This is a genomic window from Amycolatopsis oliviviridis (assembly GCF_014654365.1).
Lineage (GTDB): Bacteria > Actinomycetota > Actinomycetes > Mycobacteriales > Pseudonocardiaceae > Amycolatopsis > Amycolatopsis oliviviridis.
This window is the reverse complement of record NZ_BNAY01000014.1, coordinates 57,672-149,015: the sequence shown is the minus strand read 5'-3', so window position 1 is coordinate 149,015 and position 91,344 is coordinate 57,672. Positions and strand designations below refer to the sequence as shown.

The 91,344-nt window shown below is 69.6% G+C and carries 84 protein-coding genes and 1 other RNA gene (1 of these 85 cut by a window edge); 56 read left to right on the top strand and 29 right to left on the bottom strand.

Annotation, left to right across the window (positions count from 1 at the left end; all coding sequences use genetic code 11):
* Positions 1-127: 127 nt before the first annotated feature.
* Both IE302_RS40055 and IE302_RS40050 read right to left on the bottom strand, forming a co-directional pair.
* Positions 128-454, bottom strand: a complete 327-nt coding sequence (locus IE302_RS40055) for a DUF4873 domain-containing protein (RefSeq protein WP_005167612.1) — start codon at positions 452-454, stop codon at positions 128-130.
* Complete coding sequence (locus IE302_RS40050; RefSeq protein WP_191259672.1) at positions 451-1,230, bottom strand: TetR/AcrR family transcriptional regulator; 780 nt, start codon at positions 1,228-1,230, stop codon at positions 451-453. Before IE302_RS40050 ends, IE302_RS40055 begins: the two co-directional genes overlap by 4 nt.
* A 50-nt stretch (positions 1,231-1,280) precedes the next feature.
* On the opposite strand from IE302_RS40050, the gene IE302_RS40045 reads away from it, so the two are divergent.
* Together IE302_RS40045 and IE302_RS40040 are read left to right on the top strand one after the other, a co-directional pair.
* Entirely contained in the window at positions 1,281-2,189 is a 909-nt protein-coding gene (locus tag IE302_RS40045) for an AurF N-oxygenase family protein (RefSeq protein ID WP_005167614.1), read from the top strand.
* A complete protein-coding gene (locus tag IE302_RS40040; RefSeq protein WP_191259671.1) occupies positions 2,186-3,109 on the top strand; it encodes an alpha/beta fold hydrolase in 924 nt (307 codons plus the stop codon). The genes IE302_RS40045 and IE302_RS40040 overlap by 4 nt, the downstream gene beginning before the upstream one ends.
* Before the next feature lie 115 nt (positions 3,110-3,224).
* Here IE302_RS40040 and IE302_RS40035 read toward each other — a convergent pair whose 3' ends face one another.
* On the bottom strand, positions 3,225-3,761 hold the full coding sequence (locus tag IE302_RS40035) for a carboxymuconolactone decarboxylase family protein (RefSeq protein ID WP_191259670.1): 537 nt from the start codon (positions 3,759-3,761) through the stop codon (positions 3,225-3,227).
* 164 nt (positions 3,762-3,925) lie between these two features.
* Between IE302_RS40035 and IE302_RS40030 the strand changes: the two genes are divergently transcribed.
* Positions 3,926-5,347 (top strand): amidohydrolase family protein, encoded by a 1,422-nt coding sequence (locus IE302_RS40030; protein WP_191259669.1) that lies wholly within the window; start codon positions 3,926-3,928, stop codon positions 5,345-5,347.
* Between the two features lie 70 nt (positions 5,348-5,417).
* Here the strand turns inward: IE302_RS40030 and IE302_RS40025 are convergent, their stop codons facing one another.
* Positions 5,418-6,041, bottom strand: a complete 624-nt coding sequence (locus IE302_RS40025) for a TetR/AcrR family transcriptional regulator (protein ID WP_026467377.1) — start codon at positions 6,039-6,041, stop codon at positions 5,418-5,420.
* A gap of 296 nt (positions 6,042-6,337) precedes the next feature.
* Here IE302_RS40025 and IE302_RS40020 point away from each other — a divergent pair, with 296 nt between their 5' ends.
* The 3 genes from IE302_RS40020 to moeZ all read left to right on the top strand — a co-directional run bounded on the left by IE302_RS40020 (position 6,338) and on the right by moeZ (position 9,746).
* Positions 6,338-7,195, top strand: a complete 858-nt coding sequence (locus tag IE302_RS40020; RefSeq protein ID WP_191259668.1) for an alpha/beta fold hydrolase — start codon at positions 6,338-6,340, stop codon at positions 7,193-7,195.
* 81 nt (positions 7,196-7,276) lie between these two features.
* Positions 7,277-8,449, top strand: coding sequence for a DUF3152 domain-containing protein (locus IE302_RS40015; RefSeq protein ID WP_191259667.1), 1,173 nt, complete (start codon positions 7,277-7,279; stop codon positions 8,447-8,449).
* 118 nt (positions 8,450-8,567) lie between these two features.
* A complete protein-coding gene (gene moeZ / locus IE302_RS40010; protein WP_093933776.1) occupies positions 8,568-9,746 on the top strand; it encodes an adenylyltransferase/sulfurtransferase MoeZ in 1,179 nt (392 codons plus the stop codon).
* A 102-nt stretch (positions 9,747-9,848) separates the two neighbouring features.
* Here the strand turns inward: moeZ and IE302_RS40005 are convergent, their stop codons facing one another.
* Positions 9,849-10,808: a hypothetical protein gene (locus IE302_RS40005; RefSeq protein WP_191259666.1), complete on the bottom strand. Its 960-nt coding sequence runs from the start codon at positions 10,806-10,808 to the stop codon at positions 9,849-9,851.
* Positions 10,809-10,914: 106 nt separating this feature from the next.
* On the opposite strand from IE302_RS40005, the gene IE302_RS40000 reads away from it, so the two are divergent.
* Positions 10,915-11,712: a TIGR02569 family protein gene (locus IE302_RS40000; RefSeq protein WP_191259665.1), complete on the top strand. Its 798-nt coding sequence runs from the start codon at positions 10,915-10,917 to the stop codon at positions 11,710-11,712.
* 41 nt (positions 11,713-11,753) lie between these two features.
* Here IE302_RS40000 and IE302_RS39995 read toward each other — a convergent pair whose 3' ends face one another.
* From IE302_RS39995 to IE302_RS39985, 3 genes are read right to left on the bottom strand one after another with little or no spacing between them, the layout of a single operon-like run.
* The gene (locus IE302_RS39995; RefSeq protein WP_191259664.1) at positions 11,754-13,985 is read right to left on the bottom strand and encodes an FtsX-like permease family protein; all 2,232 of its coding nucleotides are present in this window, start codon (positions 13,983-13,985) and stop codon (positions 11,754-11,756) included.
* Positions 13,982-14,662, bottom strand: coding sequence for an ABC transporter ATP-binding protein (locus IE302_RS39990; RefSeq protein WP_191259663.1), 681 nt, complete (start codon positions 14,660-14,662; stop codon positions 13,982-13,984). The genes IE302_RS39995 and IE302_RS39990 overlap by 4 nt, the downstream gene beginning before the upstream one ends.
* A 15-nt stretch (positions 14,663-14,677) precedes the next feature.
* Positions 14,678-15,202, bottom strand: a complete 525-nt coding sequence (locus IE302_RS39985) for a PadR family transcriptional regulator (protein ID WP_191259662.1) — start codon at positions 15,200-15,202, stop codon at positions 14,678-14,680.
* A gap of 250 nt (positions 15,203-15,452) precedes the next feature.
* Between IE302_RS39985 and IE302_RS39980 the strand changes: the two genes are divergently transcribed.
* The 6 genes from IE302_RS39980 to IE302_RS39955 are packed head-to-tail and all read left to right on the top strand — an operon-like array spanning position 15,453 to position 24,297.
* Positions 15,453-17,522 carry a molybdopterin oxidoreductase family protein gene (locus IE302_RS39980; protein WP_191259661.1) on the top strand — a complete coding sequence of 690 codons (2,070 nt, stop codon included), beginning with the start codon at positions 15,453-15,455 and terminating at the stop codon, positions 17,520-17,522.
* Complete coding sequence (locus tag IE302_RS39975; protein WP_191259660.1) at positions 17,519-18,946, top strand: FAD-dependent oxidoreductase; 1,428 nt, start codon at positions 17,519-17,521, stop codon at positions 18,944-18,946. The genes IE302_RS39980 and IE302_RS39975 overlap by 4 nt, the downstream gene beginning before the upstream one ends.
* A 44-nt stretch (positions 18,947-18,990) precedes the next feature.
* Positions 18,991-20,349 carry a nitrate/nitrite transporter gene (locus IE302_RS39970; protein ID WP_191259659.1) on the top strand — a complete coding sequence of 453 codons (1,359 nt, stop codon included), beginning with the start codon at positions 18,991-18,993 and terminating at the stop codon, positions 20,347-20,349.
* Positions 20,349-22,853, top strand: coding sequence for a nitrite reductase large subunit NirB (gene nirB, locus IE302_RS39965; protein ID WP_191259658.1), 2,505 nt, complete (start codon positions 20,349-20,351; stop codon positions 22,851-22,853). The genes IE302_RS39970 and nirB overlap by 1 nt, the downstream gene beginning before the upstream one ends.
* Positions 22,850-23,197, top strand: coding sequence for a nitrite reductase small subunit NirD (gene nirD, locus IE302_RS39960; RefSeq protein WP_191259657.1), 348 nt, complete (start codon positions 22,850-22,852; stop codon positions 23,195-23,197). The genes nirB and nirD overlap by 4 nt, the downstream gene beginning before the upstream one ends.
* Positions 23,194-24,297, top strand: coding sequence for a uroporphyrinogen-III synthase (locus tag IE302_RS39955; protein WP_191259656.1), 1,104 nt, complete (start codon positions 23,194-23,196; stop codon positions 24,295-24,297). The genes nirD and IE302_RS39955 overlap by 4 nt, the downstream gene beginning before the upstream one ends.
* Positions 24,298-24,370: 73 nt before the next feature.
* Here IE302_RS39955 and IE302_RS39950 read toward each other — a convergent pair whose 3' ends face one another.
* Together IE302_RS39950 and IE302_RS39945 are read right to left on the bottom strand one after the other, a co-directional pair.
* Positions 24,371-25,489: a DNA glycosylase AlkZ-like family protein gene (locus tag IE302_RS39950; RefSeq protein WP_191259655.1), complete on the bottom strand. Its 1,119-nt coding sequence runs from the start codon at positions 25,487-25,489 to the stop codon at positions 24,371-24,373.
* 9 nt (positions 25,490-25,498) lie between these two features.
* Positions 25,499-25,894, bottom strand: a complete 396-nt coding sequence (locus IE302_RS39945) for a DUF3224 domain-containing protein (protein ID WP_191259654.1) — start codon at positions 25,892-25,894, stop codon at positions 25,499-25,501.
* A gap of 60 nt (positions 25,895-25,954) precedes the next feature.
* On the opposite strand from IE302_RS39945, the gene IE302_RS39940 reads away from it, so the two are divergent.
* The 3 genes from IE302_RS39940 to IE302_RS39930 are packed head-to-tail and all read left to right on the top strand — an operon-like array spanning position 25,955 to position 29,070.
* Positions 25,955-26,923, top strand: a complete 969-nt coding sequence (locus IE302_RS39940; protein WP_191259653.1) for a helix-turn-helix transcriptional regulator — start codon at positions 25,955-25,957, stop codon at positions 26,921-26,923.
* The gene (locus IE302_RS39935) at positions 26,916-27,725 is read left to right on the top strand and encodes a uroporphyrinogen-III synthase (protein WP_191259652.1); all 810 of its coding nucleotides are present in this window, start codon (positions 26,916-26,918) and stop codon (positions 27,723-27,725) included. Before IE302_RS39940 ends, IE302_RS39935 begins: the two co-directional genes overlap by 8 nt.
* A 55-nt stretch (positions 27,726-27,780) precedes the next feature.
* Positions 27,781-29,070, top strand: a complete 1,290-nt coding sequence (locus IE302_RS39930; protein WP_191259651.1) for a sensor histidine kinase — start codon at positions 27,781-27,783, stop codon at positions 29,068-29,070.
* Between the two features lie 320 nt (positions 29,071-29,390).
* Here the strand turns inward: IE302_RS39930 and IE302_RS39925 are convergent, their stop codons facing one another.
* On the bottom strand, positions 29,391-30,221 hold the full coding sequence (locus IE302_RS39925; protein ID WP_191259650.1) for a siderophore-interacting protein: 831 nt from the start codon (positions 30,219-30,221) through the stop codon (positions 29,391-29,393).
* A 14-nt stretch (positions 30,222-30,235) separates the two neighbouring features.
* The gene (locus tag IE302_RS39920) at positions 30,236-30,559 is read right to left on the bottom strand and encodes an MGMT family protein (RefSeq protein ID WP_191259649.1); all 324 of its coding nucleotides are present in this window, start codon (positions 30,557-30,559) and stop codon (positions 30,236-30,238) included.
* Between the two features lie 54 nt (positions 30,560-30,613).
* Between IE302_RS39920 and IE302_RS39915 the strand changes: the two genes are divergently transcribed.
* Both IE302_RS39915 and IE302_RS39910 read left to right on the top strand, forming a co-directional pair.
* Positions 30,614-33,835 carry an ATP-dependent helicase gene (locus tag IE302_RS39915; RefSeq protein WP_191259648.1) on the top strand — a complete coding sequence of 1,074 codons (3,222 nt, stop codon included), beginning with the start codon at positions 30,614-30,616 and terminating at the stop codon, positions 33,833-33,835.
* Positions 33,832-37,089 carry an ATP-dependent helicase gene (locus IE302_RS39910; RefSeq protein WP_191259647.1) on the top strand — a complete coding sequence of 1,086 codons (3,258 nt, stop codon included), beginning with the start codon at positions 33,832-33,834 and terminating at the stop codon, positions 37,087-37,089. The genes IE302_RS39915 and IE302_RS39910 overlap by 4 nt, the downstream gene beginning before the upstream one ends.
* 69 nt (positions 37,090-37,158) lie before the next feature.
* Here the strand turns inward: IE302_RS39910 and IE302_RS39905 are convergent, their stop codons facing one another.
* The gene (locus IE302_RS39905) at positions 37,159-37,545 is read right to left on the bottom strand and encodes a DoxX family protein (protein ID WP_020633741.1); all 387 of its coding nucleotides are present in this window, start codon (positions 37,543-37,545) and stop codon (positions 37,159-37,161) included.
* Between the two features lie 88 nt (positions 37,546-37,633).
* Here IE302_RS39905 and IE302_RS39900 point away from each other — a divergent pair, with 88 nt between their 5' ends.
* Together IE302_RS39900 and IE302_RS39895 are read left to right on the top strand one after the other, a co-directional pair.
* The gene (locus tag IE302_RS39900) at positions 37,634-38,710 is read left to right on the top strand and encodes a potassium channel family protein (protein ID WP_191259646.1); all 1,077 of its coding nucleotides are present in this window, start codon (positions 37,634-37,636) and stop codon (positions 38,708-38,710) included.
* Positions 38,711-38,835: 125 nt separating this feature from the next.
* Positions 38,836-39,243: a hypothetical protein gene (locus IE302_RS39895; RefSeq protein ID WP_191259683.1), complete on the top strand. Its 408-nt coding sequence runs from the start codon at positions 38,836-38,838 to the stop codon at positions 39,241-39,243.
* A gap of 75 nt (positions 39,244-39,318) precedes the next feature.
* On the opposite strand, the gene IE302_RS39890 is transcribed toward IE302_RS39895, so the two are convergent.
* Positions 39,319-40,275, bottom strand: coding sequence for a neutral zinc metallopeptidase (locus IE302_RS39890; RefSeq protein ID WP_191259682.1), 957 nt, complete (start codon positions 40,273-40,275; stop codon positions 39,319-39,321).
* Positions 40,276-40,641: 366 nt separating this feature from the next.
* Between IE302_RS39890 and IE302_RS39885 the strand changes: the two genes are divergently transcribed.
* From IE302_RS39885 to IE302_RS39855, 7 genes are all read left to right on the top strand, one after another.
* On the top strand, positions 40,642-41,766 hold the full coding sequence (locus IE302_RS39885) for a DUF7847 domain-containing protein (protein WP_191259645.1): 1,125 nt from the start codon (positions 40,642-40,644) through the stop codon (positions 41,764-41,766).
* Positions 41,760-42,401, top strand: coding sequence for a DUF4129 domain-containing protein (locus IE302_RS39880; protein WP_191259644.1), 642 nt, complete (start codon positions 41,760-41,762; stop codon positions 42,399-42,401). Before IE302_RS39885 ends, IE302_RS39880 begins: the two co-directional genes overlap by 7 nt.
* Entirely contained in the window at positions 42,398-43,522 is a 1,125-nt protein-coding gene (locus IE302_RS39875; RefSeq protein WP_191259643.1) for a DUF4350 domain-containing protein, read from the top strand. The genes IE302_RS39880 and IE302_RS39875 overlap by 4 nt, the downstream gene beginning before the upstream one ends.
* A 26-nt stretch (positions 43,523-43,548) precedes the next feature.
* On the top strand, positions 43,549-44,508 hold the full coding sequence (locus IE302_RS39870; protein ID WP_191259681.1) for an AAA family ATPase: 960 nt from the start codon (positions 43,549-43,551) through the stop codon (positions 44,506-44,508).
* A complete protein-coding gene (locus tag IE302_RS39865; RefSeq protein WP_191259642.1) occupies positions 44,508-45,794 on the top strand; it encodes a DUF58 domain-containing protein in 1,287 nt (428 codons plus the stop codon). The genes IE302_RS39870 and IE302_RS39865 overlap by 1 nt, the downstream gene beginning before the upstream one ends.
* Positions 45,795-45,850: 56 nt before the next feature.
* Positions 45,851-46,075, top strand: coding sequence for a hypothetical protein (locus IE302_RS39860; protein ID WP_191259641.1), 225 nt, complete (start codon positions 45,851-45,853; stop codon positions 46,073-46,075).
* Between the two features lie 86 nt (positions 46,076-46,161).
* Positions 46,162-46,944, top strand: coding sequence for an RICIN domain-containing protein (locus IE302_RS39855; RefSeq protein WP_191259640.1), 783 nt, complete (start codon positions 46,162-46,164; stop codon positions 46,942-46,944).
* A gap of 415 nt (positions 46,945-47,359) precedes the next feature.
* Here the strand turns inward: IE302_RS39855 and IE302_RS39850 are convergent, their stop codons facing one another.
* Together IE302_RS39850 and IE302_RS39845 are read right to left on the bottom strand one after the other, a co-directional pair.
* The gene (locus IE302_RS39850; RefSeq protein WP_229908270.1) at positions 47,360-48,394 is read right to left on the bottom strand and encodes a hypothetical protein; all 1,035 of its coding nucleotides are present in this window, start codon (positions 48,392-48,394) and stop codon (positions 47,360-47,362) included.
* A gap of 56 nt (positions 48,395-48,450) precedes the next feature.
* Positions 48,451-49,458, bottom strand: a complete 1,008-nt coding sequence (locus IE302_RS39845; RefSeq protein ID WP_191259638.1) for a stage II sporulation protein M — start codon at positions 49,456-49,458, stop codon at positions 48,451-48,453.
* Between the two features lie 61 nt (positions 49,459-49,519).
* Between IE302_RS39845 and IE302_RS39840 the strand changes: the two genes are divergently transcribed.
* Positions 49,520-50,497, top strand: a complete 978-nt coding sequence (locus IE302_RS39840) for an RDD family protein (RefSeq protein ID WP_191259637.1) — start codon at positions 49,520-49,522, stop codon at positions 50,495-50,497.
* Positions 50,498-50,580: 83 nt separating this feature from the next.
* On the opposite strand, the gene IE302_RS39835 is transcribed toward IE302_RS39840, so the two are convergent.
* Positions 50,581-51,906: a neutral zinc metallopeptidase gene (locus IE302_RS39835; RefSeq protein ID WP_191259636.1), complete on the bottom strand. Its 1,326-nt coding sequence runs from the start codon at positions 51,904-51,906 to the stop codon at positions 50,581-50,583.
* A gap of 271 nt (positions 51,907-52,177) precedes the next feature.
* Here IE302_RS39835 and IE302_RS39830 point away from each other — a divergent pair, with 271 nt between their 5' ends.
* The 12 genes from IE302_RS39830 to IE302_RS39775 all read left to right on the top strand — a co-directional run bounded on the left by IE302_RS39830 (position 52,178) and on the right by IE302_RS39775 (position 67,055).
* Positions 52,178-53,947 carry a DUF2207 domain-containing protein gene (locus IE302_RS39830; protein ID WP_191259680.1) on the top strand — a complete coding sequence of 590 codons (1,770 nt, stop codon included), beginning with the start codon at positions 52,178-52,180 and terminating at the stop codon, positions 53,945-53,947.
* A 109-nt stretch (positions 53,948-54,056) separates the two neighbouring features.
* Entirely contained in the window at positions 54,057-55,637 is a 1,581-nt protein-coding gene (locus tag IE302_RS39825) for a DUF2207 family protein (protein WP_229908266.1), read from the top strand.
* A 21-nt stretch (positions 55,638-55,658) separates the two neighbouring features.
* Positions 55,659-56,972 carry a M16 family metallopeptidase gene (locus IE302_RS39820; RefSeq protein ID WP_191259635.1) on the top strand — a complete coding sequence of 438 codons (1,314 nt, stop codon included), beginning with the start codon at positions 55,659-55,661 and terminating at the stop codon, positions 56,970-56,972.
* Positions 56,969-58,345, top strand: coding sequence for a M16 family metallopeptidase (locus IE302_RS39815; RefSeq protein WP_191259634.1), 1,377 nt, complete (start codon positions 56,969-56,971; stop codon positions 58,343-58,345). Before IE302_RS39820 ends, IE302_RS39815 begins: the two co-directional genes overlap by 4 nt.
* The gene (gene nudC / locus IE302_RS39810) at positions 58,345-59,358 is read left to right on the top strand and encodes an NAD(+) diphosphatase (RefSeq protein WP_191259633.1); all 1,014 of its coding nucleotides are present in this window, start codon (positions 58,345-58,347) and stop codon (positions 59,356-59,358) included. The genes IE302_RS39815 and nudC overlap by 1 nt, the downstream gene beginning before the upstream one ends.
* Positions 59,359-59,764: 406 nt before the next feature.
* Positions 59,765-60,013: a hypothetical protein gene (locus IE302_RS39805; protein ID WP_191259632.1), complete on the top strand. Its 249-nt coding sequence runs from the start codon at positions 59,765-59,767 to the stop codon at positions 60,011-60,013.
* A gap of 263 nt (positions 60,014-60,276) precedes the next feature.
* Complete coding sequence (locus IE302_RS39800) at positions 60,277-61,527, top strand: ROK family transcriptional regulator (RefSeq protein WP_191259678.1); 1,251 nt, start codon at positions 60,277-60,279, stop codon at positions 61,525-61,527.
* 10 nt (positions 61,528-61,537) lie between these two features.
* A complete protein-coding gene (locus IE302_RS39795) occupies positions 61,538-62,920 on the top strand; it encodes an extracellular solute-binding protein (RefSeq protein ID WP_229908264.1) in 1,383 nt (460 codons plus the stop codon).
* A gap of 4 nt (positions 62,921-62,924) precedes the next feature.
* Positions 62,925-63,914 carry a carbohydrate ABC transporter permease gene (locus IE302_RS39790; RefSeq protein ID WP_191259631.1) on the top strand — a complete coding sequence of 330 codons (990 nt, stop codon included), beginning with the start codon at positions 62,925-62,927 and terminating at the stop codon, positions 63,912-63,914.
* Positions 63,911-64,804, top strand: a complete 894-nt coding sequence (locus IE302_RS39785; RefSeq protein WP_191259630.1) for a carbohydrate ABC transporter permease — start codon at positions 63,911-63,913, stop codon at positions 64,802-64,804. Before IE302_RS39790 ends, IE302_RS39785 begins: the two co-directional genes overlap by 4 nt.
* On the top strand, positions 64,801-66,066 hold the full coding sequence (locus tag IE302_RS39780) for a 6-phospho-beta-glucosidase (protein WP_191259629.1): 1,266 nt from the start codon (positions 64,801-64,803) through the stop codon (positions 66,064-66,066). Before IE302_RS39785 ends, IE302_RS39780 begins: the two co-directional genes overlap by 4 nt.
* On the top strand, positions 66,051-67,055 hold the full coding sequence (locus IE302_RS39775; RefSeq protein WP_191259628.1) for an N-acetylglucosamine kinase: 1,005 nt from the start codon (positions 66,051-66,053) through the stop codon (positions 67,053-67,055). The genes IE302_RS39780 and IE302_RS39775 overlap by 16 nt, the downstream gene beginning before the upstream one ends.
* A gap of 83 nt (positions 67,056-67,138) precedes the next feature.
* Here IE302_RS39775 and IE302_RS39770 read toward each other — a convergent pair whose 3' ends face one another.
* The 4 genes from IE302_RS39770 to IE302_RS39755 all read right to left on the bottom strand — a co-directional run bounded on the left by IE302_RS39770 (position 67,139) and on the right by IE302_RS39755 (position 69,962).
* The gene (locus IE302_RS39770) at positions 67,139-67,648 is read right to left on the bottom strand and encodes an SRPBCC family protein (protein ID WP_191259627.1); all 510 of its coding nucleotides are present in this window, start codon (positions 67,646-67,648) and stop codon (positions 67,139-67,141) included.
* Positions 67,645-67,986 carry an ArsR/SmtB family transcription factor gene (locus IE302_RS39765; RefSeq protein ID WP_191259626.1) on the bottom strand — a complete coding sequence of 114 codons (342 nt, stop codon included), beginning with the start codon at positions 67,984-67,986 and terminating at the stop codon, positions 67,645-67,647. The genes IE302_RS39770 and IE302_RS39765 overlap by 4 nt, the downstream gene beginning before the upstream one ends.
* Positions 67,987-68,103: 117 nt before the next feature.
* Positions 68,104-69,471 carry a GntT/GntP/DsdX family permease gene (locus IE302_RS39760; protein ID WP_191259625.1) on the bottom strand — a complete coding sequence of 456 codons (1,368 nt, stop codon included), beginning with the start codon at positions 69,469-69,471 and terminating at the stop codon, positions 68,104-68,106.
* A complete protein-coding gene (locus IE302_RS39755) occupies positions 69,468-69,962 on the bottom strand; it encodes a gluconokinase (protein ID WP_191259624.1) in 495 nt (164 codons plus the stop codon). Before IE302_RS39755 ends, IE302_RS39760 begins: the two co-directional genes overlap by 4 nt.
* A 126-nt stretch (positions 69,963-70,088) precedes the next feature.
* Here IE302_RS39755 and IE302_RS39750 point away from each other — a divergent pair, with 126 nt between their 5' ends.
* On the top strand, positions 70,089-70,760 hold the full coding sequence (locus IE302_RS39750; protein WP_191259676.1) for a FadR/GntR family transcriptional regulator: 672 nt from the start codon (positions 70,089-70,091) through the stop codon (positions 70,758-70,760).
* Positions 70,761-70,798: 38 nt separating this feature from the next.
* Positions 70,799-71,755 carry a cobalamin biosynthesis protein CobD/CbiB gene (locus tag IE302_RS39745; protein ID WP_191259623.1) on the top strand — a complete coding sequence of 319 codons (957 nt, stop codon included), beginning with the start codon at positions 70,799-70,801 and terminating at the stop codon, positions 71,753-71,755.
* Positions 71,756-72,060: 305 nt separating this feature from the next.
* Here the strand turns inward: IE302_RS39745 and IE302_RS39740 are convergent, their stop codons facing one another.
* The 3 genes from IE302_RS39740 to IE302_RS39730 are packed head-to-tail and all read right to left on the bottom strand — an operon-like array spanning position 72,061 to position 74,042.
* Positions 72,061-72,681, bottom strand: a complete 621-nt coding sequence (locus IE302_RS39740; protein WP_191259622.1) for an FMN-binding negative transcriptional regulator — start codon at positions 72,679-72,681, stop codon at positions 72,061-72,063.
* A 54-nt stretch (positions 72,682-72,735) separates the two neighbouring features.
* Positions 72,736-73,557 carry an SURF1 family cytochrome oxidase biogenesis protein gene (locus tag IE302_RS39735; protein ID WP_191259621.1) on the bottom strand — a complete coding sequence of 274 codons (822 nt, stop codon included), beginning with the start codon at positions 73,555-73,557 and terminating at the stop codon, positions 72,736-72,738.
* Between the two features lie 23 nt (positions 73,558-73,580).
* A complete protein-coding gene (locus IE302_RS39730) occupies positions 73,581-74,042 on the bottom strand; it encodes a low molecular weight protein-tyrosine-phosphatase (protein WP_191259620.1) in 462 nt (153 codons plus the stop codon).
* Positions 74,043-74,172: 130 nt separating this feature from the next.
* On the opposite strand from IE302_RS39730, the gene IE302_RS39725 reads away from it, so the two are divergent.
* A complete protein-coding gene (locus IE302_RS39725; protein ID WP_191259619.1) occupies positions 74,173-74,493 on the top strand; it encodes a hypothetical protein in 321 nt (106 codons plus the stop codon).
* A gap of 97 nt (positions 74,494-74,590) precedes the next feature.
* Here IE302_RS39725 and IE302_RS39720 read toward each other — a convergent pair whose 3' ends face one another.
* A complete protein-coding gene (locus IE302_RS39720; protein ID WP_191259618.1) occupies positions 74,591-75,148 on the bottom strand; it encodes a chorismate mutase in 558 nt (185 codons plus the stop codon).
* Positions 75,149-75,179: 31 nt separating this feature from the next.
* Between IE302_RS39720 and IE302_RS39715 the strand changes: the two genes are divergently transcribed.
* From IE302_RS39715 to IE302_RS39700, 4 genes are all read left to right on the top strand, one after another.
* On the top strand, positions 75,180-76,001 hold the full coding sequence (locus IE302_RS39715; RefSeq protein WP_191259617.1) for a Nif3-like dinuclear metal center hexameric protein: 822 nt from the start codon (positions 75,180-75,182) through the stop codon (positions 75,999-76,001).
* Positions 76,002-76,017: 16 nt separating this feature from the next.
* Entirely contained in the window at positions 76,018-76,755 is a 738-nt protein-coding gene (locus tag IE302_RS39710; protein ID WP_191259616.1) for a zinc ribbon domain-containing protein, read from the top strand.
* A complete protein-coding gene (locus tag IE302_RS39705; protein ID WP_191259615.1) occupies positions 76,752-77,879 on the top strand; it encodes a bifunctional RNase H/acid phosphatase in 1,128 nt (375 codons plus the stop codon). The genes IE302_RS39710 and IE302_RS39705 overlap by 4 nt, the downstream gene beginning before the upstream one ends.
* 218 nt (positions 77,880-78,097) lie before the next feature.
* Complete coding sequence (locus tag IE302_RS39700; protein ID WP_191259614.1) at positions 78,098-79,825, top strand: hypothetical protein; 1,728 nt, start codon at positions 78,098-78,100, stop codon at positions 79,823-79,825.
* Positions 79,826-79,906: 81 nt separating this feature from the next.
* On the opposite strand, the gene sfnG is transcribed toward IE302_RS39700, so the two are convergent.
* The 4 genes from sfnG to IE302_RS39680 are packed head-to-tail and all read right to left on the bottom strand — an operon-like array spanning position 79,907 to position 84,892.
* The gene (sfnG, locus tag IE302_RS39695) at positions 79,907-81,034 is read right to left on the bottom strand and encodes a dimethylsulfone monooxygenase SfnG (RefSeq protein ID WP_191259613.1); all 1,128 of its coding nucleotides are present in this window, start codon (positions 81,032-81,034) and stop codon (positions 79,907-79,909) included.
* A gap of 33 nt (positions 81,035-81,067) precedes the next feature.
* Positions 81,068-83,899: a helix-turn-helix transcriptional regulator gene (locus IE302_RS39690; protein ID WP_191259612.1), complete on the bottom strand. Its 2,832-nt coding sequence runs from the start codon at positions 83,897-83,899 to the stop codon at positions 81,068-81,070.
* A gap of 31 nt (positions 83,900-83,930) precedes the next feature.
* Positions 83,931-84,326, bottom strand: coding sequence for a zf-HC2 domain-containing protein (locus IE302_RS39685; RefSeq protein WP_229908262.1), 396 nt, complete (start codon positions 84,324-84,326; stop codon positions 83,931-83,933).
* Positions 84,327-84,337: 11 nt separating this feature from the next.
* Positions 84,338-84,892, bottom strand: coding sequence for a sigma-70 family RNA polymerase sigma factor (locus IE302_RS39680; protein WP_191259610.1), 555 nt, complete (start codon positions 84,890-84,892; stop codon positions 84,338-84,340).
* Between the two features lie 260 nt (positions 84,893-85,152).
* On the opposite strand from IE302_RS39680, the gene IE302_RS39675 reads away from it, so the two are divergent.
* From IE302_RS39675 to IE302_RS39635, 9 genes are all read left to right on the top strand, one after another.
* Complete coding sequence (locus IE302_RS39675) at positions 85,153-85,803, top strand: DUF4142 domain-containing protein (protein ID WP_191259609.1); 651 nt, start codon at positions 85,153-85,155, stop codon at positions 85,801-85,803.
* Positions 85,800-86,609 carry a ferredoxin gene (locus IE302_RS39670; protein WP_191259608.1) on the top strand — a complete coding sequence of 270 codons (810 nt, stop codon included), beginning with the start codon at positions 85,800-85,802 and terminating at the stop codon, positions 86,607-86,609. The genes IE302_RS39675 and IE302_RS39670 overlap by 4 nt, the downstream gene beginning before the upstream one ends.
* A complete protein-coding gene (locus tag IE302_RS39665) occupies positions 86,606-87,889 on the top strand; it encodes an NAD(P)/FAD-dependent oxidoreductase (protein ID WP_191259607.1) in 1,284 nt (427 codons plus the stop codon). Before IE302_RS39670 ends, IE302_RS39665 begins: the two co-directional genes overlap by 4 nt.
* Positions 87,810-88,379, top strand: a complete 570-nt coding sequence (locus IE302_RS39660; protein WP_229908260.1) for a COG4315 family predicted lipoprotein — start codon at positions 87,810-87,812, stop codon at positions 88,377-88,379. Before IE302_RS39665 ends, IE302_RS39660 begins: the two co-directional genes overlap by 80 nt.
* Positions 88,380-88,393: 14 nt before the next feature.
* Positions 88,394-88,792: RNase P RNA component class A (gene rnpB / locus IE302_RS39655), an RNA gene on the top strand.
* 404 nt (positions 88,793-89,196) lie between these two features.
* Entirely contained in the window at positions 89,197-90,060 is an 864-nt protein-coding gene (locus IE302_RS39650; RefSeq protein WP_191259606.1) for an SCO6745 family protein, read from the top strand.
* A 443-nt stretch (positions 90,061-90,503) separates the two neighbouring features.
* On the top strand, positions 90,504-90,770 hold the full coding sequence (locus IE302_RS39645; protein ID WP_005166545.1) for a hypothetical protein: 267 nt from the start codon (positions 90,504-90,506) through the stop codon (positions 90,768-90,770).
* A gap of 13 nt (positions 90,771-90,783) precedes the next feature.
* Positions 90,784-91,260 (top strand): hypothetical protein, encoded by a 477-nt coding sequence (locus tag IE302_RS42960; protein ID WP_229908258.1) that lies wholly within the window; start codon positions 90,784-90,786, stop codon positions 91,258-91,260.
* A 3-nt stretch (positions 91,261-91,263) separates the two neighbouring features.
* Positions 91,264-91,344 carry the 5' portion of an ATP-binding protein gene (locus IE302_RS39635; protein ID WP_191259604.1) on the top strand. The gene runs 2,883 nt beyond the window's last position, so 81 of the gene's 2,964 nt are visible here — the first part of the coding sequence; it begins with the start codon at positions 91,264-91,266; its stop codon lies beyond the right edge, outside the window.

The following is a 91,344-nucleotide window of genomic DNA, read 5'->3' as shown; positions in this document are numbered from 1 at the left end:
CGAGCGCCTCACTACACTCCTCACCCAAACCAAGTGATCACCCGTGTTGCAACCACCCCTGGAATCCGCCCCCTCGGCTCAGCCGAGGGAAGGGGGCCTTCACGGACTTGAGGTAGCGAAGCGGAGGTCAGGCGTTGAGCTCGTTCAGCTCTTCCAGGCTGGTCGGCACGTGGAAGGGCGGCGTGCTGGTGCCCATGATGCGGTAGCGGTCCCACGGGTCAGGGTCGGAGAGTTCGCCCTTCGCGCTGTACTCGCCCGCGCGGATCTCGACGGCTGTCTTCTTGCCGCCGGCGGCCGCGGACACCTGCTCGTTGGTGGCCACGCGGCCGTACCAGCGGTAATACCCGTCGATGGGCTGGAAGTAGCCCCGCAGGTCGACCGTGGCCGCGATCTCGGTCCCGTCGATCACGAGGACCGCTTCGCCGGCGTAGCCGTCTTCGTCGTGCTCGCTCATTGCCCCTCCGCCTGGGTTTCCTGGGCCTTCCGCATCTGGACGACCTTGTTCTCTTCGAGTGGCAGGTTCGGGTCGATGACGATGCCCTGCTGCCGGGAGAGGCCGTCGATCGCGGCCCAGATGATCTGCGTCAGGTATTCGACGACGCTGTCGCGGCCCATCGAGCGCCGTTCCAGCCACCATTCGCCGGTGCTCTGCACCATGCCGACGATGCCGTGCGCCCACGGCTCGGCGGCGCCGGAGTCCATGTTGAACATCCGCATGTAGTCGCCGAGCAGCGCGGTCAGCGCGGTGGCGATCAGTTCCTTGTCCTCGGCGACGACGTCGGACTTGACGAGCACCTTCTCCTGCAGGCCGCCGCGCGCGAGCAGGCGGTAGAGGTTCGGGTGCTCCTCGATGACGCTGAAGAACGCGTCGAGCGCCATCCGGATCCGGGGGACCGGGGCCAGTTCGGAGTTGATCGCCGGGATCAGCCGCTGGAAGAGGATCTCCGTGCCGCGCTGCCCGAGCGCGACGTACAGATCCGCCTTGTCGTCGAAGTGCCTGTACAGCACGGGTTTCGTGACGCCCGCTTCGGCGGCGACGTCTTCCATGCCGAGGTCCGGGCCGTGTGTGTCGAGCGCGCGAAGGGCGGCTTCGACGAACTCCGCGCGGCGCGCGATCCGGTGCTTGCGCCAGCGGTCGCGGCGGGCGTCACCCGTGTCGGCCTCACCCGCGGTGGGGTGCTTGCTCGACTGCTTGCTGTTGCGCTTGACACGTTCGATCACCCAAGTCATGCTACCAGAGGTAACTGTTACCGCGAGTTACAGATAGGGGTGTGTCGGCAATGACGCGGGCGCTGAAGGAAACAGATCGGGAGAAGACAGCCGAGCGGCTGCTCAAGTCCTCCGCCAACAAGTTCTACGACCCCGACGTCGACATCGACTGGAACGCTCCGCTCGTGGACGGGAAGCGCTACATCCCGGCACACCGTTCCTCGCTCTACGGCACGAAGCTGTGGGACTCGCTGTCCGAAGAGCAGCGCATCGAACTCGGCAAGCACGAGGTCGCGAGCGTCGCCACGACGGGGCTGTGGTTCGAAATCCTCCTGATGCAGATGCTGCTCAAGGAGGTCTACGACGAAGACCCGACCAGCTCGCACGCCCAGTACGCGCTGACCGAGATCGCGGACGAATGCCGTCACTCGACGATGTTCGCGCGGATGGCGTCGCGGATCGGCTGCCCGTCCTACGGGCCGGTCCCGTGGCTGCGGCGGCTGGCGAAACTGATGCCGTCGATCAGCTACGGCCCCGCGCGTTACGGCGCGATCCTGGTCGCTGAAGAGGTCCTCGACCGGCTTCAGCGTGAGCAGATGAACGACCCGGACATCCAGCCGCTGGTCCGCATGGTCAACCGGATCCACGTGCTCGAAGAAGCCCGGCACGTCACCTTCGCCCGCGAAGAGGTCACTCGCGGGATGGCGAAGCTGACGAAGAAGGAAATCGTCTATCAGCAGTTCATCATCGCGCTGATCTCGTACTTCGTGACCCGGGCGTTCATCAACCCGCGCGTCTACAAGGCCGTCGGGATCCGGCCGCGTGACGGCGTCGAAGCCGCGCTCAACAACCCGAACTGGCGCGAAAGCATCCAGTGGGCAGGCGAGAAGATCATGCCGTTCCTGCAGGAATCCGGTCTGGTCGGCAAGCCGGGCATGTACTTCTGGCGCAAGTCCTTCCTGCTGCCGGGGAAGCGATGAGGAGCGTCAAGCAGCGCGGCACCGTCTCCTGGGATCCGTCCCGCGAGCACCGCTTCGTGACCGGCGACGGCACCGCCCTGCACGTCGAGATGAGCGGCCCCGCCGACTCCGAACTCACGCTGGTCCTCGTGCACGGCTGGACCCAGGACCACCGGACTTGGGACGGCGTGACGTCGCGGCTCGGCGATTCCGTCCGGATCCTGCGCTACGACCTGCGCGGTCACGGTGGTTCCGCGCCGGCGAAACCGGGGACGGCGACGATCGCGACCCTCGCCGACGACCTCGCCGAGCTGATCCAGGACCGTGTCCCGAACGGGCCGCTCGTGCTCGCGGGGCACTCCATGGGCGGCATGACGATCATGGAGCTGTCCCGCAGGCATCCCGACCTCGTGGCCCGGCGCGTCGCAGGGGTCGCGTTCGTCGCCACCTCTTCCGGTGAGATGGACCGGATCACCCTCGGCTTGCCGGGGATCGCGGGCAGCGGCGCGGCGAGGTTCGAACGGAGGCTCGCGAAGCTGCTCGCGAAGAACCGCCGGGACGCCTTGCCGTTGCCGCTGTCCGTGGTGCGCCCCGGCGCGCGGCTGCTCGTCTTCGGGCGGCGTCCTCGGCGGGCCGATGTGGACTCGGTCGCCGAACAGCTGCTGTGCGCCCATCCGGCGAGTGTCGCCGGATTCCAGGACGCGATCTCGCGGCACGACTGCCGGGTCACCTTGAGCGCGTTGCAAGGGAAACCGGTGGCCGTGTTGTCGGGGGAGCGGGACCGGCTCTGCCCGACGCCGCACGCCAAGGTCATCGCCGACGCGTTGCCGGAGGCCGAATTCGTGCGGTACCCGGGCGCCGGGCACATGCTTCCGCAGGAGCGGGCCCAGGAGGTTTCAGACCGCATTGCCGCCCTCGTCCGCCGCGCCGCGAGGGTCTGAAGAGGGAGCAAGGGACCTTTGCTCCCGTTCGTTAGTGCTAACGAACGTGAGCAAGGGACCTTTGCTCCCGTTCGTTAGCACGCTAACTAACGTGAGCAAAGGTCCCTTGCTCCGTTCAAAGGCGGGTGTAGCCGTTTTCGAGGAGCCGGACGCCCGTCGCCTTGTAGGCGTCCTGGTCGTCCGGCGCGATGGTCGCCAGCCCGTCGACGTAGCGGTTGAACATGCAGAACGCGGCCGCGATCAGGACCGTGTCGTGGATTTCGACATCGGTCGCGCCCTCGTCGCGGGCAGCGGCGATCAGCTCTTCGCTCACGGACTTCCCGCCTTCGCGGACAGCGAGCGCGACGTGCAAGAGCGCCTTCACCTTCGCCGAAACGGGTGCGCCGTCGACGTCCTTCCAGGCCGCTTCGACGACCGGCAGGCCGCCTTCGAGCGCTTCGGCGGCGACGGCGGCGTGACTGCGTGAGCAGAACGTGCAGTCGTTGCCGCGCGAGACGACCGCGCCGATCAGCTCGCGTTCGCCCACGCTGAGGCTGCTCGGACCGCGCAGCAGGACTTCGGCGAGTTGCCCGAGCGGCGCCGCCGTCTCGGGCCGGTAGGCGAACAAGGCGGTGATGCCGGGCAGGTTCTCGTCGGGCGCGATGTGGGGCATGGGCTACTCCTCGCGGGTCCGGTGACGCGTCGCTCGATTCATAGCCGAGAACGGGGCAGGCGCGGTGCCGCTGGATGGTCCAAAGCGAGAGCAAAGGTCCCCTGCTCTCCCCGGAGGCGCTAGCGTGATCTTGCAACGCTGCTTTCGACTGGGGAGTTGGAACGATGAAACAGCGCAGATCCGTCCTGTCCGTCTTCAGCCTCACCCTCGCCGTCGGGCTCGGCGCCGCCCTGCTCGGCGGTCTCGGCGGCGGTACGACCGAAGCCGGGAGCGACGCGGAATTCGCCGGCACCGGCCGCGTCGTCATCCGTGACGCCTCGATGGTGCTCACCATGGACCCGAGCCTCGGCGAAGGACCGCTAGGCGCCCTCGCCGACGCCGACGTCCTGCTGGAAGGCACCAAGATCAAGCAGGTCGGCAAGGACCTAGACGCGGGTTCGGCGAAAGTCGTCGACGGTCATGGCAAGATCGTCTTGCCCGGCTTCGTCGACCTGCACAACCACCTGTGGCAGTCGCTCATCCGCGGCTGCGCGGCCGACAAGGAACTCCTCGGCTGGCTCGGCAAATGCGTCATCCCGCTGTACCGCGCGCCGGTGACCGACGCGGACGCGTACGCGGGAACGAAGCTCGCGGCCGCCGACGTCGTCTCGACCGGCATCACGACGGTCACCGACTGGTCGCACGCGTTCAACACCGATTTCGCCAAGGGCGGCCTCCGCGCGCTCGGCGAGTCGAAACTGCGTTTCCTCTACTCCTACAACGGAACCACCGATCCCGCGCTGCAGAACGAGATCCGCCGGGTGAAGCGTGAGGTCATCGACCCGAACCCGTTGGCGCGCCTGCAGATCGGCACGCATCCGTCCACCGGGAACTTCCCGAGCGTCGAGGCTTCGGAGAAGCTCGCGCGCGAACTCGGTGTCTCGCTCAACGTGCACCTTCTCGAATCGAAGGCGGATCTGACCGCGGGGCAGATGGACGCGCTCCGGCGGGCGAACGCGCTGCACCCCGGGCTGGTGGCGAACCACGTCATCCAGGCCACCGACGCCGACCTCGACGAACTCGCGGCCGCGGGCGTCAGCGTGGCGCACAACCCGTTGTCGAACATGCGGCTCGCGTCGGGTGTGATCCGGCTGCCGGAGATGAAGAAGCGGGCCATGAAGGTCGGGCTCGGGCTCGACGGCGGTACCAACGACACGAGCGACATGTTCAACGTGATGCGCGCGGCCGTCGGTCTGCAGCGGGCGATCGCGACGGATCCGGCGGTCTACCCGACCACGACGGACGTCCTGCGCATGGCGACCCTCGGCGGCGCGGAAGCGCTCGGGATGGACAAGGAGATCGGGTCGCTGACGCCGGGCAAGCGGGCGGACCTCCAGCTGGTCGACGCCCAGGCGGTCAACTTCGCGCCGAAGGTCGACTGGGTGAATCAGCTGGTCTTCAACACCCAGCCCGCGAACGTCTCGTGGGTCTTCGTCGACGGCCGCGCACTCAAGCGTGACGGACGCGTTGTCGGCATCGACACCGCGAAGGTCGTCGCCGACGCCCAGGCCGCCGCGGACCGGATCAAGAAGTTGCTACCCCAGTAACCCGACGCAATTCGTCCTCTGAATGCGGTAGTTGCACGCGCAAGGACCGCATTCAGAGGACGAAACGCGGTCAGTGCTGGAGCGGGAAGCCACCGCCGATGCCTCGCCAGGCGAGGTTGGCGGTGAGCGCGACGGCCTCTTCGCGACTCATCGACTTGTGGTGCGCCAGCCAGAACCGCGCGCTGACCTGCGAGAGGCCCACGAGGCCGACGGCGAGCAGCCGCGCCTTGTCCTCGTCGAGGCCCGCGTCCGCGGTGATGGTCTCGGTGATCGCGTCGACGCTGGCCGACGTCGCCCGGTCCACCGCCTCCTGCACGGCGGGCTCGCCGCGCAGGTCGGACTCGAAGACCATGCGGAACGCGCCGGCGTCGTTGTTGACGAAGTCGAAGAACGCGCCGACAGTCGCCGGGACGCGCTGCTTGTTGTCCGTCGTGGAGTCGAGCGCCTCCGTGACCCGCCGTACCAGTTCGTCGACGTGGCTCTCCAGCAGCGCGATGTAGAGGTCGAGCTTGCCGGGGAAGTGCTGGTAGAGGACCGGTTTGCTGACGCCTGCCTCTTCGGCGATCTCGTCCATCGCGGCGGCGTGGTAGCCGTTCGCGGCGAACACGCGCTGCGCGGCGGCCAGCAGCTGGGCGCGGCGTTCCGTTCTGGGCAGGCGGACGCCTCGGGCCTGCAGTCGCGCCATTTCTGTCATTGTTCCTCCAGTTCGAGGCACTCGTCTCCGCCGAGAACGCGTCAGCCTTGACACATCAGCGCAGTCGAGCGGGCTCCGCGGGGCGGGGTCACCGCCGCGTGAAGTGAGCTCAAGATTACTCGCCGGTACGGCCGGACCGCCAAGGGTCGGGCATCCTTGACGCTGTGCCTTCTTCAGTTTCCCGTGCCGCCCGGGGTCGCCCGCCGCTGACCCACGTGCCGCTGTCGCGCAGGTCATTGCCGTCGCTGGACCCCGCGCCGCCGCCGTGGCCCGGGGAAACAATAGGTGTCGGCGGGGTGAAATTGCACATCCGCCGGACTCCGGGCGGCGCCGGGACGGCGGTCTACGTCCACGGGCTCGGCGGTTCGTCCACGAACTGGACCGACCTCGCCGCCCTCCTGGCGCCCGAAGCGAGCGGCACGTCGGTCGATTTGCCGGGTTTCGGCTACTCGGAGCCGCCGGACGACTTCGACTTCAGCCTCGACGCGCACGCCGAGGTCGTCGCGAACCACATCGAGAGCCTCGAAACCGGGCCCGTGCACCTGCTCGGCAACTCGATGGGCGGCGCGGTCGCGCTGCTCGTCGCGGCCCGCCGTCCGGAGCTGGTGAAGACGCTGACGCTGATCTCGCCCGCGATGCCGGATCTCCGTCCCAGCATGAAGCGGCTGTCCGACCCGCGGATGGCGTTCGCGTACCTGCCGCTGATCGGCCCGCGGGTGCGTCGTCAGCTGGCCGCGCTCGGCCCGCGGGAACGCGCCATGCAGGTCATCAAGCTGTGCTTCGCCGACCCGTCCCGCTTCGCCGAAAGCAGACTGGACGAACTGGAGCAGGAGCACAGCGCCCGGGCCGGCTTCGCCTGGGCGACCCCTGCACTGGCCCGGAGCACGTTCGGCATCTTCCGGACGTGGTCCGCGCGCGGACCCGCTTCGCTGTGGGCCGTCGCGCCGACCGTCGCCACGCCGACGCTCGTCGTGTGGGGGCAGCACGACCGGGTGATCTCCGTCCGGCGCGCCGAACGGACCGCTCGGCTGATTCCGCACGCCCGGTTGCTCGTTCTGCCCCGAACCGGCCACGTGGCGCAGATGGAACGCCCGAATGTCGTAGCGAAGGCCGTTTTAGCGATGTGGGAATCGGTCGAATCGGGCGCCTGGTAGCCCATTCGGGTGGGTAGGACACGCCGGGCGTAGCGCCGGTCGCTCACAACATCACAGTTCGGTTATGGCACTCTGGTGCGCGTGGATCGGGTCAAGCAAGGCGCGCAGGGCGAGGGTCGGCGGTCTCAGTACTCCGCATCCGCCCGCCGTCCGCCGCGCGCTCAGTCCCGGACCTCGGATGTCCCTCGAACCGGTCAGTACCGGCCGACGCCGCCGCCGTCACAGCGGCTCGACGAAGACCGTTACCGCCCGGGCAGCCGCCGGACCAGCGCCCAGCCGCTCAGCGCGTCCTGGAAGCCGCACGAGTCCGGCGCCGCGAAGTCCAAGGCCGCCGAACGCAAGAGCAAGGGCGGCATCGGCCACTTCGCCAAGACCTACGGCTGGCGCGTGTACGCGCTGCCGATCCTCGTGGTGATCACCGCGCTGGTCGTGTTCAACACCGCCACCGGCCCGGCCGAGCCGATCGCCTCCGACGGGGCGAGCGTCACTTCGGCCGACGGTTCCGCCGGCAACGGCGGCGAGCCGGGCGCGGGTGTCGACGGTGGCGGCGACGTCCTCCCGGAGAACCCGGCCAAGCCGGTCGACCTCAAGATCCCGACCGCCGACCTGCCCAAGGGTGAACCCTTCACCGAGTCCGGCCAGGGCACCTATCACGTGGTGCCCGGCAAGGGTGAGAAGGTGGGGACGGGGCAGCTGTACACCTACACGGTCGAGGTCGAGGACGGCATCGATCCGGTCAGCTACGGCGGTGACGACAGCTTCGCCACCATGGTGCAGGGCACCCTGTCCAATCCCAAGAGCTGGACGTGGGACGGGAAGAAGGCGCTCCAGCGCGTGGACGCGAGTTTCCCGAACCCGACCTTCCGGGTGAGTCTCACCACACCGAACACGACGCACCGCGCGGACGTCTGCATGTTCCAGATCACCTACGAGACGTCGTGCTATCGCTCGAGCTTTGACAAGCGCGTGGTGATCAACCTCGCCCGCTGGGTGCGCGGAGCGATGGCCTTCGAGAGCGACATGGTCGGGTATCGCCAGTACGCCATCAACCACGAGGTCGGTCACGCCCTGGGCGGAAAGCACGTGGGCTGCAAGGAGAACGGCGCGATCGCGCCGGTCATGATGCAGCAGACGTTCGGCGTCTCCAACGACTTCGTCGCGCAGCTGAACGACCTGCCGGGTGGCGACCGGGGCAGGGTGCCCGCCGACGGCAAGGTCTGCAAGCCGGGCTCCTGGCCGAATCAGACACCTTAGTCTCCGCCGTCTCAGCTGCTGGAATATCCCAGGATTTGAAACAGGGGAAGTCGTTTCCGCCCTCTCGTGTTGTAGATACTGGGATGCGACCCGCGATCCACGCGAGATGGAGGACCCGATGTCAGGCACGCTGCCGCCGCTCGTCGAGCCGGCCGCCGAGCTCACCAAGGAAGAGGTGGCCCGGTACAGCCGTCACCTGATCATCCCGGACGTCGGGGTGACCGGGCAGAAGCGGTTGAAGAACGCCAAGGTGCTGGTCATCGGCGCCGGTGGCCTCGGCAGCCCCGCGCTGCTGTACCTGGCCGCGGCCGGGGTCGGCACGCTCGGCATCGTCGACTTCGACGAGGTCGACGAATCGAACCTGCACCGCCAGGTCATCCACGGCCAGTCCGACATCGGCAAGCTCAAGGCCGCGTCGGCGCAGGAGACGATCGCCGAGATCAACCCCTTCGTGAAGGTGCACCTGCACACCGATCGGCTCGAATCGTCGAACGCGCTGGAACTGTTCGAGCAGTACGACCTGATCCTCGACGGCACCGACAACTTCGCGACCCGCTACCTGGTCAACGACGCCGCCGTGCTCACCGGCAAGCCCTACGTGTGGGGCTCGATTTACCGGTTCGAGGGGCAGGCGAGCGTGTTCTGGGAGGACGCGCCGAACGGCAAGGGCCTCAACTACCGCGACCTCTACCCCGAGCCGCCGCCGCCCGGCATGGTCCCGTCGTGCGCCGAGGGTGGCGTGCTCGGCGTGCTGTGCGCGTCGATCGGGTCGATCATGGTCAACGAGGCGATCAAGCTGATCACCGGCATCGGTGAGCCGCTGCTGGGCAGGCTCGTCAGCTACGACGCGCTGGAGATGAAGTACCGCGAGGTCAAGATCCGCAAGGATCCGGAGACCCCGAAGATCACCGGGCTCATCGACTACGAAGCCTTCTGTGGTGTCGTGTCCGACGAAGCCGCTTCGGCCGCCGCGGGCAGCACGATCACTCCGGCCGAACTCAAGGCCAAGTTCGACAACGGCGACAACTTCGCCCTCATCGACGTCCGCGAGCCGCACGAGTACGAGATCGTCAACATCAAGGGTGCGACGCTGATCCCGAAGGACCGGATCCTCTCGGGCGAGGCGCTGGCGGAACTGCCGCAGGACAAGCCGATCGTGCTGCACTGCAAGTCGGGCGCACGTTCGGCCGAGGCCCTCGCGGCGCTGCACCAGGCCGGGTTCAAGGACGCGACCCACCTCGGTGGCGGCGTGCTGGCCTGGGCGCGGCAGATCGACCAGAGCCTGCCGACTTACTGAGGTATCGCCGCTCTGACCAGTGGGAAGAGAGCAAGGGACCTTTGCTGTCGTTAGTTAGTGTGCTAACGAACGCTAGCAAAGGTCCCTTGCTCCCCAGAGCCGTCAGTAGCCGAGCGACCTGCCCGTGAAGATCGCGCGCACGAACTTCGCGAACCCGGCGAGAACGTCCGTCCGGCTCCCGCTGGGAGCTTTCGGCATGGACGCGATGATCTCGGCATCGGTCAGCGGATGGGTCTTCCCGGCCAGTTCACGCAGCTCGTCGGGCTTCCAGTTGTGGTTTCCCGCGACGTGCACCGAAAGCGCTCCGCGCCGCTGGACGAACTCGATCCTGTCCGCGTTCTGCCGGATGAACTCGCCGTCGCCGACCGAAGCGCACGTCGCGCCCAGAAGACGCCAGTCGGTCTTCACGGGTGTCTCGCAGCTTTCGACGGCGTCGGTCACGAAGGTCCAGACAGGCGAGATCCACAGCTGAGGCGCGTACTCGACGATCAGCGATCCGGAGTCCTCGGTCGCCTTCGTCGGGAGCCGTTGAGGACCGAAGTCGGCCGCGAGCGTGCGCTCGCGCGGGACTCCGACCCCGGCCAGCCGCCGGGCGGCGGTGTCTTCGGGAAGGGCCGAGGGAAGGGCGATCCCGCCCGCGATCAGCGCGATCAACAGCACCCCCGCGCCTGCCCGCACCCAGTTACCGGGTGCGAACAGCCCGGCGGCGAGCGCCACCGGTACTCCGAGGAACGGCAAGGCGAACCAGGGGTCGAACGCTTTCGCCACTTCCAGCACGAAAATCGCGCCGAAGACGCCGAAAGTCCCGACCGCGACGGCCCAGGCCAGCCGAGGCCACGGCTTCGCGCGATCCGGGAAAGCCAGGTAGCCGACGAGATACACCACTCCGATCGACACGAGCGGGACCGGCAGCGCGACCCAGGGAACGTGCAGGAACGCGGCGAGCGGGAGCAGCAGGCCCACGGTGACCGAGCCCAGCGTTCCGAGCAGCCACAAGGTGCCGAGCGCGAGGGCGACGAGCGGCCCGTCGGTGAGGCGGCGCTGCGCCGTTCGGGGGGTCACGGCGGAAGAATGGCAGGTCAGGAGTGATCGTGTCTTGAGTATCGCTACTCAATGACCAGCGCGTCTTCTCGTTCGTGGCGCGGAAGACGGGGTAACGTGCCCAGCCGTGCGTGCCACCCTTGAGAGCCCTCCGGATCACGTCTGTTCGGCGTTCGGCGGACGTACCGGTGACGCGGAGCCGATGCCCGGCACCACCGCCTGGCGTTACGCCGATCTCGTGCTCAAGCCGGTAGAGGACAAATCGCGGACCTTGTGGACGGCCCGGGCGCTGGAGGCCATCGACGAGCCGGGACTGCGGGTCGCGAAGCCGGTCCGGTCCAGCGACGGCCGCTGGGTGGTCGGCGGCTGGTCGGCGAACCGGTTCGTCTCCGGTACCGCCGAGCACCGCTACGACGAGGTCGTCCACGCGGCGGTCAAACTGCACCGGGCGACGGCGGGGCTGCCGCGGCCGGACTTCCTGGGACGGCGCACCGATCTCGAGGCCTTGGCCGACAAACTCGCCTGGGGCGAGACGGACCTGCCCCTCGACGAGAACAAGGGCGGCCGCTGGTTCGAGGTGCTGGCCGGCTCCCGAAGACCCGTCAAACTGCCGGACCAGGTCGTCCACGGGGAACTGCTCGCCGGTGTGCTGTTCGACGGCGACGCGGCTCCCGGCATCGTCGATTTCGTGCCGTACTACCGGCCGGGCGAATGGGGCGCCGCGATCGTCGCGGTCGACGCGCTGGCCTGGGGCGGCGCCACCATCGATCTCCTCGACCGCTGGGCACATCTGCCCGAATGGCCCCAGCTTCTGCTGCGCGCGGTCCTTTTCCGCCTGGCCGCCAACGCTCTCGACCCGCGGTCGACGCGAGCGGCGCACGACGGGCTCCGCGCCGCCGCTCGCGACGTCAGCGCCGTGCTGTGAGCCCGTGGAGGCCCCTGAAGCAGAGGCCTCCACGGAACGGCTCACTCGGTGCGCAGGCTTTCCGCCTTCGCCGCCGAGCGGACGGACGGCAGCGTCGACGCCGTCACCAGCAGCACCATCACGATCGCCGCCGCGGCGAGCACGCCGACCGCGGCCCAGTCGATGTACAGCGATCTCCAGAACAGCCGCTTGCCCACCGCGGCGATGCCGATCCCGGTCGCCGTCGCGATCACGATCCCCAGCAGCAGCGGAATCCCGTTCTGCCACACCAGGGAGCGGAGGATCACGCGGACCGGGACCCCGGTGGCGGACAGCGCGCCGAGGGCCCGCCGCCGTTCGCGGACCTGTTCCTGCGCGAGCACGAGCAGGCTCACCCCGGCCAGCAGCAGGACGAACAGCGCGCCGCCGAGCAGGATGTTCCGCGCGTCCCCGAACATCCTGGCCTCGTCGCTGATCCGGTTCTTGTTGTACGAGGCCACGGTGGCTTCCCAGCCGAGCGAGGCGACCGAGTTCCGCACCAGTTCGACGAAGTCCGGATTCGCGGCCCCGTCACGCAGGCTCATCATGACCGAGGCGGCCGTCAGATCGACGCCCGCCACCGCGGACGGCGTCGCGAACACGCGCACCCCCTGGTATTGAGCGAGGCCCGCCGGCTTCGAGCCGAGCGGTCGCGGCGTCACCGGAACGGTCCAGGGCTGTTCCTTCTTGTCGAGGTCGGTGAGTGTCAACGACTGTCCTTTGTGGAACGACGGGATCTCGGCGAACACGTCGCCGTCCTGGCATCCCGACATTCCTGTCGACGCTTCGATCGTGAGGCAGTCGGCGACGGCGAACGAGGAGAGCGCGCCGTCCATGGTGACGAACAGCGAGCGCATGGACTGGAAATCGGCCGCGCCCGGCACCGCGCGCACCGCTGCCACCGCCTTGTCCGCCACCGGGCCCTCCGCGTTGACGATGGTCCGGCCGTCCGTCGTGTCCTGGTAGGCGCCCAGCGCCGCCTGTCCCGCCATCAGGCTCTGCAACCCGATCGCCCCGGCGAGCACCACGCAGAGGCCCGCGACCACCCGCGACGGGGTTCCGCTGTCGCTCTGCAGACGCCGGATCGCGAGCTGGAACGACGGTGACCCGCCCTTGATCCGGGACACGACGCGGTCCAGCAGCCACGGCAGCAGCGCCGGGATCCCGAGCATCAGCAGGACCGCCCCGGCGATCAGGGCCCAGCGGCCGAGTTCACTCGCCACGCCGAAGTCCGGGAGCACCAAGGCGATTCCGGCGACGACCGGCAGCAGCCGCCACCACAGCCGCCGCTTCGGCGGCGCGGACTCGCGGACGACGCCGAGCGGTTCGACGATCGTGTGCCGCTGGGCGAACCACGTCGTCGCCACGGTCAGGGCGGGGACGAGCAGCACGATCAGCACCACCAGCGGCCACGGCGGCGCGAGGTCCTCCGGGTAGAGCCCGAAGCGGAACACCTGGAGGTCCGGCACCGCACCGCGCACCAGCAGGAACAACGCGGCGCCGACGACGAGTCCGGCCACGGCGCTCACGAGCGATTCCGCCGCGGTGATCCGGCGCAGCTGCCGGACCGACGAGCCCGCCAGCCGCACCGCGGCGAGCCGCCGGTCACGGGCGGCGCCGCCGAGCCGGGAGAGGGTTCCGATGAAGATGAAGACCGGTGTGAGCAGGACGAAGAGCCCGATCAGCAGCAGCGCCAGGACTCCCTGTTCGAGCATGGGGTCGTAGCCGCGTTCGGCGCCGAAGCCGTAAACCATCGGCCCGGACCGCAACGTGTCCGTGCCGACGTAGGCCAGCAAGTCGTTCGGGTTGACCATGGTCCCCGGCGCGATCACCCCGACCTGCTTGCCGGGCAGCCGTGGCGCCAGCAGGCCACTGGTGTCGGACGCGACGAGTTCGTCCAGTTTCGGCGAAAGGAAGACCTCGCCCGGCGCGGGCAGCCGGTCCACGCCCGGCGGGATCGGCGAGTTCGGCCCGGTGGGCCGCAGGTGGACGAGCGAGATCGCCTGACCGCGGAAGTCGGTCGTCGCCGCACGGTAGGCGAGCGGGGCGACGCCGGGGATCGGTTCGCTCTTGACGGAGGCGGCGAACGTGCGTTCGTCCCGGTTCTCCTTGATGGTGCCCGCGGAAGCGCCGGCCAGCAGGATCGCCACCGCGAGCCCGATACCGAAGGCGCTCAGGACGAGCCTGACGATCGAGCCCCGGCCGCCCCCGACGGCCAGCCGGAACCCCAGCAGCAGGTCTTCGCGTCCGGTCACCGGGTCACCACCGGTTCCCGTGTCCTGCCGTCTCTCACGATGACCTCCCGGTCGGAGTAGGCGGCCACCCGCGGTTCGTGGGTGACCAGGACGACGGCGGCGTTCGTCTGCTTCGCCGTCTCCGAAAGCAGGCGCATGACGAGTTCGCCGCTGAGCGTGTCCAGCGCGCCTGTCGGTTCGTCGGCGAAGACCACCGCAGGTTCGGTGATCAGCGCCCTGGCCATGGCGACCCGCTGGCTCTGTCCGCCCGAGACCCGGCCGGGGGTGCTCTCGGCCGAGTCGCCGACCTCCAGCCGGTCGAGCCAGGTCCGCGCGAGCCGCTCGGCGGGGCGGCGTTTCATACCGCCCAACCGCAGTGGCAGCGCGACGTTCTCCAGGCAGCTCAGTTCCGGCACGAGCTGCCCGAACTGGAAGACGAAGCCGAATTCGGTCCGCCGCAGGGCACTGCGTTCGGCGTCGGGCGTGGTCGCGAGGTCGCGGCCGCGGAACAGCACCTGTCCCCGATCGGGCCGCACGATGCCGGAGAGGCAGTGCAGCAGGGTCGATTTCCCCGAGCCCGACGGGCCCATGATCGCGACGATCTCGCCGGCTTCGAGCGTCAGCCCGGCCCCGGCCAGCGCCTGATCGGGGCCGAAGGCCTTGTGCAGGCCCGAGCCTTGTAACAACGGTGTTTCCACTTTGTGGTCCCCAGGTCAGCGCGTCAGCTGGCGCGCGAGATCGTCGAGCCGGGCGGCGGTGAGTTCCAGCCAGCGCAGATCCGCTTCGAGGTGGAAGAGCGCGTGATCGCAGATCAGCTGGTCGGCGAGGTCGCCGTCGGTCTTGCGGGTGGTCAGCTCGCGCATGGCGCGGAGGTGGGAACCGCGCTGGGTGTCGAGCAGTTCCTGGGCGCCCCGGCCGGACAGGAGCGCGAGCACGACCTTGGTGTAGAGCGTGTTCTGCAGGTAGACCGAGGGACTTTCCGGACTTTTCAGCCATTCCTCGACGTTGGTGACGCCTGCCGCGGTGATCGCGTACCGCTTCCGGTCCGGACCGCCGCCCGCTTCGATGCCGTTCTCCTCGACGAGCCCGTTCTTCAGGAGCCGGTTCAGCGTCGAGTAGACCTGCCCGTAGTGCAGTGGGCGGTCTTGGCGGAACTGCTTGTCGTAGAGCTGTTTGAGGTCGTAACCGTGCTTGGGGCCCGCTTCGAGCAGGCCGAGCAAGGTGTTCCCGATGGACATGCGGGGGACTATACACACGATCTATACACATGGTGAATAGTGGGCTGAAGGGGCCCATCGCCGTATGGCACGCGGTGAAGGGAGCTTTCACCGCGTCGCATGCGGGGAAAGTCCCCTTCAGCCCCCGCCCGACCTCACGGTGTGACGTCCATCGGCGGCGGGCAATGTCAAACGCCTGAAACATTCAGGAGTTTTCAGGTAACACGGCCTACCTACCTTCAAGCGCTATCGACGCCTGGAGGAGGTGCCCGTGCCGCTCGCCGCCCCCACCGCGACCGCGGTGGACACGCACTGCCCGTACTGCGCCCTGCAGTGCGGGATGAGCCTCGACGGCGCCCGCGTCGCCCCGCGCGACTTCCCGGTCAACGCGGGGGGCCTGTGCCAGAAGGGCTGGACGTCGGGGGAGCTCCTCACTTCGCCGTCCCGTCTGACGACGCCGCTGATCCGCACCGGCGGCGAACTCCGGCCCGCGACCTGGGACCAGGCGCTCGACCTCGTCGCGCGGCGGCTCACCGAGATCCGGGCCGCGAAGGGCGCAGACTCGGTCGCCGTCTTCGGCGGCGGCGGGCTCACCAACGAGAAGGCGTACCTGCTGGGGAAGTTCGCCCGAGTCGCGCTGGGCACCTCGCAGATCGACTACAACGGCCGGTTCTGCATGTCCTCGGCGGCCGCCGCCGGGATCAAGGCCTTCGGCGCCGACCGCGGGATGCCGTTCCCGGTCACGGATCTCGCCGACGCCGACGTCGTCCTGCTGATCGGCGCGAACCCGGCCGAGACGATGCCGCCGTTCACACAGCACTTGCGCGGCGCGGACCTGATCGTCGTCGACCCGCGCCGCACCCCGACCGCGGAACTGGCCGGCCTGCACCTGGCGCCCGCGCCGGGCACCGACCTGGCCCTCGCGCAAGGGATCCTGCACGCCGTCGTCGCCGACGGCCTGCTCGATCAGTCCTATGTGGACGGGCGCACGAACGGGTTCGAGGAACTGTGGCGGTCGGTCGCGGCGTGGTGGCCGGAGCGCGTCGAGCAGGTCACCGGCGTCTCCGCCGCGGATCAGCGCCGTGTCGCCGCCAAGCTCGCCGCGGCCCGCAACGCCTACGTCCTCACCGCGCGCGGCACCGAGCAGCACGCCAACGGCACGGCGATGGTCAACGCCTGGATCAATCTCGCGCTCGCCCTCGGGCTGCCGGGTCGCGAGGGCTCGGGGTTCGGCTGCCTGACCGGGCAGGGCAACGGACAAGGCGGGCGTGAGCACGGCCAGAAGGCCGACCAGCTGCCCGGCTACCGCAAGATCGACGATCCCGCCGCCCGCGAGTACGTCGCCGGGGTCTGGGGTGTGCCGCCGGAATCCCTGCCGGGCCCGGGCCGCTCGGCCGTCGAGCTGCTGGAGGCGCTCGGCACCGAAGACGGGCCGAGCGCGCTGATGGTGTTCGGCAGCAACCTCGTCGTTTCCGCGCCCCGCGCCGGGAACATCCAGGAGAAAGTGTCCTCTTTGGACTTCCTGGTGGTCTCGGACCTCGTCCTGTCGGAGACCGCGGCGATGGCCGACGTCGTCCTGCCGGTCACCCAGTGGGCCGAGGAGGACGGCACGATGACCAACCTCGAAGGCCGGATCCTGCTGCGGCGCAAGGCGATCGATCCGCCGTCCGGCGCGAAGACCGATCTTTGCGTGCTTTCCGAACTCGCCCGCCGGTTCGGGCAGCCCGACGGCCGGTTCCCGGCCGACGCGGAGACCGTCTTCACCGAGCTCCGCCGGGCGTCCAAGGGCGGCGTCGCCGACTACTCGGGCATCACCTACGACCGGCTCCGCGACGGCGAGGCCCTGTACTGGCCCGTTCCGGCGGAATCGCATCCCGGCACGCCGCGGATATTCCTCGACCGCTTCGCCCATGCGGACGGCCGCGCGCGGTTCATCCCGGTGGACCACGTCGGCCCGGACGAACCGCCCGACGCCGAATTCCCCTTGCAGGCCACCACCGGCCGGGTCCTGCAGCACTACCAGTCCGGCGCGCAGACCCGGCTGGTCAAGGAACTCAACGACGTCGTGGCGGAGGCCTTCGTGGAAGTACATCCCGACACCGCCACCCGGGCGGGACTGGCCGAGGGCGACCTCGCCGTCGTGCGGTCCCGGCGCGGGGAGACCCTCGCCCGGGTTCGCTGCGTTTCGTCGCTGCGCCCGGACCTGGTGTTCCTGCCGTTCCACTTTCCAGGTGAAGGCAGGGCGAACCTGCTGACCAACCCGGCGCTCGACCCGACCAGCCGGATGCCCGAGTTCAAGGTGTGCGCGGTCGCGCTCGCCCCGGCCGAGGTCGTCGCGTGAGCCCCCGGTCGGTGGTCATCGCCGGATACGGGATGGCGGGCGCGCGGCTCGCGGACGAGATCCAGCGCCGCGATCCCGACGGCGACCGCGTGCGGCTCACCGTCGTCGGCGCGGAGAAGCACACCGCCTACAACCGGGTGCTGCTCTCGTCGGTGGTCGCGGGCACCATGCGCCCCGACGCGGTCCGCCTGCACGACGACGAATGGCCGTCCCGCACCCGCGCGGACCTGCGCCGCGGTGTCTCCGCGACGTCGATCGACCGGGACTCGCGCCGCGTTCACCTCGACGACGGGTCCACTGTGGACTACGACGCGCTCGTGCTCGCCACCGGCGCGAACCCGTGGATGCCGCCGGTCGAAGGCCTCGAACCCGGTCCGGACGTCGTCGCGTTCCGCACCCTCGACGACTGCGCCCGCATCCTCGACGCCGCCAAACTGGGCGCGCCGGTCGCCGTGCTCGGCGGCGGTCTGCTCGGCCTGGAAGCCGCGCGCGGCCTGGCGGGGCGGGGGAATCTCGTCACCGTCGTGCATCCGATGCCGCACATCATGGAACGGCAGCTGGACGCGGAATCCGCGCGGGTGCTGACCAGGAAGCTCGAAGAACTCGGCGTCGATTTCCGGCTCGGTGTCGGCGCCGCGCGCTACGTCAGCGGTGACGGGCTCAAACTCGACGACGGCACGCACGTGCCCGCCGATCTCATCGTCGTCTCCACCGGGGTCCGGCCCGAGACGAAACTGGCCGTGGACGCCGGGCTGACCGTGGAAGGCGGCATCGTCGTCGACGATCTGCTGCGCACCAACGACGGCCGGATCCACGCGATCGGCGACTGCGCGAAGCATCCCGGCGCGTTCGGCGGGCTCGTGCAACCCGCGTGGGAGCAGGCCGCCGTCGTCGCGGATCTGGTCACCGGGACGAAATCCGCGTCGCGGTACCGCGGCACCCAGGCGGTCACCCGGCTGAAGGCCCGCGGGATCGACCTCACCGCGCTCGGCGAGACGATGACCGGCGCGGACGACCCGGCCGCCGAGGTGCTCACCTTCAGCGACCCGGCGGGCTGCCGCTACGGCAAGCTCGTCGTCCGTGAGAACCGCGTGGCCGGCGCGATCCTGCTCGGCCTGCCCGACGCGGCCGCGATGATCACGCAACTCTACGACCGCGGCACACCCGTGCCCGAAGACCGGCTCGCCGTCCTTTTGGGACGCGCGCTGCCCGCCGGGGCGCCGTCTGCGTCGAGCCCGGCCGATCTGCCCGCGTCGGCGGTCATCTGCCGCTGCAACGCGGTGACCAAGGGGCGGCTCGTCGAGGCCTGGCGCGCCGGTGCCACCGACGTCCCCGCCCTCGCCGGGGCGACCAGGGCGACCACCGGCTGCGGCGGCTGCAAGGACGCCGTCGGCGGGGTCGCGAAATGGCTGGCCGCCCAATGATCCGGCTACCGGAAACCCGAACCACGCCCACCGAGGAGGACCGCATGACCGCTCGCGGTAAACGCTGGATCGAGCACTGGGACCCGGAGAACGAGCGGTTCTGGGAGGAGACCGGCAAGAAGGTCGCCCGGCGCAACCTCTGGTTCTCCGTCCTGGCCGAGCACATCGGCTTCTCCGTCTGGACATTGTGGTCGGTCATGGTCCTGTTCATGGGGCCGCAGTACGGTTTCTCGGCGGCCGACAAGTTCCTGCTCGTCTCGACACCGACACTGGTCGGCGCGTTCATGCGGCCGCTGTACACCTTCGCCGTCGCGAGGTTCGGCGGCCGGAACTGGACGGTCGTCAGCGCGCTGCTGCTGCTGGCGCCGACGATCCTCGCGGCGATCGCGATGGAGCCGGGCACGTCGCTCGGCACCTTCGTGCTGATCGCCGCGCTCGGCGGGGTCGGCGGCGGGAACTTCGCGTCGTCGATGACGAACATCAACGCGTTCTACCCGGAGAAGCACAAGGGCTGGGCGCTCGGGCTCAACGCGGGCGGCGGGAACCTCGGCGTGGCGGCGATCCAGCTGATCGGCCTGCTGGTCATCGGCACCGTCGGCGCGACCGCGCCCCGGCTCGTGCTGGCGATCTACCTCCCGCTGATCGTGCTGGCCGCGACGTGCGCGTACTTCTTCATGGACAACCTCGCCTCGATGAAGGGCGACACCAAGGCGATGCGCGAGGTGGTCAAGGATCCGCACACCTGGGTGATGTCGTTCCTCTACGTCGGCACGTTCGGTTCGTTCATCGGTTACAGCTTCGCTTTCGGCCTGGTGCTGCAGAACCAGTTCGGCCGCACGCCGCTGCAGGCGGCCGCGGTGACCTTCCTCGGCCCGCTGCTCGGTTCCTTCTCGCGTCCGACGGGCGGCTGGCTCGCCGACCGGATCGGCGGCGGCAAGGTCACCTTCGTGACGTTCGTCGGGATGGCCGCGGCGACCGTGGTGCTGATCCTGGCCTCGACGTCGAACTCGCTGGCGCTGTTCACCGTCGCGTTCATCGTGTTGTTCGTGCTCACCGGCATCGGCAACGGCTCGACGTACAAGATGATCCCGGCGATCTTCCGCGCCAAGGCGAAGGTCGCGATCAGCGAGGGCGCGGACGAGACGCTGGAAATGCTGAAAGCGCGCAAGCTTTCCGGTGCGTTGATCGGGCTGGCCGGGGCCATCGGCGCGCTCGGCGGGTTGTTCATCAACCTGGCCTTCCGCCAGTCGTTCGCGGACACGAAGAGCGGGGTGCCGGCGTTCGTCGCCTTCCTCGTCTTCTACGGCTTGTGCTTCATCGTCACCTGGGCGGTGTACCTGCGCAAACAGCAGACGGAGGTGGCGAGCACCCGAGGCCTGGCGCTCGCCGGGGCGGAGGTCTGATGCGGAAACTCGTCGTCGCGGGACATGGCATGGTCGCGCACCGGCTCGTCGAAGCGGTGCGCGCGGAGGACAAGACCGGCGAATGGGAGATCGTGGTGCTCGCCGAGGAGGCGCGCCCCGCGTACGACCGCGTCGCCCTGACGTCCTATGTGGACACTTGGGATCCGGCTTCGCTCGCTCTTGACGGAGCGGAGTACGCCGGTGATCCGCTGGTCGAGCTCCGGCTCGGTGACGCGGTCGCCTCGGTGGACCGGGAGCGCAAGGTCGTCGTCACCGAGGCCGGGTACGAACAGCCGTACGACACGCTCGTGCTCGCGACCGGTTCACGGCCGTTCGTCCCGCCGGTGCCGGGGCACGACCTTCCGGGCTGCTTCGTCTACCGGACGATCGAGGATCTCGACGCCATCCGGGAAGCCGCGCAGCGACCCGGCCGTGGACGGCGTTCGGCGGTCGTCATCGGCGGCGGGCTCCTCGGGCTGGAAGCCGCGAAGGCGTTGCGGGACATGGGGCTCTCGCCGCACGTCGTCGAGATGGCGCCGCGCCTGATGCCGCTGCAGGTCGACGAGGGCGGCGGCGGCCTGCTCCGGCGGCTGATCACCGAACTCGACGTGACCGTCCACACGGGAACGTCGACCGACGCCATCGAGCCGGACGGCTCTCGCTACATCGCGAAGCTGGGCAACGGCACCGAGCTGGACGTCGATCTGGTCGTGTTCTCCGCCGGGATCCGGCCGCGCGACGACCTCGCCCGCTCGTCCGGGCTGGACGTCGGCGCGCGGGGCGGCATCCTGGTCGACGACTCCTGCCGGACGTCGGATCCGGCGGTGTACGCGATCGGCGAATGCGCGGCCGTGGACGGCAAGGTGTACGGCATCGTGGCGCCCGGTTACGCGATGGCGGAGATCGTCGCGGCGCGGCTGACCGGCGGCGAGGGCACGTTCCCCGAGCCGGACATGTCGACGAAGCTCAAGCTCATGGGGGTCGACGTCGCCAGTTTCGGCGACGCGCACGCGGCGACCGAGGGCGCGCTGGAGGTCGCGTTCAACGACGCCGTCGCCGGGACGTACAAGAAGCTCGTCGTCTCGGACGACTCGAAGACGTTGCTCGGCGGGGTGCTGGTCGGTGACGCGAGCGAGTTCAACACGCTCCGGGCGATGGTCGGCAGGCCGCTGCCCGCCGAACCGGGCGCGATCCTCGCCCCCGCCGGTGGCGGAGCGGCGGTCGGTGTCGACGCGCTGCCCGACGCCGCGCAGATCTGTTCGTGCAACGCGGTTTCCAAGGGCGCGATCACGCACGCGATCACCGAAGAGGGCTGCGATTCGGTCGCCAAGATCAAGGGCTGCACACGGGCGGGCACGGCGTGCGGATCCTGTGTCCCGCTGCTGGGCAAGCTGCTGACGGCTTGCGGCGTCGAGCAGTCCAAGGCGCTGTGCGAGCACTTCCCGCAGTCCCGCGCGGAGTTGTTCCAGATCCTGCAGGCCACCCGGATCAGCACGTTCAGCGAGATGATCGACCGCTACGGCACCGGGACCGGCTGCGCGATCTGCAAACCGGCGATCGCGTCGATCCTGGCCACGCTCGGCAACGGGCACATCCTCGCCGGCGAGCAGGCGACCCTTCAGGACACCAACGACAAATTCCTGGCGAACCTCCAGCGTAACGGGACCTATTCGGTGGTGCCGCGGATTCCCGGCGGCGAGATCACGCCGGAGAAGCTCATGGTGATCGCGCAGGTGGCGATGGATTTCGGGCTGTACACCAAGATCACCGGCGGACAGCGGATCGATCTGTTCGGCGCCACCGTCGACCAGCTCCCGCTGATCTGGCGGCGGCTCGTCGACGCCGGGTTCGAATCCGGCCACGCGTACGGGAAGTCTTTGCGCACGGTCAAATCCTGTGTCGGTTCGACGTGGTGTCGCTACGGCGTGCAGGACAGCGTCGGGCTCGCGATCGAGCTGGAGCTGCGGTATCGCGGCCTGCGCTCGCCGCACAAGCTGAAGTCCGCGGTTTCGGGCTGCGCGCGGGAATGCGCCGAGGCACGGAGCAAGGACTTCGGCATCATCGCCACCGACAAGGGCTGGAACCTCTACGTCGGCGGGAATGGCGGCGCGACCCCGCGGCACGCGGACCTCCTGGTGTCCGAAGTGGACACCGAGACGCTGATCCGCACGATCGATCGGTTCCTGATGTTCTACGTCCGCACGGCCGACCGGTTGCAGCGCACCGCGCCGTGGGTCGAGGAGATGGAGGGCGGGCTCGACCATCTGCGCGCGGTGATCGTCGACGACAAGCTCGGCATCTGCGAGGATCTCGACGCGGCGATGGCCAAGCACGTCTGCGACTACGCCGACGAATGGCGCGGAGTGCTGGAAGACCCGGAGAAGCTGGCGAAGTTCAGCTCCTTCGTCAACGCGCCGGGCACACCGGATCCGACGATCTCGTTCCGCACTGAACGCGACCAGAAGGTACCCGTGCTGCTGGGCATCCCGGAGGTGAAACAGTGACGACCTCGATCGAGCGCACCTGGACCGCCGTCTGCGCGGCCGGTGCCGTCCCCGAATGGTCCGGTGTGGCCGCCCTGCTCGACGACGGTGTGCAGGTGGCGATCTTCCGGCTGCCCGACGACCGGTGGTTCGCACTGTCCAATCTGGACCCGGTCAGCGGCGCCGCGGTGCTTTCGCGTGGGATCGTCGGCGACGCGGGCGGTGTCCCCGTCGTGGCTTCCCCGGTGTACAAGGAACGGTTCGACCTGCGGACCGGCGAATGTCTCGACGCCGAAGGGGTTTCGGTCACGGCGTACGGGGTGCGGGTCACCGGGGGTGTGGTGGAGGTCGAGGCTTCCCCGTGACGGAAGTGCCGCCCCTGGCGGGCTTCGTCATCGGGATCACGGCGGCGCGGCGAGCGGACGAGCTCGGCGCGCTGTTCGTGCGTAAGGGTGCGACCGTGCGTTACGGCCCGGCCATCCGGATCGTGCCGCTCGCCGACGACACCGAACTGCGCGCCGCGACGGCACGCCTGCTGGAAGAACGGGTCGACGCCGTCGTCGCGACGACCGGGATCGGCTTCCGCGGCTGGGTCGAGGCGGCCGAAGGCTGGGGGCTGGGGGAGGAACTGCTGGAGCGACTGGGCAACTCTTCGCTGCTGGCGCGTGGCCCGAAGGCCAAGGGCGCGATCCGCGCGGCCGGTCTGTCGGAGGACTACTCGCCCGCGTCGGAGAGCAACGCCGAGGTGCTGCGGCATCTTCTTGAGTCCGGTGTGGACGGTCAGCGGATCGCGGTGCAACTGCACGGCGAGCCGCTTCCGTACTTCGTGGACAGTCTGCGCGCCGCGGGCGCGGAGGTGATCGAGGTCCCGGTCTATCGCTGGGTCGGCCCGGCCGATCCCGGGCCGCTGGACCGGCTGCTGGACGCCGTCCTCGACGGTTCGGTGGACGCGCTGCCGTTCACCAGCGCGCCCGCCGTCGCGTCCCTGCTGGCGGTGGCGAAGCGGACCGGACGGCTGCCGGGAATCGTGCGGGCGCTGGAAAAGCGGGTCGTGGCGGCGTGCGTCGGACCGATCACCGCGGCACCGCTGGCCGCGCTCGGGATCCCGACGGTCCAGCCCGCGCGGTCGCGGATCGGGGCGCTGGCGCGGACGGTGTCCGACGCGCTCGAAGCCCGTTCCCCGCGGCTGACGGCAGGCGGGCGGAGTATCGAACTGCGCGGTCAGGCGGCGCTGGTCGACGGGGAGTGGTGTGACATCGCGCCCGCGCCGATGGCGATGCTGCGGGCGCTGGCGGAGTCCCCGGGGCGGGTGTTCTCGCGGCGGGAACTGATCTCCGCGTTGCCCGATGGCGGCGAGGAGCACGCCGTCGAAACCGCCATCGGACGCCTGCGGAGTTCGCTGGGGTCGCCGAAGCCCGTCCAGACGGTGGTGAAACGGGGCTACCGCCTGGCCGTCGACCCGTAATCCCCGCATTTAGTCCTCTGGATGCGGTAGTTGCACGCGCAAGGACCGCATTCAGAGGACGAAACGTGAGAGGTCAGGAGAAGGTGACGCGGTGGTCCGGGAACTCGCGGGCGGCGGCGACCCGGGCGGCCTCCTCCTCGGCCGCCTTCCGCACGGCCGGGCGGAGCGCGTCGAACGCGGCGACGGTGAAGTCGAGCCGCTTCTTCCCGCTCGCCTTGGCCCGCCACACACCGGCGATCTCGCCTTCGGCCAGCAGCGCGCCGGGACTGCCGAGGATCTTCCAGACCTCCTTCTGCCTGGCCTTGTCCGGCACCACCACCGCGCGATCCCGCGCCTGGACGAACGGGTCCAGCGGCGGCAGCAGGCGCACCACATCCGGCTCCGGCGGGTTCTCCAGCAGCGCCACCCGGTCTTCCGGCAGGAACGCCTTCTTGCCGTCGACCCGGACCTCGACCAGATTGTCCGGCCACATCGCGTCGACCCCGGCGCGGGTCGTCCCGACGTACGCGGCGGCGTCACCGGGGGCGGCCGGCCCGTTGATCCGCAGGTAACCCTCGATCACGCGCGCCGCCGCCTTGGCGTCCGGGCTCGTCTTGAGCGCGCCCCGCTTTTCCAGCGGGGCCAGCGTCGCCGGGGTCGCGCCCGCCTCCAGCCGGACCCCGGCATGGATCGACGCGACCCGCATCAGCTGCTCGTAGATGTGCACGACCCCGCAGCCGCGGCAGGCGTACGAGAGGCCGTCGGGGATCAGTTCGGTCACCGCACCGCTGACCGTGCCCTTGGTCTGAACCCCGGTGACGACCTTCCGGATCGCCTTCGCCGCGGTGAACAGCGCGTCCGTCGCGGACATGCCCGCGGCCTCGACCTGCTTGCGCTGCCAGAGGATCCGGGCCATCGCGTCCTTCTCGTCGAGCGGCACGAGGGCGGCCCGGATCGCGTCCAGTTCCGCGCGGCGGTGGAAATGCGGCGCGCCCCGATGCGTCCACGCGAGCACGAAGCGTTCGTAGTCCCAGACCTCGGGCGTGACATCGCCGTCGACCCGGGCGGCGAGGCCCAGCAGGGCGGTGTCCCGCACGGAATCCTGCAGCCCGAGGTCGAACACGGCCGCCGCGGCCGGATCCGTCTCCTCCCGGTGCAGTCCATGGGCGGCGATCCGGTACGCGAGCACCTGCTCGCGGTCGACCTCGAGCACAGGTCCTCCCTAAAGCGAGTAGTCGAGCGTGTACGACATCGCCGGTGCACCGAGGGCACCCGAAGTGGTGCCAGTCCCGGTGAGCGCGGCGAGTTCACCCGTTCCGGAGCCCTTGACGACCTCGAACGTCGAGGCGAAGCCCTTCTCGTCGAAACCGGTGTCGTGCTTGATCACGAAGCTGCCCTTGCGCCCGTCCACGCTGCCCTCGAAACGTTCGAAGCCCGGGGCCGTCGTGCCGTTGCCGTCGTATCCCTCACCCGCGTAGTACAGCAGGTAGTCGAGGATCGACTCACCTTCGATCACCCCGCTGTAGCCGAACGTGGCATGCGCGTAGGCCACTCGCGGCCCGCCATCGGTACCGCTGACGATGACTTCTTCCCAGTTCTTCACGGCGAACTCGTTCATGGGTTCACCCTGTCAGCCATACATGTCAGGTTGTGTCAGGTTTTAGGGGATACTGGAGTCATGCGCGCGAGCAGGCTCCTGTCGGTCCTCCTCCTGCTGCAGAACCGCGGCCGGATGACGGCCGAGGAACTGGCGGCGGAGCTGGAGGTGTCGGTCCGGACGGTCTACCGCGACGTCGAGGCGCTGTCCGCGGCCGGAGTCCCGGTGTACGCCGATCGCGGGCGCACCGGCGGCTACCAGCTGGTCGACGGCTATCGCACCCGGCTGACCGGGCTGACCGAGGAAGAGGCGCAATCGCTTTCGCTGGCGGGTCTTCCGGGCGCGGCCTCCGAACTCGGGCTCGGCACCGTCCTCGCCGCCGCACAGCTCAAACTGCACGCGGCCATGCCCGCGGAGCTGCGCGCGGGGGCGAGCAAGATCTCCGAGCGGTTCTACCTGGACGTCCCGGGCTGGCATCGCGGGATCGAGAGCCTGCCGCGACTGTCCGAACTGGCCGACGCGGTCTGGCACGGGCGGCGGATCAAGGTCCGGTACGAACGCTGGGGGCAGCGGAAGGTCGAGCGCGTCCTCGAACCGCTGGGCTTGATCCTCAAGGCGGGGAACTGGTACCTCGCGGCGCGGTGCGACGGGACCGACCGGACCTACCGCGTCTCCCGGATCGAAGAGCTCGAAGAACTCGGCGAGACCTTCGAACGGCCGTCCGACTTCGATCTCGCGCGCTACTGGCGGGAGTGGTCGGAGCAGTTCGAAAAGCGGATGTACTCGCGGACGGCGGTGGTCCGGTTGAACGAGCACGCCCGCATACTGCTGCCGTTCTACCTCGGGGCCGTCGGGGCGCGGGCGTTGCGGGAAGCGGACGCCGAACCGGATGAAAACGACTGGCTGACGATGGAGCTGCCCGTGGAACCGGGAGAATCGGCCGTCGGCGAACTGCTGCGCTTCGGCGGGAACCTCGAAGTGCTCGAACCGGCGGATCTGCGTGAGCGGCTGGCGGAGGAGATCAGGAGGATGGGCGCGCGATATGGCTGATCTGGCCGGAATCACGATCGGGATCACCGCGGAGCGGCGGGCCGACGACTTCATCGGCGCGCTGGAACGGCACGGCGCGACCGTGCTGCACGCGCCCACCATCCGCATCGTTCCCCTGCCCGACGACACCGAACTGCGGGCGGCGACCGACGCCGTGCTGGCCGGACCGGTCGGCTTCACCGCGGTCACCACCGGCGCCGGGTTCCGCGGCTGGCTTTCGGCGGCCGAAGGCTGGGGGCTGCGCGAACCGCTGCTGGAACGACTGTCGGCGTCACGGATCTTCGTGCGTGGCCCGAAAGCGGCCGGCGCGGTGCGGGGTGAGGGGCTGCGGGAGGAATTCTCCGCGCCCGAAGAGAGCAACGCGGAACTGTTCGAGGGCTTGCGCGACGCCGGGGTCCGCGGGGAACGGGTCGCCGTCCAGCTGCACGGCACCCTGCTGCCCGAACTCACCGGACTGCTGCGGGACGCGGGCGCGGACGTCGTCCAGGCACAGCCGTATCGCTGGCTTTCGCCCGCCGATGTCGAACCTGTGCACGAACTCGTCGAAAGCGTGATCTCCGGCCGGGTACGCGCTTTGGCCTTCACCTCCGCGCCGGCGGCGGCGAATCTGCTGACCCTGGCGGGCTCACGGCGCGAGGACCTTCTCGCCGCTTTGCGAGGTCCGGTGCTGTGCGCGTGCGTCGGACCGGTGACCGCGGCACCGCTGGAAGCCGCCGGCGTCCCGACCCTGCAGCCCGAACGTCAGCGTCTCGGCGCCTTGGTGAAACTTCTCGTCGCGGAACTGCGCATTCGGCCGTCTTGACGCGGTCAGCCCGCTTTGCCAATCTCGACGCATCGGACGCACGGGAGGGCGGCGGATGTCCGAGTCTCAATCGGTCACTTTCGTGCGCGCGATGTTGAGAAAGGGCTCTTCGGTGCTGGGCGCCAGCCCCGCCGACGAAGCACCCGATCCCGACTCCGTTCCGGACTGGCGCTATCGCGAAGATTCCGCGGATTCGATGCTCATGCGCGCGATCCGCTACTCCGCGCTGGGCCCGATCTTCTATCGCGTGGCCGCGTTTCCCAAGGTGTACATCGGTTTCGCGGTCTCGAACGGCTCGGCGGGGATCGTCCCGGTGCTCGGCACGACGATCTTCGCGGTGCTGCTCAACGTCTTCGCCGTCTGGTGGGTGGTGCGCGGCCGCGGGGTCCGGGCGAAGACGTCCGGGCGGCTGATGTACGCGGATCTCGTGGTGGGCGTGGTGCTCACGACGATCGTGGCCGTGGCCGCGCCGACCGAGATCCAGCCGTTCGCCATCGACGTCGCGTGGACGTGGATCGTCGGGACGGTGGCGCTGTGGACGCTGTCGTTCGGACTGCCCGCCGCCTTCGTGTTGCTGATCGCCGCCTTCCCGTTCCGGGCGTTCCTGACCTGGATCGGCGGGCTCCCGCTCGACCATCCGCTCGCGGTGAGCCGGTCGGTGGGGTGCATGGTCGCGCTCGTCGTGGCGGTGGTGACCACGGCCGGGATCCTGATCCTGCTCGGCGTCGGGACCCGGTTCGCGCTGGGGATCGGGATGCGCCGAGGGCAGCGCGCCGAACGCCTGCGGACCCAGCGGGTCATGCACGACAGCGTCCTCCAGGCCTTGGAAGCGATGGGACTGGAGGCGCCGGACGACGATTCCGCGGCCGCGGAACGGCTCACGGAGTTGCGCGCGACCGCGCGGGCGCAGGCCGCCGAACTCCGCCGGGAACTGGTCGGCCCGGACGCGCCGTCGTCCCGCGGACTCGCCGCGGACCTCGCCGAAGTCGCCACCGAAATGGCGCGCGACGGCCTCCGCACCCAGCTCGTCGCGGCCGAGACCGAAGAGGACTACCGCCTCTCGCACGCGCGCCGGACCGCCATCCGTGACGCTGTCCGCGAAGCGCTCCGAAACACCGTGAAGCACGCCGGGACGAAGCAGGTCGTGCTTCGCGTCGAAGAGAGCGACGGCGGCATCGCGGTCATCGCGCGGGATCAGGGGACCGGCTTCAGCATGCTGGAGCGGCCGCCGGGGTTCGGGATCAGCCAGTCGATCATGGCGCGGCTGGCGGAGGTGGGCGGCCGAGGGACGATCGATTCGCATCCGGGGCGGGGGACGCGGGTGACGCTTTGGGTGCCGCACTGAGGCTTTGCCGGCTTCCGCGCTTTGTCGCTGTGGTCTGGTGGTACATGAAGGTCCCCTTGCTTGCGCCTGGCTCTGTGAAGGACCCCTTCATGTACTTGGGCCTGGCGTGAAGGGCGAGTTTCCTCGGCTGAGCCGCGTGAAGGGGGCCTTCACGCGCACCCGTCGTGACGTGCGAGGTTACTGGGGTTATTGAGGTTCATTGCGTCGGCGAGGGAGGCGTCAGGGAGACGGCAGGCGCCCGGGAGAGCAAGGGACCTTTGCTAGCGTTCGTTAGCGCACTAACTAACGACAGCAAAGGTCCCTTGCTCTCTTTTCGCAGGTCAGTCGTCGTCCGACGCCGGAACCTTGCCCGCCTCGGCCTGTCGCATGGCTTCCCGTCCGGCGGCCTCTTCGCTCATGCCCTGCCGCCAGTACCCGGTGAAGCAGATCGCCCGCTTGTCGACCCCGCGCTCCCGGACGAGGTGCCGTCGCACCAGCTTCACCATGTTCGCCTCGCCGGACACCCACGCGTAGGCCGTCCCGCCCGGCAGTTCCGCCTTGCGCACGGCTTCGAGCACGGCCTCGCCCACGGGCTGAGAACCGCGCACCACCCAGTGCAACTCCACCGTTCCCTGCGTTTCGAAGACCTGCCGGTCCTCGCGGTCGCTGATCTCGACGTAGACCAGCGCCCGCGTCCCGGCGGGCAGCGCCTCGACGATCGCGCCGATGGCCGGGATCGCGGTCTCGTCGCCGATCAGCAGCTGCCAGGTCGTCCCTTCGGGCACGTTGTAGAGCCCGTGCGGCCCCAGGAAGGCGACCTTGTCGCCCTCCGAAGCGCCCGAAGCCCACGCGGAGGCGGGGCCTTCATCGCCGTGCAGCACGAAGTCGATGTCGACCTCCTGCACCGACGGCCGCAGCGCGCGCACGGTGTAGGTGCGCATCGGCGGGCGGACGTCGTCCGGCATCGCGAGGTAGGTCTTGTACCAGGAGTACACCTCGTCCCCGCTCAGCGGCGCGGGGAGTACGGGCTCCGCCTGGCCGGGCTGCGGGAAGAACACCTTCAGGTACTGGTCGGGCGCCTGGTCCACCAGCGTCGCCCCCGAGAAGGTCACCCTGCTCATGTGCGGGGTGAGCCGCCGGACGCCGGTCACCTTCGCCTCGATGTAACTCATTAGGCGAGGCTAACCTAAAAAAGTCCGCCAAGGCCAGCGTCGTTGTCGGGATCACGCTGCCACCGGTATTTTCGCAGGTCGACGCGCTGGCCGTCGGGTATGACACCCTCCGCGCGCAGCCGTTGCAGTTGCTCGTCGAGCAGATGCGGAGCCGGTGTCCCGTCGGCGCGCAGAATGCGGTGCCAAGGCAGGTCCTGGCCGTCCTCGCTGAGGATCCGCCCGATCAGCCTCGGTGACGGGGCTCCCGAAACCGACGCTATATCCCCATAAGTCGCGACCGAGCCGGCGGGCACGCTCGCGATGACCTCGCGCACCCGCTCGTGCAGTTCGTCATCCATGGGACCACTTTGCCGTGCCGCTGCGAGGTTGTGTCGGCGGGGCGTGGTTCCATCGTGGGCGTGAACGGGCGGCGAACAGCGGCAGGAACCGACGCGCGGCTGGTCCGCACGCCGGTCACCGGCACGCCGTCCTTCCAGTGGGATTCCGGCGCCCGCCGCCTGCTGGCCGCCCCGGACGGCTTCCGCCGGGTCCTGGGCGGCCCTGGAACAGGCAAGACGGCCTTGCTGGCTTCGGCGGCTTCGCGGCGTATAGCGGAGGGCGCGAATCCGGAGAGCGTGCTCATCCTGACCACTTCCCGCAAGGCCGCCGAGGTCCTGCGCGCCGACATCACCCACCGGCTCACCACCGATCCGGAAGAGGATCCGCTGCCGCGCACGATCCGCGAGCCGCTCGTGCGCACGGTGCATTCGTACGCGTACGCGCTGTTGCGCATGGAAGCGCAGGCCGACGAACTCCCGCCGCCCCGTCTGCTGGCCGGGGCGGAACAGGACGTCGTCGTCCGCGACCTCCTCGCCGGTGACCTCGAAGAAGGCGCGCTCGACTGGCCGGAGCAGCTGCGGCCCGCGCTGAACGTGCCCGGTTTCGCCGAGGAGCTGCGAGACCTCCTGCTCCGCGCCGCCGAACGTGGGCTCGGCCCGGAAGACCTGGTCGAGCTCGGCAGGCGCCGCGACCGCGAGGAGTGGGTCGCGGCGGGGCGGTTCTGGAGCCAGTACGAAGAAGTCACCCTGCTGCAGGGCGCGGGCGGCAACGCGCTGGGCGTGGCGAGCGCGCCCGCCCTCGACGCGGCTGAACTCGTCACGTCGGCGCTGCTCGCGCTGGAGGACGACCCCGAACTGCGCGAACGCGAGCAGCGGCGGGTCCGTCACCTGTTCGTCGACGACGCGCAGCACCTCGACCCGCTGCAGACCCAGCTCGTCCGGCTCATCGGGCACGCGGCCGACGAGTTCGTCGTCGCGGGCGACCCCGATCAGTCCGTGTTCTCCTTCCGCGGCGCGGATCCCCGGCTGTTCGCCGACGCGGACGGAGACGGCGAGCGCACCGTCCTGCTGACCACCGCGCACCGGCTCGCCCCGGTGATTCGCACGGCGGTCACGAAACTCGGGTCCGTGCTGCCCGGCTCGTCGCCGCAGCGCAAGCTCGTCGACGCTCCGGACGCCGAGGGTGGCGCCGTCCGCGTCCGGCTGATGCCGACCCCGGCCGCCGAGGCGAGCTGGATCGCCGATCAGCTCCGCCGCGCGCATCTCGTCGAAGGCGTGCCGTGGTCGGAGATGGCGGTGCTCGTCCGGTCGCCCGCCCGTACTTTTCTTGTCCTGCAACGTGCCCTGCGCGCCGCCGGGGTGCCGATCGGGTCGGCCACCGAGGAACTGCCGCTCGCGAAACAGCCCGCCGTCCGGCCGCTGCTGGCGATGCTACGGCTCGCCGCCGATCCGGAACTGCTCGACGTCGACCTCGCCGAGATGCTGCTGTCCTCGCCCTTGGGCGGCGCGGATCCACTCGCGTTGCGGCGGCTGCGGCGCGGTCTGCGCAGGCTGGAGCTCGCCGGAGGCGGACAGCGATCCAGTGACGAATTGCTGGTGGAAGCCTTGCGTACCAACGATGTCCTCACCGGTCTCGCCGAGGCCGAATCGCTGCCGATGCGTCGTATCGGTGGCTTGCTGCACGCCGCGCACCAGGCCGTGGTGCGCGGCGAAGGCGTCGAGCAGGTGCTGTGGGAGCTGTGGCAGGACAGCGGTCTGGAGCAGCGCTTCCTGCGTCTGGTCGATCGCGGCGGTTCCCTGGGTTCGCAGGCGGATCGGGACCTCGACGCGATCGTCGCGCTCTTCGACGCGGCCGGTCGCTATGTCGACAGATTGCCGAAGGCGAGTGTCGCGTCGTTCGCGGATTACCTGTCCGCGCAGAACATCGCGGGTGACACGCTGGCGCCCGCGGCGATGAAGAGCGACGGCGTCTCGCTGCTCACCGCGCACGCGTCCGCCGGTCGCGAATGGACGGTCGTGTCGATCGCCGGGGTCCAGGAGGGCAGCTGGCCGGATCTGCGGCTGCGCGGTTCCGTGCTCGGCGTGGAACGGCTGGTCGACCTCATGTCCGGTGTCGACGACGAAAAGGTGTCCGCCACCGCGCCGATCCTCGCCGAAGAGCGGCGGCTGTTCTACCTCGCCGCGAGCCGGGCGCGGAAGATCCTGCTGGTCAGCGCGGTCGCGGGGGAGGACGAGCAGCCCTCGCGGTTCATCGACGACCTGGAGGAGAACGGCGCGGACGACGGCGGTCTCGACTCGCGGATGAAGCCGGCGGGACGATCGCTGGTGCTCGCCGAGCTCGTCGGCGAACTGCGTGAGGTCGTCTGCGATGAGTCGAGCGAGCCTGAACGGCGTCAGCGGGCGGCGCGTCAGCTCGCGAAACTGGCCGCCGCCGGTGTCCCGGGCGCGCATCCGGGGACCTGGTACGGCCTGCTGGAACCCTCCACCGCCGAACCCGTGCACGGTCCCGGCGACCTGATCCGCATCTCACCGTCCACAGTGGAGGTTCTGGTCAAATGCCCGCTGCGGTGGCTGATCGAACGCCACGGCGGCAGTGACCCGGCGCAACTCGCGGCCGTCACCGGAACCCTGGTGCACGGTCTCGCGCAAGCGGTCGCGGGCGGCAGCAGCGACGAGCAGATCCGCGCGGCCCTCGACGAAGCTTGGGTGCGGGTCGACGCGGGAGCGCCGTGGTTCTCGCGTCGCGAACGGTCCCGGGTCGAGCAGATGCTGCGGAACTTCATCTCCTGGCTGGAATCCAGCCGCAAGGAACTGATCGAGGCCGGGGTCGAGCAGGACATCGAAGTCGAACTTCCGGTCGGTGACGGCGACACCGACATCCGGGTGCTCCTGCGCGGCCGGGTCGACCGCGTCGAGATGGACAAGGACGGACGCCCGGTCGTCATCGACATCAAGACCGGCAAGGTCCCGATCTCCGCCTCGGACGCCGAACAGCATCCGCAGCTGGCCGCGTACCAGCTCGCCGTGCTGCTCGGCGCCGTCGAGGGCGGTTCGAAACCCGGCGGCGCGCGGCTGGTCTACGTCGCGAAGTCCAACAACAAGACCGGATCCACCCAGCGCGAGCAGGCGCCGCTCGACGAGGAGGGTGGCAAGCAGTGGCTCGAACTGGTGCGTTCGGCGGCCGGATCCGCGGCGGGACCGGAGTACGGGGTCACCGAGAACCCGGACTGTGATCGGTGCCCGGCAAGGGGTTGCTGTCCGTTGCGACCCGAGGGCAGGCAGGTGACCGGTCCTTGATCTCCGAACTGCAGCGCCGCCAGGTCGAACCCGCCGAGATCGCCCGCGCGCTCGGCCTGCACACCCCGACCGACGAACAGGCCGAGGTGATCGCCGCGCCGATCGAGCCGTCGCTGGTCGTCGCGGGCGCGGGCGCGGGCAAGACCGAGACGATGGCCGCGCGCGTGGTGTGGCTGGTGGCCAACAGCGTCGTTCCGCCGGAACGCGTCCTCGGCCTGACCTTCACCCGCAAGGCCGCCCGCCAGCTCGCCGAACGCGTCCGCACCCGGCTGCGCCGCCTGGTCGGCTCGGGGCTGCTCGACAAGATCGACCCGACCGGCGACCTGCGCATGACGGTGACCGCCGGGGAACCGACGGTGCTCACCTATCACGCGTACGCCGGACGGCTGCTGTCCGAACACGGGCTGCGGCTGCCCGTGCAGCCCGGGGTCCGGCTGCTTTCGGAGACGTCTTCGTGGCAGTTCTCGCATCGCGTGGTGTCCACTTGGGACAACGACCTCGACACCGATCGCGTGCCCTCCACGGTGACGGCGCAGTTGCTCGCGCTGGCCGGGGAGCTCGGTGAGCATCTGGTCGAGACCGAACGGCTGGCGCAGTACACGTCGTGGCTGTGCGACGTCATCGAGAAGGCGCCGCGGGCGAAGGGACAGCGTGCGGCGCTGCCGCAGAAACTGGCCGAAGTCATGACGGCGCAACGGTTCCGGCTCGCGCTCCTGCCGCTGGTCGAGGCGTACCACGCGCGGAAACGGGCCGAAGGCGCGCTCGACTTCGCCGACCAGATGTCGCTGGCCGCGCAGCTCGCCAGCAGCTATCCGGCGGTGGTCGCGGGGGAGCGCGAGCGGTACGGCGCCGTCCTGCTCGACGAGTACCAGGACACCGGGCACGCCCAGCGGATCCTGCTGCGGTCGCTGTTCGGCGGTGTCGAACATCCGCCGATGCCGGTGACGGCGGTGGGCGACCCGGCGCAGGCCATCTACGGCTGGCGCGGGGCGAGCGCGGCGAACCTGCCCCGGTTCACCACGGACTTCCCCCGAGACAACGGCGAACGGCTCGTCCCGGCCCTGGACTTCGGGCTGCTGACCAGTTTCCGCAACCCGCCCGAGGTGCTGGAGCTCGCGAACGCGATCTCGGAACCGTTGCGGGAGCGCGGTCTCGGCGTCGCACGGCTGCGGGCGCTGGAAGGCGCGGGGCCGGCCGACATCGCCGCCGCGTTGCTGCCGGATATTCGCGCCGAACGCGAGTGGGTGGCCGACGCGGTGGCGAAACGCTGGTTCGAATCCTTGGAGGAGAACGGAAAACCGCCGACAGCGGCGGTGCTGGTGCGCCGTCGTGCCGACATGGCACCGATCGCGGCCGAGATGCGGGCCCGCGGGCTGCCGGTGGAGGTCGTCGGTCTCGGCGGCCTTCTCGACGAACCCGAGGTCGCGGACCTGGTCAGCACGTTGCGGGTGCTCGCCGATCCGCTCGCGGGCAGCGCCGCCGCCCGGTTGCTGACCGGGGCGCGCTGGCGGATCGCGGCGGCCGACCTCGCGGCGTTGTGGCGTCGCGCGGGCGAACTCTCGTCGCCGGTGCCGCCGTCGGGCAAGTCCGATGTGGACGAACCCGTGCTGGTGACCGAACGGGTCGAGCAGGCGGGGCTCGCCGACGCGATCGACGATCCCGGGACGCCGGAACGGTATTCGCCGGAGGGGTTCCGGCGTATCCAGCGGATCGGCAGGGAGCTTTCGGCGCTGCGACGGCGCCTCGACCAGTCGTTGCCGGAACTGGTCGCCGACGTGGAACGCACGATGCTGCTCGACGTCGAGTCACTGGCCCGCCCCGGACCGGCCGGGCGTGCGCATCTGGACGCTTTCGCCGACGTCGTCACGGATTTCGCCGAGACCTCGCCGACGGCCACTCTTTTGTCCTTTGTGGACTATCTCAACACGGCCGCGCACGCGGAGGACGGGCTCACCCCGGGCGAGGTGGAGGTCGTCCCGGACCGGGTCCAGGTGCTGACCGTGCATTCGGCCAAGGGACTGGAGTGGCGCATCGTCGCGGTTCCGCACCTGGTCAAGGAGGTCTTTCCCGGGAGACGGCGATCGTCGTCGTGGCTTAGGACCTCGACCTCGCTGCCGGCGGCGTTGCGCGGGGACTCGGAGGACCTGCCGGAGCTGCGGGTCGCGGAAGGCTATGACCGCAAGGAAGTCCAGGAAGCCCTGGAACTGCACGAAGAGGGTTTCGTCGCGCGCGAAGCGGACGAGGAACGGCGGCTCTGTTACGTCGCGCTGACCCGGTCCGAGCACACGATGCTGATTTCCGGCCATTGGTGGAACGAGAGCAGCGCGCGGCCGAAGGGCCCGTCGGAGTTCCTGGTCGAAATCGGTGAGGTGATGCGGGAGAACTCGGTCGGCCGGATCGAGCACTGGGCCGACGAGCCGGAGGCCGACGGGGAGAACCCGCTGGTCGCCGACTCCCGCCGGTCGCGGTGGCCGGTCGATCCGCTGTGGCCGCGGCGCGAGGGCGTCACCAACGGCGTCGATCTGGTGCTGGGTGCGATGGAGGACGCCGAAGAGGGCTTCGAGGAGGAAGAAGACGATCCGGACGGCTGGATCTCCGACACCAAGGTGCTGCTGGAGGAGCGCGCGCGGGCGCGGGACCGGGTGCAGCAGGTCGTGCTTCCGCCGCATCTTTCGGTGAGTCAGCTGGTCGAGCTGTCGGCCGATCCGGCCGCGCTGGCCAAACGGCTGCGGCGGCCGCTTCCCGTGCGCCCCAACACTTACGCGCGCCGGGGGACGGCGTTCCACGGGTGGCTGGAGCAGCGGTTCGGCGGTGAACAGCTCTTGGAGATCGACGACCTGCCGGGTGCGGCGGACGTCGACGAAGCGCCGGATTCGGAGCTGGAGGCGCTGCAGACGGCGTTCGAGAAGAGCGAGTGGGCGCACCGGGTGCCGCACGCCGTCGAGGTCCCGTTCTCGGCCGACGTCGTGGGCGTGACGCTGCGCGGGCGGATGGACGCCGTGTTCGCCGAGCCCGACGGCGGCTGGACCGTCGTCGACTGGAAGACCGGCGCCGTCCCGGAGAAGGACCGGCTCGAGTCGCTCGCCGTGCAGCTCGCGGCGTACCGGCTGGCGTGGGCGGCGCTGAAGAAGATCCCCGTGGAGAAGGTGCGGGCGGCGTTCCACTACGTGAAACACGACAAGACCGTCCGCCCGGCGGATCTGCTGGACGCCGAAGGCCTGCGACAGCTCCTGCGCGGCGTCCCGACGATCTAGCGTTTCGTCCTCTGAATGCGGTAGTTGCACGCGCAAGTACCGCATTCAGAGGACGAAACGCGAGGGTTTCTAGGCGCGGTCGCGCACCTTCAGCGCCCAGGTCACCAGGGGGATCTGGAGCGGGACGCGGGCCCAGAAAGCCGCTCGCCAGTGCTTCGGGGCCTTCCGGCGGTCGGCGTCGACGGCCATCTTCACGTTCCCCGGCAGGACCACGACGAACAGCAGCGCGGCCGCGAGCCCGCCGAGCCGTCGCGTCTTCGGGTTGGCGACCGCGGCCGCGACGCCCAGCTCGGCCACGCCGGAGCCATAGGTCCAGGCCCGCGCGGAGCCGGGGAGCTGCTTCGGGATGATCGCGTCGAAGGGCTTCGGCTGGACGAAGTGCAGGACACCGGCCGCGCCCAGCAGGCCGGCGAGGAAATAAGCGGGCCGCTGAGACGGCTTGGAATCCGAAGACATGCCCTGAGCTTCGCATACCGCGCTGAACGTAAGGTTCTTCGGCTATCCTCCCGACCGTGAGTGACGCGGACCAGGCCGGAGCCTGTGCATGAGGGTTCTCAAGCGTTTCCCGGTCAGGCTGAGCGACCGCCCGGACCACGAGCTCGTCGGCGTGATCCGGATGCCGGAACTGACGGTCAGCCCGATGCGGTCGATCTTCAAACGGATCATCGGTGCGATGCTCGCCCTGCTGGCGACCGTGCTGATCGTCTACCTCGACCGGGACGGCTACCGCGACGCCAACGGCGACGGGCTCAGCTTCCTCGACAGCCTCTACTACGCGACGGTTTCGCTGTCGACCACCGGCTACGGCGACATCGCCCCCGCGACGTCGTCCGCGCGGCTGGTCAACGTCCTGGTGATCACGCCGCTGCGGGTGCTCTTCCTCATCGTCCTGGTCGGTACCACACTCGAAGTGCTCACCGAGCGCTCCCGTCAGGCTTTCAAGATCCAAAAGTGGAGGACGAAGGTGCGTGACCACACGGTCGTCGTCGGATTCGGCACGAAGGGCCGGTCGGCGGTCAACGCGCTGCTCGGGGACGAGAACGTCGAACCCGACCACATCGTCGTCGTCGACACCGACCAGCAGGCCCTCGAAGCGGCCACGTCACTCGGCCTGGTGACCGTGCACGGTTCGGCCACCCGCGCCGACGTGCTGCGCGTCGCCGGTGTGCAGCGGGCCAAGGCCGTCGTCGTCGCCCCGAACCGCGACGACACCGCCGTGCTGGTCACGCTGACCGCCCGCGAGCTCGCGCCGAAGTCGCACATCGTGGCGTCGGTGCGGGAGGCGGAGAACGTCCACCTGCTGAAGCAGTCGGGCGCGAACCAGGTCGTGGTGTCGAGCGAGACCGCCGGGCGCCTGCTCGGCATGGCGACGTCGACACCGCTGGTGGTCGACATGGTCGAGGACCTGCTCACCCCCGAGTCCGGCCTCGCGATCGCCGAACGCCCGGTGGAACCGTCCGAAGAGGGCGGCTCGCCGCGGCATCTGCCCGACATCGTGCTGGGCGTCGTCCGCGACGGCGTTCTGTACCGGGTGGACGCTCCGCAGGCGGACGCGATCGAGCCGGGCGACAAGCTGCTGTACGTCCGGAAGGTGACCTCCGCGGAGACGATCGAGCGGTAGCGGGGGACCTTTGCTATCGCTGTAGGGCTCGCTGTGTTTTGCCGCGAGGTTCTGGGAGCATGGCGGACGTGCGCAAGCGATCGGACCCCGCCAGAGGGCTCACCCCGGGGTGGAACTCCCTGGCCGTGGCGGCCGGTGCCGGCCTGCTGGTGATCTTCCTGGCCTGGTTCGCCGGGCCGGGGCTGTTCGGTATCTCGAACGAAACCCAGGGGACGACCGTGCAGGCGGAGGTCGTCCAGCCCGCGCCCTGTGCGGGCGGCGGGGCCAGCGAGAAGGTCAAGTTCGAATTCGGCGGCAAGCCGGTCGAGGGATCGCTCAACGGCTGCGGGCACGGCAAGGGCGAGCGCATCGACGTCGTCGTCCCCGACGGTGCCTCGGGTGACGGGATCGCGGTGCACGCCGTCGACACGACGGCGGGCGCCAGCGACGCGCGGCGGCCGCTGGGGCTGGCTCTGCTGGTGTTCAGCTGCTTCGCGGGCGGGATGTACGTCTTCCTGGTGCTGCGCGGGCCGCGGGTCCCCGTCGCCGCCTGACGACGTCCGCGTTTCGTCCTCTGGATGCGGTACTTGCACGCGCAACTACCGCATCCAGAGGACGAAACGCGAGAGTCAGGAAACGGCGCTCGAAGGGGCCGAGAAGGTGTTGCAGTCGGCGATCCGGTTGTTGCTCGCGCCCGCCCGCCACCAGGACGCGTAATGCGCGTTCGTCCCGTGGTCCTGGCTGCGCGAGGTGTTGTCGCCGCGGGTCTCCTGGTCGTTCCACGCCTTGTTGTACATGTCCCGGCTGACCGTGCCGCCCTGGTCGACGTGCGCGCCGAGGAACATCCCGGAGAAGCACTGCGCCTGCAGTTCCTTGCGCCGCGACATCTCCAGCCCGGCGGGGCTGTTCTGGCCCGAGTCGTAGATCTTCTGCCAGGCAGCGTCCATCAGCCCGGCGACCTCCTGCACGTGATGCCCGTACTCGTGCGCGAAGAGGGCCAGGTAGACGCCGGGGTTGTTGCCGTACTGGTCGGTCTGGAGACCCCGGAACGGCACGTAGAGGTTGTTCTCGCAGTAGTACGCCGCCGTCGCGATGCCCACCTGGATCGTGCCGCATTCGGTTTCGAAGCTGGCCCCGGTCGGGAAGTGCAGGGCGGGCGGGATGAACGGCAGCTTGTAGGCCTCCAGGAACGGGCCCCACGCGTTGTCGAGGCATTTGCCCGCCGCGGTGAAGAACGCCTCGGCCGCCTGCTGACTGCTCTGCCACTGCGGCAGCGTGCAGACCCGGTTCTGCAGGCCGGCGTTGGGATCCTGGAGGATCGGGTGGTCACCGAGCTTGAGGATCTTCTGCGGCCCGCTCGAAGAGGACGGTGCCCTGGTCGGCGACGTCGGGAACGGGTTGGTCGAGGACGAGGGCGACGACGAACCGGTCGCCGGTACTTCCGTCGACGACGGCGGGTTCGGCAGGGTGCTGTAGCCCGCGTTCGCCACGTGATCGTTGCCGTCACGATTGAGTGAAACGATCGCCACCAGACCGAGGACCAGCACGGCGACCGCGCCGAGGCAGATGCCGACGATCGCGCCCACGGACCGGCGTGGCGGCGGCGGGAACTGGTGCGGCGCGCCGTGCCACTGAGGAGGGGGCTGGCCGGGCACCTGGGGAGGTGGCTGGCCGTGCACCGGCGGTGGCTGGACGGCGCCGCGTGGCGGCCACTGGCCGTGGGGCGGTTGCGTCATCAAGTCGGTCCCGGTGGTTCTAGGGGCGAACCGGGGGCGCCCGGTCCGATGTTCAGCATAACGAGCTAACGGCCTCCCCTCCCACTGCTTGGCTGCAGAGGGTATCCACGGTGAGGCGAGTGGTCACCCATCAGTGTCGTCACCCCAGCTCTGGCCGGGTGTCGGGCCCTCTGGAAGAGTGGGCGCAAGCAACAAGAACGGGTAAGGGGCTGTCGCATGACGGAGACCGGCGGACCGTCCGGGCCGGAAGGTACCGAGACGCCGAAGCCGCAGGCGGACAAACCAGCACAGCCGCAGGCGGACACGCCGACGCCGCCGCAGGGGGAAGTGCCGCCGTCACCGGCGCCGGAGCAGCAGTGGCAGTCCCCGTCCGGGGCGACGCCGCCGCCTCCGCTGCCGTCCTATCAGCCGCCGCAGCAGCAGTACGCGAACTGGAAGGTCGGTCTCGGCAGGCCCGGGGTCATCCCGCTGCGGCCGCTGAACCTGACCGACATCCTCGACGGCGCGGTCACGGCCATGCGCAGGTACTGGCGGATGGTCTTCGGCGCCGCCGCGGTCACCGCCGTGCTCACCGCGGCCCTCAACCTGGTCGGGCTGTTGCTGGTCGACACCACCGGCGACCTCGAAAAGGTCCGCGATCTCGGCCCGGCGGCCACCGATCAGGAACTGATGAACCAGATGCTCGGCGTCCTGGGCGGGTCGCTGGCGTCGTCGTTCATCACGCTCGTCGCCACCCTGCTCGGGACGACCATCCTCACCGGATTCCTGACCGTCCTGATGGGCCGGGCCGTGCTGGGCAAGCCCGTCACCTTCAAGGAGGCGGTGAAGGAGGCCACGCCGCGGCTGCTGCCGCTGCTCGGGCTGACCGTGCTCTACACGCTGGCGATCCTGGTCGGCGCGATCTTCTGCCTGCTGCCCGCGATCATCCCCTACACCTTCTGGGCGCTGGCCAGCCCCGCGTTCATCCTCGAACGCGGCACCGTGATGGAGGCGTTCCGCCGGTCGGTGAAGCTGGTCTCGGGCATGTTCTGGCGGGTGTTCGGGATCCTGCTGCTGGCCTACGTGATCTCGTCGTTCCTGGCGTCGATCATCACGCTGCCGTTCAGCTTCAGCGCCTTCCTGTCCATTTTCGGCAATCTGGACCAGATGTACGTTCCCTCGACCGGTGACCTGATCCTGCAGTCGGTGGGGACGGTGATCGCGCAGACGGTCGTCGGCCCGTTCACCGCGCTGGTGACCGTGATCCTCTACATCGACCAGCGGATGCGCCGCGAGGGCATGGACATCGAACTGGCCCGCGCCGCCGGGATCACGCCGCCGCCCCCGCCGCAGGCATGGTGACGCGCTTCCTCACCGACGTCCCGGTCGACATCGACCGGGACACCGCCCGGCTGCGCGCCGCCGAGGAGCTCTCGGGATCGGCCTATCAGAACGCGAAACCGAGCTGGTTGTCCGAGGCGTTCAGCTGGGTGCTCGAAAAGCTGCTGAGCTTCCTCGACACCGTCGACGGCGTGGTGCCCGGCGGGATCTTCGCGGTGCTGCTGCTGGTCGTCGTGCTGATCGTGCTGGTGGTGGTGATCCGCGTGCGGTCCGGCCCCCTGGCGACGTCGGCCAAGAGCGGACGGGCCGTGTTCGCGGGGCAGCGCAAGGCATCCGGCGAACACCGCAAGGCGGCCGAGGAGGCCGCGTCGCGCGGCGACTTCGACGACGCCGTCCGTGAGATCTTCCGCGCCGTGGTGCGGTCCTTGGAGGAACGGGCGCTGCTGGACGAGAAATCCGGCCGGACCGCCGACGAGGCCGCCCTCGAAGCCGGACGGCTGCTGCTCGACGTCGCGGACCCGCTGCGCGCCGGCGCCCGGTTGTTCGACGACGTCCACTACGGCGGGATCCCGGCCACCGAGGCAGGCTACCGCTCACTGTCCGAATTGGACGAACGCTGCCGTCGTGCCCGCCCCGTCGCGTTGGCGGCCGGATGACCTCGGTTTCGCCCGACGCCCGCCGGATCTGGCGCGGGGTGCGGCTTCCGCTCGCGGTCGTCTTCCTGCTCGTGCTGACCGGGACGCTGCTCGTCCTCGTCCAGGGCGAGCAGACCACCGGCGCGCTCGAACCGGGGTCCTACGAGCCCGCGGGCGGGCGCGCGCTGGCGACCTTGCTGGAGCGGGAAGGCGTCAAGATCACCACGGTGCACACGGCCGCCGAACTCAAGGGCGCCGCGACGGGCGCGACCGTGCTGATCACCGAGCCCGGATACGTGCCCAAGAGCACCTTCACGCAGATCCGGCGGGACGCCGAGGACGTCGTGCTGGTGCGGCCGAGTCCCGGCACGGTCGAGGAAGTCCTCCCCGGGGTGCGGGTGAGCGGCCAGCTCGAAACCGAGACCCGCGCTCCCGACTGCCAGGTCGAGGCTCCCCTCGCCGCCGGGAGCGCGACGATGGGCGGCCTGAAGTACGCGGCCACGCAGCCCAGGGCGCGGGATTGCTACGGCGGTTCGTACCTCGACGTCCCCGGTCCACAAGGGACGGTGACGGTGCTCGGCGCCCCCGAGCCGCTGACCAACGAGTGGCTTGCCGACGAGGGCAACGCGGCGCTCGCGATGCGGCTGCTCGGCAAGCACGAGCGGCTGGTCTGGTATCTGCCGACGCCCGCCGATCCGTCGCTGGAGAACGAGAAGAAGCCGCTGTCCGAACTGATCCCGGCGGGCTGGTCGTACGCGGCCCTGCAGGCCGGGGTCGCGGTGGTGCTGCTCGCGCTGTGGCGGTCCCGGCGGCTGGGGCCGGTGGTGACCGAGCCGATCCCGGTCGTGGTGCGCGCGGCGGAAGCGACCGAGGGACGGGCACGGTTGTACCGCAAGGCGAAGGCCACCGCGCACGCCGGGGAAACCCTGCGTGAGGCGGCCCGCGCGCGGCTCAGGCCGTTGCTGGGGCTCACCCGCGACGCTGAACCCGCCGCACTGGTGGAGTCCGTTGCCGGACGCACCGGCCGCGCGCCCGCCGAAATCGGCGCGCTGTTGTACGGGGACCCGCCCGCCGACGACGCCGCGCTGGTGCGGCTGGCGGACGGACTCGATGTCGTGGAACGAGAGGTGGAGCGGTCTTGAGTACCGAACAGACCGGACAGTCCAGTGTGGACGGCGCGGCCGAGGCGCGGGCGGCGCTGATCGCCTTGCGCGCCGAGGTCGGGAAGGCCGTGGTGGGCAACGACGCGGCCGTCACCGGGCTCATCATCGCGTTGCTCTGCCGGGGACACGTGCTGCTCGAAGGCGTTCCCGGCGTGGCGAAGACGTTGCTGGTGCGGGCGCTGGCCGCCGCGCTGGACCTGAAGACCACCCGGGTTCAGTTCACGCCGGACCTCATGCCGGGCGACATCACCGGTTCGATCGTCTACGACGCGCACAGCGGCGAGTTCTCCTTCCGCGAGGGCCCGGTGTTCACGAACCTCCTGCTGGCGGACGAGATCAACCGCACCCCGCCGAAGACGCAGTCGGCGCTGCTGGAGGCGATGGAGGAGCGGCAGGTCTCCAACGACGGCAAGACCCGGCTGTTGCCCGATCCGTTCATCGTCATCGCGACGCAGAACCCGGTCGAATACGAAGGCACGTACCCGCTTCCCGAGGCGCAGCTGGACCGGTTCCTGCTGAAGCTGACCATGCCGACGCCGTCCCGCGAGGACGAATTCGGCATCCTTTCCCGGCACGCGCAGGGTTTCGACCCGCGGGACCTGACGGCGGCCGGGATTCAGCCGGTCGCCGGGGCCGCCCAGCTCGACGCCGCGCGGCGTGCGGTCGCCGGGGTCACCGTGCGACCCGAGGTGATCGCCTACATCGTCGACGTCTGCCGCGCGACACGGACGCTGCCGTCCGTGCGCCTCGGCGTCTCCCCGCGTGGCGCGACGGCGCTGCTGGCCGCGACGCGGGCGTGGGCGTGGCTCGCGGGCCGTGACTACGCCACACCTGACGACGTCAAAGCCTTGGCGCGGCCGTCTTTGCGGCACCGGCTAGATCTGCGGCCCGAGGCCGAACTCGAAGGCGCGACGGCCGACGGTGTGCTGGACCGCGTCCTCGCGTCCGTGCCCGTTCCTCGCTGATGGCCGTCACCGGGCGGCTCGGGCTGCTGGCGCTCCTCGCGGCGCCGGTGGTCGGCCTCCTGCTGCCCTCGTGGGCCGGGATCGGGCTGGCCGCGGCGGTGCTGTTTCTGGTGGTGGTGCTGGATCTCGTCCTCGCCGGGAGCGTGCGGCGGCTGGTGTTCGCGCGGTCCGGCGCGACGTCCGTGCGGCTGGGGGAGCCTTGCGAGGTCACGCTGACCGTCGCCAATCCCGGTGGCCGTCCGGTGCGTGCGTGGCTTCGGGACGCCTGGCCGCCCAGCGCCGGCGCGGACGACAGGCACCGCCTGACGTTGCCCGCGGGCGAACGCCGCGTCGTGACCACCCGGCTCCTGCCGACCCGGCGCGGCGACCGGACGGCGGTCCGGGTCACCGTCCGGTCGACCGGGCCGCTGGGGCTCGCGGCGCGGCAGGGGTCGCACGAGGTGCCGTGGACCGTGCGGGTGCTGCCGCCGTTCCACAGCCGCAAGCATCTGCCGTCGCGGCTGGCGCGGCTGCAGCAGCTCGACGGCCGCAACGCGGTGCTGATCCGGGGCCAGGGCACGGAATTCGACTCCCTGCGCGAGTACGTGATCGGCGACGACGTCCGGTCGATCGACTGGCGGGCCTCGGCGCGCGCGTCCGACGTCATGGTGCGGACCTGGCGTCCCGAACGCGATCGGCACGTGGTGCTGGTCCTCGACACCGGCAGGGTTTCGGCGGGCCGGGTCGGCGACGCGCCGCGGCTCGACGCGGCGATGGACGCGGCCCTGCTGCTGGCCGTGCTCGCCGCGCGGGCGGGGGATCGCGTCGACCTCCTCGCCTACGACCGTCAGGTCCGCGCCGCGGTCCAGGGCTCGTCGGATCTGTTGCCCGCCTTGGTGAACGCGATGGCGCCGCTCGAACCGTCGCTGGTCGAGACCGACGCGCGGGGGATGATCGCCGAGGTGCTGCGGCGGACCCGGCGGCGCGCGCTGGTCGTCCTGCTGACCGGCCTGGACGCGGCACCGCTGGAAGAAGGCCTGTTCCCGGTGCTGTCCAAGCTGACCTCGCGGCATCAGCTGATGATCGCCGCGGTCGCCGATCCGCGGGTCGCCGAGATGGCGGCGGGCCGGGGCGACGCGGAAGCCGTCTACGACGCGGCCGCGGCCGAGCGGGTGCTGGCCGAACGGCGCCAGGTCACCGCGCGGCTGGCGCGGCACGGGGTCGAGGTCGTCGACGCCGTGCCCGAGGAGCTGCCCCCGCGGCTGGCCGACCGCTATCTCGCGCTCAAGGCCGCCGGACGGCTGTGACGTCGAGAGCCGTCGATCGGCTCCGCCCCCTGGTGAACCGGACATCAGGAGGCACGATGGATTTCGACCGGCACTGCGCGGAGATCGTCCGGACCCGGGCGACGGAGCCGGTGCCCGACGATCAGGTCCGCCGGGAACGGGATCGGCGCGGGGCCGCAGTGACAATCCGTGGTTCGCTGACGGAACTGCTCCTGGCGCTCTACCAGCGCAAGGACGCCGAAGACGTCGTCGGTGATCTTGAGCTGTTCAAGCTGTGGCAGACCCACGTGCGGTTCGGCTGAACCCGATCGTGTGGTGCCGGTTGGCGGCGGATGTCGCGGGCGGTTAGCTCGGAAGGAGATCCAGACCGACACGATAGGGGTCCGGCTTGCGCAAGGTCGTGCTGTTCTTCGCGATGCTCCCGATGACGCTGCTCGCGTCACCCGCCTCCGCACAACCCGCCGGGACCCCGGTCTACCTCGCCGACGGCGGCGGGAACATCTCCTTGGCCGCGGCCGACGGCAAACCCGTCCTCGCCGACGCGAAGGACGCCGGCGCGCGGTGGGTGTACGACAAGGCGGCGCTCTCGTACAAACACGTCCCGAGTGGACAGTGCCTGGCGGCGATCAGCCCGGTGGACGGGATCGGCGTCAAACTCGTGGCGTGCGACGGCAAGGACCGCTACCAGCAGTGGCGCCGCAACGCCGGGCTGCCCGGGCTGGTGCTGCTGGCGAACGTCGCGACCGCTCGCTGCCTCACCGCGGAGGCGCCGGCCACCGGGGCGCGGCTGTATCAGGAGGTCTGCTCGCTGCCCGGGCTGTCCAACACCTGGGCGGCCGGGGTGCGGACGCTCGCGATCCTGTCCGGCAACGGGCAGCGGCTGTCGTCGAAGACGCCGGGGCAGCCGTTCGTGGTGCGCGTGATCGGGGAGAACGGCCAGCCCGCGGCCGACGTGCCGGTGAACTTCTTCGTGCGCGCGGCGCGGCCGAAGAACGTGCTGGTCTTCGAAGGCGGCGCAGAGACGGCGACGGCCAAGACCGGCGCCGACGGTTCGGCGACCAGCCCGAAGATCGTCCTGACCGAACCCGGCGAATTCGAGATCCGGTTCACCGGGAGCGCGGGCCTGGAGGACGGGAACAGCATCACCTTCGAGGGCAGCTGCACCTGCTGAAGGGGCTGTGGCCGAGTGGGTCGTGAGTGGCGATTCGGGTTAGGGCCAAGGTTGTCTTTGGCACCTGCTGGATCTGGCCACGGCTGATCGAAGGTCAAGTCCGTGAAGGCCTCCTTCCCCCGGCTCAGCCGAGGAAACTCGACCTTCACTCAGGGGACTGACTGTGTGGATTTTGGTGCGTTGGATGCACCGAAATCCACACAGTCCCGCGTGGCCGGTCCAGTCGTGTAGGGGTGTGTGGAAATAGGGACGTTGAACGTCCCTGTTTCCACACACCCCTCACCCTCAGTGACACCTCGCGCTCGTCTACGAGGCGAGGGTGTGAAGGGCGAGTTTCCTCGGCTGAGCCGAGGGAAGGGGGCCTTCACGGGCTTGCCACGTGGCCCACGCGGACTCGGCGCCCTCCCCTTCAGCCCTAGGCCACCAGCGCGAAGCTGGAGTAGTACTCGCCCGACGGGTCCCGCGAGCCGCTCCGGTCGGGGCTGACCTCGGCGCCGACCCAGCCCTGGAACGCGCCCGCGTCGTCGATCACCTGAAGCAGCGGGCGGACGTGGCTGTTGCCGAGGTAACAACCGTTGTAGGACAGGCATTCGCACCAGAACTCGTAGCTGTTGCGCCGTCCGCCGAAGGCGTCGCTCAGGTAGTAGAACCGCCTGTCCCCGGTGTCGATGATCTTCTGCGCGCACGCCGCGTGCCCGGGACCGGCGGGGCAGCAGGACGACGGGTCGCAGCCGGAGTCGTACTGCACGAACCCGAGACACGAGCCGTCGTCGCAGTTGTTCCATCCCGGGCCGACGCCGAGGGCGCCGCTGCTTCCCCTGGTCCAGTTGGTGATCGCGCGTCGGTTCACGCCCTGCCCTTCGAGCAGGTACGACCGCTGGGTCGCGCGGACCGAGCTCATCGGGGCCTTGCTGGTCTGCGCGAGGGAGGCGTTGCTGCCGTAGGCGATGCCGCTGCTGATCGAGTAGTTGTCGCCGACCAGCGACATGCGGCCGAGGCCCGGTCGCGTCTCCGAAACCGCCCACGTCTCGGTGAGGTTCACCGGCGTGGTCGTGCCGTCGACGGTGCTGCTGGTCCAGGTGATGGCCACCTGCCCGGAATTCTGGGAGTAGGTGCCGGTGAAGTGACCGTTCGGCTCGCCGGTGAAGCCCGGCGCGGTCTTGATCGGACAGTTGTTGCGGGGATTGGACCCCGGCGCCCAGTCGCCGCAGTAGTAGACGTCACCGCTGTTGACCGGAGCGGGGAAGTCGGCCTGGTTCCAGGTCCAGAAATTGTGCGTGACGGTGTTGCCCGCCGGATCGAACACGAGATAACCGAGCCGGACGTAGTTGCGGTCGGCGTCGGTGCGGAATCCGCCGACGCTCACCACCCAGTTCTGTTTGCCCGAAGGCGCGGAGGCGGTTTTGGCCTGCGAGGCGCCGACGAGAAGTGTCGAGGCGAGTACGGACACGACGACTATCGCGAATACGCGTAAACGTTTTCTCCCCATGGGAGGAGCTAACCAGGTCAGCCCGCTTCCGGTCGAGAATCTCCAGCGTATCGCCAGTCGACATCACCCACTTCGCCCGCTTTCGCGGCCCGGCGCCCGACAATGAACACGTAGAGTAGAAACGCGACCTCGGCGATTACTCCGATTCCGATGCGGGCCCAGGTCGGCAGGCCTGACGGCGTCACGAAACCCTCGATCACGCCGGAGATCAGCAGCACCACGGTCAGCCCCAGCGCCATCACCACGACCGAGCGCCCCTGCTCGCCGAGCGCCTTCGTCCGGGAACGGCGTCCCGGGTCGATGACCGTCCAGCCGAGCTTCAGCCCCGTCCCGGCCGCGACGAACACCGCCGTCAGCTCCAGCAGACCGTGCGGCAGGATCAGGCCGAAGAACACGTCGAGCCGCCCGGCCGACGACATCAGCGCCGCGCCGATCGCGAGGTTCAGCGAGTTCGCCCAGAGCGCGTAGATCACCGGGAGGCCCAGCACCACGCCGAGGAACAGGCAGGTCGCGGCCACCCACGCGTTGTTGGTCCAGACGCGCGCGGCGAACGAGCCCGCGGGGTCGGACGAGTAGTACGTCTCGTACTTCCCGCCGGGCGCTGTCAGGTCCTTGAACTCCTCGGGCGAGGCCAGCGACGCCAGCACCTGCGGGTCACCGGCGATCCACACCGCCGCGATCGCCATCACCGCGATCGACACCGCCGCCGACGCCAGCCACCAGCGTCTGCTCAGGTACAGCGCCGCGGGGAACCGCTGGGTGAAGAACAGCCCGACCTCGCGCCAGGCGGGGCTGTGCGAACCGGTGACGGCCGAGCGGGCCTTCGCGACCAGCCCGGACAGGTGGGCGACGAGCACGGGATCGGGTGCGACCGAGCGGATGATCGAAAGATGCGTCGCGACGCGCTGGTACAGCGTCACCAGCTCGTCGGCGTCCGGTCCGCTGAGCTTCCCGGCGCGGCCGACGAGCTCACGCAGCCGGTTCCATTCGGCCTGGTGCGCGGCGACGAACACGTCCACGTCCAACTCGGAGCCCTCCCGGGGATCGTCTTTGGTCGCCCAGCCTATTCGTCACTACGCTTGCCGCGTGGAACAAGAGTCCGATCTCGTCACCGGCGAGGCCGTCGTCCTGGACGTGCGCGCGGCGAAGCTGGCCAGCCGCGGGCTCGCCATGATGATCGACGTCGCCCTTCAGCTGATCGTGCTGTTCATCGCGGTGCTGGTCCTGAGCCAGGTCGCCGTGTTCGGTGACGAGGCGCTGGCGCTGACCCTGTTCCTGGTGACCCTCGTGCTGATCATGGTCGGCTACCCGGTGATCTTCGAGACACTGAGCCGCGGGCGCAGCCTCGGGAAGATGGCGCTCGGCCTGCGGGTGGTCCGCACCGACGGCGGCCCGGTCCGGTTCCGGCACGCGCTGGTCCGCGGGCTCGCCGGGTTCTTCGTCGACTTCTGGGCGCTGGGCCTGCTCGGTGTGGTGGCGGTGGTCACGTCGCTGCTGTCGCCCGACGGCCGCCGCGTCGGCGACTACCTCGCCGGCACCCTGGTGATCCGGGAACGCATGCCCGCATCCAGGACGCCGTACGTCGGGATGCCGCCGCAGCTGGCGTACTGGGCTTCGCAGCTGGATCTGACCCGGCTGCCGAACGACCTCGCGCTGGCCGTCCGCCAGTATCTGAGCCGCACGAGCGAGCTTCGGCCCGAAGCGGCCGAGGCGCTCGGATACGGGCTCGCGCAGCAGGTCGCCGAGATGATCGGGGCGCCGGTGCCGCCGGGGGTTCCGTCGTGGGCGTACCTGTCGGCCGTGCTGGCGGAGCGACGGCAACGGGACCAGGCGAAGTTGCAGCCTGCCGTCCAGTACGGACAGCCTGCCCCGGTCGCGCAGTACGCGCCTCCCGCGCAGTACACACAGCCTGCGCAGTACTTGCCGCAAGCTCAGCCGTATCCGCAGGCTGCCGCTCCTCCGCAGGCTGCCGCTCCCGCACCGGTCACCCCTCCGGAACCGGTCACCCCACCGGAACCGGTCACCCCTCCGGAACCGGAAAACCCCTTCACCCCACCAAGCTGACCCTGCGAATGCGCGTGAAGGCCCCCTTCCCTCGGCTCAGCCGAGGGAAGGGGGCCTTCACGCGCAATGGGTACCGGAGCGCGTCAGGACACGTCGGAGGACTTCGCCGCCCACGTGTTGCACTCGAACATCCGGTTCTTCTGCGCGCCGTGCTGCCACCACGAGACCGCGTGCGCGTCTGAGCCGTGGTCGCGCGGGCCGCCGTTGTGGTCGCCGCGGTCCTGGGTCTGCCAGGCGTCGCGGTACATCGCCTGGTCGACCGAGCCGCCGCGGCCCACCGTCGAGCCGAGGAACGTCCCGGACAGGCACTGCGCCGAAAGCTCGTTGCGCCGCGACATCTCCAGGCCCGCCGCCGAGTCGGTGCCCGCTTCGTACCGCGCGTCCCAGTAGGCCTCCGAAATACCGGAAAGCGCCTGGATGTGGTGCGCGTACTCGTGGGCGAAGACGGCCAGATAGACCCCGGGCCGGTTGCCGTACTGGTTGGGCTGAAGGCCCTCGTACGGCATGTACAGCGTCTCGTTCTGCGAGCAGTAGAACGCCGCCACGTTCCCGCCGCTGGCGTCACCGCACGGGCTCGACCAGTTCTTGCCGGACGGGTACTTCACGGTCGGCACCCGGAACGGCAGGTTCGTGTAGCTCATGACCTGTTGCCAGACACTGTCCAGGCAGGGCCGCGCGCTTTCGAAGAACGCGGCCGACGCGTCCGGGTTGGTCGCCCAGCGCGAGAGGTTGCACGCCTGGTTCGGCAGGCCGACCTTGTTGTCCAGCCACAGCGGGTTGTCCGCCAGCTTGTGGTGTGGTTGCGGGCCGGACGGGGCGCGGCTGGCCGAGGTCTCCCGGGTCGAGCCCGCCGACGTCTCCCGCGAGGCGGTCGAATCGCGCGACGTGCCGGTGGTCGTCGTCGACGTGTCGCTGGACGTGGTGGTCGTGTAGTCCGAAGACGACGTCGTCGGGTACGACGAATAGCTCGAATACCCGGCGTCCGCGACGTGCTTCGAGCCGCCGTTCGCGATGGTGATCACCATGAGCAGCCCGCCGAGCACGGCCATCACGGCCACGATCGCGACCGCGGCGATGACACCACCGTTCGACTTCTTCGCGCGATAGCCCCCGTAAGGAGCGAACGCGGGCTGAGCGAACCGCGGACCGTACGGAAGCTGCGGCGGACCGACGGCACCGGGCTGGAACGGGACCGGTGCGCCGATCTGCGGCGGCGGCAGGGGAGCCGCGCCCGGCGGGGGCAGCGGCATCCCGCCGCTCGGCGGGCCCGGCCGGAACGGCGGCGGGATCGGCGTCGGCTGCGAGATCGGCGGGCGACCGGGACCCGGCGGCCGGTGACCGGGGCCCGGCTGCCCGGGACGGCCGGGCGGCGTCTGGCCACCGGGGCCGGGCCGGTTCGGCGGCGGCACCGGCGGCCTGCCCTGCGGACCGCCTCGCGGCGGCAGCGGGCGAGCGCCCGGAGGCGGGAGTGGACGGCCACCCTGAGGCGGCCGAGGCGGCCCCGGCGGCCCCGGTTGTCCCGGAGGTGGCGGAGTCGGCCGGCGCCGCGGGTCAGGCGGGCCGGGCGGCTGGTGGTTCATCGAGTGGATCCCCCATGCGGTTCGGCAACGCCGTTCGCCCAGGTAGCGGATTCGGCGTTTCGGCGGTCAGCATAGATCGGCTGCCCTAGAGTGTGTGGCTGTGTTGACGAAATGGGGGACGGCGATCGTGGCCGTCGCGGCGAGCTCGGCCTTGATGGCCCCGCCGTCGGATACGAATGTGCCGGAGGCGCCCGAAGCGGGCCCTTCGCTGACGAACGCGCCGCAGCTGCCGAAGCCGCCGCCGCTCGGCGCGCGCGGCCAGCTCGGGCTGCTCCAGCCACCGAGCGGTGCGGCCGCGAACGTCGCGGTGAAGGTGGAACGCGACGGTTCGGTGTCGATCACCGAGCAGGTGACCGTCCCGGGTGGACAGCACCTGGTGCGCCGGATCCCGTTGAAGGTTCCCGCAGGTGAGGAGCAGGATCGCGTCTACGCGGTCCGCGACGTCTCGGTCGAGGGCGCGGGCAAGACCGAGTCGAACGGCGAGCAGCTGGTCGCCACCTTCGACGGCGGCGCGTCCACCCTCAAGTACAAAGTGGACGGGGCGGTCGCGGACGTCAACGGCGCGCAGCAGGTGCGCTGGCAGGTCGCGAGCGGCTGGGACGGCGAACTGTCCCGGGTGTCCGCCTCGTTCAGCGCGCCGACGCGCGAAATGCCCACAGTGGACTGTTTCGCCGGGCCGCTCGGGTCGGACAAGCAGTGCTCGCTCGCGGAGACCGACCACAGCGGTGTCGTCCGCATCGAGCAGGACAAACTCGCGGCGGGCGAGCGGGTCGACCTCGCCGTCCAGCTCCCGGCGGGCACCGTGCCCGCGAACGCGCGCTTCGAGCAGATCGCCTCGGTCGGCGGCGCGTTCGCCCTCACGACCCTCGTCGGCATCGGTTTCGGCGCGCTGGCGCTGTTCCTGATCCTCGGCGCGCTGGTCGTCCTGTTCCTGCGACGCCGTGACAAGGGCGCGCTCACCGCGGGCACCGGGCCGGTCGACGTCCTCATGCGCGAAGGCGACAGGGTCTCCTTCGCCTCACCCGACGGTGTCCTGCCCGGCCAGGTCGGCACGGTCGTCGACGGGACGGTCGACGTCGTGGACGTCAGCGGCACGGTGGTCGACCTCGCGGTCCGCAACTACCTGTGGATCTCCGAGGTCCGGGGCGTCGGCACCGTCGACTGGCAGATCGCCCGCCGCAACGCGCCGGACGAGCACCTCGTCGCCTTCGAACGCGAGATCTACACCGCGATCCTGCCCGAGGGCACCGATTCCGTGCTGCTGTCGGAACTCCGCGGCCGCGGCACCGTCGACCTCCGCGTCGCCGGTGAGGCGATGTACGCGGACGTGGTGGGCAAGGGCTGGTTCTCCCGCCGTCCGGACAAGGGCAGGAGCAAGCTCACCCTGGCCGGGATCGGCCTGGTCGTGCTCGGCCTCGTGGGCACCGCGGTCCTCACGTTCACCGCCGGGCACGCGCTGCTCGGCGTCGCGGTCGCGCTCGCCGGGGTCGCCACGCTGCTGGGTGCTTCGTGGGTGCCGCCGCGTACTTCGCGCGGCAGGCGTCTGGTCGGCCAGGTGCGCGGGCTGCTCGAATACCTGCACACCGTCAAGGTCGACGCGATTCCGTTGGCGGACCGGGAAATGGTGTTCTCGCGGTCGCTGCCGTACGCCGTCGTGCTCGGCGACACCGAACACTGGCTCCGGACGTTCGAGGGGCTCGACCCGTCGGCGGACGGTTCGGCCGGGCTGTACTGGTTCGGTGGCCTCGAAGGCGACCGGGACCTGCGCCGGTTCGCCGCGCACCTGCCGTCGTTCCTGTCCGCTTTGGATGGTCTGCTCGCCGAATCCGGGCATCTGCGCTCGATCCGCCCGGAACCGGTCCCCGCCTGACGTGAACACTCGCAATTCGTCCTCTGGATGCGGTAGTTGCCCGCGCAAGTACCGCACTCAGAGGACTAAACGCGTTCTACCGCTGGCGCTTGTCCTGGTCGCGCTGGGGGTGCTGGGCGCGGCGCCGGCGCCGGCGCGGGCGCAAGGGGAACCGCAGCTGCCGTCGCTGCCGAACAGTGCGGAGATCTCGCTCAAGGTGGAGCGTGACGGCGCGCTGTCGGTCGTCGAGGCGGTGTCCGTGCCGAGCGAGGGATCGATGACGCGCCGGATCCCGCTCCGCACGGCGGCCCCGCGCGACCGCGACCGGATCATCGGCATCCGCGACGTCGTCATCGAGGGCGCGGGCAGCTCCGAACTGACCGACGACGAGTTCACCGTCAAGCTCAAGGGCGGTACCTCGGTCGTCCGGTACACAGTGGACGGTGTGGTCAGCGAGGGCGACGGCCTGACGCGGGTCGGCTGGCAGCTCGCGGGAGGCTGGGACAGCCGTCTCGAACTCGTGCGCGCGAGCTTCGCCGCGCCGTCCGTCCCGAACGCGGTCACCTGCTACGCCGGTCCCGAGGGATCGCGCGCGCACTGCGGGACCGCTCAGATCGCGCATTCCGGGCTGACCCGGTTCAGCCAGCAGAACCTCGCGGCCGGGCAGCGGATGGAGATCTCGGTCGAGCTGCCCGGCGGCACCGTCCCGGCGAACGCGCGGCTGGAGCCGTCGAAGACCTTCGCCGGAGCCTTCGTGCTCACCGCCCCGGTCGGCTGGGCTTGGGGCGGCTTCGCGCTCGCGCTGGTCGTGGCCGCCGTCGCGCTGGCTCTGCTGCGAAGGCGGGACGAGCACCCCGGCGGCGCGCTCCCGGTCCGGCTGCTCACCGGGAAGGACGACCAGGCCGCGTTCGCCTCGCCCGACGGCGTGCTGCCGGGACAGGTCGGAACCGTTCTCTCGGGGCGTGCCGACGCCGTCGATCTCGCGGCGACGGTCGTCGATCTCGCGGTCCGGAACTACCTCTGGGTGAGCGAGGAGCCGGGTGAGCTGACCGGCTGGCGGCTCGTCCGCCGCAACCCGCCGGACGAGCAGCTGACCGCCTTCGAACGCGCGGTGTTCGACGCCCTGCTGCCGGACGAGCGGGAGTCGGTGCTGCTGTCGGAGGTCCAGTCCGCGCGGATCGGGATCGAAACGGTGCGGGACGCGCTGGACGACGGCGTGACCGGACGCGGCTGGCACTCGCGGCTGCCCGGCAAGCTCGCCCGCGTCGGCCTGCGGATCTGCTTCTACGGGTTGTTCCTCACCGTCCTGCTGGCGCTGACCGTCGGGTATGCCCAGCTCGGGCTGATCGTCGTCGCCGCCGGAGCCGTACTCGCCGTCGCCGCCCGGTGGCTGCCGGTGCGCACGGGCGCGGGCGTCACGCTGCACCGGCGGCTGCTCGGCGTCCGTGACGTGCTGCTCGGGACCAAGGCGCAGGCCGTCCCGAAGCTCGAACGCGAGGTGCTCCTTTCGCGGGTGCTGCCCTACGCGCTCGCTCTCGGCGAACAAGAACAGTGGCTCGCCGGATTCGCCGCGCTCAAGGGTCCGCCCAAGATCTACTGGTACGGCAAGGAAGTCGTCGGCGAAGTGGAGTTCGCGCGGGTGAGCGACTTCACCGCCGCACTAGTGGGAACCTTCGCCGCGACCCGCCAGGGCCGTCGCCTGGAGGCCTGACTAGCCCGTAGGGTGGTGGTCATGGCCGATCCCGAGCTTGTCCGATTCACCCTCGACAACGGTCTGCGCGTGGTGCTCGCGCCCGACGCGACCGCTCCGGTGGTGGGTGTCAGCGTCCACTACGACGTGGGCTTCCGTTCCGAGCCCGAAGGGCGCACCGGTTTCGCGCACCTCTTCGAGCATTTGATGTTCCAGGGGAGCGAGAGCCTGGAGAAGCTCGCGCACTTCCGGTACGTCCAGTCGAGTGGTGGCAGCTTCAACGGTTCCACCCATCCGGACTACACGGACTACTTCGAGGTCCTCCCCGCCGCGGCTCTGGAGCGCGCCCTGTTCCTCGAAGCGGACAGGATGCGGGCGCCGAAGCTGACGCAGGAGAACCTGGCCAACCAGATCGACGTGGTCAAGGAGGAGATCCGCCTCAACGTGCTGAACCGGCCGTACGGCGGGTTCCCGTGGATCACCCTCCCGCCGGTGCTGTACTCCACGTTCCCCAACGCGCACAACGGATACGGCGGTTTCGAGGACCTCGAGCAGGCCACCCTGGACGACTGTGCGGCCTTCTTCGACACCTACTACTCGCCCGCGAACGCGGTGCTGACCGTCGCCGGTGACTTCACCGTCGAGCAGGCCCGCGAGCTGATCGAGAAGCACTTCGGCGACGTGCCGCACCGGCCCGCGCCGCAGCGTCCCTCGTTCGCCGAGCCCGCCCCCGAAGGCGAGCTGCGCGGCGAGCAGATCGACCCGCACGCCCCGCTGCCCGCGGTCGGCGTCGGCTACCGCATGCCGGACCCGATCAACGACCTCGACGGCTACCTGGCGAACCTCGTGCTCGCCGGCGTGCTGACCGACGGCGACGGCTCCCGGCTGCAGCAGCGCCTGGTGCACCGCGAGCCGCTGGTCGTCGACATCGGCGCGGGCGCCGGGCTGTTCGGCCCGTTCGAGGCCCGCGACCCGGACACGTTCACCATCACCGCGATCCACCCGCACGAGGTGAGCACCGAGCAGGTCCTCGCCGCGCTGGACGAGGAACTGGAGAAGCTGGCGGCCACGCCGCCGGAGGACCAGGAACTGAAGAAGGTCACCGCGCGCTGGGCCGCGAGCCTGCACTCCGAGCACGACAAGCTGGTGTCCCGCACGCTGGCCCTCGGCTCGTTCGAGCTGCTGTACGGCGACGCGTCGCTGGTGTACCGGCTGGCCGAGAAGATGTCGGCCGTCACCGCGGAAGCCGTTTCGGCGGCGGCGAAGGCGCTGCGGCCGGACTCGCGCGCTGTCCTCGTCGTCCGCCCCGGCAAGGGAGCCAGTGGATCCGCAGAGCAGGAAGGCACCGAGCAGTGAGCGCACCGCACCGCACCGCCGAAGAGATCGGCCGCACGGCCGCCGGGCCGCGTCCGGTCCCGTCGCTGGGGACGCAGCGCGCCGCCGCCGATCTGTCCCATGTGGACACCACGCTGAGCAACGGGCTCCGCGTGCTCGCCGTCCGCAAGGCCACCGTGCCGCTGGTCGAGCTGCGGGTCTGGATCCCGTTCGCCGGTGACGACAAGCTGCACCCGGCGACCGCCGAGGTGCTGGCCGAGACCCTGCTGACCGGCACCGCCCGCCGCGACCGCATCGAGATCGACGCGGATCTGGCGCTGATCGGCGGTGACCTCGCCTCCGGTGTCGACCCGGAGCGCCTGGCCATCACCGGTACCTCGCTGGCCGACGGCCTGCCGACGATGCTCGAGGTCCTCGCCGACGCGCTCACCGGCGCGTCGTACGCGGACGCCGAGGTCGAACGGGAACGCGAGCGGCTCATCGAGCGGATCGCCGTCTCCCGGACGCAGCCGCGGACGATCGCCCGCGAGGCGCTGCAGAAGCACCGCTACGGCGACCACCCCGCCGTGCGCGAGGTGCCGCAGGCCGAGGATGTCGCGGTCGTGACGCCGGAACAGGTGCGCGCGCTGCACCGGGCTTCGGTGCTGCCGCGGGGATCCGTGCTGGTGCTCGTCGGCGACATCGACCCGGAGACCGTGATCGGCGACCTGGAGAAGGCGCTCGGCGGCTGGGCCTCGGACCGGTCCGCCGTCCGCCTGCCCGTGCTGCCCGACCTCACCGGCGGCAACGTCCTGCTGGTGCCGCGGGCCGGTGCCGTGCAGTCGCAGATCCGGCTGTCCGCGCAGTCCGTGTCCCGCACGGACCCGCGGTACCCCGCGCTGCAGCTGGCGAACCTCGCCTACGGCGGGTACTTCTCGTCGCGGCTGGTCGAGAACATCCGTGAGGACAAGGGTTACACCTACAGCGCGCACTCCGGGTTCGAGTTCACCGACCAGACCGCTGTGGTGAACGTCGACGCGGACACCGCGACCGACGCGACCGCGGCCGCGCTGCTGGAGACCCGGTACGAGCTGGCCAGGCTCGGTCTCGTGCCGCCGACCGCCGACGAGGTCGAGTCGGTGCGGCAGTACGCGATCGGTTCGCTGGTCACGGCGGCGTCGTCGCAGGGCGGCCTGGCCGCGCAGCTGGCCGCGCTCGCCGCGACCGGACTGGGCGCCGAATGGCTCGCCGGGCACCCGGCCCGGCTCGCCGCGGTCACCGCCGAGGACGTGGCGAACGCCGCGCTGGAGTTCTTCGCGCCCAAGCGGTTCACGGGGGTCGTCGTCGGCGACGCCGACGTCCTCGCACCGAAGCTGACGGCGCTGGGCGACGTGACCGTCGGGGAGCCTGCTTGATGGAGAGGCCGTTCGGGTTGGGGGCGCTCCCGACGCTTTCGCGCTCCATGGCGGACCGTCAGGAATCCTTGCGCACCAACCCGGACAGGCTCGTCACGCGCTGGGCAGACGCCCGGGTCGTGCTGCTCGACGAGCACGCGCGCACCCCGGTCGTGGAAGGTTCCGGCGCGCTCGCGACCCGCAAGACGCAGGACTTCGGCACCGAGCCGCCCGCCGACGCGGTCTTCCTGGGGGAGTGGCAGGGCACCGACTTCTGGTCGCTGCCCGGCCGTCCCGCGGGGGAGACCGAGACCGTCGAGATGGCGGGCAGCTGGGGCGTCGTCGAAGAGGTCCCGCGGCACGAAGGCGAGATCTGGGTCGACCTGCGCGGCTACGGCGACCTGCTCGACGACGTGTCGGCGGGGCTGTTCACCACCGCGCAGGCGCTGCGGAACTGGCGCCGGCAGGCGAAGTTCTGCGCGCGCTGCGGAAGCGAGACCGAACTGGTCCAGCTGGGCTGGGCGAGCAGGTGCACGGGCTGCGGCCGGGAGGAGTATCCGCGCACCGACCCGGCGGTGATCTGCCTCGTGCACGACGACGCCGGTGTCAACGGCGAGCATGTCCTGCTGGCGCGGCAGCCGATCTGGCCGCCGGACCGGTACTCGATCCTCGCCGGTTTCGTCGAGTCGGGGGAGTCGCTCGAAGGCTGTGTCGAGCGGGAGATCCGCGAAGAGGTCGGCGTCGAGGTGCGCGATGTGCGGTATCTCGGCAGCCAGCCGTGGCCGTTCCCGCGGTCGATCATGCTCGGCTTCACCGCGCGGGCCGACATCTCCGCTCCGCTGGTCCCCGCGGAAGGCGAGATCGAAGAGGCGTTCTGGGTTTCGCGCGAGGAGGTGCGGGCCGCGTTCGCGAACAGCCAGCTGCGGAACGCGGGCGCCGTGCCGACCCCGATCGCCGGTGGCACCCGGCAGCTGGTGCTGCCGGGGAACTCGTCCATCGCGCGCGTGATGCTGGCGGCCTGGGCCGGCGTCTGATCCGAAGTGCTGAAGGGCGCTTTCCCCGCATGCGATGCGGGGAAAGCGCCCTTCGCCGCTTCAGATGCGGGCAAAGTCCCCTTCGGCCCCTGGGCCGGTCCGTGAAGGCCTCCTTCACTACCTTCGCGGTCGCCACGTTCGCCCATTCGCACCAACAGTCACAGCGGATGCGCGTGAAGGCCCCCTTCCCTCGGCTCAGCCGAGTGAAGGGGGCCTTCACGCGCTTCAGGTAGGTGGGTGTGGCGGTGGCGCCGCTTTCTGGCGGGCAACGGTGGGGCGGGCGAATCGACCGACAGGCGTCAAAGTCTTGGCGAAGGTTGGTGATTCGCCCACGAGGCGGCGAAGTGCCCGCTATTCTCCTGCTGTCCGATTTCCGGACTTTCATATCGGAAACACTGGGGAAAACATGAAGAACACCTTGCGGCGGTTCGCCGTCGCCGGAGCCGCTGTCGCGGCCTTCGTTTCGTTCAGCGTCGCGAACGCGGGAGCGGCACAGGCCTCGGACTACGAGTACTTCAATTCGTACCCGAACGAAGGGGATTGCCGGATCACCGGCAACCATGGCCGGGTCGCCGGAGACTGGGAGGGCTGGTACTGCGAGCCCTCTCCCTCGATCCCCTGGGTGTGGGACCTGTACGTGCAGCCCAACTTCTGATCAACGCGTAGCCGAAGGGTCGCTCAGGAACTCCTGAGCGGCCCTTCGTCGTCTGACGCGGACCACTCGCCAGGCAGGTCCGCAGCGTGAACACCCTTCGCACCGGTACGCGTACCCGCTGTGCGGGACACCTCAAGCGTTACCTCCCCGTTTCCCGGCGCCGTTGACGGCTGTGGTTCGGCTCACTACAGTCCCCGGAAACCGTCTGTAAAGTTTCCTAACGAACTCGGGAGCGAGTCCAAGTGCGAGCCGGCAGTCCGCGAATGCTGCGCGAGATCAACGATCGCGCGGCCATCGAGGTCCTCCTCAGGGAGGGCCCGCTGACGCGCTCCGAACTCGAGGTCGCGATCGGCCTGTCGAAGCCCGCGACGGCGCAACTGCTCACGCGCCTCGAACAGGACGACGTCGTCACCAAGGCCGGCGTCCGCGGCGGGGGCCGGGGCCCGAGGGCCCAGCTCTGGGAGGTCAACGGCGGCGTCGCCTACGTCGCGGCCGTCGACCTGACGCCGCAGGTGGCCGACTTCGTCGTCTCCGACGTCACCGGCGCGGTGCTCGCCGAGTACCAGGTCCCGCTGCCGGTCCACGAGGGCGCGGACGTCGTCGGCACCTTCGGCACGGCGCTCACCCACGTCGCCACCGAAGCCGGGCTCGCCATCGGCGACCTCCGCCGCGTCGTGATCGGTGCGCAAGGCGCCTTCGATCCGCGCACCGGCCTGCTCTCCTCGGCGCCGCACATCCCCGGCTGGCTCGGGTTCGACGTGCCGAGCAGGCTCAGCGAGGAACTCGGCGTCGAGGTCACCATCGAGAACGATGTCAACCTCGTCGCGATCGTCGAAATGACGGTCGGCCAGGCCGTCGGGCTCGACGACTTCGTGATGATCTGGCTCAGCGACGGCGTCGGCGGCGCGGTGGTGGTCGGCCGCAGCCTGTTGCGCGGCGCGACCGGCGGTGGCGGCGAGATCGACTGGATGCGGGTTCCCGATCCGGTTTCCGTTGCCAGGCAGGATGAAAAGCCCCGCGCCGGAGACCGTTTCGGTGACCTCGTCGCGTCGCCCGCCGTCGTCCGGCTGGCCGCCGCGCACGGTATCGAGGCCGAGACCGGTGCGGACGCCGTCGCCAAGGCCCGCGAAACCGGCAACGAACCCTTCCTCGACGACCTCGCCCGCCGTGTCGCGGGCGGAGCGGCAGGCCTCATCGCGGTCGTCGACCCCGAACTCGTGCTCCTTTCCGGTGACACCAGCCGTGCCGGTGGCGACGAATTCGCCGCCCTGGTCGCGAAAAGGCTGCACGAGCTCGTCCTGCCCCGTACCCCGGTCGGGGTCGCTTCGGTGCAGGGCAACGCGGTCCGCGCGGGCGCGCTCCAATCGGCGCTCGCCACGGTCCGCAGGGACGTCTTCGGCGTCAACACCCCTTCGCTCCTCGGGCCCGGGCGGTCCGGGGCGGGAGAGCCGAACCCGATCGTGGCTATCCCGGATTCACGAACAGAACCACCGTCTCCCGCCCCAACCAACTAGGAGGAGGGTCATGAGTTCCACGACCCAGGTTCGGAGAAGTGGCCGCCGTTGGCGCGGCTCGATAGTGCTCGGCGCGGTCACCGTCGCCGCACTGGTGTCCGCTTGTTCGGGCGCCGCAAGCGGCCCGAAAGACGGGGCGGGTGACGCGGCGGCCGCCCCCGCCGCGGACGCGAAGCTCACGCTGACCGTCTACAGCAAGTTCACCGACCGCGAGTACAACGTGGTCACCGCCGGGCTGAACAAGCTCAAGGCGAAGTTCCCGAACATCGAGATCAAGCACGAAGGCCAGCAGGACGACGACAAGATCACCCAGTCGATCCGCGGTGGCAACCCGCCGGACGTGGCGATCTCGTTCTTCACCGACAACCTCGGCGCGTGGTGTTCCACGGGCAGCTTCCAGGATCTCAAGCCCTACATCGACCGCGACAAGATCGATCTGAACCAGATCCCCGACGCGGTCCGCAGCTACACCGAGTACCAGGGCAAGCGCTGCGCCATGCCGCTGCTCGCCGACGTCTACGGCTTCTACTACAACAAGGACATGTTCGCGGCGAAGGGCATCACGTCGCCGCCGAAGACGACCTCGGAACTGTTCGAGGCCACCAAGAAGCTGACCGAATTCAACCCGGACGGCTCGATCAAGGTCGCCGGCTTCCTGCCGTCGATGCCGTTCTACGCCAACTACGCGCAGTACTGGGCCCCGAACTTCGGCGCCACCTACCTCGGTCCGGACGGGCAGTCCCACCTGGCCGACAGCCCCGAGTGGAAGGCGATGTTCGACTTCCAGAAGCAGCTCGTCGACTTCTACGGCGGCCACGCGAAGGTCGAACAGTTCAAGGCCGGTCTCGGCGAGGAGTACTCGGCCGACCACGGTTTCCAGCGCGGCAAGCTCGCAATGATGATCGACGGCGAGTACCGCACCGCGTTCATCAAAGACCAGGCGCCGGACCTGAAGTTCGCGACCGCGGCCCCGCCGGTGCTCGACAGCAAGCCGGACCGCTACGGCGGCGCGTTCACCACGGGCACGATCATCGCGATCCCCAAGGGCGCCAAGAACCCCGGCGCGGCTTGGGAACTGATCAAGCAGGTCACCCTCGACACCTCGACGCTGGTCGAGCTGTCGAACGGGCTCAAGAACGTGCCGAGCACCAAGGCCGCGCTGACCGACCCGAAGCTCGAGGTCACGCCCGAGTTCAAGACGTTCCTCGACCTGTACAACGGCGGGAAGCTGCTGCCCAACCCGTCGACCCCGATCGGCGACGCGCACCTCAAGGCCGTCAACGACTTCGCGGAGAAGTGGCAGGCGGGCAACATCCCCGACATGGCCGCGGGCCTCAAGCAGGTCGACGCTCAGATCAACGACGAGCTGGCCCAGAAGCGCGCCGGCGGCTGATCGCATGACATCGACCCTGGATTCCAGGGCGGTCGCCTCCCCTTCCGCGTCCACCCGGACGCGGAAGGGGAACGCAGCGCGCCGCCGTCGCACGGTCTTCTACTTCATCGCACCGGCGATGCTCGGGTTCCTGATCTTCTTCGGCTACCCGCTGATCGCCACGGTGTACTACTCGTTCACCCGCTACGACCTGATCAACGCGCCGGAGTTCGTCGGCTTCGACAACTACATCCGGATGTTCACCAGCGAACCGCTGGTCGGCACCGCCGCGTACAACACGCTGTGGCTGGTGATCGTCCTGACGTTCTGCCGGGTCGTGTTCGCCCTCGGCACGGCGTCGATCATCTCCCGGCTGAAGTCGGGCGTCGGCCTGGTGCGGACGCTCTGCTACCTGCCTTCGCTGGCCCCGCCCGCCGCGGCGACCCTGGCGTTCGTGTTCCTGTTCAACCCGGAATACGGCCCGGTCAACGCGTTCCTGAGCGCGGTCGGCATCGACGGCGGCCTGTGGTTCAACGACCCGGCGATGTCGAAGCCCGCGCTGACCCTGCTGGTGATGTGGGGTTCGGGCGAGCTGATGATCATCATCCTGGCCGCGCTGCTCGACGTCCCGCAGGAGCAGTACGAGGCCGCCGAGCTCGACGGCGCCGGTCCGGTCCGCCGGTTCTGGCACGTCACGCTGCCGTCGATCTCGCCGGTGCTGCTGTTCGGCGTCGTCAACTCGATGATCTTCGCGTTGCAGTTCTTCACGCAGGCGATCGTCGCGGGTTCGGCGGCCGCGGGCGCGGCCGACGTCGCGGGCAACACGAGATTCATCGGCGCACCACAGAATTCGACGCTGACCTACCCGGTCTGGCTGTACGTCCAGGGTTTCCGGTACTTCAACATGGGTTACGCGGCGGCGATGGCGGTCCTGCTGTTCATCGTCTCGGCCGGGTTCACCTGGATTCTCGTGCGGCAGCTTCGCAAGTCCCAGCACCAGGAGGAAGGCGGATGATCACGCTTTCGGAGACCCGCAGGCGGGAGCCGGTGACCGAACCGCCGAAGGTGCGGGTGCGGCGCCAGTGGGACAAGAAGCTGTACTGGATCGCGACGCACAGTCTGGGCATCGCGATGGGCGTGATCTTCATGCTGCCCATCCTGTTCGTGTTCCTCACCGCGGTGATGTCCAGCGACCAGGCGCTTTCGTCGAACTTCTGGCCGAAGGAATGGCACTTCGAAAACTTCATCGAGGTGTTCGAAAAGGCGCCGCTGCTGCAGTACTTCGGCAACAGCATGCTCTATTCGACACTGGCCACCGCCGGGGCGCTCATCTCGGCGATCCCGGCGGCGTACGCGCTTTCGAAGCTGAAGTTCCGCGGGCAGAACCTGTTCTTCATGCTGACCGTGGCCGCGATGATGCTGCCCCCGCAGGTCACCGTGGTGCCGCTGTACGACCTGTGGGTGCGGCTCGGCTTCACCGGGACCCTGGTCCCGCTGATCGTGCCGTACTTCTTCTTCGACGCGTTCTCGATCTTCCTGCTGCGGCAGTTCTTCCTCACCATTCCGAAGGACTACCTCGAAGCGGCGAAGATCGACGGCTGCAACGAGTTCCAGGCCATGGTCAAGGTGCTGATCCCGATGGCGAAGCCGGGGATCGCGGCCACCGCGATGTTCTGCTTCCTGTTCACCTGGAACGACTATTTCGGTCCACTGCTCTACACCGGCGAGACCCGTGACAGCTGGCCGCTTTCGCTGGCGATCGCGTCGTTCCGCGGGATGCACCACGTGGAATGGAACCTCACCATGGCGGCCACCGCGCTGATCATGCTGCCGGTGATCGTGCTGTTCGTGTTCGCGCAGAAGTCCTTCGTCAAGGGCGTCACATTCACAGGGGTCAAGGGATGAAACTGGCAGTCGTCGGTGGCGGTTCCACTTACACGCCCGAGCTGATCGACGGGATCGCCGGACGGCGGTCCACTTTGGACGTCGACGAGATCGTGCTGATCGATCCGGACGCCTACCGGGTGGAGGCGGTCGGCGACTTCAGCAACCGGTTGCTGAGCCACGCCGGGCATCCGGCGCGGGTCCGCACCACCGCCAGCCTCGAAGAGGGTGTCGACGGCGCGTCGGCGGTGCTGATCCAGTTGCGGGTCGGCGGGCAGCGCGCGCGGCGCGGTGACGAGACGTTCCCGCACGCGTGCGGCTGTGTCGGGCAGGAGACCACGGGCGCGGGCGGCCTCGCGAAGGCGCTGCGCACCGTGCCGGTGGTGCTCGACATCGCCGACAGGGTCCGGAAGATCGCCGGGGACGACACCTGGATCGTCAACTTCACCAACCCGGTCGGCATCGTCACCCGCGCGCTGCTGAACGAAGGCCACCGCGCCGTCGGGCTGTGCAACGTCGCGATCCACCTCCAGCGCACGTTCGCGCATCTGCTCGGCGCCGGGATCGACGATGTCAAACTCGTCCACACCGGACTGAACCACCTGAGCTGGGAACGGAAGGTGCTCGTCAACGGCGAGGACAGGCTGCCGGAGCTCCTCGCCGAACACGCCGAATTCCTCGGTGAGCACGTCACCGCGCCGGTCGAGTGGATGCGGCGGATGAACGTCGTGCCGTCGTACTACCTGAAGTACTACTACGGGCACGACGAGCAGGTCGTGAAGCAGCGCACCGAGCGGCCGCGCGCGGACGTCGTCAGCGACGTCGAGGAAGAACTGCTCAAGGTGTACCTCGACCCGGAGGTGGTGACCAAACCGGAGCAGCTGGAAAAGCGGGGCGGTGCCTACTATTCCGAGGCCGCGGTGCAGCTCGTGCACGCGCTCACCTCGGGTGGTCCAGCTGAGGAGCATGTCGTCAACGTCCGCAACGAAGGCACCTTCGACTTCCTGCCGGACGACGCCGTCATCGAGGTTCCGTCCCTTGTGGACGGTAAGGGTCCTCGCCCGATCCCGCAGGCGCCGGTGGAGCAGCGGTTCGCCGGGCTCATCGCCGGGGTGACCGCGTACGAGCACCTCGCGCTGGAGGCGGCGATCAAGGGCGGCCGGGACCGGGTGGCCGACGCGCTGCTCGCACATCCGCTGGTCGGGCAGTACACCAAGGCCGACCAGCTCGCCGACACGCTCGTGCGGATCAACCGTGAGTTCCTGCCGTGGGCGGGGGCATGACGGGCGGCTCAGGAGACGTCGTCGTCGCGATCGACGGCGGCAACAGCAAGACCGACGTCCTGATCGTCTCCCGGGACGGGCGGGTGCTCGGGCAGTCGCGGGGGCCGGGCGCGTCCCCGCAGAACATCGGGGTCGAGGCCAGTGTCCAGCTACTGGAGAAGCTGGTCCTGGAGGCCCTTCGCGGGGCAGGGCTTCCCGCCGAACGGCCGTTCGCGGCGCATACGTCGGCCTACCTCGCGGGGCTGGATTTCCCCGAGGAGGAGGCGATCCTGCACGCGGCGCTGGCCGCCCGCGGCTGGAGCGACACGCTGATCGTCGGCAACGACACCCTCGCGCTGCTGCGTGCGGGCAGTTCCGACGGGACGGGGGTGGCGGTGGTGTGCGGTGCCGGGATCAACGGCGCCGGCGTCAGCGCCGACGGGCGTGAGCAGCGCTTCCCGGCGCTGGGCAAGATCTCCGGCGACTGGGGCGGCGGCTACCGGCTGGGCGAGGAGGCGCTGTGGTGGGCCGTCCGCGCCGAGGACGGCCGGGGTCCGGGCACGGCGTTGCAGGCCGCCGTCACCGCGCACTTCAAGGCGTCTTCGGTGCTGGAAGTGGTGCGGCGCCTGCACTTCGAGGATCTGCACTCCGACTCGATCCACGGCCTGTGCCCGCTGCTGTTCGCCGTCGCGGCCGGCGGCGACGAGGTGGCGCAGGACGTGGTCGACCGGTTCGTGGAGGAGGTCGCGGTGCTGGTCACGGTCATCCTGCGGCGGCTCGAACTGACCGAGGAGGCGCCCGAAGTCATCCTCGGCGGGGGAGTGCTGACCGGGGTCGGCGCGCCGGTGATCGCGGAGATCGAGCGGCGGTGCCTGAAGGTGGCTCCGCGTGCCTCGGTCCAGGTCGTCGACGTCGCCCCCGTGGTCGGCGCGGCGCTGTTCGCGCTGGACACCATCGGCGCGGCGGACACCGCCAAGGTCGCCTTGAAGTCGGCCACCAAGCGGGTCTGAAGAAAGAGTCGCGTGTCAGGAAAGGGTCTTTCAGGACGAGATATGTCCTGAAAGGCCCTTTCCTGACACTTGCGGACCTCTGGTCAGGAAGCGGCGGGGACGAGCGGAGCGTCCGTCTCCAGCAGCGACTTGAGGTCCGACAGGATCCACGGCCAGCCGCCACCGGCGTTCTCGCCCGGTCCGGCGTTGATGTCCTCCTGCGAGCCGTTGACCAGCGAGGCGGTCGTCGGCGCGTCGGTGACGTCGTGGGTCACGGTCAGCCGGGTGCCCGCGGTCTTCGTCTCTTCGATCTCGTAGGTGAGCTTGGTGTACGGCTCCTTGTCGAAGGACGGGTCCATCAGCAGCTTCCAGGTGATGACCAGCTTGCGTGGCGGATCGACTTCGAGCACCTCGCCGTCGACGAGGTCGTTGGTGAACCCGGCCTCGACGTAATCCGGCGTGGGGTGGGTGGCGTGCTTGCCGCCCGGCCGCAGGTCGTAGTCGACCAAGCCGGTGTAGCCGTACTTCCGCGACCATTCGGGCTTCGTGATGGCGTCCCAGATCTTCTCCGGGGTGGCCTTGATGTAGACGCGGTAGACCTGGGTGTCGGTCATGAGGGCTCCTCTGGTTCGTGTTCCGGGGTTTCGAGTTCGGCTTTGAGGTCGAGCAACGCGGTCACGGTGCGCTCGGTGAACTTGTCGATCCACCTGTCGTGGATCTGCCGGATCGGAACCGGGTTGAGGAAGTGCTTCTTCTCCCGGCCCTCCTTGCGCGTGACGACAAGTCCGGCTTCTTCCAACAGTTTCAAGTGCTTCATCACGCCGAACCGGCTCATGTCCACTTCGGACTCGAGTTCGGTCAGCGTGCGGCCGTCACGCGCGAACAGCTGGTCGAGCAGGAACCGGCGGGTCGGATCTGCCAGGGCCTTGAAAACCAGGTCGTCGTCGGGCACGAAGGAAGAATAGGTGACCAAAAGGTCACGTGTCAATCGGAACCTTCCGGAAGCGCGTGAAGGCCCCCTTCCCTCGGCTCATCCGAGGGAAGGGGGCCTTCACGCGCTCGGAGGGAACTACAGCAGGGCGCCCAGCGGCAGGATCAGCGCGATCGCGACCACGGAGATGACCGTCTCCATGATCGACCAGCTCTTCAGTGTCTGCCCGACCGAAAGCCCGAAGTACTCCTTGACCAGCCAGAACCCGGCGTCGTTGACATGTGAGAAGAACAGCGAACCGGCGCCGATCGCCAGCACCAGCAGCGCGCTGTGCGACGGGTCCATGGTCGCCGCGAGCGGCGCCACGATGCCGGCGGCGGACACCGTCGCGACCGTCGCGGAGCCGGTGGCGAGCCGGATCGCGACCGCGACCAGCCAGCCGAGCAGCAGTGGCGACAGGTTCGCGCCGGTGGCAAGGCCGGTGATGACGTTGCCGACCCCGGCGTCGACGAGGGTCTGCTTGAACCCGCCGCCCGCGCCGACGATGAGCAGGATCCCGGCGATCGGCGGGAGCGAGTCGGCCACCGTCGAGGCCAGCTTGTCGCGCGTGAAGCCCGCGGATTTGCCCAGGGTGAGCATGCCGAGCAGGACCGCGGCGAGCAGCGCCACCAGCGGGTCGCCGATGAAGTCGAGCACGCGGCGGAGGTGGTTCTCCTTGTCCAGCAGGATGTCCGCGAGCGCCTTGCCCATCATCAGCACGACCGGCAGCAGCACGGTCGACAGCGTCGCGAGGAAGCCGGGACGTCGTCCGTCTCCTGTGGACGATTCGGGAACGAGCCGTTCCGGTGCGACGGCGTCCGGGACCATCTTCGCGGCCAGCCTGCCGAACAGCGGTCCGGCGATGATCACCGTCGGGATCGCGACGAGCAGGCCGAAGGCCAGGGTGAGGCCGACGTTCGCGTTCAGCGCGCCCGCGGCGGCGAGCGGCCCGGGGTGCGGCGGGACGAGACCGTGCAGCACCGAAAGCCCGGCGAGGGCGGGGATGCCCAGCATCAGCAACGGTTTCCCGGTGCGCTTGGCGACCAGCAGGATCACCGGGATCAGCATGACCAGGCCGATCTCGAAGAACATCGGCAGCCCGATCAGCGCGGCGACCAGCGCCATCGCCCACGGCAGGGTGCGGTCGCCCGCGCGGCGCAGGATGGTGTCGACGATCTGGTCCGCGCCGCCGGAATCGGCGAGCAGTTTGCCGAGCATCGCACCGAGCGCGATCAGCACGCCGACCGAGGCGACGGTGGAGCCGACGCCGGAACTGAAGCTCTTGATCAGCTTGTCCACCGGCATGCCCCCGACGAGCCCGAGCACGCCGGAGCCGAGGATGAGGGCCAGGAAGGGATGCTGTTTCGCCTTGGTGATCAGGACGACGATCACGGCGATGGCGAGCACCGTCGCGCCGATGAGGCGGGTGTCGTGTCCGGTCCAGGCGGCGGCGAGTGTCGTGGTCATCGGCGGTCCTTGAAAGCGGAAAGGGTGGTGTCGACGATTTCTTCCGGTGTCCTGGAGATGTCGGCCACGATGCCGAACTCATCCGGTCGCAACGGTTCGAGGTCGGCGAGCTGGGAGTCCAGAAGGGACACCGGCATGAAATGACCGGAGCGGGTCTTCATCCGGCTCGCGAGCAGTTCGCGGTCGCCGTGCAGGTGCAGGAACCAGACATCGCCGCCGCCGCGCAGGATGTCGCGGTAGCGATACTTCAGCGCGGAAGAGGTGACGACACCGCCGGAGGCCTGGTGGTCGGAGATCCAGGCGGCGATGGCTTCGAGCCAGGGTTGCCGGTCCTCGTCGTTCAGCGGGTGGCCGGAGCTCATCTTGTCGATGTTCGCCTTCGGATGGAACGAATCCGCTTCGGCGTAGTCGACGCCGAGCCAGGCGGCGAGTTCCGTGCCCACGGTCGTCTTGCCCGAGCCGGAAACGCCCATCACCACGATGACGGTCATCCGTACCTCCCACGTCGTTGTAGCCCGACGAGTACAGCTCAAAAGTACTACTTAAGCAACATCAAGTACTACTTAATCGAATCAGAGGGTTAAGGTCGCCTGGTGGGCAACGACAGGCATGCCGAAATGCTCGACACGGTCGGCTCCGCGATCGCGAACGGACAGCTGCCACCGGGCTCCGTGCTGCGCTCGGAGGAGCTCCAAGAGCGGTTCGGCGCGTCCCGGACGGTGGCGCGCGAGGTGGTGCGTGTCCTCGAAGCGATGTGCCTGACCAGCAGCAAGCGCCGGGTCGGGGTGATCGTGCGTGAGCCCCGGGAGTGGAACCACTACGACCCGCGGCTGCTCCGCTGGCAACTCGACGGATCCGAGCGGAAGACCGCCCTGCTCACACTGACCGAACTGCGCTCCGGCGTCGAACCGTGCGCGGCCCGGTACGCCGCGCTGCGGGCGACACCCGAAGAGGGCGGCCGCCTTCGCGCGCTGGCGAAGCGGCTGGAGGAGACCGCGCACCGCCGCGACCTCGTGACCTTCCTGGAGCACGACGTCGCTTTCCACGATCTGCTGCTGTCCGCGTCGCGGAATCCGATGTTCGCGCAGCTTTCCGCGGTCGTCGCCGAAGTGCTCGCCGGGCGCACCGGGCACGGGCTGATGCCGGACGAACCCCAGCCCGAGGCCGTCGCGCTGCACGTCGAGGTCGCGGCCGCCATCGACGCCGGCGACCCTGACCGGGCCGAACGCGCGATGCGGGACATCGTCATCCAGGCGCGTGACGAGATGGCCGTCCTCCTGGACAGATGATCTTCGAGTAATCTCGGCAGGTCTTCGAGGGATACTGCATGCAGGGGGCGACGGTGAGCGCGGCGCGCGCGATCGGCTTGGTGTTGGGGGTGGCCGCGGACGGGGCGATCGGGGATCCCCGGTCACGCCGCCCGGTGACGGCGTTCGCCAGGGCGGCTTCGGCGGTGGACACGAAGGTCCGGTCGAAACACCCGCTGGCCGGAGTGCTGTGGACCGGCGGTCTCGCGGGGTCCGCCGTGCTGGCGGGCGTGCTCGCCGAACGCGCCGGACGGCGCAGCCCCGTTTTGCAGGCGACCACGACCGCGGTGACCACCTGGGCCGTCCTCGGCGCCGCCGGACTGGCCGCGAACGGCACCTCGCTGGCGCGGGACCTCGAAGAAGGCGAACTCGAGACCGCGCGCGGCACACTGTCCACACTGGACCCCCGGGTCGCCGACGAACTCGGCGTCATCGGCCTTTCCCGCGCTTCGGTGGAAACGCTCGCCGAGAACACCGCGGACGTCGTCATCGCGCCGTTGGTGTGGGGAGCGCTGGCCGGGGTGCCTGGCCTGCTCGGTTCGCGCGTGATCAGCCTGCTGCGGGGTCTCGGCAGGGGACGTCCCGAGCGGTACCGCTGGCTCGTCGCCCGGTTGGACGAAATCGTCCATCTCGTGCCCACGCGGGTCGCGGCCGGGCTGACCGTGCTCGCGGCACCCGTCGTCGGCGGTTCGGCGGGCGGCGCGTGGCGGGCGTGGCGGCGGGACACGGCCGCGCACCCAAGCCCGAACGCGGGCCGCGTCGAGGCCGCTTTCGCCGGGGCGCTGGAGATCCGGGTCGGCGGGCGGACGGTGTATCCGCACGGGGTCGAGGAACTGCCGGTGCTCGGCATCGGCCGCAACCCGGACGCCGGGCACGTGACGCGGGCCGTCGAGCTTTCGCGGGTGGTCGGGTGGCTGGGCGCGATCAGCTCGGTGGTGCTGGCGGGTCTCGTCGGCCTGTGGCGGCGTCGGCGCTGACCCGCTTCGGGGTTCGGGGGAGCAGGGGACCTTTGCTATCGCCGGGTGCCCTGACCTGCGGAAAGAGAGCAAGGGACCTTTGCTGTCGCTCGGTGACCGGTAGGGGTGTGTGGAAATAGGGACGTTGAGTGTCCCTATTTCCACACACCCCTCACGCCGCGTAGGCGCGAACACTGACCGTGTGGATTTTGGTGCGTTCAACGCACCAAAATCCACACAGTGACGCGAGCGGTCCCCCGGGGGAGCAGGGGACCTTTGCTATCGCCTGGTGCCCTGACCTGCGGAAAGGGAGCAAGGGACCTTTGCTATCGCTCCCGCCGCGCCAGCTGCGCCCGCGCCAGGCCGTCCCCCGGGCCGCCGCGCCGCTCCAGTTCCCCGTCGATCCGTGAGCGGTCGCCGGGCTGCTTGTTCCCGCCGTACTTGAACTTCGCCCGCACCCCGGTCACGGTCAGTTCGACACCGCGGATGCCGGGGAGCAGCCGCTTGTCCGGCGCCTCGGTGGCGCTGACCGCCACCCGGTCCGAGCCAGGTTCGAAATGCGCGAGCTGCCGGTCCAGGAGCGCGGCCTTCTCCGTCGCGTCGTCGACCAGCCGGACGTCGCATTCGAGCTGGACGGACGCGTAGTACGACGTCGGGACGCCGTGCGGAGGGTCGGCCGGGGTGTTCCAGCCGGACCGGATGTAGGTGTGGTCGCCGGTCACCGCGAGCAGTGCGCGCGGGTGTTCCTCCAGTAGCGGCCAGACCGGGTTGGGGCGCGCGAGGTGCAGCAGGACCGTCCGGTCACCGTCGTAGACGAAGTGCACCGGGTTGACGATGGGCAGGTCACGGCCCGCGCCGCCGGCGATCAGCTGGCCGAAGTCGTGCGCCGAGAGCCAGGCCCGCCATTCGGCGTCGTCGTGGGCGGCGTCCCACGGGTGAATCAGCATGATCGAGTATGAACACGCGGAATGGACCTATAAAAGGGCCATTTTCGTGTCGGATCAGGTGGCCACTTCGGAGCGCTCGTCCTCGGCCAGCAGCTCGGCGACGCTCTTGCGCCGTTGCGGCCGTTCCGTGGTCAGCGCTCCGCCCGGCTTCAGCTCGCGGACGGTGAAGTACAGCCAGCCCATCAGCGCCATCGCCCCGAACGCGATCCACTGGAGCGCGTAGGAGAAGAACGGCCCGGCGTCGGTCTGCGGCAGCGGCAGCGCGCCCAGCACGCCGGGCTGGTTCACGTCGAGCTGGAAGTAGCCCGGCCGGATGTCCAGCTTCGCGGCCCGCGCGACGACCTGGGAATCGACGACGTAGCTCTGCAACTTCCCGCCGGTCGACTCGTCGGCGAAGGCGTCGCGGTTCTTCCCGTCCCGCTCGTCGTGCCGCGCCCGCGTGACGATGTCGACCGTTCCGGCGGGAGGCGCGGCGAAGGGGAGGGCGCGCGACTTGTCGTCGAGCCGGACGTAGCCGCGGTCGACCAGCACGATCGTGCCTTCGACGGTCCGGAACGGCGTCAGTACCTCGAAGGCCGCTTCGCCCTGTACGGAGCGAAGGCGGGCCACGACCTCGCCCTCGGGCAGGTACGTGCCCTTCATCGCGACCAGGTGCCATTCGGTGCGCTGATCAGGCACGGCACCGTTGGGCAGCAGCTGCTCCAGCGACCGTGGCTGCCCGGAGAACGACTCCCGCAGCGCCGCGTTCTGGTGTTCACGTTCGGTGTCGCGGGAGAACTGCCACGGCGCGAGCAGGGTGAAGCACGTGATGGCGAAGGTGAACACCACCAACGTCAAAGCCAGCCACCCGGGCTTAAGCAGGAACTTCAACCGCACCCCACCACGGTAAGCGGTCGGCCTCAGGCGTGTGCGCGCACCCAGTCGAGCAGGCCCGGAACGGACCGCTCGATCATGCCGAGGACGTCTTCGAAACCGTCGTCTTCGCCGTAGTACGGGTCGGGGACCTCGGCGCCTTCGGGCGCCGTCGGATCGAACTCGCGCAGCAGGCGGACCTTCGCCGGGTCCGACACCTTCCGCCGGAGGAACGACAGGTGACTGTCATCGGCCGCGAGCAGCAGGTCGGCGGCCAGATGTCCGCGATCGACCTCGGCCGCGACGTGACCGGTCGGGTAACCGTGTTCGGCGAGCTTCGCGCGGGCCCGCTTGTCGGCGGCCTCGCCCACGTGCCAGCCACCGGTGCCCGCGCTGGACACCTGGACGAGATGGTCGAGACCGGCTTCCTCGACCTTCGCGCGGAAGACGAGCTCGGCCATCGGGGAGCGGCAGATGTTGCCGGAACAGACGAAGACGATGTGCAGCACCCGATCAGTGTGAAGGCCGCCGGAGATCGACCGCTCACCGGCTCCGAACGGCTATCGGGCGCGCCGAACTGGAAAGCCGGGACGAAGCGGGAGTAGACCACCTGGAGAGAAACACGCAGGAAGGTCGCGTATGAGCGCACCACTACCCACCGTCGAGTCCCCGGCAACCGGGCTCCGCTGGTATCGCATCACCGTCAAGCATCCGCACCCCTACGAGGTCGGGCGGATCCTGTCGGAGCACCACTTCGTCCAGGCCAGATCGCCGAAAGAGGCGATGACCAGGATGCCGTTGCACCTCCGGTCGGGCGCGTCCGTCGCGCCGTACCAGGTCGTCGAACCCGAGGTCCCCGATCACTCGACGAAGGCCTATCGGGCGATGCTGTGGACGGGCCGCGTGATGCGCGCGGCCGGCCGCTGGGCGGTCAACAAGGACGCGAAGGCGCTGGACTGACGGCTGGCCCCGGGGCGCGATAGCAAAGGTCCCTTGCTCTCTTTCCGCAGGTCAGCGGCCCCGGCGATAGCAAAGGTCCCTTGCTTCCGCCCCGGGGTCAGGGGTGCGTGCAGGCCGACCGCACGGACTCCCCGAGCGCCACCGAGTGCAACCGGTCCAGTCCGCGTCCCGCGTCGACCAGCCGCACCGTGACCGCCAGCCGCACGTCGCAGGACCGCCGCGCCCGCGCGTCCCGCGTCGCCGCGAGTTCGGTGAGCAGGCCGGTGTTGAGCCGGTCGATCACCGGGCGGACCTCGGTGCCCAGATCGGGCCGCTCCGCCGGCCGCGTGTCCGGGTGCGCGGTCCACTTCGCGTACAGGCCGCGCTGCACGACCTTGTTCGCTTCGATCTGGTCGCGGAAGAACCGCACGACGCCGTCCGCGTCGAGACCGAGTCCGGGGGCCTTCGCCGCCACCGAGTCGAGGATCTGCTGTTCGCGCACCGGGTCGTCGATCGGCGACGGTGTGCCGAACTTCGCGGCCGCGACCTTGTCGGCGATCTGCACGCGCCGCGCGGCGAGATCGGTCAGTTCCCAGAATCCCGGAGACGCCGACGCCGGCGTGGGCACCGCCAGCAACCCGGCCACGAGCAACACACAGAGCACCCGAAGTCGCATGTCCGGAAACGCTACATGCGAAAATCCCCCGGTGCCCGCGCTAGCCGAAGTCATCGCCGCCCTGGAACAGGCGTATCCGCCCGAACTCGCCGAATCGTGGGACGCCGTCGGACTCGTCTGCGGCGACCCGGCCGAGAACGTGGACAAGGTCCTGTTCTGCGTCGACCCGGTCGACGAGACCGTCGACGAGGCGATCGACCTCGGCGCACGGCTGATCGTCGCCCACCATCCGCTGCTGTTGCGCGGCGTCCACGGCGTCCCGGCCGACAGCACCAAGGGGCGCCTCGTGCACCGCATGATCCGTGCCGGCGTCGCCCTCTACTGCGCGCACACCAACGCCGATTCCGCGTCGCCCGGCGTCTCCGACGCGCTCGCCGACGCCATCGGCCTGACCGTCCTCGGGCCGCTCGATCCGCGCGAGGACGGCGTCACCGGCATCGGCCGCATCGGCGAACTGCCCGCGCCCGAACCGTTCGCCGCCTTCGTCGAACGCGTCGCGAACGCCTTGCCGCGCACGGAACCCGGCGTCTACGGCGCGGGCGACCCGGCCCGTCCGATCCGCCGCGTCGCCGTTTCCGGCGGTTCCGGGGACAGCTATCTCAAGCGGGCCACCGCCGCCGGGGTCGACGCCTACGTCACCGCCGATCTCCGGCATCATCCCGCCGGCGAGCACCTCGCCGAGATCGCCGAAGTCCCCGCCCTGGTCGGCGTCACGCACTGGGCGAGCGAATGGCCGTGGTGTGAGCAAGCCTCGGGCGTCGTCCGTGCCGCGTTTACGGGTAACGTCGACGTTCACGTCTCCACGCGGTGCACCGACCCGTGGACGCTACGGGCCACCCGAACCGAGCACTAAAACTTCAAGGAGCACCGTGAAGGCCGACCCCGCCGTCCAGCGCCAGCTGCTCGAACTCGCGAAGGTGGACGCCGAACTCGCGCGTACCGCCCACCGTCGCCGCACCCTGCCGGAGATCGCCGAGATCGACGCGGGCGAGAAGACGGTGCGCGAACGACGGGACGCGCTGGTCTCGGTCCAGACGGCGGTCTCCGATCTCGACCGCGAGATCGCCCGCCAGGAGAAGGAGATCGAGTCGGTGCGCGCCCGCGGCGACCGCGACCGCAAGCTGCTGGAATCCGGGTCCGTCGCGGCCAAGCAGATGACCGACATCGAGCACGAGCTCAACAGCCTCAACCGGCGCCAGTCCGCGCTCGAAGACGACCTGCTGGAGCTGATGGAACGCCGCGAGGCGCTCGAACTCGACGCCCAGCGCACCAGCGCCGAGGTCGCCAAGGCCGAGGGCGAGGTCGCCGAAGCCGTCGGCCGCCGCGACGAGAACTTCGCCGACCTCGACACCACGAAGGCGCGCCGCGACGAGGACCGGGCCAAGCTCCTGCCACGGTTCCCGGAAGACCTGCTGAAGCTCTACGAGCGGGTCCGGGCGCACAAGGGCATCGGCGCGTCGCTGCTGCGGGCCCGCCGCTGCGGCGCCTGCCAGCTCGACATCGACCGCCGCGAGATCGCCGAGATCAAGGCCGCGCCCGAGGACAACGTCATCCAGTGCGAGAACTGCGGCGCCATCCTGGTGCGCACGCTGGAGTCCGGCCTGTGACCGACCACGTGCTCATCGAGGCCGACGGCGGGTCCCGGGGCAACCCCGGTCCCGCCGGGTACGGCGCGGTCGTCAAGGACGCGGCCACCGGTGAGGTCCTCGCCGAGCGCAAGGCCTACGTCGGCATCGCGACCAACAACGTCGCCGAGTACGGCGGCCTGATCGCCGGGCTCGCCGCGGCCGCCGAACTCGGAGCGTCCACAGTGGACGTCCGGATGGACTCGAAGCTCGTGGTGGAGCAGATGTCCGGGCGCTGGAAGGTCAAGCACCCGTCGATGCAGCCGCTCAACGCCGAGGCGAAGGAGCTGGCGGCGCGCTTTTCGCGCGTGCGCTACGAGTGGATCCCGCGCGCGGAGAACTCCCACGCGGACGGGCTCGCGAACGAGGCGATGGACGCCGGACGGGACGGCGCCCAGCCCGCGAAGAAGGCGGAAGCGCCGAAGACCGTGAAGCAGGACAGGATCAGCCCTGTCGGCTGGACCGGCGCCACCGGAACGCCGACCAAACTGCTCCTCGTGCGGCACGGCCAGACGGCGATGTCGGTCGACAAGCGGTACTCCGGCCGCGGCGACGTGCCGCTCACCGAGCACGGCAAGCAGCAGGCGGCCGCCGCCGCGAAACGTCTCGGCGCGATGGAGGGCCTGGTCGTCGACGGCGAGGTCGCGCCGATCATCGCCTCACCGCTGATCCGCACCCAGCAGACCGCGCAGGCGATCGCGGACGCGCTCGGCGGCCGGGTCGAGACCCACCCCGGGCTGATCGAGACCGATTTCGGCGACTGGGAGGGCCTCACCTTCAAGGAGGCCATGGACCGCGATCCCGAATTCCAGACCAGCTGGCTTTCCGACACGTCGATCGCGGCGCCCGGCGGGGAGAGCTTCGACGGCGTCCACCAGCGGGTCCGCAAGGCCCGCGACGAGCTGATCGCGCAGTACGGCGGACGGACGCTCGTGCTGGTCAGCCATGTCACGCCGATCAAAGCGCTGCTGCGGATGGGCCTGGACGCCGGTCCGTCGCTGCTGTTCCGCCTGCACCTGGACCTGGCCTCGCTGTCGATCGTCGAGTTCTACCCGGACGGCAACGCCTCGGTTCGCTTGGTGAACGACATCTCGCACCTCTCGTAGCCCGGAACTGTGGCGCCTTTCACGCCGTGGCGGGGAGGGGTGACCGCGACGAAGGCGCCTACGGCTAAAGTGACCAGGTCTTTTGATCTCTTGAAGTCGCGCCGTGTTGGCCGAAGGCCCCGCTATCGCGATGGCAGGGCGCCTTTCAGATCGACGTGACTTCACCGCGGTAGTGCGCCCTGGCAGCGCGATGGCGGTCGGCGCGATATGGAGCAGGCATGACGGCGAGCGCACTGAGCGAAGCTTCCGAAAAAGACGTGCCCGAACCGCCGGCCCGCCGTGGCCTCGCCGTTCGGATCGCGCCGTACCTGGCGGTCCTCGCCGGTGTCGCTGCGCTGGCCTGGCACGCCACGCTCTACGGCCACTGGATCGTCGACGACGCGGCCATCACCTTCTCCTACGCGCGCAGCTTCGCCGACGGGCTCGGCCCGGTGCTCCAGCCGGGGCAGCCGTCGGTCGAGGGCTGGTCGAACTCGACCTGGCTGGTGCTGCTGGCGGTCGGGAAGCTCTTCGGCATCTTCGACAGCGGCACGCTGTTCGGCCTTCCCGACTACGTCCTGTTCCCGAAGCTGCTGGGGCTCCTGTTCACCGCCGGGACGCTGGCCGCCTGCCACGTCGCGGCGAAGCAGATCTTCGAGCGTTTCGCCTGGCTGGCGACGCTGGTCGTCGGGCTGACGCTGGCCGCGATCCCGTCGTTCGTGATCTGGACCATCTCCGGTCTGGAGAACTCCCTGTTCGGGATGGCCGTCGCGTGGCTCGCCGTGCTGCTGTTCGTCGCCGTCCGCAAGGACACCGTGCTCACCGCGAAGGTCGCGATCTGGTCCGGCGTGCTGGTCGCGTTCGCCGCGCTGACCCGCCCCGAAGGCCTGATCTACGGCGCCGCGTACCCGCTCGTCGTCCTGTCCCAGCTGCGGAAGCCGCTGCTGGGGCAGAGCGTCAAACTCGTCGTGATGTCGGTGGTCGCGTTCGCGATCCCGTTCGGCGCGTACCTCACCTGGCGGATCGCGGAATTCGGCAGGCTGCTGGCGAACCCGTCCATCGCGAAGGGACAGGGCCTGCCCGGGCTTTCGGCGCTGAAGCAGCCGTTCGAGCTGGTCGGCTACGCCGGTGTCGCCGGGACGATCCTGCTGGCGCTGACCATCGGTTACGCGCTGGTCCGGGCGGAATGGCGGCAGGCGTTCGTCGCCCTGCTGACGCCGCTGGCGCTGGGCATCGTCGCCTACGGCGTGATGGTCCCGGACTGGATGGGCCAGCACCGCTTCGCCACCCCGGTGTGGATCCTCGCCGCGCTGGCGGGAACGCTGGCCGCGGGTGAGCTGCTGCGCCGTTCGCGGGCGGTACTGCGGACCGTCGTGGTGCTCGTGCTGGTCGCGGCCTCGATCCCGTCCGGGATGGGCTTCGCGTCGTCGTCGGAGAAGTTCCAGCAGAGCCCGACGGTGCCCGCGTGCCTCATCGCCGACCGCTTCGGCCGCGGTTTCAACACCATGGCCGACATCCTCGGTCTCCAGCAGGCGTCGCTGCTGCTGCCCGACCTCGGCGGCTCGTCGATGACCAGCCGTCTGCACCTGGTCGACATGGCCGGGCTGGTCGAGGCGGACGTCGCGGACTTCCTCAAGAAGGGCGACCTGCCGGGGCTGCGTGACTACGTGTTCGACAAGGTCAAGCCGACCTTCATCCACTCGTGGGGCCCGTGGGCCGCGGGCAACGGCATCACCGTCGACCCGCGGATCGACCGCGACTACGAGCCGGTCTTCGTGTACCCGGGCGGCGGCCCGCGCAACGGGGACTTCGTGCGCAAGGACGCCGTCTCCAGCCCCGAGAAGCTGAAGGCCGTCCAGGACTACGCGGCGAAGACCATGCCGGAAGTCGAGAAGCTGCGCTTCGGCAAGCCGCTCAACGACTGCGGCCCCACGATGCACCCAGGCCAGACGGTGTATCTCCCTTAAGCACCCATGCATTTCGTCCTCTGGATGCGGTAGTTGCCTCGCGCAAAGACCGCATCCAGAGGACGAAATGCGTTTCAGGGATCAGGGAGTGGAAGTGACCAGGGGCTCCGGGGTGGCGGCGCCCCGTTCCAGGTCCGCCTCCTTCGCCCGGATCACCGGCAGCACGTGCTTCCCGAAGTACTCGACGTCCTCCAGGTAGTGCAGGAAACCGAGCAACAGCAGATTCGCCCCGCGCTTCTTGTACTCGATGGCCCGGTCCGCGATCTGCTCCGGCGTGCCGATCAGCCCGGTGCGGAAGCCGTCGTTGTACTGCACCAGATCCTTGAACTCCGAGTCGGCCCACATCCCCTTCCTGTCCGAAGTGGAGCCTCCCGCCTGCTTGACGGCGTTGCGGAAACCTTCGACGGCGTCGGTGTTCGCCTTCTCGACGATCTCGCGCAGCACGGCCTTCGCTTCGCTTTCGGTCTCCCGGGCGATCACGAAACCGTTGAGCCCGAAGCGGACGGCGTGGTCGTTCTCGGCCGCGTACCCGCGGACCTCCTCGACCTGCTCGCTGAACCCGTCGAAGTCCTTGCCGTTGCTGAAGTACCAGTCGGAGACCCGGCCCGCGAGCTTCCGCGCCGCGGTGGAGTTGCCGCCCTGGAAGATCTCCGGATGCGGCCGCCCGACCGGTTTGGGTTTGATGTCGAAATCGTGGATCCGATAGAAATCACCGGCGAATTCGGCGTGGTCGTTCGTCCAGAGTTCCTTCAGTACGCGAATGAACTCTTCCGAACGACGGTACCGTTCGTCGTGTTCCAGCCACGGTTCACCGAGGTTCGTGAATTCGTCCTTGAACCAGCCGCTGACCACGTTGACCGCCGCGCGCCCGCCGGAGATCACGTCCGCGCTGGCGATGAACTTCGCGAGCACCCCGGGATGCCACAGTCCCGGATGGATCGCCGCGATCACCTTCAGCCGCTGCGTCGCGAGCAGCAGCGCGAGGCTGAAACCGGTCGATTCGTGCTGGTAGGCGGCCCCGTAGCTGGCCGTGTAGCGGACCTGGCTCAGCGCGTATTCGAACCCGCTGTTCTCGGCGAGGACGGCGAGATCCCGGTTGTACTCGTATCCCCAGTCGGTGCGCTGCTCGATGTCGCTGGTGACCAGGCCGCCGCTCACATTGGGGACCCAATAGGCGAATTTGAGTGGTTCGGATTCGATTCCCGGCATGTCGCGGAGTGAACCCGCCGCCCCCGGAAACCGTCAATCACCGTCCACGCGCTGAGACCGGCCGAGCGCGGAACCCAATTCGGTGCGTCCGGTGATCTCCAGTTTCCGGTACGCGCCGGACAAATGAAGTTCGACGGTGCGGCGGGTCAGGTGCAGCGCTTCGGCGATTTCCCGGTTGGTGAGACCTTGTGACGCCATCACCGCGACGCGGTATTCCTGTTTGGTGAGGCCGTGCCCGTTGTCATTCGCCGTCGTCAGGCTCGTCCGCGCGTCGCGCAGTGCCTCGGCGGCCCGCCTCGCGAGCGGCCGTGCCCCGCAATGCTTGCTCGACGTCGATGCCTGCCGCAGCGTCACGATCGCCTTCTCGCCGTGCCCGTGCCGGGCCTGCAGCGAGCCGAGTTCGGTCAAGGCCTCGGCCAGCGCCAGCTTCGCGGTCGATCCGCCGAGGACGTCGATGGCCTTGGTGAGCAGGCGTTCGGCTTCTTCGCCCAAGCCGTCGTCGCGGACGAGACCGGCCGTGGTCAGCGCGCCGCCCAGGATCCTCGGCGTCCCCCACCGTTCCGCGGCGGCGAGTTCCTCCTCGGCGAGCCGGGCCGCCGCGTCCGTGCGCCCGAGCGTCAGCGCGGTGCGGGCCGCGTGCGTCCGCCAGGGGGCGAACCCGGGGAAGCGCATGCCGTGGTGTTCGAGACGGCGGCCGCAGCCGCGCAGGTCCTCGTAACCGAGTTCGGGTTCACCGGTGGCCGCCCGGAGCCTGCCGCGCGCGTAGAGCAGGTAGTTGTGCGTGAAAAGTGCTTGGGTGGCCCCGAAATCGATCTTGTCCAGCAGGGCGTTCGCGACGTCGTGGCGGCCGAGGTCGACCGAGGTCTCGATCAGCCTGGCCACGCACAGCACCGCGATCGGGCACCGGCTGGTGGCGCCGCGTTCGTCGAACTGCCGCACCAGGGATTCGTAATGGACACTCGCGCGGACCAGGTCGCCGCCCGCTTGCAGCGCGATCCCGCGGGCGAGCGTGGCGAGGGCGCCCTTCGGCACATGGAAGTCCCAGGGCAGGCGTTCGGTGTCGAGTATCTGGCAGAGCTTGTCGGTGAGCGCGGCCTCGTCGGCGAGCACGGCCGTCGCGAGCGTGAAGAAGTAGGGCTGTTCGAACAGTTCGGGTTGTTCGCCGGACAACGCCTCGCCGAAATGCCGGACGGCGTTCGCCGAGGACTTCCCGCTCCGCACCGTGTCGAGCGCGAGCAGCCCCGACCGGCTCTGTTGCGCGGCGGGGTCGTTCAGCGGAGCCCACTGCTGTTCGAAGTCACGGAAGTCCGGCGGCGGCCCGAGTCTGCTGCCCGCTTCGGCGAGATAGGTCATGCACAGCAACGGCCAGACGGCGTCGGGGCCGCCCGCGTCGAGCCGCGCGGCGAACTGGCCCGCGGAGTTGATCGCCAGCCGCGCGTCCGGACCGCAGCACAGCGAAAGGATCATGGCCGTCGCGGCGAAGGCCGCGGTCTCGCGGTCGTCGATGTGGTCGACGGCTTCACGGACCCTCGCCGGCGCCGAATCCGGGTCACAGTGGAATTCCGCGTGCGCGAGCTGGAGCAGGATCGCCATCCGCTTGCGTTCGCTGAGCCGTTCCTCCAGCGCCCGCGAAAGGAACCGGACGGAGAGTGCGGGATCGCCCTCGACCACCGAATGCCGGGCGGCCAGCCGCAGGACGTCGACCGCCCAAGGGATCCTGATCGCGGTCGCTTCCAGGAGGTGCGCGCCGACCCGCTCCGGCGCGGCGCCCGCGTCGTGCAGGAGCCGCGCCGCCCGAGACTGGGTGACCGCCCGGGTGGTGAGCGGCATGTCGGCGAGCACCGAGTTGCGGACGAAGCGGTAGGTCAGCGCCGGCTGATGGCTGTTGGACAGCAGGTGCAGGCGCACCATCGTGTCGATGGCCTCCAGCGCGGTGATCTCGTCGACGCCCGCGAGCTGCGCCAGCAGGTCGAAGCTCGCGTCCTCACCCAGGATCGCGACGGCTTCGAGCATCTTCGGCGCGGCGGTGTACTCGTGCATGCGGACCCGCAGCACCTCGCCGATCATCGGCGACCCGGCGGTGTCCAGGTCCATCCCGGGGACCAGACGGCGGCGCAGCGCACCGAGCAGATACGGGTTGCCGCCGGTGACTTCGCGGCATTCCTCGGCGAACCGGCCGGGGGAGACGCGGAGGAACTCGGCGACGTGCCGCGTCCGCAGCCCGCGCAGCCGGATCGTCGCCGGGGTGCAGCCGGACATCTCCAGCAGGGCGACCTCGCCTGCCTGCAGATGCCCGATCAGCGAGGTCAGCACGACCATCACGGGCAGCCGCTCCACGCGATGCCGGATGTAGGCGAGGCAGCGCATCGACCACGGGTCGGCGAGGTGGATGTTGTCGATGCCGAGGAAGACCGGGCCCTGTTCGGCGGCGTGGCGGACGGTGTGGAAGAAGGCGTCGAGCACCTCCGTCTGTTCCTGCTCGTTCCGGGGACGGCGGTCCGGCAGGGATTCGGCGGCGTGCGGCACCCGCGGCCGCGGTGAGCCGGGTTCGGCGGGCGCGTGGGTGAGCCCTTCGATCAGCTGACGGCCGACACCGCCGCTCAGGTGTGTCTCCAGCCGGGAGGCGGAGGCGATCGCGACGGTGAACCCGGCCGCTTTCGCGAGCTCACCGGCGGCGCCGAGCATCGACGACTTGCCCATGCCGAACTCCCCGACCACCACGGCGCTGGTGGCGCGGCCGTGGAGGGCGGCCCGGAACTGCCCGGTGATCGTGTCGAGTTCGCTGTCGCGACCCAGTAATCCGGCGGGACGCTTCGGTACCGAAGGCCCGCCGAAGGGACTCTCGGGATTTACTTCGGTATGCACCGTAGAGACCTTCGTGTCGGCTTGCGGCAGACTACTTGAACGTAAGCGGTAACGGGAGTAATCGCTGGTCGGAGCCATTGGCCGGCACATCGTCGAGAGGAGCCGGGGACAAGATGCCCGCATCCGACGAGACCGGCCGGTACCGGCGGGACGACCGCTGCGCCGACATCAAAGCCGCGACGACGCACGCCACCAGGAGCACCACGAGGTTGGCCACGATCCTCGACGGCCGCCCGCAGCGCCGGACGGCGACGGCGCCGGGGGACAGGTAGCGCAGGTCGGCCCTCGCCAGCGCGTCTTCCACCGACGTGAATTCCGCGACCTGGCGCCCGCAGCGCACGCAGCCCTTCAAATGCCTCTCGAAAGCGTGCGCCTCGGCTCGGTCGAGCACACCGAGTACGTACGCCGCCGCATCGGTGTGTTTCACCCTGCGCTTCTTCATCGCGAACCCAGCTCTCCTAACGACCGTCGCAATGTCCTCATAGCCGCGTACAGCCGTGATTTGACCGTTCCCTCCGGGATTCCCAATATCACCGCCGCCTCCCGGACGGTATGCCCGGTCAGATACGTCTCGTAGATGACAGCCTGATATTTGCTGTCCAGATAGCGTAGCGCTTCGGAAATGACGAGTGCGGACAGTGACTGATCGGTATGGTCCGCTATTTCGGCGTTTTCGGAACTGTCCAGCTCGACCTCCTGCGGACGGGCACGCCGGTTTCGCCAGCCGTCGATGACTATCCGCCGGGCGACCGTGAGCAGCCAGCCGCGCAGCATTCCCGGCTCGCGGTTCAACGTGTCGGAATGCTGCCAGGCGCGGATCAGCGTCTCCTGGACGACGTCTTCGGTCCACTGCTGATCGTGGCCGGTCAGGTACATCACCTGACTGAACAGAGTCGCCCGGAAATCCTTGTACAGCAAAGAAATCAGCTCTTCGGAAACCTCATCCGGCCGATGCTCGCCGCCGAATCGGCATTCTCTGCCCACTGCTTCCATGAAGTTCCAGACCTCCCCAGCGGTGGAGGATTTCGCGGGTCCGTACACCGTAGCGCAGACTTTCGCCGTGGGCCATGTGCAGTAGTGGTTCATTTACCATTGGTGACCCGGTACGTATCGCGACGATAAACGGTTCTAAATGTGTCGTGTGATGCACATCACACTGCGCCTGTCGGTGGAGATCGAACCGGCCGCTCCGGTTTCCCGTACTCCCAGTGAGGCTCTTTGTTCGATGCGTATCGGCCGTGGGGACGGGTGAAATGATCTATCGACTGCTCGGCGTCGTAATCGCCTTCTTGGTGATCGGGCTCGGAACGCCAGACCGTGCCTTCGCGGAAATCGATTCCCATGATCGAGAACTGCTCGTGCGAGTACGGCAGGCCTGTTTGTGGGAAGGGCCGGCCGGGCGTCAGGCCGAACAACGCGCGAGCGCGCAACGGGTGCGGGAGGTCGGCCGCAAACTCGCCGACGACCACGACCGCCTCGACGCCCTGGTCCGCGAACTCGCTTCGAAGGCCCGCGTCGAACTCCCCGGCGAGCCCACCGAGGAACAGCTGTCCTGGGCAGGCGAGATCACCGGTGCCACTCGCGACGGCTTCGACCGCCTCTACGTCAACCGCGCCCGCGCCGCGCACGGGAGCCTCTTCGGTCTCGCTTCCCAGGTGCGGGCCGCCACCCGTGACGACGCGATGCGGTCGTTCGCGCAGACCGCCGTCGACACCGTCATGCGGCACATGACCCTGCTCGAAAGCACCGGCATCGCCGAGACGACGTCGTTGATGGTCGTTCCCGCCGGCGGCAACGAACTCGACGGCGGGGACATCGTGTTCGGCGTGCTCATGGTGGCGCTCGCCGGGGGAGCGACCTTCGGCCTCGTGCGGGTCCTCGGCGCACCGGGCAGGCGCGCATGACCGCCTCACTCCTCGCGGTCATCCCGGCCCCGTCCCCGCACGACAGCGGAGTCCGGGACATCGCGACGCTTTCGGCCCGCTTCGCCTACCTGACGATGTGCCTGACCCTGGCGTGGGGAGTGCTGAGCGCCACCGGCTGGATCAGGCGCGTCACCGGCCACGAGGCACTGCGCGGCGGGCACGCCGTCCTCGCGGTGTTCAGTCTCGCCACCGGCGTCGTCCACGGCCTGTCCTATCTCTTCCTCGACGACGATTCGTTCGGCGTGCTCGCGTTGCTGATCCCGTTCGCCGGTGGCGGGTTCGCGCGGCACGCGGCGGGCGTCGTCGGACTGGAGCTGTTCATCGCCGTCTCCGTCACCGCGGCGTCGCGCCGCGGTGTGGCGGGCCTTGGCCGGCAGCGGTTCCACCAGCTCGGCTACTTCTCGGTCGGCCTGCTGGCGATCCACTCCTGGCTCGGCGCGGCCGCGAACGGGAACCTCGCGACGGTCTGGCTCGGCGGGATCACCGTGCTCACCCCCGCCGTCGTGCTCACCGTGCTCCGGGTGCTCCCGCCGCGGACGCTGGTCCGGCTGGGACTGCTCGACGGCGGCGCCGACCGGATCAAAGCGGTCCGGATCTCGGTCGACGACAAGAAGTGCCACAGCTACGCCATCTGCCAGGCCGAGGCGCCGCAGGTCTTCCAGCTGCAGGGGGACGGCCAGCTGCGCTATCTCCGGAAACCGGGGGCCAAGCAGCTGCCGTTGGTCCAGGCCGCGGCCCGGGCCTGTCCGATGCGAGCCATCCATCTGCAAGGGGCGGGACAATGAGCGAACGGATCGTCGTCGTCGGCGGAGGACTGGCGGGACTGCGCTGCGCGGAACGGCTGCGGGAACTGCGGTTCGACGGCGAGCTGGTGATCGTCGGCAACGAACCGGATCTGCCGTATCACCGGCCCGCGTTGTCGAAGCAGCTGCTGACCGGCGCCACGAACCCGGCGGAGATGACGCTCGCCCGGCTGGACGAGATCGACGCCGAATGGCGGTTCAACACCCCGGCGACCCATCTGCAGCCGGGGCGCCAGATCGTCCATCTGCCCGGTGCGGAGGAACTGCCCTACGACGGGCTCGTCATCGCCTGCGGCGTCGAGCCGCGGCGGCTTTCCGGTATCCCGCACGGGCATCCGCGCGTGGTCGTCGTCCGCACCCTGGCCGACGCAGCCGAGCTGCGTGACAACCTCGCCGCCGACCACGGGCCGGTCGCGGTGCTGGGCAGCGGGTTCATCGGCTGCGAGGTCGCCGCGAGCCTGCGCGAGACGGGGCGCGAGGTCACCGTCATCGGCCGGTCTGCGCATCTGCTCGGCGAGGTCGTCGGCAAGCACATCGGGCAGAAGCTTTCGGCGCTGCACCGGTCGCGAGGGGTGCGGCTGGCGCTGGGCGCGTCCATCGACCGCTGGCAGACCACGGCGAACGGGCTGCGGCTGCGGTCTTCCGACGGCTGGATCCTGGACGTCTCGTGCGTCGTCGTCGCGGTCGGGACCGTGCCGTCGATCTCCTGGCTGCGCGGGTCCAGGCTGCCGCTCGACGACGGCGTCGTCTGCTCGCCCACCTGTCACGTGCTGGGGATGGGCACCATCGTCGCCGCCGGCGATGTCGCGCAGTGGCCGAACCAGCGCTTCGACGAGACCCCGAGACGGGTCGAGCACTGGCTCAACGCCGTCGAGATGGGCCGGGCGGCGGCCGAGAACCTCCTCGCCGGTCCGCAGGCGGCGCGGCCGTTCGCGCCGGTGCCGCGGTTCTGGTCCGAACAGCACGGCATGCGCATCCAGGCGGGCGGCATCCCGAAGCTCGGCACCGACACCGTCGCGCTCGCCTCACCCGTCGGTGGCGAACGACCCGTCACCGGCTTCGTCCGCAAGGGACGCCTCGTCGGCGTCGTCGGCCTCGACAGCCCGTCCGCCGTCCTCCACTGGACCAACGAGATCGCGGAGCAGAACCCCGTCAGCCACCCGGGAGAAACGGAGACGCCTGATGCGCCGATCGCGGTTGACCATGCTCGTCGTCCTCGCGGCGCTCGTCGTGGGCGCCGCGACGTGGTGGCAGGCGGGTGAACCCGGGGAGCCCGTGGCGCTGACGGCCAAGGCCCCGGTCACCGAGAGCCTCCCCAGCCCGCGTGTCCCGCCGCCCGGTACCTCGCGTCCCAGCTCCCCGGCGGAGGTCCCGGCCGGCACGCGGCTAACGGCCGTCTATATGACACGAATGGGGCAGGCCGTCCTCGACGAGACCGGCGCCGTCCTCTTCCGGTACGAACGCGACGACCCGCGCAAGGCCCGATCGGCGTGCCTCGGGGACTGCGCCGCCGTGTGGATCCCGGTGACGACCACCGGCACGCCTTCGGTGACCGGTATCGATCCGGGGATCGTCGACACCATCAAGCGTCCCGAGGGTGCCCGGCAGGTGACGCTGGCCGGGTGGCCGCTCTACAAGTTCGCCAACGCGCGGCCGGGTGAATGGACCGGTCAGGGCACCGACCACCTGTGGTTCGTGGTCAAACCCGACGGGCAGCGCAACCTGAACTGCCTGCCGACGCCCGTGCAGTAGGATTCGCCGACGGACGAGTCGGCGGGGCGGCCGCGAGCCGGGAGACCGGTTCGAGGAAAGTCCGGACTCCACAGGGCAGGGTGGTTGTTAACGGCAACCCGGGGCGACCCGCGGGACAGTGCCACAGAAAACAGACCGCCTCCGTTCGCTTCGCGGATGGAGGTAAGGGTGAAACGGTGGTGTAAGAGACCACCAGCGTCCTGGGTGACCAGGACGGCTAGGTAAACCCCACCCGGAGCAAGGCCAAGAGGGAGCCGCGAGGCTCCTGCGCAGGCGACCGAGGGCTGCTCGCCCGAGTCTGCGGGTAGGCCGCTCGAGCCCGCCGGCGACGGTGGGCCTAGATGGATGGCCGCCACTCGCTCAGCCGCAAGGCGAGGCGAGGACAGGATCCGGCTTACACGCCGGCTCGTCCGTACCTTCCTTCTCTTGTCGCGCTCGCCTCGGCGTCGGCGTCGGCGTCGGCGTGGATCTTGGTGTGCGGGAATGTCATGAAAGGGGCGTTCAGGACGAAAAATGTCCTGAACGCCCCTTTCATGACATTCGGGGCGCTTCCGCATGAGTAGGGAAGTCCGTGAAGGACTCCTTACCTACCTTGAGGGTAAGGAAGGGGGCCTTCACGGACTTCGGCTGCGGTGAGGGGCGGGTCGGGGTGGTCGTGAGTGGTAAGTGTCGTTAGAACGCGACTTATCACTCACGACCACCCCGACCCACCTCCCACCTGCACCTGTCCTGGAGACGCGACACCAAAGGTCCCTTGCTCCCGCCGCGGCCCTTTCGGACGCTGCGCACCCTGTCTACTTGCCGGTAGGGTGCCCCCATGGGCGAAGCGAGTCGGGTCACGGGACGGTTCCGCGGGACGTTCGACGTACTGCATTCTCTTACCTACTTCGCACCCGAAACGGAAGCCGCGCTCACCGGTGCGGGCCTTCGGCCGGGGCGGATGACCTATTTCGCGGGCCGCGCGGCACCGATGGGCGCGGTGGGCCCCGGCGTCGTCGCGGCGACCTTCTACAACTTCAATCCCGACTTGGTCGCGAAGTACATTCCGCGCGCCTGGACGCTGGCCACGCCCGAAAAGATCATCGAAGCCCGTTTCGAAGCCGCCGACGCGGCGCTGACCAGGCTGCTCGGCAAGGACACCCTCGGCTCGGAGCAGGTCGCCGAGGCGGCCGAACTCGCCCGCGAGGCGACCGGGGGCTGTCAGGTCGACGGACGGCCGCTCTACGCCGGGCACGCCGGCCTCGGCTGGCCGAGCGAGCCGCATCTCGTGCTGTGGCACGCCATCACCCTGTTGCGTGAACACCGCGGTGACGGCCACATCGCCGCGCTGGTCCTCAACGGTCTCGACGGGCTCGCCGCCCTCGTCTCGCACACCGCCACCGGCAAGGGCTTCCTCGCCGCCGCGGCCAAGGCGTCCCGCGGCTGGAGCGACGAACAGTGGGACGACGCGGTCGCCAAGCTCCGTGACAAGGGCGTCCTCGACGCCGAAGGCGGCCTGACCGAGGCCGGGACCGAACTTCGCGAACGGATCGAAGCCGCCACGAACGAGGCGTCGTCGGGGCCTTGGGAGCATCTCGGCGAGGAGAAGACCAAGCGTCTTCACGAGCTGTGCGGGCCGTTGGGCCGTCAAGCCGTCGAAGCGGGCGCTTTTCCCGCGAATGTGTTCGCTACCGGCCGATAATCACGCTATGTAGCGAAAATGCCGTCCCTGATTTCGCTTTGGGTAACGGAAGTGTGACTTTCGCTTGATCGGCCCCGATGATTTTTGTCGAATGCGTGCTCACCCTGCGGACTCGTGAGAAGCCACCGAACGAGTCATGTCACACTGGTCGCGGCCGGATTTTCCTTGGTCGATCCGTACTCACAGTGAGCAAGAAGCCTCGCAGTCGGGTGTTTTCGACTGCGCACTGCGAAATACGGGTGTCCGGGGTTAATCCAGACGACCCTTGCAACGATGATGGAGACCGAGGATGGTCGTGGTGCTGTGCCTCGCTCTGTCACCGGTAGACAAATCGATATCTACAGAGCGCGCTTTGACCACTACGCCTCGTGACGCCATGATGTTCGAAGCACCACCGAGCCAGAACCGCGCGAACCCCCTCTCCGCGCACCGGGAGTAATGCGATGATGACCTTGACCACCCTCGACACGCTGGCCGCCGGCGAGCTCGGCACCGGCAACGTCCGCACCTGGCTGATCGACAACATCATCCCCCTGGTGCTGCTGGCCGTCGCGCTTCTCCTGTTGTGGCTGGGCGGTGGCAAAGGGGACAACGCGGGTGTCATGCGCCGACTCGCCGGTGTGGTGATCGCGCTGGCGATCATCGGCCTCGCGGTGAGTGGCGCCGGAGTCAACGTGGGCCAGTGGATCGCCGGCCTCTTCACGGGCTGAGGCAGGGCTCGCGTTGCGTATCCGCACCGATGACGAGGTTTACCGGGTCGATGCCGTGTGGCTCGGCCCGCCGAAAGCGACTTTTCCCTGGAGAGCCCGCTACGTCGCGTGGCTCGTCGGTATCCCGGTCTTCCTGCTGGTGCTCACCGTCGAACGGTGGGCGGGCTGGAGCTTCGGGTTCTTCTCGACCGCCTGGGCCTTCGTCGCCACAATTGTGATCACCAGATTGATCACGGCCAAGATCAGCCACGAGCGCCCGCTGGGCGCCGTGGCCGCGATGGCGGCGAAAGAGCTCAACACACCAAGAGAACGGACCACGGGCACGGGTGGCGCCGCCAGCGCATCCCGCGTCCGGGTACGGGCGAGCCGCCCGCTACCGAAGCACCGCAGGAGACGGCAGTACCAGCAACACGGCTACGGCGGCGGCGCCGGAGCTCAGGGAACACCACGAGCGCGTCGGAGCCGCCCTGCGGCTCGGGCCGGGAGGTAGTCGTTGTTCGGTCGCGGCGGAAGCCGAGGAAAACGTGATCGAGACCTGCAGCAAGGGGCCTGGCACCCGCCCCAGCAGGTCCGC

Coding starts and splice junctions, on each gene's coding strand:
- IE302_RS39670 (WP_191259608.1), top strand. CDS start 85,800: ATGACCGCCTCACTCCTCGCGGTCATCCCGGCCCCGTCCCCGCACGAC.
- IE302_RS39820 (WP_191259635.1), top strand. CDS start 55,659: ATGGCCGATCCCGAGCTTGTCCGATTCACCCTCGACAACGGTCTGCGC.
- IE302_RS39985 (WP_191259662.1), bottom strand. CDS start 15,202: ATGTCCATCGGGAACACCTTGCTCGGCCTGCTCGAAGCGGGCCCCAAG.
- IE302_RS39680 (WP_191259610.1), bottom strand. CDS start 84,892: ATGGAAGCAGTGGGCAGAGAATGCCGATTCGGCGGCGAGCATCGGCCG.
- IE302_RS39860 (WP_191259641.1), top strand. CDS start 45,851: ATGGATTTCGACCGGCACTGCGCGGAGATCGTCCGGACCCGGGCGACG.
- IE302_RS39935 (WP_191259652.1), top strand. CDS start 26,916: ATGGCTGATCTGGCCGGAATCACGATCGGGATCACCGCGGAGCGGCGG.
- IE302_RS39720 (WP_191259618.1), bottom strand. CDS start 75,148: ATGCGACTTCGGGTGCTCTGTGTGTTGCTCGTGGCCGGGTTGCTGGCG.
- IE302_RS39900 (WP_191259646.1), top strand. CDS start 37,634: ATGAGGGTTCTCAAGCGTTTCCCGGTCAGGCTGAGCGACCGCCCGGAC.
- IE302_RS39800 (WP_191259678.1), top strand. CDS start 60,277: ATGCTGCGCGAGATCAACGATCGCGCGGCCATCGAGGTCCTCCTCAGG.
- IE302_RS39725 (WP_191259619.1), top strand. CDS start 74,173: ATGAGCGCACCACTACCCACCGTCGAGTCCCCGGCAACCGGGCTCCGC.
- IE302_RS40030 (WP_191259669.1), top strand. CDS start 3,926: ATGAAACAGCGCAGATCCGTCCTGTCCGTCTTCAGCCTCACCCTCGCC.
- IE302_RS40050 (WP_191259672.1), bottom strand. CDS start 1,230: ATGACTTGGGTGATCGAACGTGTCAAGCGCAACAGCAAGCAGTCGAGC.
- sfnG (WP_191259613.1), bottom strand. CDS start 81,034: ATGCCGGGAATCGAATCCGAACCACTCAAATTCGCCTATTGGGTCCCC.
- IE302_RS39880 (WP_191259644.1), top strand. CDS start 41,760: ATGGTGACGCGCTTCCTCACCGACGTCCCGGTCGACATCGACCGGGAC.
- moeZ (WP_093933776.1), top strand. CDS start 8,568: ATGTCAGGCACGCTGCCGCCGCTCGTCGAGCCGGCCGCCGAGCTCACC.
- IE302_RS40045 (WP_005167614.1), top strand. CDS start 1,281: ATGACGCGGGCGCTGAAGGAAACAGATCGGGAGAAGACAGCCGAGCGG.
- IE302_RS39795 (WP_229908264.1), top strand. CDS start 61,538: ATGAGTTCCACGACCCAGGTTCGGAGAAGTGGCCGCCGTTGGCGCGGC.
- IE302_RS39760 (WP_191259625.1), bottom strand. CDS start 69,471: ATGACCACGACACTCGCCGCCGCCTGGACCGGACACGACACCCGCCTC.
- IE302_RS39790 (WP_191259631.1), top strand. CDS start 62,925: ATGACATCGACCCTGGATTCCAGGGCGGTCGCCTCCCCTTCCGCGTCC.
- IE302_RS39780 (WP_191259629.1), top strand. CDS start 64,801: ATGAAACTGGCAGTCGTCGGTGGCGGTTCCACTTACACGCCCGAGCTG.
- IE302_RS39940 (WP_191259653.1), top strand. CDS start 25,955: ATGCGCGCGAGCAGGCTCCTGTCGGTCCTCCTCCTGCTGCAGAACCGC.
- IE302_RS39905 (WP_020633741.1), bottom strand. CDS start 37,545: ATGTCTTCGGATTCCAAGCCGTCTCAGCGGCCCGCTTATTTCCTCGCC.
- IE302_RS39675 (WP_191259609.1), top strand. CDS start 85,153: ATGATCTATCGACTGCTCGGCGTCGTAATCGCCTTCTTGGTGATCGGG.
- nirB (WP_191259658.1), top strand. CDS start 20,349: ATGCGGAAACTCGTCGTCGCGGGACATGGCATGGTCGCGCACCGGCTC.
- IE302_RS39650 (WP_191259606.1), top strand. CDS start 89,197: ATGGGCGAAGCGAGTCGGGTCACGGGACGGTTCCGCGGGACGTTCGAC.
- IE302_RS39805 (WP_191259632.1), top strand. CDS start 59,765: ATGAAGAACACCTTGCGGCGGTTCGCCGTCGCCGGAGCCGCTGTCGCG.
- IE302_RS39945 (WP_191259654.1), bottom strand. CDS start 25,894: ATGAACGAGTTCGCCGTGAAGAACTGGGAAGAAGTCATCGTCAGCGGT.
- IE302_RS39930 (WP_191259651.1), top strand. CDS start 27,781: ATGTCCGAGTCTCAATCGGTCACTTTCGTGCGCGCGATGTTGAGAAAG.
- IE302_RS40035 (WP_191259670.1), bottom strand. CDS start 3,761: ATGCCCCACATCGCGCCCGACGAGAACCTGCCCGGCATCACCGCCTTG.
- IE302_RS39645 (WP_005166545.1), top strand. CDS start 90,504: ATGATGACCTTGACCACCCTCGACACGCTGGCCGCCGGCGAGCTCGGC.
- IE302_RS39970 (WP_191259659.1), top strand. CDS start 18,991: ATGACCGCTCGCGGTAAACGCTGGATCGAGCACTGGGACCCGGAGAAC.
- IE302_RS39750 (WP_191259676.1), top strand. CDS start 70,089: ATGCTCGACACGGTCGGCTCCGCGATCGCGAACGGACAGCTGCCACCG.
- IE302_RS40040 (WP_191259671.1), top strand. CDS start 2,186: ATGAGGAGCGTCAAGCAGCGCGGCACCGTCTCCTGGGATCCGTCCCGC.
- IE302_RS39785 (WP_191259630.1), top strand. CDS start 63,911: ATGATCACGCTTTCGGAGACCCGCAGGCGGGAGCCGGTGACCGAACCG.
- IE302_RS39875 (WP_191259643.1), top strand. CDS start 42,398: ATGACCTCGGTTTCGCCCGACGCCCGCCGGATCTGGCGCGGGGTGCGG.
- IE302_RS40055 (WP_005167612.1), bottom strand. CDS start 454: ATGAGCGAGCACGACGAAGACGGCTACGCCGGCGAAGCGGTCCTCGTG.
- IE302_RS39885 (WP_191259645.1), top strand. CDS start 40,642: ATGACGGAGACCGGCGGACCGTCCGGGCCGGAAGGTACCGAGACGCCG.
- IE302_RS39745 (WP_191259623.1), top strand. CDS start 70,799: ATGCAGGGGGCGACGGTGAGCGCGGCGCGCGCGATCGGCTTGGTGTTG.
- IE302_RS39740 (WP_191259622.1), bottom strand. CDS start 72,681: ATGCTGATTCACCCGTGGGACGCCGCCCACGACGACGCCGAATGGCGG.
- IE302_RS39925 (WP_191259650.1), bottom strand. CDS start 30,221: ATGAGTTACATCGAGGCGAAGGTGACCGGCGTCCGGCGGCTCACCCCG.
- IE302_RS39865 (WP_191259642.1), top strand. CDS start 44,508: ATGGCCGTCACCGGGCGGCTCGGGCTGCTGGCGCTCCTCGCGGCGCCG.
- IE302_RS39700 (WP_191259614.1), top strand. CDS start 78,098: ATGACGGCGAGCGCACTGAGCGAAGCTTCCGAAAAAGACGTGCCCGAA.
- IE302_RS39920 (WP_191259649.1), bottom strand. CDS start 30,559: ATGGATGACGAACTGCACGAGCGGGTGCGCGAGGTCATCGCGAGCGTG.
- IE302_RS39770 (WP_191259627.1), bottom strand. CDS start 67,648: ATGACCGACACCCAGGTCTACCGCGTCTACATCAAGGCCACCCCGGAG.
- nudC (WP_191259633.1), top strand. CDS start 58,345: ATGGAGAGGCCGTTCGGGTTGGGGGCGCTCCCGACGCTTTCGCGCTCC.
- IE302_RS39660 (WP_229908260.1), top strand. CDS start 87,810: ATGCGCCGATCGCGGTTGACCATGCTCGTCGTCCTCGCGGCGCTCGTC.
- IE302_RS39665 (WP_191259607.1), top strand. CDS start 86,606: ATGAGCGAACGGATCGTCGTCGTCGGCGGAGGACTGGCGGGACTGCGC.
- IE302_RS39755 (WP_191259624.1), bottom strand. CDS start 69,962: ATGACCGTCATCGTGGTGATGGGCGTTTCCGGCTCGGGCAAGACGACC.
- IE302_RS40025 (WP_026467377.1), bottom strand. CDS start 6,041: ATGACAGAAATGGCGCGACTGCAGGCCCGAGGCGTCCGCCTGCCCAGA.